At 47.0% G+C, this 115,343-nt stretch carries 89 protein-coding genes (2 of these 89 only partly in view); 72 read left to right on the forward strand and 17 right to left on the reverse strand.

Features of this window, described 5'->3' with window-relative positions; genetic code table 11:
• Nucleotides 1–968, reverse strand: partial view of an FAD-dependent monooxygenase gene (locus NYE45_RS10215; protein ID WP_340016569.1) — the 5' portion only. Its footprint begins 148 nt before the window's first position; 968 of the gene's 1,116 nt are visible here — the first part of the coding sequence; it begins with the start codon at nt 966–968; its stop codon lies off the left edge, out of view.
• Between the two features lie 270 nt (nt 969–1,238).
• On the opposite strand from NYE45_RS10215, the gene NYE45_RS10220 reads away from it, so the two are divergent.
• The gene (locus NYE45_RS10220) at nt 1,239–1,721 is read left to right on the forward strand and encodes a MarR family transcriptional regulator (protein WP_062833690.1); all 483 of its coding nucleotides are present in this window, start codon (nt 1,239–1,241) and stop codon (nt 1,719–1,721) included.
• Between the two features lie 97 nt (nt 1,722–1,818).
• Here the strand turns inward: NYE45_RS10220 and NYE45_RS10225 are convergent, their stop codons facing one another.
• Nucleotides 1,819–2,118, reverse strand: coding sequence for a hypothetical protein (locus tag NYE45_RS10225; RefSeq protein WP_340016570.1), 300 nt, complete (start codon nt 2,116–2,118; stop codon nt 1,819–1,821).
• Between the two features lie 214 nt (nt 2,119–2,332).
• Between NYE45_RS10225 and NYE45_RS10230 the strand changes: the two genes are divergently transcribed.
• From NYE45_RS10230 to NYE45_RS10250, 5 genes are all read left to right on the forward strand, one after another.
• A complete protein-coding gene (locus NYE45_RS10230; RefSeq protein WP_340016571.1) occupies nt 2,333–4,357 on the forward strand; it encodes a Na+/H+ antiporter in 2,025 nt (674 codons plus the stop codon).
• A 112-nt stretch (nt 4,358–4,469) separates the two neighbouring features.
• Nucleotides 4,470–5,408, forward strand: coding sequence for an aldo/keto reductase (locus tag NYE45_RS10235; RefSeq protein ID WP_340016572.1), 939 nt, complete (start codon nt 4,470–4,472; stop codon nt 5,406–5,408).
• A 66-nt stretch (nt 5,409–5,474) separates the two neighbouring features.
• Nucleotides 5,475–6,263, forward strand: a complete 789-nt coding sequence (locus NYE45_RS10240) for a polysaccharide deacetylase family protein (protein WP_062833694.1) — start codon at nt 5,475–5,477, stop codon at nt 6,261–6,263.
• 224 nt (nt 6,264–6,487) lie between these two features.
• The gene (locus NYE45_RS10245) at nt 6,488–6,694 is read left to right on the forward strand and encodes a YwbE family protein (RefSeq protein WP_026081155.1); all 207 of its coding nucleotides are present in this window, start codon (nt 6,488–6,490) and stop codon (nt 6,692–6,694) included.
• A 2-nt stretch (nt 6,695–6,696) separates the two neighbouring features.
• A complete protein-coding gene (locus NYE45_RS10250; RefSeq protein ID WP_340016573.1) occupies nt 6,697–7,299 on the forward strand; it encodes a DUF4269 domain-containing protein in 603 nt (200 codons plus the stop codon).
• Between the two features lie 21 nt (nt 7,300–7,320).
• On the opposite strand, the gene NYE45_RS10255 is transcribed toward NYE45_RS10250, so the two are convergent.
• Nucleotides 7,321–8,730, reverse strand: coding sequence for a hypothetical protein (locus NYE45_RS10255; RefSeq protein ID WP_340016574.1), 1,410 nt, complete (start codon nt 8,728–8,730; stop codon nt 7,321–7,323).
• 564 nt (nt 8,731–9,294) lie between these two features.
• Between NYE45_RS10255 and NYE45_RS10260 the strand changes: the two genes are divergently transcribed.
• The 20 genes from NYE45_RS10260 (at nt 9,295) to NYE45_RS10355 (ending at nt 38,834) form a co-directional block, all read left to right on the forward strand.
• The gene (locus NYE45_RS10260; RefSeq protein ID WP_340016575.1) at nt 9,295–11,094 is read left to right on the forward strand and encodes a sensor histidine kinase; all 1,800 of its coding nucleotides are present in this window, start codon (nt 9,295–9,297) and stop codon (nt 11,092–11,094) included.
• Nucleotides 11,069–12,682 (forward strand): helix-turn-helix domain-containing protein, encoded by a 1,614-nt coding sequence (locus tag NYE45_RS10265; protein WP_340016576.1) that lies wholly within the window; start codon nt 11,069–11,071, stop codon nt 12,680–12,682. The genes NYE45_RS10260 and NYE45_RS10265 overlap by 26 nt, the downstream gene beginning before the upstream one ends.
• A gap of 185 nt (nt 12,683–12,867) precedes the next feature.
• Nucleotides 12,868–13,854, forward strand: a complete 987-nt coding sequence (locus tag NYE45_RS10270) for an ABC transporter permease subunit (RefSeq protein WP_145146866.1) — start codon at nt 12,868–12,870, stop codon at nt 13,852–13,854.
• A 17-nt stretch (nt 13,855–13,871) separates the two neighbouring features.
• Nucleotides 13,872–14,780, forward strand: a complete 909-nt coding sequence (locus NYE45_RS10275; protein ID WP_076330510.1) for a carbohydrate ABC transporter permease — start codon at nt 13,872–13,874, stop codon at nt 14,778–14,780.
• A gap of 133 nt (nt 14,781–14,913) precedes the next feature.
• Nucleotides 14,914–16,443 (forward strand): ABC transporter substrate-binding protein, encoded by a 1,530-nt coding sequence (locus NYE45_RS10280; RefSeq protein WP_340016577.1) that lies wholly within the window; start codon nt 14,914–14,916, stop codon nt 16,441–16,443.
• A gap of 182 nt (nt 16,444–16,625) precedes the next feature.
• Nucleotides 16,626–17,324, forward strand: coding sequence for a hypothetical protein (locus NYE45_RS10285; RefSeq protein ID WP_340016578.1), 699 nt, complete (start codon nt 16,626–16,628; stop codon nt 17,322–17,324).
• A gap of 303 nt (nt 17,325–17,627) precedes the next feature.
• Nucleotides 17,628–19,382 (forward strand): sensor histidine kinase, encoded by a 1,755-nt coding sequence (locus NYE45_RS10290; RefSeq protein ID WP_340016579.1) that lies wholly within the window; start codon nt 17,628–17,630, stop codon nt 19,380–19,382.
• A 72-nt stretch (nt 19,383–19,454) separates the two neighbouring features.
• Nucleotides 19,455–21,083, forward strand: coding sequence for a response regulator (locus NYE45_RS10295; protein WP_062833704.1), 1,629 nt, complete (start codon nt 19,455–19,457; stop codon nt 21,081–21,083).
• A gap of 123 nt (nt 21,084–21,206) precedes the next feature.
• Nucleotides 21,207–22,892, forward strand: a complete 1,686-nt coding sequence (locus NYE45_RS10300; RefSeq protein WP_340016580.1) for a sugar ABC transporter — start codon at nt 21,207–21,209, stop codon at nt 22,890–22,892.
• Nucleotides 22,893–23,082: 190 nt separating this feature from the next.
• Nucleotides 23,083–23,973, forward strand: a complete 891-nt coding sequence (locus tag NYE45_RS10305; RefSeq protein ID WP_062833706.1) for an ABC transporter permease subunit — start codon at nt 23,083–23,085, stop codon at nt 23,971–23,973.
• Nucleotides 23,974–24,002: 29 nt separating this feature from the next.
• A complete protein-coding gene (locus NYE45_RS10310) occupies nt 24,003–24,881 on the forward strand; it encodes a carbohydrate ABC transporter permease (RefSeq protein ID WP_062833707.1) in 879 nt (292 codons plus the stop codon).
• A 33-nt stretch (nt 24,882–24,914) separates the two neighbouring features.
• A complete protein-coding gene (locus NYE45_RS10315) occupies nt 24,915–26,000 on the forward strand; it encodes an arabinogalactan endo-1,4-beta-galactosidase (RefSeq protein ID WP_340016581.1) in 1,086 nt (361 codons plus the stop codon).
• 51 nt (nt 26,001–26,051) lie between these two features.
• Nucleotides 26,052–28,124, forward strand: a complete 2,073-nt coding sequence (locus NYE45_RS10320) for a beta-galactosidase (RefSeq protein WP_340016582.1) — start codon at nt 26,052–26,054, stop codon at nt 28,122–28,124.
• 210 nt (nt 28,125–28,334) lie between these two features.
• Nucleotides 28,335–29,774: an NAD-dependent malic enzyme gene (locus tag NYE45_RS10325; RefSeq protein WP_145146871.1), complete on the forward strand. Its 1,440-nt coding sequence runs from the start codon at nt 28,335–28,337 to the stop codon at nt 29,772–29,774.
• A 1-nt stretch (nt 29,775) separates the two neighbouring features.
• On the forward strand, nt 29,776–30,501 hold the full coding sequence (locus tag NYE45_RS10330; RefSeq protein WP_340016584.1) for an HD domain-containing protein: 726 nt from the start codon (nt 29,776–29,778) through the stop codon (nt 30,499–30,501).
• 344 nt (nt 30,502–30,845) lie between these two features.
• A complete protein-coding gene (locus NYE45_RS10335; RefSeq protein WP_062833711.1) occupies nt 30,846–31,913 on the forward strand; it encodes an aromatic acid exporter family protein in 1,068 nt (355 codons plus the stop codon).
• Nucleotides 31,914–32,266: 353 nt separating this feature from the next.
• On the forward strand, nt 32,267–32,728 hold the full coding sequence (locus NYE45_RS10340; protein ID WP_340016585.1) for a pyridoxamine 5'-phosphate oxidase family protein: 462 nt from the start codon (nt 32,267–32,269) through the stop codon (nt 32,726–32,728).
• A 244-nt stretch (nt 32,729–32,972) separates the two neighbouring features.
• A complete protein-coding gene (gene helD / locus NYE45_RS10345; protein ID WP_340016586.1) occupies nt 32,973–35,348 on the forward strand; it encodes an RNA polymerase recycling motor HelD in 2,376 nt (791 codons plus the stop codon).
• A gap of 311 nt (nt 35,349–35,659) precedes the next feature.
• Nucleotides 35,660–37,519, forward strand: a complete 1,860-nt coding sequence (locus NYE45_RS10350; protein WP_340016587.1) for an adenine deaminase C-terminal domain-containing protein — start codon at nt 35,660–35,662, stop codon at nt 37,517–37,519.
• 394 nt (nt 37,520–37,913) lie between these two features.
• Nucleotides 37,914–38,834: a hypothetical protein gene (locus NYE45_RS10355; protein WP_340016588.1), complete on the forward strand. Its 921-nt coding sequence runs from the start codon at nt 37,914–37,916 to the stop codon at nt 38,832–38,834.
• 175 nt (nt 38,835–39,009) lie between these two features.
• Here NYE45_RS10355 and NYE45_RS10360 read toward each other — a convergent pair whose 3' ends face one another.
• Nucleotides 39,010–39,930 carry an AraC family transcriptional regulator gene (locus NYE45_RS10360; protein ID WP_340016589.1) on the reverse strand — a complete coding sequence of 307 codons (921 nt, stop codon included), beginning with the start codon at nt 39,928–39,930 and terminating at the stop codon, nt 39,010–39,012.
• A gap of 172 nt (nt 39,931–40,102) precedes the next feature.
• Here NYE45_RS10360 and yicI point away from each other — a divergent pair, with 172 nt between their 5' ends.
• The 4 genes from yicI to NYE45_RS10380 all read left to right on the forward strand — a co-directional run bounded on the left by yicI (nt 40,103) and on the right by NYE45_RS10380 (nt 47,925).
• The gene (yicI, locus tag NYE45_RS10365) at nt 40,103–42,421 is read left to right on the forward strand and encodes an alpha-xylosidase (RefSeq protein WP_062833717.1); all 2,319 of its coding nucleotides are present in this window, start codon (nt 40,103–40,105) and stop codon (nt 42,419–42,421) included.
• 74 nt (nt 42,422–42,495) lie between these two features.
• On the forward strand, nt 42,496–43,506 hold the full coding sequence (locus NYE45_RS10370; protein ID WP_340016590.1) for an aminoglycoside phosphotransferase family protein: 1,011 nt from the start codon (nt 42,496–42,498) through the stop codon (nt 43,504–43,506).
• 19 nt (nt 43,507–43,525) lie between these two features.
• Nucleotides 43,526–46,465 carry a glycoside hydrolase family 3 C-terminal domain-containing protein gene (locus NYE45_RS10375; RefSeq protein WP_340016591.1) on the forward strand — a complete coding sequence of 980 codons (2,940 nt, stop codon included), beginning with the start codon at nt 43,526–43,528 and terminating at the stop codon, nt 46,463–46,465.
• A gap of 158 nt (nt 46,466–46,623) precedes the next feature.
• The gene (locus NYE45_RS10380; protein ID WP_340016592.1) at nt 46,624–47,925 is read left to right on the forward strand and encodes an MFS transporter; all 1,302 of its coding nucleotides are present in this window, start codon (nt 46,624–46,626) and stop codon (nt 47,923–47,925) included.
• Between the two features lie 153 nt (nt 47,926–48,078).
• On the opposite strand, the gene NYE45_RS10385 is transcribed toward NYE45_RS10380, so the two are convergent.
• Nucleotides 48,079–49,425: an MFS transporter gene (locus NYE45_RS10385; protein WP_340016593.1), complete on the reverse strand. Its 1,347-nt coding sequence runs from the start codon at nt 49,423–49,425 to the stop codon at nt 48,079–48,081.
• Between the two features lie 30 nt (nt 49,426–49,455).
• A complete protein-coding gene (locus NYE45_RS10390) occupies nt 49,456–49,878 on the reverse strand; it encodes a MarR family transcriptional regulator (protein ID WP_264929466.1) in 423 nt (140 codons plus the stop codon).
• 257 nt (nt 49,879–50,135) lie between these two features.
• On the opposite strand from NYE45_RS10390, the gene NYE45_RS10395 reads away from it, so the two are divergent.
• The 3 genes from NYE45_RS10395 to NYE45_RS10405 all read left to right on the forward strand — a co-directional run bounded on the left by NYE45_RS10395 (nt 50,136) and on the right by NYE45_RS10405 (nt 52,054).
• Nucleotides 50,136–50,615 (forward strand): RbsD/FucU domain-containing protein, encoded by a 480-nt coding sequence (locus NYE45_RS10395; RefSeq protein ID WP_340016594.1) that lies wholly within the window; start codon nt 50,136–50,138, stop codon nt 50,613–50,615.
• 267 nt (nt 50,616–50,882) lie between these two features.
• The gene (locus NYE45_RS10400; protein WP_340016595.1) at nt 50,883–51,383 is read left to right on the forward strand and encodes a GNAT family N-acetyltransferase; all 501 of its coding nucleotides are present in this window, start codon (nt 50,883–50,885) and stop codon (nt 51,381–51,383) included.
• A gap of 50 nt (nt 51,384–51,433) precedes the next feature.
• Nucleotides 51,434–52,054, forward strand: a complete 621-nt coding sequence (locus tag NYE45_RS10405) for a conjugal transfer protein TraX (protein WP_260986497.1) — start codon at nt 51,434–51,436, stop codon at nt 52,052–52,054.
• Nucleotides 52,055–52,168: 114 nt separating this feature from the next.
• On the opposite strand, the gene NYE45_RS10410 is transcribed toward NYE45_RS10405, so the two are convergent.
• Both NYE45_RS10410 and NYE45_RS10415 read right to left on the reverse strand, forming a co-directional pair.
• Nucleotides 52,169–55,843, reverse strand: a complete 3,675-nt coding sequence (locus tag NYE45_RS10410) for an amino acid adenylation domain-containing protein (RefSeq protein WP_340017349.1) — start codon at nt 55,841–55,843, stop codon at nt 52,169–52,171.
• Between the two features lie 79 nt (nt 55,844–55,922).
• Nucleotides 55,923–57,665: a methyl-accepting chemotaxis protein gene (locus tag NYE45_RS10415; protein WP_340017350.1), complete on the reverse strand. Its 1,743-nt coding sequence runs from the start codon at nt 57,663–57,665 to the stop codon at nt 55,923–55,925.
• 511 nt (nt 57,666–58,176) lie between these two features.
• Between NYE45_RS10415 and rpiA the strand changes: the two genes are divergently transcribed.
• The 13 genes from rpiA (at nt 58,177) to NYE45_RS10480 (ending at nt 72,282) form a co-directional block, all read left to right on the forward strand.
• Nucleotides 58,177–58,848 (forward strand): ribose-5-phosphate isomerase RpiA, encoded by a 672-nt coding sequence (gene rpiA, locus NYE45_RS10420; protein ID WP_340016596.1) that lies wholly within the window; start codon nt 58,177–58,179, stop codon nt 58,846–58,848.
• 25 nt (nt 58,849–58,873) lie between these two features.
• On the forward strand, nt 58,874–59,473 hold the full coding sequence (locus tag NYE45_RS10425; protein WP_340016597.1) for a GNAT family protein: 600 nt from the start codon (nt 58,874–58,876) through the stop codon (nt 59,471–59,473).
• A gap of 15 nt (nt 59,474–59,488) precedes the next feature.
• Entirely contained in the window at nt 59,489–59,950 is a 462-nt protein-coding gene (locus NYE45_RS10430) for a MarR family transcriptional regulator (RefSeq protein ID WP_062833727.1), read from the forward strand.
• A 285-nt stretch (nt 59,951–60,235) separates the two neighbouring features.
• Nucleotides 60,236–61,324, forward strand: coding sequence for a cobalamin-dependent protein (locus tag NYE45_RS10435; RefSeq protein ID WP_340016598.1), 1,089 nt, complete (start codon nt 60,236–60,238; stop codon nt 61,322–61,324).
• A 12-nt stretch (nt 61,325–61,336) separates the two neighbouring features.
• Nucleotides 61,337–63,052: an ATP-binding protein gene (locus NYE45_RS10440; protein ID WP_340016599.1), complete on the forward strand. Its 1,716-nt coding sequence runs from the start codon at nt 61,337–61,339 to the stop codon at nt 63,050–63,052.
• Nucleotides 63,053–63,089: 37 nt separating this feature from the next.
• A complete protein-coding gene (locus tag NYE45_RS10445; RefSeq protein WP_340016600.1) occupies nt 63,090–64,067 on the forward strand; it encodes an alpha/beta hydrolase in 978 nt (325 codons plus the stop codon).
• A gap of 124 nt (nt 64,068–64,191) precedes the next feature.
• Nucleotides 64,192–64,905 (forward strand): class I SAM-dependent methyltransferase, encoded by a 714-nt coding sequence (locus NYE45_RS10450; protein WP_340016601.1) that lies wholly within the window; start codon nt 64,192–64,194, stop codon nt 64,903–64,905.
• A gap of 66 nt (nt 64,906–64,971) precedes the next feature.
• Nucleotides 64,972–65,958, forward strand: coding sequence for a BadF/BadG/BcrA/BcrD ATPase family protein (locus NYE45_RS10455; protein WP_340016603.1), 987 nt, complete (start codon nt 64,972–64,974; stop codon nt 65,956–65,958).
• A gap of 63 nt (nt 65,959–66,021) precedes the next feature.
• The gene (locus NYE45_RS10460) at nt 66,022–66,459 is read left to right on the forward strand and encodes a GNAT family N-acetyltransferase (protein ID WP_340016604.1); all 438 of its coding nucleotides are present in this window, start codon (nt 66,022–66,024) and stop codon (nt 66,457–66,459) included.
• A 220-nt stretch (nt 66,460–66,679) separates the two neighbouring features.
• Nucleotides 66,680–67,138 (forward strand): MarR family transcriptional regulator, encoded by a 459-nt coding sequence (locus NYE45_RS10465; protein ID WP_076330535.1) that lies wholly within the window; start codon nt 66,680–66,682, stop codon nt 67,136–67,138.
• Complete coding sequence (locus NYE45_RS10470; RefSeq protein ID WP_340016605.1) at nt 67,135–70,302, forward strand: MMPL family transporter; 3,168 nt, start codon at nt 67,135–67,137, stop codon at nt 70,300–70,302. The genes NYE45_RS10465 and NYE45_RS10470 overlap by 4 nt, the downstream gene beginning before the upstream one ends.
• Before the next feature lie 199 nt (nt 70,303–70,501).
• Nucleotides 70,502–71,128, forward strand: coding sequence for a GDSL-type esterase/lipase family protein (locus NYE45_RS10475; protein ID WP_062833735.1), 627 nt, complete (start codon nt 70,502–70,504; stop codon nt 71,126–71,128).
• 92 nt (nt 71,129–71,220) lie between these two features.
• Nucleotides 71,221–72,282, forward strand: a complete 1,062-nt coding sequence (locus NYE45_RS10480) for a phosphotransferase (protein WP_340016606.1) — start codon at nt 71,221–71,223, stop codon at nt 72,280–72,282.
• Between the two features lie 114 nt (nt 72,283–72,396).
• On the opposite strand, the gene NYE45_RS10485 is transcribed toward NYE45_RS10480, so the two are convergent.
• The 3 genes from NYE45_RS10485 to NYE45_RS10495 all read right to left on the reverse strand — a co-directional run bounded on the left by NYE45_RS10485 (nt 72,397) and on the right by NYE45_RS10495 (nt 76,220).
• Nucleotides 72,397–73,074 carry a tetratricopeptide repeat protein gene (locus tag NYE45_RS10485; protein WP_340016607.1) on the reverse strand — a complete coding sequence of 226 codons (678 nt, stop codon included), beginning with the start codon at nt 73,072–73,074 and terminating at the stop codon, nt 72,397–72,399.
• A 14-nt stretch (nt 73,075–73,088) separates the two neighbouring features.
• Nucleotides 73,089–75,077, reverse strand: a complete 1,989-nt coding sequence (locus NYE45_RS10490) for a translation factor GTPase family protein (RefSeq protein WP_340016608.1) — start codon at nt 75,075–75,077, stop codon at nt 73,089–73,091.
• A gap of 216 nt (nt 75,078–75,293) precedes the next feature.
• Entirely contained in the window at nt 75,294–76,220 is a 927-nt protein-coding gene (locus NYE45_RS10495; RefSeq protein WP_340016609.1) for an AraC family transcriptional regulator, read from the reverse strand.
• Nucleotides 76,221–76,361: 141 nt separating this feature from the next.
• Here NYE45_RS10495 and NYE45_RS10500 point away from each other — a divergent pair, with 141 nt between their 5' ends.
• Nucleotides 76,362–77,879, forward strand: coding sequence for a tagaturonate reductase (locus tag NYE45_RS10500; protein WP_340016610.1), 1,518 nt, complete (start codon nt 76,362–76,364; stop codon nt 77,877–77,879).
• Nucleotides 77,876–79,390, forward strand: a complete 1,515-nt coding sequence (locus tag NYE45_RS10505) for an altronate dehydratase family protein (RefSeq protein ID WP_340016611.1) — start codon at nt 77,876–77,878, stop codon at nt 79,388–79,390. The genes NYE45_RS10500 and NYE45_RS10505 overlap by 4 nt, the downstream gene beginning before the upstream one ends.
• Nucleotides 79,391–79,491: 101 nt before the next feature.
• On the opposite strand, the gene NYE45_RS10510 is transcribed toward NYE45_RS10505, so the two are convergent.
• The 3 genes from NYE45_RS10510 to NYE45_RS10520 all read right to left on the reverse strand — a co-directional run bounded on the left by NYE45_RS10510 (nt 79,492) and on the right by NYE45_RS10520 (nt 83,642).
• Entirely contained in the window at nt 79,492–80,178 is a 687-nt protein-coding gene (locus NYE45_RS10510) for a hypothetical protein (RefSeq protein WP_340016612.1), read from the reverse strand.
• Nucleotides 80,179–80,216: 38 nt separating this feature from the next.
• On the reverse strand, nt 80,217–81,170 hold the full coding sequence (locus NYE45_RS10515) for a YafY family protein (protein ID WP_340016613.1): 954 nt from the start codon (nt 81,168–81,170) through the stop codon (nt 80,217–80,219).
• A gap of 444 nt (nt 81,171–81,614) precedes the next feature.
• Nucleotides 81,615–83,642: a beta-galactosidase gene (locus tag NYE45_RS10520; RefSeq protein ID WP_340016614.1), complete on the reverse strand. Its 2,028-nt coding sequence runs from the start codon at nt 83,640–83,642 to the stop codon at nt 81,615–81,617.
• Between the two features lie 128 nt (nt 83,643–83,770).
• Here NYE45_RS10520 and NYE45_RS10525 point away from each other — a divergent pair, with 128 nt between their 5' ends.
• The 16 genes from NYE45_RS10525 (at nt 83,771) to coaD (ending at nt 103,738) form a co-directional block, all read left to right on the forward strand.
• A complete protein-coding gene (locus NYE45_RS10525; RefSeq protein ID WP_076330545.1) occupies nt 83,771–84,604 on the forward strand; it encodes an AraC family transcriptional regulator in 834 nt (277 codons plus the stop codon).
• A gap of 143 nt (nt 84,605–84,747) precedes the next feature.
• Complete coding sequence (locus NYE45_RS10530; RefSeq protein WP_340016615.1) at nt 84,748–85,536, forward strand: alpha/beta hydrolase; 789 nt, start codon at nt 84,748–84,750, stop codon at nt 85,534–85,536.
• A gap of 35 nt (nt 85,537–85,571) precedes the next feature.
• Nucleotides 85,572–86,234, forward strand: a complete 663-nt coding sequence (locus tag NYE45_RS10535; RefSeq protein ID WP_340016616.1) for an SGNH/GDSL hydrolase family protein — start codon at nt 85,572–85,574, stop codon at nt 86,232–86,234.
• A gap of 15 nt (nt 86,235–86,249) precedes the next feature.
• Nucleotides 86,250–87,131: an SMP-30/gluconolactonase/LRE family protein gene (locus NYE45_RS10540; RefSeq protein ID WP_340016617.1), complete on the forward strand. Its 882-nt coding sequence runs from the start codon at nt 86,250–86,252 to the stop codon at nt 87,129–87,131.
• A gap of 420 nt (nt 87,132–87,551) precedes the next feature.
• Nucleotides 87,552–90,602 (forward strand): X2-like carbohydrate binding domain-containing protein, encoded by a 3,051-nt coding sequence (locus tag NYE45_RS10545; RefSeq protein WP_340017351.1) that lies wholly within the window; start codon nt 87,552–87,554, stop codon nt 90,600–90,602.
• Nucleotides 90,603–90,874: 272 nt separating this feature from the next.
• On the forward strand, nt 90,875–92,422 hold the full coding sequence (locus NYE45_RS10550) for a response regulator transcription factor (protein ID WP_340016618.1): 1,548 nt from the start codon (nt 90,875–90,877) through the stop codon (nt 92,420–92,422).
• An 18-nt stretch (nt 92,423–92,440) separates the two neighbouring features.
• Nucleotides 92,441–94,210 (forward strand): sensor histidine kinase, encoded by a 1,770-nt coding sequence (locus tag NYE45_RS10555; RefSeq protein ID WP_340016619.1) that lies wholly within the window; start codon nt 92,441–92,443, stop codon nt 94,208–94,210.
• Nucleotides 94,211–94,561: 351 nt separating this feature from the next.
• Nucleotides 94,562–95,842 carry an extracellular solute-binding protein gene (locus NYE45_RS10560; protein ID WP_339170421.1) on the forward strand — a complete coding sequence of 427 codons (1,281 nt, stop codon included), beginning with the start codon at nt 94,562–94,564 and terminating at the stop codon, nt 95,840–95,842.
• A gap of 140 nt (nt 95,843–95,982) precedes the next feature.
• Nucleotides 95,983–96,873, forward strand: coding sequence for a sugar ABC transporter permease (locus NYE45_RS10565; protein WP_339170422.1), 891 nt, complete (start codon nt 95,983–95,985; stop codon nt 96,871–96,873).
• Nucleotides 96,866–97,696 carry a carbohydrate ABC transporter permease gene (locus NYE45_RS10570; protein ID WP_339169558.1) on the forward strand — a complete coding sequence of 277 codons (831 nt, stop codon included), beginning with the start codon at nt 96,866–96,868 and terminating at the stop codon, nt 97,694–97,696. Before NYE45_RS10565 ends, NYE45_RS10570 begins: the two co-directional genes overlap by 8 nt.
• Nucleotides 97,697–97,860: 164 nt before the next feature.
• Entirely contained in the window at nt 97,861–100,908 is a 3,048-nt protein-coding gene (locus tag NYE45_RS10575; RefSeq protein ID WP_340016621.1) for a glycoside hydrolase family 2 TIM barrel-domain containing protein, read from the forward strand.
• Nucleotides 100,909–101,061: 153 nt separating this feature from the next.
• Nucleotides 101,062–101,367, forward strand: coding sequence for a hypothetical protein (locus tag NYE45_RS10580; protein ID WP_340016622.1), 306 nt, complete (start codon nt 101,062–101,064; stop codon nt 101,365–101,367).
• Between the two features lie 117 nt (nt 101,368–101,484).
• Nucleotides 101,485–101,757, forward strand: a complete 273-nt coding sequence (locus tag NYE45_RS10585) for a hypothetical protein (RefSeq protein ID WP_340016623.1) — start codon at nt 101,485–101,487, stop codon at nt 101,755–101,757.
• 306 nt (nt 101,758–102,063) lie between these two features.
• Nucleotides 102,064–102,321, forward strand: coding sequence for a hypothetical protein (locus NYE45_RS10590; RefSeq protein WP_340016624.1), 258 nt, complete (start codon nt 102,064–102,066; stop codon nt 102,319–102,321).
• Nucleotides 102,322–102,621: 300 nt separating this feature from the next.
• The gene (rsmD, locus tag NYE45_RS10595; RefSeq protein ID WP_036609474.1) at nt 102,622–103,230 is read left to right on the forward strand and encodes a 16S rRNA (guanine(966)-N(2))-methyltransferase RsmD; all 609 of its coding nucleotides are present in this window, start codon (nt 102,622–102,624) and stop codon (nt 103,228–103,230) included.
• A 1-nt stretch (nt 103,231) separates the two neighbouring features.
• Entirely contained in the window at nt 103,232–103,738 is a 507-nt protein-coding gene (gene coaD, locus NYE45_RS10600; protein ID WP_085981453.1) for a pantetheine-phosphate adenylyltransferase, read from the forward strand.
• Here the strand turns inward: coaD and NYE45_RS10605 are convergent.
• Nucleotides 103,716–105,053 carry a nucleoside recognition domain-containing protein gene (locus tag NYE45_RS10605; protein ID WP_340016625.1) on the reverse strand — a complete coding sequence of 446 codons (1,338 nt, stop codon included), beginning with the start codon at nt 105,051–105,053 and terminating at the stop codon, nt 103,716–103,718. The genes coaD and NYE45_RS10605 overlap by 23 nt on opposite strands.
• Nucleotides 105,054–105,367: 314 nt before the next feature.
• Between NYE45_RS10605 and NYE45_RS10610 the strand changes: the two genes are divergently transcribed.
• Complete coding sequence (locus tag NYE45_RS10610) at nt 105,368–106,408, forward strand: SepM family pheromone-processing serine protease (protein WP_339169564.1); 1,041 nt, start codon at nt 105,368–105,370, stop codon at nt 106,406–106,408.
• Between the two features lie 311 nt (nt 106,409–106,719).
• On the opposite strand, the gene NYE45_RS10615 is transcribed toward NYE45_RS10610, so the two are convergent.
• On the reverse strand, nt 106,720–107,952 hold the full coding sequence (locus NYE45_RS10615) for a nucleotidyltransferase (RefSeq protein ID WP_340016626.1): 1,233 nt from the start codon (nt 107,950–107,952) through the stop codon (nt 106,720–106,722).
• Between the two features lie 340 nt (nt 107,953–108,292).
• Complete coding sequence (gene hmpA / locus NYE45_RS10620) at nt 108,293–109,528, reverse strand: NO-inducible flavohemoprotein (RefSeq protein ID WP_340016627.1); 1,236 nt, start codon at nt 109,526–109,528, stop codon at nt 108,293–108,295.
• Between the two features lie 463 nt (nt 109,529–109,991).
• Between hmpA and NYE45_RS10625 the strand changes: the two genes are divergently transcribed.
• From NYE45_RS10625 to fabG, 7 genes are all read left to right on the forward strand, one after another.
• Entirely contained in the window at nt 109,992–110,498 is a 507-nt protein-coding gene (locus NYE45_RS10625) for a DUF177 domain-containing protein (RefSeq protein ID WP_340016628.1), read from the forward strand.
• A gap of 67 nt (nt 110,499–110,565) precedes the next feature.
• Entirely contained in the window at nt 110,566–110,739 is a 174-nt protein-coding gene (rpmF, locus tag NYE45_RS10630; protein WP_017689233.1) for a 50S ribosomal protein L32, read from the forward strand.
• Between the two features lie 373 nt (nt 110,740–111,112).
• The gene (gene fapR / locus NYE45_RS10635; protein ID WP_062833760.1) at nt 111,113–111,661 is read left to right on the forward strand and encodes a transcription factor FapR; all 549 of its coding nucleotides are present in this window, start codon (nt 111,113–111,115) and stop codon (nt 111,659–111,661) included.
• Nucleotides 111,658–112,653, forward strand: coding sequence for a phosphate acyltransferase PlsX (gene plsX / locus NYE45_RS10640; RefSeq protein ID WP_017689231.1), 996 nt, complete (start codon nt 111,658–111,660; stop codon nt 112,651–112,653). The genes fapR and plsX overlap by 4 nt, the downstream gene beginning before the upstream one ends.
• Nucleotides 112,654–112,661: 8 nt before the next feature.
• Nucleotides 112,662–113,651, forward strand: coding sequence for a beta-ketoacyl-ACP synthase III (locus NYE45_RS10645; RefSeq protein ID WP_145319004.1), 990 nt, complete (start codon nt 112,662–112,664; stop codon nt 113,649–113,651).
• 25 nt (nt 113,652–113,676) lie between these two features.
• Nucleotides 113,677–114,618 (forward strand): ACP S-malonyltransferase, encoded by a 942-nt coding sequence (gene fabD / locus NYE45_RS10650; RefSeq protein WP_340016629.1) that lies wholly within the window; start codon nt 113,677–113,679, stop codon nt 114,616–114,618.
• A gap of 248 nt (nt 114,619–114,866) precedes the next feature.
• Nucleotides 114,867–115,343, forward strand: partial view of a 3-oxoacyl-[acyl-carrier-protein] reductase gene (gene fabG, locus NYE45_RS10655; RefSeq protein WP_017689228.1) — the 5' portion only. 273 nt of this gene lie beyond the right edge of the window; only the first 477 of its 750 coding nucleotides appear in the window; its start codon is at nt 114,867–114,869; the stop codon falls past the right edge of the window.

Genomic DNA, 115,343 nt, shown 5'->3' on the forward strand with positions numbered 1-115,343 from the left:
AGTTCTGAGAGCACGTCTGCGTCTTCGAGCGCGGCATTCAGTCCAAACGCACCGGTTGGCGTCATTGTATGAGCGGCATCACCGATGAGCACAACATTGTCCTGTGCCCAAGATTGGCAATAGCTGCTTTCAACAGATAACAGAACAAAATCACTCCAGCTCTGAATGTTGGCAGCTACAGAATCAGACAGGCAAGGAAATGCGGATACAAGTTTATCTACAAAAGGAGCAATCGGTTTCTCTCGCAGCTTGGAGTAAGCTCCCTCGGGAATGTTCCATCCGATCTGAACATAACCACCGAATTGGGAGAACAGTGCAAGCTGTTGCCCATCCATACTGGCCATCCGAACAGCTGGTTCCCAACCTACAGGTGCCGGAATACGTGCCCATAACAGGTCATATCCGTGCTTGCGAATCTCGGGATTCAAACCGGAGTGTTTGCGTACAGCAGAGTATCTTCCATCTGCACCGACAATAACAGATGCTTCAATGGAGGCAGGAACGCCGTTTTGCCGAATATTAATACCAACGGTCTTGCCGCTCTTGTCTCGTAACAAACCGGTCATGATGGTATTAAACATCACTTGTTCATTTGTACTGTGCTGCTGAGCGTGTGATACGATGGCTTCCAGGAGATGATTTTGGGGTACATGAATGCCAACATGGGATTCTCCATTCCCCGGCGAAACGGTATGAATAATCTTCCCATTCTCCCAATACTGAATCTCTTCCAAAAGCAGCGCTCCGCGTTCCTGGATGAGTGAATAGAGGTCGTGTTTACTTAGAATCGCTTCGCCGTCCACATTGAGCAACTCCCCGCGGAACGACTTGTGCAGGTGTGGTTGTCTCTCAATGAGAATCGTGGAGATTCCTTTTTGATTCAGTAGATAAGATAGCAAAGCACCGCCAGGACCTGCGCCGACGATGCAAACATCTGATTTAAGTTGTGAAGATCTATTCTGATTCATGTGCATAAGTCCCTTGCATTATAATGGTGACGCTTTATTTACTTTATAACAACAGATTTATTAAAATCATTAAGTAACTAAAAGTAACTTAAGGATATAGATTATTATAAACAAAGCCATCGCAAGAAAGCAAGAGGTGTATGCCAAAATAAAACACACGTCTTCCCGTCAAGTATAGGATATACCAAACAAGCGCATTTTTCACAAACATAATAGTGTAAATATGTTACAATAAAAGGTAGGTTATGATGAAAGGCAGGAGGAACGTTTATGAGCCCGGATACGGAGCGAAACTCTCAATTGGCAAATGTAGATCAATTGTTGGAGGCCTTCTTCAGATATAAAAATAAGGTATTGGATCAGCAGCAGAAGACCGAAACCAACTGCAAACTGAATCCGACAAAAAGCCATATATTGGGCATGATTTTACGTGAAAAACGCTGCATGGCGGTGGATGTGGCCAGACAACTCAGTTTGTCTTCCGGCGCAACCACCATTGTGCTGAATCAACTGGAAACGGAAGGGTTGATCCAGCGGGTGCGCAGTGAAGAAGATCGTAGAATTGTGTGGCTGTCTCTAACGGATGAGGGAACGCAGCTCGCCAAGACACTTAATGCGAATCGCGGCCGAATGACGTGGGAATTGTTGCAAGCACTTTCCGAGGAAGAGCAACAGCAGATGTTCGGTATGCTGAAGAAAATTGAGCTGAAACTGCTGGAGAACATGAAGTCGTTTGAGCAGATTAATCGGTAGTCCATATATGATTTGATGGATTGAAGACGTCAGTCCTCATGAGTTCGTCCCTAATTGCGGGGGGATGAACCTTGAGGACTGGCGTTTTTGAGTTGGTTTACAAATGAAAGCGAACCAAATGGTCGGTCATGCCTTCCTGGATCAAAATCTCCTTTTGCTTGCTACCCATCAGGTCAAAGTGGGGGAATGGCTGCCGCCGATGAATGTATCGCGGGTCCAGTCCATGATCGTTACACCAACGCTCCAGACGTTCCAGATCTGCGCAGCCGACTTTGGTAACACTGGTAATGCCGGGGAATCGATTGTCAATCCAGAAATGAGTAAGGTAGGCAATCTCACCACGAGCCACTTGTTCTTTCCACGCGGAAAGCTCCTGCCGTTTAATTCCAAATGCCATAGATACAAGTTCCTTTCCAAACGGGTATTGTCCTGAGCATATTGTAACATCTTATATACAGAATCAATCAGAAATCTTCAATCTAGACTAGTCTGAAGCCAGTTGAATGGGTATATGAATATGACAACATTTTTATAACAAAGACTGGATTATGTTAAAATAAACCTATACAACAAAGGGTTCACCACTTCTATAGCGGAAAGGGATTGTCATCATGGAAATATTTATAGCCGTACTTGTCTTACTGGTGCTGATCGGTTTATCGAACATCCTGAACCGGTTTGTACCTTTTATTCCTGTTCCGCTCATTCAAATCGTGCTCGGTGTAGCTATAGCTCTACTTCCTGCGGGGGTACACTTGCCGTTGAATCCGGAACTGTTTTTTGTGCTTTTCATCGCACCTTTGTTATATAACGATGGTAAGCGAACACCAAGGAATGAGTTATGGAATCTGCGGGCACCGATACTTCTGCTTGCGCTAGGGCTTGTATTTGTAACCGTCGTCGTGGCAGGGTATGCCATTCACTGGCTGATTCCTTCGATTCCGTTACCCGCTGCTTTTGCTCTTGCAGCCATACTGTCCCCGACAGATGCTGTGGCCGTTGGCGCCATGGCCGGCCGGGTACATCTGCCCAAAGGCATACATAGGCTTCTTGAGGGTGAAGCATTAATGAATGACGCATCCGGCCTGGTCGCCTTCAAATTCGCGATTGCAGCCACGGTTACGGGTGTATTTTCCCTGGCGAATGCAACCTTCAGTTTTATTCTGATTGCGATTGGCGGACTTCTCGTCGGGGCATTGTTATCTTTTCTGTTAATCAGGCTCGGGGTGTGGATTCGCAGGCTGGGCATGGAAGATGTAACCATTCACATGCTGCTGCAAATTTTGACTCCGTTTGTCATCTATCTGGTGAGTGAAGAGATTGGGGTATCCGGCATTTTAGCGGTCGTAGCAGGAGGCATCATTCACGCCATTGAACGTGACCGCGCAGAATCGGTTCAGTTGAAGATGCAGGTGGTATCTGCGAGCACATGGTCTGTCATTTTATTTATCCTGAACGGTCTGGTGTTCGTCATTCTGGGCGTACAAGTTCCGGATGTGCTGAGTACCATTTTTGAAAATGTCTCGTTTAATAATCTGCAGGTGTTGGGATATGTAGGTTTGATCTCGGTGCTTCTGCTAATCCTGCGCTTTCTCTGGATCTATCTGTTCTGGCAGGGGAATGAATTGCTGCGTACCAAATCCTCTATTGGCAGACCACGATTCAAGGAAATTACGATTATTTCCCTCTCCGGCGTGCGGGGGGCTGTGACATTGGCGGGTGCCTTTTCCATTCCCTACGTGCTTCAGGATGGATCGCCCTTCCCTGAGAGGGATTTAATCATTTTCCTTGCAGCAGGGGTTATTCTCTTCTCCCTGATTGCTGCAAGTGTGTTTCTTCCGGTTCTGGCTAAGGATGATGGTAAATCCAAAGAAGAAACACCGCAGAAGTCAGAACGGAAAGCGCATGACATTATGCTGAATGCGGCAATCCGAGCTGTCAAATCCGAAATGAACGATGAGAACAAAGCTGCGGCACTGGCGGTCGTCTCCGACTTGTCCAAGTACATCAGACAGGCTGCAGGTCAGCTGACCGCCGGTAAGCGCAAAGATATTCAAAAACAAGAAACAGCTATCAACCTGATTGCCACTCGTGCGGAGCGTAAAGAAATCGAAGTGATGCTGGACGAAAATGCGATTGCTTCTGATGCGGCCTTCAAATGTGACAGCTGGCTGGATCGTAAGGAAATGATGCTGGCGAATCGCACCAACACTCAGATCATGACTTCGATCAGCGAGATTGGGCGTGTGTTAGGACATCTGTTCACCAATCGATCCCAGAAGCCGAGCCAACCATTCATGCTTGAAAATGCAGAACTGTTCCGTCAGGTGAAGCTGCGCACCTCTGAAGCGGCAATTAAGGCCATTCGTGCCCATATGAATGATGGGAATCGAGTGGTAGCGTTATCGGTCATCGCCAAGTATGAGCGAGTGATTGCCAAATTGCGCACCTGGAACCAGGGCGTGACGGAAGATCCGTTCAATCAGGAGAAACTCGAATTGCAGATGGTGGCCATTCAGGAACAGCGCAATACGGTGCAACAACTGTATGAGAACGGCGAAATCAATCGTGATGTGGCTGCGAAATTGCGCCGGTTTATCAACGATGTGGAAGCGACTGCGTTGAAAAACACATAATCCGACAAACCCGATATTTTAAATATGCTATATGGTTTGATATAATATGTAACAAGCAACACGCATCATTGCAGAAATGTACTTATATCGATCAGTGAAGGAGAGATGAGACATGGCAGAACAACAAATTCGGTTGGGCAAGACGGATCTGGTCGTGAATCCCATTGGACTGGGTGCGAATGCAGTAGGAGGACATAATATCTATCCTGACATGCTGAATGATGAGACGGGTAAGGAAGTGGTTCGTACAGCCTTGAAACAAGGCATTAACTTTGTGGATACAGCGTACATCTATGGACCGGAGCATTCCGAACGACTGATCGGTGAAGTATTAAAGGAAACCGGTCAACGTCAGAATACGATTATTGCAACCAAGGCGGCCCATAAATTTGTAGATGGCAAGATTGTCGTGGATAACTCACCTGCTTTCCTGAAAGCGGCTGTAGATGAGGCGTTGAAACGTCTGCAAACCGATTACATTGATCTCTTCTACATCCACTTTCCAGATGAGAACACGCCGAAGGATGAAGCAGTAGATACGTTAAAACGGTTAAAAGATGCTGGCAAAATTCGGGCCATAGGCGTATCCAACTTCTCCATTGATCAGTTGCGTGAGGCCAATAAGGACGGGCATGTAGACGTACTGCAATCTGAATATAATCTGTTCAAAAGAGAAGCGGAGAAAGAGCTGTTGCCGTATACAGCTGAGCATGACATTTCTTTTGTTCCTTACTTCCCTCTGGCAGCGGGGCTGCTGGGCGGTAAATATAATCGTGATACCACATTCCAGGACGGACGCGCGAAGAATCCGCTGTTCACAGGTCAGGCTTTCATTGAAAATCTGGATAAAGTAGAACAACTGCGCAGCATTGCGCAATCCAAGGATGTTGAGGTCGCTCATCTGGTTCTGGCCTGGTACCTGACCCAGCCTTCCATTGATGCATTGATTCCGGGCGCCAAGAAACCGGAGCAGGTTATTAATAATCTGAAAACATTGAATGTAGAGCTAACTGCTGACGAAATCGCCGTTGTGGATCAGATCTTTCGTTAATTAGTTCGGATGAATCGGGAAATGCTAACAGGGAGTTTACGTATGAAGACAAAGTGAGGACACAACATGAACCTGAAGGCAGCCCGATTCATCGGATTGTTCACGCTGATTATTGTGCTGGGCAGCAGTTCTGCCTATGCGAAGCCTGTACAGAAGAACCGTCAGTATTATGAGGAACGAGGAGAGATCGTGTGGGAGGTTCCCACACAGGATAAACTCATCGCCCTGACGTTTGATGATGGACCAGATCCGATTCAGACCCCGCAGATTCTGGCGTTGCTCCAGCAATATCAAGCCAAAGGAACCTTTTTTGTACTTGGCAAATGGGCAGAGAAATTTCCTGAACTGATTAGGCAGGAGCAGCTCGAAGGGCATGAAATCGCCAATCATACGTATGCGCACACGTATGCAGTCCGATCAACAGGTGCGGATAAGTACATGAACGATATGAACGCAGCGGAAAGTTCCATCATTGAAGCTGGTGCGGAGCGTCCTTTGTTGTTCAGGCCACCGGGCGGCTACTACAATGACATGGTCATTCAGGCTGCCAAACAAAAGGGGTATACCATTGTCCTCTGGTCCTGGCATCAGGATACACGGGACTGGGCTTCTCCAGGTGTATCGGCTATCGTTAACAAAGTGTTGAAGAACGCACGTAATGGGGATATTGTACTTTTTCACGATAAGGTGGAAGGCAAGTCACATACGATAGCAGCACTTAAAACGATTCTGCCTAAACTGCAGCAGCAGGGATATCGATTCGTGACGGTGTCTGAACTACTTGCTGTGAAGGCACGCGAAGCCGCAAAGGATGGAACTTCACCTTCGTCTTTGTTGAAACATGTACAGCCCTAACATGACATTTGAATCAAAAGCCGCTGGCCTCGATATAAAGGGACCAGCGGTTTCTTTATATTGGTCTCCCATATGTCTCCATATAAATATAGAACTAGAAGTAGGAGGTTGTTGTCCGCATAGCTTTCGTTTTGAAACCAAAACGTCTACAATAGATGGAGCTTTGTGATTAAGGGTTATATAGTATACATGATATGAATTACAACATAGAGGGAGTGAATATGATGAATGGACAACAACGAGTAAATATTAAACCGGGTCTGGAAGTGGACATCGTGCTGAAGCAGGATCAAGCTACAGGCAAGCTGACACGTGGCATTGTGAAGGATCTATTAACCAAGTCCCCTACGCATCCACACGGAATTAAAGTACGACTGACGAGTGGCCAAGTAGGACGTGTGAAACAGGTCATTACAGGAGGCTCGAACTAACTGTGGCCAAAAGCGGGGAGATGATCACTACCGCAGAGGTAATGGCCCATCTGGCTGCAGGTAACGAACGTCAGCAGGACGCAAACCGCGTGTTAAAGAGCAGTGGACTGCTTGATATATTAGCTGACTACCATCCGTATCCGGCAGGTACAGTACCGATTGATATTGATGTTCCGGGCAGTGATCTGGATCTGCTGTGTTACGCAGAGGATCTGGATGCCTATGAAGCTGAGATGCATGATCAGATCGGTGCCGTTGGTGAGTTTCGATGTGTTCGTGGGGGTGGGGATCTTCCAGACCAACGTCCTTATGTGACTTTTAATTTGCAAGTGGGACATTGGCCTGTGGAGATTTTTGCCCAATCTGTGCCAGTCAACAGGCAGAATGCATACCTACATATGATTGTGGAGTGGAGATTGTTACAATTGTGGGGAGACGCGGGACACCGTGAGATCCGCAGACTGAAACGGGCAGGGTGGAAGACGGAGCCGGCTTTCGCTTCTGTACTTGGACTACGGGGAGATCCCTATGTGGACATGCTGCATTTGGCAGAGATGAAGCGTGAAGATCTCTGGAACTGGGCGCGTTCACGCACGTCTTTTTAAACGGTTTAACCTAACCTTTGGTCAGATCAGAAAGATGGCTACAATCGTCGTTACCGCGAGTCCCAGCAGCACAGGCTTCAGGTTGCGTCTTGCCAGTTCAAAAGGACTGACTCCGCAGATCGCAGCAGCAGGAATCAATGCCCATGGAATCAAGGTTCCGCCACCTACCCATATGGCTGCAACCTGACCGAGTGCTGTCAGCACAGGTGCGGAATCTGCCGACCCTGCAAACATGGACGCAATCGAGCCAACCAGGGATATCCCCGAGAACCCCGAACCATCCATCCCTGTGACTGCTCCGGTCACCGTCATTGTAATGGCTCCCACCGTATCATTCAGTGGCACCAGTCCAGCAAGTGCAACCCCGAGATCATTCACAATTCCGTGTGAACCTTCAGGAAGTGGATTGTGGAACAACTCCGTAATGGCAGCATCCCCCAGATAAAAGAACGCGGCTATCGGAATAACCGGGCCGAATACCTTGAAACCGAACTGAAATCCTTCTATTAAATAGTTGGTCGTTTCTTCTGGTCCCGCATGTCGATGTGCGGCCAGGGTGACAGCGATCAGTATAACCACAGCAGTCCCGCCAATCAGAGCTGTTGCGTCACCACCCTGCAGCTTCAATACAAACATCAGAATCACATCCACTGCGAATAACAGAGGGATAAGCAGAGCGAATGCTTTTTGCAAACGGGGTGACATGGCTTGACGTTCGACTGACAGATTGCCAGGTAGAGAAGTAGACACAGCCTCTGACGAGGAGAGAGGTACCGTTGTCACTGTACCTGATTTCATCTCTTTGCGCAGCATCCAGAAGGCTGTAAGTGTAGATACCGTTCCCATGACAATGACCAGAGGTATGCTGGCCGTCATGACGGAAGTAACCGGTATACCCGCCGCATCAGCTGTAAGTTTGGGAGCCCCCTGAATAATGTAATCCCCTGACAGTGCAATCCCATGTCCGAACAGGTTCATCGCAATGGCAGCACCGATCGGAGGGAGCCCTACACGTACCGCTACAGGAAGTAGTACAGCACCAACCAGGGCTACCGCCGGAGAAGGCCAGAAAAAGAGCGATACGACCATCATGATCAGTCCAATCCCCCAATATGCCACCTGAGGAGAACGGATAAACCGGGTGACAGGTGTCACCATGACTTCATTAATGCCAGTTCTGATCAGAACACGGCTCATCGCCACAATAATCGAGATGATGAAGATCGTACTTAGCAATTCTTTCGTCGCATAGATAAAACTGCTGAAGATCCCAGCGACTGACCCGCTTAAGGTTTCCGTTGCCAGAAGTCCAATGGTCATAATACCCGCGACACAGATGATGGTGGTGTCCCTGCGCCGGATCATTACCGCAATGATCAAGACGATAAATGCCAGGTAGACATAGTGTAACGCAGTGAGTTGAATATTCATCGAACAGGCCTCCCTACATCCTGGTGACAAACCCGAGGAGTGATATATCGTATGCATGTCAAGATCGGGCGTTCGTGGAGTTCGGGCCTTGCCGCAGCATTTATTTTTAGGGAGAGTGTTCTGAGCTATAAATGAAGGATTTTTTTTACAACTGGAGAATTTATTACAATATGAAGCGTGTTATCCAAACTTGGAGCGGATAGAAGTCACCAGAATTGACATGTGCAGGTCACGGGACCGCATAGACAATGGCAACCAGGGGTGATTACAATAAACATGCCATCATAAGGAAGAAAATAGAAAAAACTATGTTGAACTAAAAAGTGTGTGTTCAAAAAGTCTGGTTTTCAGTACCGAGAAGATGGAATGAAGTTAGAAATGGAGTAGCGGAGCGTAGGGAAACTACGTGAGCAACCACAATGTTTCCAAAGGAAACATACTTCGTAAGCCTCCCGCTTATTTCGGCTGAATTTCATATTCGAAGCTGATGATGCCGCTAGGTATAATTCGTAATCAAAAGCGGACTTTTTGAACTACCTCTAAAAGGGCGGGAATCCATAATCTATGAGTTTAATCCGTTCACTTCGTTTTAAGTTTATTGTGGGACTTTCATTGATCATGCTGCCACTGTTCATGCTGCTCTATTACAACAACGTCTACGCCATGAAAGTCGTACGTGACAAGGTATCTCTCACCAATATGAATCATCTTGCCAAGAGTGTGGAGCAGAATGAACGTGTATTACAGGAGACGAATCGGTATTTATATAGTCTGGGCGAGCGGGACCCGGATATTATCTCCCTGTTTTTTCTGGAATACGGCAGTGGCGATTATATCATTGCGAAGCAACGCATTATGAATAAATTCATGACAGATATCGGTTTCTATAATCTGATCGATTCCTTTTTTCTATATGATGCCGTTAATGATGATCTGCTGCTCGCCACTTCGGGCAATTACGATGTCAAAAAATCGGTTGTGCAGGAGAGCATGCCGGTCCAAATGCAGCAGTTGGAAGGCGATATCCAGAAGCCGGAATGGAGCATCGTGCGTGGGGGAACGTGGAATGCGCTGGTGAAAACGGTGCGAATCAACCAGCAGTTCTACGCGGGTGCATTGGTTGATATGAATGCACTGAACCACACGCAGCAATTCACAGAATCCGGTGACAGGGGAGGCGCAGTCATTGTTGGATCCGACGGTGGGGCATTATCGGATTCCACATTGAACACTGGACAGATCAAGCTTGCTGCCGCACATCTTCCCGGTCTGAAGGACCCGTATCAGGTGATCTCTGAAGTTATGAACAAGGGAGAGGCACGTCAATATTTGATGCTGGGCATTCCCTCAGCCATGTCCGAGATGAATTATATCGTGCTACTGCCTGAGGAGGATATGATGCGTAACCTCCCGTTCTTCCAGCAGATCATTCGCCTGCTTCCCATTGGTGCCGCGGTAATTCTGGTTACTGCACTGATCTTTTTGCGACAACTGTTATTCCGTCCGATGAATTCACTGATCCGGGGCATGAGAAGGGTGAGCCGCGGAGATCTCGATGTGAAGCTGGAGCCTCCATCTTCCTCGGAACTTGAATTTATGACGCGAAGCTTCAATCAGATGACCAGCGAGATCCGCCATCTCAAGATTGATGTGTATGAGGAACAATTACGGACGCGCGAGGCAGAGTTCAAACAATTACAGATGCAAATCAATCCTCACTTTTACCTGAATTCACTTAATATTATTCATAGTCTCGCTTCCTTGCAAAAGCATGAGCTGGTGCAGCAGATGGCTGGCCATCTGGCTGATTATTTCCGATTCAGCCTGCGTGCAGGCAAACGTGTTATTCGTCTGGATGAAGAGCTGGAGCACATTCGTCATTATTTAGAAATTCAGAAGCTGAGGTTTCCAAGCCGATTGGATTTTGAACTGGATATTGAACCGGATCTCGGAAAGTATGTGATTCCGCCATTGACGATTCAGCCCTTTGTGGAGAATGCCATTATTCACGGATTTCAGCGGCGAACGCAGCCATTTTTCATTCGGATCGTGGCTTGCCGTGGGAAGATGTTATCTGGTCGTCTCGAACAGACGGTGCTTCAACTGATGATTGTAGATAATGGTGTCGGATTTGATGAGGAACTGCTGGAACGTCTACAGCAGGGACAATACGCTGAAGACCCGGGTGGACAGCATATCGGTATATGGAACGTGGCTCATCGGCTGTTAGTGAAGTATGGTGATCAAGCCAGTTTGCAGTTTAGAAATGAGGCGGATAACGGCGCTGCAGTCATCATTGATTTACCCGCTCAGACCGAAGAGGAAGAAGGGGGAGCCTATGCGGAACCTGTTGATCGTGGATGATGAAGTGTATGCATTACAAGCGATGGTGGAAGGTGTTGACTGGCATGCGGCCGGCATTGACCAGGTGTTCAGTGCTTGTGATGCAGAAGAGGCAAGAAAGGTCCTGAAGACAAGTGCCATCGATATCATGATCTGTGATATTGAGATGCCTGGCGAAACAGGGCTTGATCTGCAGAGCTGGGTGCTGAAACATGATCCAGGCATGCTGACCATTTTCCTGACAGGGCATGCGTTGTTCGATTATGCTCAGACGGCCATTAAGCTGAACAGCTTTGATTATGTATTGAAGCCTGCTCCGGCAGATCAATTGATCAAGGTGGTAAGCCAGGCGGTGGAGAAGATCAAAGATGGAGAGCAGCGCACACGTACCAACGAAGTTTATGAGACCGTATACAAACGGTGGAAAACCCATAAACCGCTGCTGACAGAACGTTTCTGGAAAGATGCCATCTCACAGCGTATCACGTTAACCAAACAACGGCTGCAAGAGCTCGCAGAATTGTATGGTGCCGAGATTGATCCACAGGCACGTGTGTTACCCATTGTGATCTCGGTAGAGGAGTGGGTGCGTGAATTTGATTTGCGTGATGAAGAGGTATTAGAGTATGCCCTTCGTAATGCAGCGAGAGAAATGTTGCTTGGCGACAAGCCGGGTGAGGTGTTTCAGGATCATAGTGGATTGAATATTGTGCTTGCTTACGAGCAAGATGGCACGATACCAAGTGCGAGCGAAGTGGCACAACGTTGTCAGGGGTATATTCAGGAATGTGGTACGTACTTCTACTGCCGGTTGTCCTGTTATGTTGGTGTTCCCGTGGCTGTAACGGAGCTGCAAGGCATGTTGAATGAACTGATGGATATGGAGCGGCGCAATATTAAGGAGCTTGAAGAAGTCTTTGTCTACGATGAACGGGGTAGAGATCAGGAAGATCGCTTTTTGCCGATTCCGTGGTTTTCGGAGTTATCCATTCTTTTTGAAACGGGTAAAGTTGGGGATTTGCGCGAACGTGTGGATGAGATCTTCGAGTTGCTTGCTGCTCAGGAGGGATTGTCTCCTGAAATGCTGCGTCTATACTATCATGCGATGTTGCATGTGGTCTATCCGTTGCTTCATCAGAAAAATGTATCCATACGCAGTCTGTATCCAGGGGAACGTGAGCCGGAAGAGAGTGTAGTCACAAGGTCTTTGCCACAGTTGAAGCTGTGGACGTCTGATCTGATTGATCGTGTCATCCCGGTGTTGTATCCGGACGATCACAGCCCAATGACTATTGTGGATCAGTTGTGTATTTATATCGAAACGCATATTGGCGAAGAACTGATGCGAGAGGAACTTGCAGCGTTTGCCGGGTTCAATCCCGCCTACCTATCCCGTTTGTTTCGGAAAGAGAAGGGGATGTCTTTGTCCGAGTTTATCCTGCAAGGCAGGGTAGCCAAAGCGAAGACACTACTGTCCCAGTCCACCGTCAAAGTGACGGATATCGCTGGCAAGGTGGGCTACTACAATTACTCGCATTTCACCAAAATGTTCAAAAAGTGCACAGGTATTACACCACAGGAGTTCCGCAAACAGTCACGTACCGTATAACTCATGGCGCAGCATGCTGCGCCTTTTGTTTATTTTATTTTGGAACTAAAGTCATAATTTGATAAGTCAACAGGTCACCACAGCAGATAGAGGTCTTACTCGCCCCGCCGTATACTTGAACCACAGGAGCCACAACGGAGCTTCATCCTGAGGAAGAATTCAAGAGGAGTGAGGGAGAACAAGTTATGAAGACACAACCCCAGGCGGGTAAGGGAGTACGGATATCGGAAATACCGGGAGGAACGGTCCGAAAGCGCAAGTCTGTGTGGCACAATCTTGGCAAATTCAAGGTGCTGTACCTCATGTTCTTGCCAGGCGTCCTGTTTCTGCTGGTGAACAACTATATGCCGATGTTCGGCGTTCTGATCGCATTCAAAAATGTAAACTATGCTGATGGTATTTGGGGCAGCCCGTGGAGTGGATGGGACAATTTCAAATATTTGTTCTCGACCAGTGATGCATGGGAAATTACCCGGAATACACTCGCGTATAACACCGTGTTTATTGCACTCAATCTCTTTGTAGGTGTCGGGCTTGCTATTCTGCTCAATGAAGTGAAGAACAAGGCGATGTCCAAGTTGTATCAATCGCTCATGCTACTGCCATACTTCCTGTCCATGATTGTGGTCAGTTATCTGGTTCTGGCTTTCCTGGGCAAAGATTCAGGCTTCATGAACTCTACCATTCTACAGATGTTCGGCGGTCAGCCGATCGACTGGTATTCCGAGCCGAAATATTGGCCTTATATTTTGCCACTGGTGAACACGTGGAAGAATATTGGATATTATGCCGTCATCTATCTGGCAGCTGTTGTGGGGATCGATGAAGAATATTATGAAGCTGCTATACTCGATGGAGCAACCAAATGGCACCAGATACGCTTCATCACCGTTCCGTTTCTCGTACCGTTGATCGTCATTATGACGTTATTGCAAATAGGCCGTATATTCTATGCAGACTTCAGTCTGTTCTACCAGGTTCCACTGGAATCCGGAGCACTGTTCCCTGTAACGAATGTACTGGATACCTATGTATATCGAACGTTCCTCATCGGTGGAGATATCGGGATGTCATCCGCAGCGGGTCTGTACCAAGCGGTCGTTGGATTCGTACTGGTTCTTGTATCCAATACCATCGTTAGGCGGATGGATAAAGATAATGCATTATTTTGAGAGGAGGCAAGTCAGCTGTGAAATCACGTGATCCACTAGCCGTATCAAAGCGTTCCGCATCCGTTATTCATGCGATGTTTCTATTCTATGCCATTGCCTGTATCGTGCCGATCCTGCTTGTCTTCGCCATCTCATTCTCGGACGAGACAACAGTTATTGCAAATGGGTATAAGCTTATTCCAGAGAAGTTCAGCCTGACGGCCTATGAGTTTCTGTTCAGAGATATGGATCAGATCCTCCATTCCTATGGTATATCTTTTATCGTTACCGTTGTGGGTACCATTACAAGTGTCGCTCTGACTGCACTGTATGCGTATCCGCTCTCACGGAGAGATCTGCCGTATCGTGGTTGGTTCGCCTTTTTCATCTTCTTCACGATGTTGTTCAATGGGGGGCTGGTACCTTGGTACCTGGTCTATGTCAACGTATTGGATCTGAAAAACTCCATACTGGCACTCATTATGCCGCTACTGCTATCCCCATTCTTTGTACTGGTCATGCGTACATTCTTCGCGAACTCCATACCGGTATCCATTCTGGAATCGGCTCGAATTGATGGTGCAGGAGAATTGAGAACGTTTACACGTATCGTGCTCCCGCTCTCCCTTCCGGTAATGGCAACCGTCGCGTTGTTCAGTACACTGAATTACTGGAATGACTGGTACCTTAGTATGATTTTTATATCGGATAACCGGACGATCAGCCTTCAGTACCTTATGTACCGGACGCTGCTCGATATTCAATATCTAACAACCAACTCCAACGTCTCTTCACAGATTTCGTCGCAGGGTGGATTGCTGAATCTGCCGAACAAAACACTGCAAATGGCGATGGCTGTGGTCGGTATTGGTCCAATTGTACTGGCCTATCCATTCTTCCAGCGTTATTTCATCAAAGGTCTTACGGTTGGCGCTGTGAAGGGATAACTCTGGCCGGTTAGCGGAGTGGGCAAGGTAAATGAAGATGGACTGAAAGGGCATATATAGAAGTGGCTATGGGTTTATTTTGTGAATTGGGGCAATTGGCTGTACGGTTCAACACATGACAGGAGGGGTTCAATTGGTTAGATCATTAAAGGTATGGTCACGCATGATGGCAACGGTTATGGCGCTGAGCCTGGTGCTGGCAGCTTGCTCATCAGACAAAGGTGGAACAACAACACCTGGAGCCGAAGGCGGAGGAGAAAGTGAGGGTGGGGGTAAACCTTATGAAGTGACGCTGTTCTACCCGGGAACACCACAGAAGGATGTCGCTCTGGTGGAAGCCGAGATCAACAAGAAGATGGAACCGAAGATCGGAGCCACGCTCAAGATCAATGCGATTGACTGGGGACAGTGGGATAACAAGCTGAATCTCATGATCTCCTCGGGCGAAAAATCAGACATTATCTTCACAGCGGCTTGGCAGAACTACACAGTGAATGTAGCTAAAGGCGCATTCTTGCCACTGAATGATTTGCTTGATGCACATGGTCAGGATATCAAGAAAAACCTGGACCCTGCCTTTCTGGAAGGTTCCCAGGTGGATGGCGTGAACTACGGTGTTCCTACAAACAAGGAACTCGCTGCCACACGTGGCGTGCTGGTACGTAAAGATCTGGCTGACAAGTATAACCTGGACCTGACAGCTGTTAAGACTTGGGCTGATCTGGAGCCTCTGCTCAAAACAATCAAGGAAAATGAGCCAGCGATCACACCATTCTATATGTCCAATACCAATGGTAACGGGCTGTTGGAGAATCTGGATTGGGATTATCTCGGTGATGCTTCCGTACCTGGAGTCATCTCCAAAACAGCAGGCGGAACAACGGTGCTGAATGAAGTGGAGACCCCTGAATTCAAAGAAGCGGCTGAACTCGCTCGCAAGTGGTATCAAGCAGGATATATCAACAGTGATGCTGCGACTTCCAATGTGTTCCCGAAAGACCAAGCGAAGGCTGGAAAAGCGTTTCTCTGGACGGATGGTATGAAGCCAGGCAAGGATAAAGAAGAAGAAGGGTATGTGGGTTTCCCACTGACTCAGATTGAGATGACACAGCCGACCATTACGACGGGTGATGCATCTGGAGCAATGCTCGCGATCTCCCGTTCTTCAGAGCAACCGGAGAAAGCGATGCAGGTCATTAACCTGCTGCATTCCGACAAGGAAATTAACAACTTGCTGAACTTCGGAATTGAAGGAACACATTATGTGAAAAAAGACGGACAGGATAATATCATTGCTCTTCCTGATGGCGTTGATGCCAATAGTCGTACCTACAATCCAGGTGCACAGTGGCAGCTGGGTAACCAGTTCCTGAACTTCCTCTGGGATAATGAAGATCCGCAGAAATGGGAAAAGTTCAAAGAGTTTAACGCCAAAGGTGTGAAGTCTCCAGCACTGGGCTTTACGTTCAACAGCCAATCTGTCAAAAATGAAATTGCTGCGGTCAACAACGTGAACAAACAGTTCAAGCCAGGTATGACATCGGGTGCCGTTGATCCGAACGAGATGATTCCGAAATATCTGGAGAAACTCAAAGCAGCGGGCATTGATAAAATCATTGCTGCCAAACAAGAACAACTCGATGCATTCTTGGCTAAGCAATAAATGATTATCAGGCCATGACAGTGAGACTGGTGTTACTACAACCTCTTGTCAGCGGTGAATATGGAGGACGTTTTCGGTGAATAACCGAAGACGTTCTTTTTATTGTTATTTTTTTGATTTGGATTGTTAATCATAATTAGGAAAAATATGATATAATCAGGTGGTTGATTGGGGGTGTTCGTGTGTCGAGAACCAGACTTGTGTTCTCTGGGGCTTTATTGCTTTTTGCAATCATCTTTACATTTAACCACCATCTTGGTTTTTCTGTTGGAGATACCATGCTGTCAGCAATAGGTATATCACCGTATACTACATCTTATTTAAGTGGTGTTCATATCACACTTTTCCTCGGATTGGGGATCTTCGCGTGTGGGTTCTACCTTACTCGCAAAGAGATTGGGAAGTCGTTCCCGGGTCTTGCGCAAGGGTTATGGATCATAGTTCTCGCTATCGTTCTCAGTTATTCGTACATGACGGATAAATTCATGTATGTAGCTAAGTGGGGAGCTGAAGGCATTGACGGTGTATCCTATGTACAGAATACAAGCTCCTGTTCTTATAATGTCCGAAGTAATGGTGAGACCCGAGCAACCTGTGATCTGACACTCAAAAATTACGGCAGAGAGTCCGTGTCCGCTGTGCTATTGCCTGATCTCGCGCGCAGTTACAAGTTTAAGGACGACCCACTATATGAAGCATTGCAGTCTGTGCAATTAAGACCAGTACATATTGAGATTGGACGCCATGGAACATTTACGGGCGAGTTGGAGTTTTACGGGAAAGCGGAAGCTCCGCTGCTCGTCAATGGGAAACTTATGGATATTGTGCTGGATGTAGGCGTGGATGGTGCGAATACGGTGTTTGATTATGATATTCCATAGTTTATATCTTTGTAGAAAAAACAGAATGAGTACATAAACAGAACTAGAATAAGGTTTATTTTGAATAGAAAGATTAAAGATATATACTGAAATCGGGATAGAGAGCTGGCTAATCGCTGGCTCTTTTTTTGCGTGGAAGTTGTAATTAGTGCAGAAATATTGGTTTTGTCTCCTTTCCCCTTGAATTGGTAACGCTTACGCTAGATAATGGGAATCAGTTTGTCTCAAAAAAATAGTTTGTCTTTACCGCTTACATCATTACAATTAATGTCACGACAAATAAAGACAAGGTGAGATGAAAAGATGTCATATCGGACAAATCTGTTTTCCAAAATGGTCATTCTAATTCTAATTATGCTAATTCCAGTTGTGCTTCTGTACTGGTACTCCAATCACAAAACGACAGCTGTTCTCAGAGATGAGTTGAATCGATCCAATAGCAACCAGCTTGAATTTTTCCAGAATCAGGTGAACACACACATCGAGCTGTTATCATCATGGCCGAACCTGCTCATACATGATCCTGATATTGCCAGCTTCCGACGAATTTATGCGGACAGTAAATATTTTGACCTAGATGCTATTAATTTGGTTAAGCGTATTCAGAATAAGCTGAGTATTCAGGAGAGTTCATCCAATTGGGCGACAAAGTTATACCTGTATTCCCCTTCGCTGGGCAGGGTAGTTTCCGAAAGGGACGCACGTTCTTACGATAAAGAAGCGCTAAGGGAAAATATCAGTTCCGGCTGGGATGTACGCAAAATTCAGGATGGGGAAGATGATCGGTTCATGTTTAGCTGGATTACGGTATCCCCATACGGTATTAAAGATCCGGTTAATAATGCGGAAACGATTATCAAACTGGAGTTTGATAGTGACAACATTCGGGATATGCTCGACAAATTCAAGGACGATGGCAGGCATGATCCATTCTATTTCCGAGAAGAATCGGGAGTTATCTATAACCGGACTTCAGATCGTTCACTAACGAATCAGTTGATGGAAGAACTGTCCATCCATAAACTTCAGGACGTGGATAATCGTACAGTGGTGATCGGGAACGAGCCTTACATGGTCAACACTGTGAAATCCAGTACAACAGGCTGGTATTTGGTGGACTATATGCCTCTATCAGATATTTTGAAGCCTATTCATCAATCGAACATGTTGTTCTATTCTTCCATGATTTGTTTGTTGTTGATGAGTTTTGGTGTGGCGTACTTGTTATATGTTCAGGTGCAGGTGCCAGTGAAACAACTCATTCGTGGGTTCCAGCGATTAAAGCAGGAAGATTATTCCGTGAGGATTAAGCCGAAGGGCCGCAATGAATTCAGTTTTCTGTCCGAACGTTTCAACTTGATGGTGGAGCAGATCCAGCAGTTGTTTGAACACGTTTACCTGGAACAAATTCATGTGCGTGAAGCCCGATTGAAGCAGCTGCAATCGCAGATTAACCCGCACTTCTTCTATAATTGCTTCTCCTTCATTACGAGTATGGCGAAGCTGAAGCGCATGGACGCCGTTGTAGCGATGTCGCATAACCTCTCGCGATATTATCGGTATACAACAAGACAGGAACGGGACGTGGTACCGTTGACAGAGGAGATTGAATTTGTCAGCTGTTATCTGGAGATCCAACGGATGCGTATGGACCGCATTCATTACAAGCTTGATCTGTCCGAAGAGATGCTGAGGCAGGAAGTCCCGCCGCTGATCGTGCAGCCACTGGTGGAGAATGCGGTGATTCACGGTATTGAAGCGGATGCGGAAGCTGGAGAAATAAGAGTATCCGGGGAAAAACAGGGCGGTGTCATGGTTCTTGTCGTAGAAGATGATGGGCAAGGCATGACACAGGAGGCACGTGAGGCGCTTCTGAATAAGCTCAGGGGAACGATGGATCAGGAGATGGGCTGTGGCCTGTGGAATGTGAATCAAAGACTCCAGCTTCGATATGGGGAGCAGGCAGGGATTGATATAACGGAATCGGAACTTGGTGGATTACGCGTTACACTGTCTTGGCCTGCCGAGCAGGAGTATCTTCTGGAGAACGAAGAGTGAACATCTGGAACGTTTAGAGCATGTTGAAAAATAGAATCCAATGTAGAACGAACGAGATAGGGAGTGACTAGCTTGATAGATATACTGCTGGTAGATGATGAAACGTATGTAACAGAAAGTCTGGAACTCACGATCCCCTGGGGAGAACTTGGGGTAACGACCGTGCTGCGTGCAGCTTCTGGTAAGGAAGCATTAGAGATTATGGAGGAGAATGCAGTAGACATCGTAGTCACGGATATTCGAATGCCTGGCATGTCGGGACTGGATCTGATTGCAGAGGTAAGCAAGCGCTGGTCTCATATCCGCTGTATCTTGCTGACTGGTCACAGTGATTTTGCTTATGCGAAGAAAGCCATTCAGTTGCAGGCAGCGGATTATATCCTCAAACCCGTAAACGATGATGAGTTTATGGGATCGGTCTCAGCAGCCATCACATCTCTTCGTGATGAGTGGGATGAATTCGATAAATATCACCGGCTCTTATACAGTCGGAAGTCTGACTATAAGATTTTACGGGAAAATCTCATGCATGATCTGCTGCTTGGTCGTGAGATAACGGCGCGGGCACTCCGGGAACAACTGCAACAATATGAGATACATATTGATCCGGAACAACCGGCAGTGATGATGCTGATTCGTCTTACAGGACGCTTCTCGTCAATGGACCAGCAGTCCCTTGATCTAATGGATTTTGCCGTAGGTAATATAGCGGAGGAAGTACTCGGAGAGCAATTTAACGTGTGGTTTGGTCGCGGACCCCATGAGTGTCTGGTTATGTTTTTACAGAGTCAGGGACAGATTGAAGCTCCACAGATGAACTTGGAAACGTTGAGGATCTCTGCTGAAACCTTCCGTGAGCATGTCATTCGATATTTGCAGGGAGATCTGTCCATGGTGGTTACACCGTCATTTCCCTTTAATGAGTTGACAGCAGCTTATCGAAAAAGTCTGGGTTCCCTTGTCCTTTCCGGACCGGAAGAACACCAGATTATATACATGGACATGGATCAGGCACTTAGCAAACGACCCGACAATGATGCGACGCAGGCGCTCGAAGAGCTGTACAAGCCGCCTGTACTTCCGCAATTGCTCGAGACCAAGCAATGGGAAGCGGCAGCACGCAAGCTGAACACGGTCTTTGATGCAGCCGAACAGGTACGTTTGTCGAGAGAACATGTGTATGAGATGTATCTGTCCGTAACCAATGCATTTATGTATATCGCTCATAAACAGGGGCATCTAGTGCATGAGATTGATCATGCGGGATTCGATCTGCTTCTTGCTCATCAGTTAATTCAGTCCCCTGAGAAGCTGCGGCGATGGGCAACCGAGATGCTGGCGAAACTTCAGGAAGAATTGTCTGATCAGGAAGGTGTGCAGAGCCGCAGACATGTGATCAAACAGGTTCAGGAACTGGTGACAAGAGATACAGGACAAGACCTGTCGGTGAAGATGATTGCGGACAAGGTATATTTGCACCCTGTATATCTATCGAAGATTTACAAGGCAGAGACGGGGGAAGGTCTTGGGGATTACATGATTCGCATGCGTATGGAGCGTGCGCTGTATCTGCTCAAGAATAGCAACAAAAAAATATACGAGATTACGAGTGAGCTCGGCTATCAAAATCCGCAATATTTCAGCAAAATGTTCAAAAAACATTATGGCATGACACCCAATGAATTTCGGGATCAGGCATAATTTCAACAACATTCCAGAATATAGGTTGGCAAAGGTGCAGAAATCTTGATTTCGTATCATAGGCTCAAAGGCCTGGTCAGCCTATAATGAAAGGGTAACCAAAACGATTTAAGGGGGAACAACATGAGAGCGCAATCAACGAAAAAGAGATTCTTGACGCTTCTCGCTACAACGCTGTGTCTAACTGTCGTTCTTGCAGGATGTTCAGGAGGCAGTGGGGGCGGAGATAGTGCCACACCAAGTACATCTGGAGTTGAAAACGAATACAAAGAAAAATATGATCCGGAAGTAACCATTACGACTGCATGGGGAATTGACCCTGAGCTGAAGTTTAAAAATGGTGAATCCATGGAAAATAACGTGGCAACCAAGTGGGCCAAGGATCAATTCGGTATTAATATCAGTTCATTATGGTCTGTAACGGATACGAATGGGGCGTTTGCAACCAAACTTCGCCTGGCAATGTCTTCTGGTCAAGATATGCCGGATATCGTAACCGTGGGTGATAACCTGCTTGCGCAGGATCTGATTGATTCCGGTATGTATCAGGAAGTTGGTCCACTGTTCGACAAATATGCTTCGGACACTTGGAAGAAAGCAATGGAGCAAGACCCGAACGTATGGAACCAATATAGTCGTGATGGCAAAAGAATGGGTATCCCTGTTCTGGACTACGCATACAACAATGATTACTTGCTCTGGATTCGCCAGGATTGGCTGGATAAGCTGAAGCTGGAAGCTCCAAAAACAATCGATGAGCTTGAAACCGTAATGGATGCATTCAAAAACCAAAACCCGGATGGATTGTCTCCCGATAAGGTCATCCCGCTCAGCATTGGTTTCAAAACATCCATGAACACTTGGATGGGAGACCCATCCTGGATCTTCGGAGCATACGGAACCTTGCCGTTCCAATGGAATCTGGCTGCGGATGGCAAGCTGGAGTATGGTTCTATCAATCCAGGTATGAAGCAAGGTTTGACCAAATTGAGCGAATGGCTCACAAAAGGTTATATCCCGCAAGAAGCAGCTCTATGGGATGAAAACAAAACGGCAGAGCCAGCAGTTGCAGGTACAGCCGGCATTATTCCAGGTCCTTACTGGATGAGCGGATGGCCGCTTCTGGATACTGCGAAAAATGTACCAAGTGCTGTTTGGAAACCAATTGAGATTCCAACTGGTCCTGAAGGTAAAGCAATGCGTCACGGAACACAGTTCGTTAATGGTGTTACGTTGATCAAAAAAGATATGGCACACCCTGAAGCATTCTTTACGTATCAGAACTATCTGTTCGACAATTATGCGGATCCAGCACCAGGAAGCCAGTATGATAACGGTTTGTTTGAGAAATATGACTATCAACTGGACGCTAATGGAAAACAAATGCCGATTGACGAGATCGAAGGCGGATACGTGAACGTTGTACGTTATTTGCTTGTTCGTGACGGTGCTCGTATTCCAGATGCACAGATGAAAGCACTCTTGAATTTGGCGGACGGCAAAGAGCCTGAAACGAAGCTGGAGAAAGATGTTGCTGTAAACTATGGTAAAGAAACGCCAGCGGCAGCGAAAGTGTTGCTGAGCCAAGAAGAAATTTCATTCAAAAACATGTTCACAGGTCCGACAACGCAGACGATGAAATCCAAGCTGGACTACCTGAACAAAATCGAGAATCAGGCATTTAACGAAATTATCTATGGTAAAAATCCGGCTGATGCGTTTGATACCTTTGTACAAACGTGGAAATCCGGTGGCGGTGACCAGATCACACAAGAGGTCAACGAATGGTATGACGGTGTGAAAAAATAGTTTTAAGCAGCGCCCAGACGACGATCGTCTGGGCGCTTTTTTTGGTTTATTCAAGCTGAAGCAAAGTGGTTGAATTTGTGCCATTTATATTGCTTTTATGTGCTGTTTGGACCCCGTAAAAGGTTGATATAATCGCATTATAAGCCACTCAGGGAGTACTTGAGTAGGAAGAAATACAGGGGGAGCAATCATGAGAACTTTGAAACGCACTTGGCCATTCCACGTTATGCTGTTGCCAGCCATTATCTTTCTGATCATCTTCAGTTATGTGCCTATGGGCGGGATCATTATGGCATTCCAGAATTACAAGCCATGGCTTGGGATTAGTGGCTCTGAATGGGTCGGGCTGGACAACTTTAGATATTTGTTTGAACGTGAAGACAGCTTACAGGTCATCTGGAACACATTGATTATTGCTGTACTTAAACTGATCTTCAACTTATTTATTCCATTTGTTTTTGCTATTCTTTTGAATGAGGTTCGCAAGATGGCTGTACAGCGAACCATTCAGACACTTGTCTATTTACCTCACTTCTTGTCCTGGGTCATTCTGGGCGGGATTTTGATAGATTTGCTGTCAACCGGAGGGTTGGTAAACCGGGTTCTGGGAACTTTCGGACTCGGACCATATTTCTTCCTCGGAGACAACAGTTGGTTCCGATCTACAGTCATTCTAACAGATGTGTGGAAGGAATTTGGCTATAACATGATTGTCTTTCTGGCTGCCCTTGCGGGAATTAATCCAGCATTGTACGAAGCAGCAGAAATTGACGGAGCAGGACGCTGGAAACAGACATTGCACATTACAATTCCTTCGCTCGTGCCGATGCTGATGGTTGTAGGTACACTGGCTCTTGGTAACGTACTGAATGCCGGATTTGACCAGATTTTCAACCTGTACAACCCGCTCGTATATCAAACGGGTGACATCATTGATACATTCGTATATCGTTCTGCGATGCAAAATGGTGAGATGGGCTTCGCAACAGCGATCGGATTGTTCAAATCAGTCATTAGTATGATCTTGATTCTTGTATCTTACAGCTTAGCCAAAAAATACGCTGGATACCGCATATTCTAATCGAATGAACAGAGAAAGAAGGGACCACGATGTATCATAAATCATTGCCTTATCGCGTGTTTAATATAGTCAATACCTGCTTTCTGATTTTGATCGCCATCATGTGTATCGTACCGATGATTCATGTACTGGCAGTATCCTTTAGTACGAAGGCTGCTGCCGATGCGAATCTGGTCAACCTTTGGCCTGTAGGTTTCTCACTCGAAGCTTACAAAAAGACGATGAACAATCCAATTTTCTTGAACTCGCTCTGGATTTCACTCCTACGTACAGTGATTGGTACAGCGATTACCTTGCTGATTACGTTCCTGGCGGCGTATCCGTTGTCCAAAGAAAATAGTGAGTTCAAAGGCAGAACAATCTACTCCTGGATTTTCGTATTCAGCATGATTTTCAATGGAGGACTTGTTCCATTCTATATGGTTATCCAGAAAATCGGGCTGATGGATTCCTTCTGGGTACTGGTACTCCCAGGGGCAGTTAACACATTCCTTGTCATCCTGATGCTGAACTTCTTCCGCGGTATTCCGAAAGAGCTGGAGGAAGCAGCGCTGATGGATGGAGCCAACCATTTCAGAACATTGTTCAGTATCTTCCTTCCGATTTCCTTGCCGTCGATTGCAACCATTGCATTGTTCAGCATGGTGTTTCACTGGAACTCATGGTTTGATGGATTGCTCTATATGAATAATGCCAAGGATTATCCACTTGCTACATTTATGCAAACGGTCATTATCGGACGTGACATGAGCAGCATGAGCATGAATCCAAAAGAGATGGAGTCTCTCTCTCAAACGACGGTAAGAGCGGCACAGATCTTCATCGGAAGTGCACCAATCTTGATTGTGTATCCGTTCCTGCAACGTTTCTTTGTTAAAGGTATGACGTTGGGCTCAGTTAAAGGCTGAGCCTGTATCACAAATTAAATGGAGGCTGATACAGTGAGCAACTTGGATGAAAAGACATTCGTTCTGGGAATGGATGTATCTTTTATGGACGAGATTGAACAACATGGTGGGACCTACAGTGATGTGGACGGCAAGGAACAAGACTTGCTGTCCATCCTGAAGCTCAATGACGCTAACGCCATACGGCTGCGGATCTGGAATGATCCTGTAGGTGGGTTCTGCAATCTGGAGCGGACGGTGGCAGTAGCCAAACGGATTAAGGAACAGGGCTTGCAGTTTTTGCTGGATTTCCATTATTCCGATCGGTGGGCCGATCCCGCTAATCAGTGGAAACCAAGGGCATGGGAACATCTCTCCTATGAGGAGCTTCAACGTGCGGTATGCACGTATACCGCTGATGTCCTGAGAACGTTGAAGGAACATGATGCTCTTCCAGACATGGTGCAGGTCGGCAACGAGATTACACCAGGCATGTTATGGAATGAGGGACGTGTCGGTGGAGAAGAGCACGATACGGATGAACAGTGGGAGCGTTTTGCAGGCCTTGTGAAGTACGGAATTGCTGCGGTCAAATCCGTTGACGCCGATATCCAGATTATGATACATATTGATCGTGGTGGAGATAACGCCGAGAGCCGCAAGTTCTACGATCGCTTTGAAGAACTGGGTGTGGAGTTCGATATCATTGGACTCTCTTATTATCCTTGGTGGCATGGTACACTCGACGCGCTACGTGACAATCTGCATGATCTGGCTGAGCGTTATGGTAAACCTGTCAATGTCGTTGAAACCGCTTATCCGTGGACGCTTGAACAGCCGGAAGGCATCGAATGGATTTTGAATCAGGAAGACTTGTTGTTGCCAGGGTACCCTGCAAGTGTGGAAGGTCAGACCAAATATCTGAAGGATCTGTTGCAGATCATTCGCGAAGTTCCTGGTGGTTTGGGTCATGGATTCTATTATTGGGAACCTGCCTGGATACCTAGTAAGGAAGAATGGTCCGTAGGACATCCGAATAACTGGGGTAACCTCACGATGTTTGATTTTAAAGGTCGTAAGTTGGAATCGTTTACAGCGCTCGCTGCTGTAGAAGAATCAGATGCAGAGACATACGTGTAATATCGTTGTATTCAATAAAAATTGTAATTCAAAAGCAAGGGAGTTGTCCTTATGACATACAAATTTCCACCTGTAAGTTCCAAAGCCCCGCACATGTTGCATGGCGCAGACTATAACCCGGAGCAATGGCTCCGCTATCCTGAAGTTCTGGAAGAAGATATTCGCTTGATGAAGCTTGCCAAGTGTAACGTGATGTCCATTGGTATCTTCTCTTGGGTATCCCTTGAGCCGGAAGAAGGCGTATATACGTTTGAATGGCTGGATCAGGTGTTGGATCGTTTTGCAGCCAATGGTATCTATGCATTCCTGGCTACACCAAGTGGAGCGAGACCTGCCTGGATGTCCGCCAAGTACCCGGAAGTACTTCGTGTCTCCGAGAAACGGGTCCGCAACCTACATGGTTTCCGTCACAACCATTGTTATACTTCACCGGTATACCGTGAGAAAGTCACTGCGATCAATACAAAACTAGCAGAACGTTATTCGGATCATCCGGCTATAATCGGCTGGCATATCTCGAACGAATTCGGCGGAGACTGTCATTGTGATTACTGTCAGGAAGCATTCCGTGGCTGGGTTCAGAAAAAGTATAAGACACTGGATGAACTGAATCATTCGTGGTGGACCACATTCTGGAGTCACACGGTTACAGACTGGAGTCAAGTGGAATCTCCGGCTCCACATGGTGAGACACAGGTACACGCGATGAATCTGGATTGGCGTCGCTTCGTTACCGATCAGACAGCTGATTTTATTGTGCACGAAACGAAACCATTGAAAGCTCAGAATCCGGATCTGCCAGTTACAACGAACCTGATGGAATTTTACGGTGGTCTGAACTATTGGAAGTTCGCCGATATTCTGGATTTCCTGTCTTGGGACAGCTATCCAACATGGCATGACGCAGATGACGATGCAAAACAGGCCTCCCGGATCGCAATGATGCATGACATCGTTCGTTCCATCAAAGGTGGACAACCGTTCTTGCTGATGGAAAGTACCCCAAGTTCAACCAACTGGCAAGAGGTTAGCAAGTTGAAAAAACCTGGCATGCATCTGCTCTCTTCTCTTCAGGCTGTGGCACACGGTTCCGATAGTGTTCAGTACTTCCAGTGGAGAAAAAGCCGGGGGTCCAGTGAGAAACTTCATGGTGCGGTGGTAGACCACGTAGGAACGGCACACACTCGAGTGTTCCAAGATGTCACCGACGTAGGAACGGCTCTTGAAGGCATGGAAGCTATTGTAGGAACAGCGGTTCCGGCAGAAGTTGCAATCATTTTTGATTGGGAAAACCGCTGGGCCGTTAATGATTCCCAGGGTCCGCGTAATATCGGTGTGAAGTATGAGCAGACCGTGGAAGAGCATTATGAAGCGTTTTGGAAAAAGGGAGTCGCTGTAGACGTTATTGATATGGATGCAGATCTGTCCAAGTATAAGTTGCTGATTGCGCCAATGCTCTATCTGGTGCGTGAAGGTGTCGGCGAACGCATTGAGAAGTTTGTGGAGCAAGGTGGTACGTTTGTAGCGACCTACTGGTCCGGTATTGTTGATGAAAATGATCTGTGCTTCCTGGGTGGATTCCCAGGCCCACTGCGCAAGACGCTTGGCATCTGGTCTGAAGAAATTGACGGACTGCATGATCGTGATCTGAACGGAATTATTCCTGAGCAGGGTAACGAGCTTCAACTCACTACAGCGTATGATGCAATTGAACTGTGTGATCTGATTCATCTGGAAGGCGCAAAGTCATTGGCTACGTACCGTTCTGACTTCTATGCCGGACGTCCGGCATTGACGGTTAACCAGTTGGGTTCAGGAAAAGCGTATTACGTGGCGACGCGTCTGAAAGCGCCATTCTATGATGATTTCTATGCGCAACTCATTGCTGACCTGAACATTGAGCGTGGACTTGAAACCGAGTTGCCTGCTGGTACAACGGCACATACGCGTACAGATGGTACGGCTGATTATGTGTTTGTACAGAACTATACACCAGATGAGAAACTGGTTGAATTAGATGGACAGTCCTATACGGATCTGCTCAGTGGTGATGCTGTGGAAGCCAGTCTCAGCTTGCAACCATACGACATTCGTGTCCTGCGCAGACCGGCTGCCCGGAAATAATATACATTCCATTTATTATTGAATAAACGATAGTAGTATAAGAAGAGATTGCCCTGAACACCTGTTATCGGTGTTTGGGGTGTCTTTTTTATTTTATGTTTTTGGCTGTTGAACCACTTTTTCTGGACAAGATAAAGGATAAACGTGTCCGCGCAGCGAAGACAAACAGGTAACTTGTAACTCAAGACTTTCAGTCTGGGAGGAATTGAAATGAATCAGAGAAATCTGGACGGCAACAGCATTATTATTCGGCTGGAAATGACAACTAAAGATATCAAGTTTGGCGAAGTGGCTTCGGCCATCTCGGAAGCTGGTGGAGACATCATTGCCATTGACGTCATTTCGACCAATCAGGATGTCAGTGTGCGCGACTTGACCGTCGCGGTAACAGATGCACAGGATAACAGCAAAATTATAGAAGGCGTACGCCAGCTCAAAGGTATATCCATCATTAACGTATCAGATCGAACGTTCCTGCTGCATTTGGGCGGCAAGATCGAAGTGACACCGAAGACCCCGATTCAGAATCGGGAAGACCTGTCACGTGTGTATACCCCGGATGTGGCTCGGGTATGTTCGGCCATTGTGGAAGAGCCGGGGAAAGCTTTCTCGCTGACGATCAAGCGGAACACGGTAGCCGTGGTATCCGATGGCAGTGCGGTACTTGGACTGGGCAACATTGGTCCCCGTGCAGCGATGCCCGTCATGGAAGGTAAGGCCATGTTGTTCAAACAGTTTGCAGGTGTGGATGCCTTCCCAATCTGTCTGGATACACAGGATACCGAGGAAATCATTCGTACTGTGAAAGCGATATCACCTGGTTTTGGCGGTATTAATCTGGAGGATATTTCGTCACCGCGTTGTTTTGAGATTGAACGTCGTCTGAACGAGGAATTGGACATTCCGGTATTTCATGATGACCAGCACGGCACGGCGGTTGTGTTATATGCCGGTCTGATCAATGCACTCAAACTGGTAGGCAAGTCCATCACGGATGTGAAGATCGTGGTCTGCGGTATTGGTGCAGCAGGTGTAGCATGCAGTAATATTTTGCTGTCTGCGGGAGCAAGCCGACTTATTGGCGTCGATCGTGAAGGTGCGATTGTACGGACACAAACCTATGAGAATGAAGTCTGGAGTGACTATGCGGCTCGCACCAACCCGGAATTGGAAACTGGTTCGCTGCGTGATGTCATTCGTGGAGCGGACGTGTTTATTGGTTTATCACGCGGCAATCTGTTAACTCGTGAAGATGTACAGACTATGGCCGAAGATCCAATCGTGTTTGCGATGGCCAATCCGGTACCTGAGATTATGCCTGCTTTGGTGGAGGACATCGTGGCTGTTATGGCGACAGGTCGATCGGATTATCCAAACCAAATCAACAACGTGTTATGTTTCCCTGGCATCTTCAGGGCAGTTCTGGATTGCCGGGCTACCGAGATTAATGAAGAAATGAAGCTGGCAGCCGCTCAAGCGATTGCCTCGGCCATTACGGATGAAGAGCGCACACGTTATTACATTATTCCGAGTGTGTTCAATGATAAAGTAGTCAAATCAATGCGTAATCGCGTCATTGAAGCAGCTGTTAAGACGGGTGTAGCGCGGCGTATTCCACGTGAGCAGGCTCGTGAAGGTGGGGAATCGTAAGATGTCAGAGAACCCTCTTCAACCATCCAACCAGAGCGTAAAAGGACAAGAACAGCTGGACAATGTAGATGGAACAACCGCAGGAGAGGCTGTACTGCGCGCTGCCCGATCTTTTGTCCAAGGGGACTCGTCCAAGCATACGGATGGTCATGACTGGCAGCATATTGAACGGGTAACTGCACTTGCGGTCGAACTCGCTCACCGTATGGGTGCAGATCCATTTGTCTGCGAACTGGCCGCATTATTACATGATGTACCGGATGAGAAGCTGAATGAGAGCTTGGAAGCCGGGATGGCGAAACTGAATGCCTGGCTGGATACCCAGCCGCTTGATTCGGATACACGCGCAGCGGTTGTGGGTATTATTAGTACCATCTCGTATGCGGGAGGCCAGCGTCCTGCGGTCAGTTCGCTCGAAGCACAAGTAGTACAGGATGCGGATCGTCTGGATGCGCTGGGTGCGATTGGAATCGCGCGCACCTTTGCCTTCTCAGGAGCGAGGGGGCGCGAGATGTATGATCCATTCCTTCCCCCACGGGAGCACATGACCCGTGAGGAATATCGCAATGGGCGCAGCACAACGATAAATCACTTTTACGAGAAGTTGTTCAAGCTCAAAGATCTGATGAATACCTCCTATGGCAAGGAAATGGCGGAGCAGCGTCATCATTATATGGTGCAATTCGTGGACCAGTTCAAAAGGGAATGGGAGGGCACGGACCGTTAGACAGGCATGATAAGCATGACGATCCACAGAGGTTGAATAAGTAACAGAGGCGAATCTTTGAAGTGGCGAAAATCCATTTTGAAGATTTGCTTCTTTTTAGGTTCATCATTTTGGGTTAATAATGTGTATTAACATACATAAATGAATTAATCATCTATTTTTAGTGAGTGATGAAATGAATTAAGACAAGGTTTACGACTTATGACATGGCAACGGAAGGTCTTCCATGGTACAATAAATCGTTCTCCTGAATGAATTCAGGCAAAAAAAGAAATATGGGGTAATAATGAACATGATTATCAAATGTAAAATTTCAGGTTCGGTAAAGAGGAGGGGTCACCACCATGTCGTTTGGTGCACGTGTACTTAAGACGGGGATCGCGGTCACGCTTGCCTTGTACCTTAGCAGCCTGTTCTTGAACCCGCAATCTCCCGTGCCTGCCGCAATCGCGGCTATATTCGCCATGCAGCCTTCCATCTATCGTTCCTGGAAATACTTCCTGGATCAGCTGCAAACGACCACACTCGGAGCTATTGTGGCCCTGGTGGGAGGTATGGTGTTGTCCAATGAGCCAATCGCTGTTGGATTAATAATTGTACTTGTTATCATGATATGTCTTAAATTGAATATGGGCGAGACGGTTGGACTGACATTAGTCACTGTTGTCTCCATTATGGAAGCCTCAGGTGACTGGCACTTTGCACTCAATCGTTTTCTGCTAACACTGGTTGGTATTGTATCGGCGTTTCTCATCAACATTACGGTATTTCCTCCGAAACCAAAGGTTCAGTTCGTGAAGCAGATCCAGAGTGTTTTCAGCGGCATGTCGTTGCTTCTGCGAACCTCGATTTCGGATGAGATTAAGGAAGTTGTATTCCGGGAGGAGAAAAACAACCTGGGCGGTTCCATTAAGTCTCTATCCGACAAGTATAACTTGTTCGAAGAGGAACAGAAGAAGATGAAGCGTTCGAAATTCAGCGAAACCCGGCAGATGGTGGTCTACAAACAGATGCTGCTGAGTCTGCAAAAAGGATATGAGGTGCTGGATTCGGTAGAACGTCACTATTTCCAGGCACCACGGACACCAGCCATGGATCTGTTTTTTGACTCCCATCTGGAACTGGTTATCAAATTCCATGAGCATGCACTGCTCAAGTTCGAGGATAAGCTGAAACCGAACGGCGAAGAGGCCGCACAGTTTGTATTGGACAATGATCGTTTCATGGAGCAGGCGATTACCGAGTTTGATATCGACAAGGACGGGATGTTACGATTATCCATCGTGGCGGCTGCGATCTATGATTATGGGTATCAGTTGGAACGTCTGAATCGACTTGCCGAACATGTGCACAGCTCCAGTGAAGATAAAGAATCACAGGACAAAATTTTGAATTGGCTTAAGTGGCCTTAAATTCAAGTTCAAAAAGTCTGGTTTTCAGTACCAAGAAGATGGAATGAAGATAGAAATGGAGTAGCGGAGCGTAGGAAAACTACGTGAGCAACTACAATGTTTCCGAAGCAAACATACTTCGTAAGCGTCTGCTTATTCGGCTGAATTTCATATTCGATGCTGATGATGCCGTTAGGCATGATTCGTAATCAAAATTAGACTTTTTGAACAACCTCTAAGTGCGAATTGCACATCGGCTTCGCGATCATATACAATGGAACTACAACATAGCCCGGACAAACGTGTCCGGGTTGTTTTGTCATACATACGGCTGAATGGCATGAATGAATTTTAACGAATTGAGGGATAGACACATGATTATAGAGGAATTGGACGCTGAACTAATAGAATGGTTGAGTGGCACAAATCTCGAGCATAAGCAGCATGAAGCCATGCAATTGCTGACCGTAGCTGAGGATCAGTGGCCGCATCAGGCAATGATCAGTATGGGCGAAGTCATTGCGATAAGTCCGCATCGACTTAGACTGGCTCTGTGGCAAGGTACACAAACCAGTATGAACATGAGCAAAACAGGCAAGGCTACCTTGATTGCGGTTCAAGGACATCGATTGCTGCATATCCGTATAGAAGTGGAACTGCTGCCTGAGATGAAGGGGGCTATGCATCCTAGAGATCGTTTTGAAGCCAAAGTGCTTCATGTACGTGTAGATCACGCACCCTATGCGGAGATCACTTCAGGAATAACCTTTCAATTAAAAGATGAACTTGGAGCGATTACCCGCTGGAAAGAGACAATTGAAGAATTACGAAAGTAAACATGAGTTGCTAAGTCAGTTGAGGACCCGGTGATTGGGTAATAATGAAGAAGAAAACAACAAAAAACGCCTCCGCTTGCATCGGGACGTTGTCACTGGTAGAATAAAAAATGGTTTTCAGAAAATTAGAACTAATTAACATAAAATTAAAATGTTTACTTTCTAATAATTATACCATTGCCTTTTCGGGCTTGTCAAATGGGATTTTGAGGACACAATCCGGGGAAAGAGGGGCTATTAACATATGAGTACAGAGCAGCAGTGGAGTGAGGAACAACAACGGGTCAACACGGTGACCGATCAGATTGAGCGCAAGATCACGACGTTAGAAGAAGAAGTAGGTTCCTTCCGGGACGAAGTGGTTGGCATGAGAAAAGACTTCTGGGACGAAGTCACAATGAACTTTAGCGAAGCAGACGATGTTGGTGAAACTTCAACCAGCATGCGGCAACAGTCACAGGTATTGTCCGATCGGGAGCGTAGCCATCTGAATACAGCGGCTGCGTTGGACAAAATGAAACGACTGCATCATTCACCGTATTTTGGCCGGATTGATTTTAAAGAAGATGGATATCCAAATGCAGAACGTATTTATCTGGGCATTGCATCGTTGCTGGATGAAAAAGAAGAATCCTTTCTGGTCTACGACTGGCGTGCGCCAATCTCCAACCTGTATTATGACGGGGCACCGGGCCCGATCACGTATCATACGCCCAGTGGGGAGATTAGCGGTGATATCGAGATGAAGCGGCAGTTCGTCATTCGGGACGGACGGATCCGCTTTATGTTCGACACGGGGGTTACGATTGGCGATGAGTTGTTGCAGGCCGTGCTCAGTCGAACTTCGGATGCACAGATGAAGAGTATTGTAGCGACCATTCAGAAGGAGCAGAACCGGATTATCCGCAATGACCGAACACGCATGCTCATTGTGCAAGGCGCAGCCGGCAGTGGCAAAACATCCGCAGCGCTCCAGCGTGTCGCCTATCTTCTCTATAAATATCGCGAGCATCTGCAAGCGGATCAGATGGTTCTTTTTTCGCCGAATCCAATGTTCAATAGTTATGTCTCCACGGTACTGCCTGAGCTTGGGGAGGAAAACATGTTGCAAACGACCTTCCAGGAGTATCTGGAGCGCCGTTTGGGTCGTGAATATCAACTGGAAGATCCGTTTATTCAGCTCGAATATGTACTTACGGGCACGGAAGAACCCGATTATGAAGTTCGCATGTCCAGCATTCGCTTCAAGTCGTCCGAAACTTTCCTGAAAGTCATTACACGTTATAAGGAAAGCATGTTGTCAGGTGGCATGAAATTCAAGCCGGTTCGCTTCCAGGGCCGAGCGATTGTCACGTCAGAGGCTATGGCTGAGAAATTCTATAGTTTCGAGTCGTCCGTGAAGCTGGTGAGTCGACTGGAGATGTTACGGGACTGGATGCTGAAAGAACTGTCTGCCTTTGGTAAAGGTGAATTGGATGCGCCTTGGGTTGATCAGCAGCTTGATCTTATGGAGCCGGAGGATCTGCAACGTGCATATCAACGGTTGAAGCGCAAGCAAAAAGGAAAGACCCATACATTTAATGACTTCGAGCAGGAAAGAGAAATTCTGGCACGTATGGTGGTCAGTGACCGACTTAAACCGCTGCGCAAATGGATCAAGTCATTGCGATTCGTTGATGTACGACAGTTATATGCGCATCTGTTCAATGATGAGGCTCAGATGGTCCGTTTGCTGGGGGATGAAGCCTTGCCTGCCCAATGGGAAGAAATCTGTAAAATGACTTTACGCAGATTGAAGCTTCAGGAGTTGGCCTATGAGGATATTACGCCGTACTTGTACCTGCGTGAGCTTATGCTTGGATTCCATATTAACTCCAACATTCGTCATGTCATTATTGATGAGGCACAGGATTATTCTGCGTTTCAGCTGGCCTTTATGAAGAGATTGTTCCCACGGGCGAAAATAACAGCACTCGGTGACTTCAATCAGGCAATCTACGCCCATTCTTCCGTGCTTAGTGGAACAGGCCCCTTGACTAATCTGTACGGACCAGACAATACGGAAGTGATTGAGCTGACCAGGAGTTATCGATCTACACGGGAGATCGTGGAGTTTACCCGTGGTATGGTACCTGGCGGGGAAGAGATTATTCCATTTAACCGTAGCGGCGAGAAGCCTAAAGTTATCGTTTCTTCTGATTGGGAGCGTCATATGAATGTCATCACGACAGACCTGAAGCATTTGATTGAGGAAGGGTACGAATCAGTTGCAGTTATCTGCAAGACCGCCGAAGAGAGCAGAGATGTACATGCTGCATTGAGCAAGGCACTGCCCACAGCACCGAAGTTAATCAAGAAAACGACGCTGGCTTTTGAGCAGGGTGTTCATGTCATCCCGGCGTATTTGGCTAAAGGTGTGGAGTTCGATGCTGTCCTGATCTATGACGGCTCTGCAGAGCAGTATGCCCAGGAGCATGAACGCAAGTTGTTCTACACGGCCTGTACGCGAGCAATGCATCTGCTGCACGTTTACTGCGTGGGCACACCAAGTCCGTTCATTACCGCACAGTCTGAAGAATGGTATGATCTTGGCAAAGTGTCTGCTGCGCAAGTGGACTGACATAGCACGTTCATATGCATGAAGAAGGCTTCCGTTCACTGGAACGGGAGTCTTTCTGTATATGGTACATAGATTGGGAAGAAGCTAGCTTAGCGAGGAAGCATACGAGATGAGGTTCCAGCCAGGTATAGTTGATCGGATTGAACAAAAAACTTGACGTGAATTCGTAAGGATTGGTTCCGTGGATAAATATGACTTCATAATTTGTATTGCGGCACAATGGATGTGATTTTTCTTTACACATGAGGTCCAGACTCATATAATCGTAACAATATATTTTTTTTGGATCGTTTATTAAAGGAGGCAACCATATGAATAAATCATCTTTTGAACGGCCGCTTATGGCCGATTGTGTATCGGATCTGGTCGCTACAGCCCGGGGAGATTTGCCAGCGACTTTGGTCATTCGGGGAGGTACGCTGGTGAACGTGATATCGGGTGAGATTTTGCCTGAGATGTCCATAGCTGTACAGGGAGCTCGAATCGCTTATGTTGGCAAAGATGTAAGTCACACCATTGGAGAACATACCCGAATTATCGAAGCAAACGGCAAGTATATCGCTCCTGGTTTGCTGGATGGGCACTGCCATATTGAAAGTACACAAATGAAAGTAACCGAGTTTGCGAGAGCAGTATTGCCTTCAGGCACGACCGGAGGTTTTTTCGACCCACATGAGATCTCCAACGTGCTCGGTCTCAAAGGTCTGAGACTGATGCTGGACGAAGCACGAACCACACCGATGGCTGCTTATATGCAGGTGGCTTCTTGTGTGCCTTCCACCCATCCGGGACTGGAGACAACGGGTGCCTATATAGGGCCTGAAGAGGTGGCTGAGGCTCTTTCCTGGGGTCCGGACATGATTGGCCTTGGGGAAGTGATGAACTTCCCAGGGGTCGTCTATGGGGACGAGACAATGATCGGTGAGATACAGGCGACTCTGCGGGCAGGCAAAGTGGCAGACGGTCACTTTACCTGGGCTGCAGATGACTGGCGTCTGCCAGCTTACGCAGCTAGTGGCGTAACAGGGGATCATGAATGTGTGACCAAGGAAGATGTTGTCGAACGTCTGCGACTCGGGATGTACGCAAAGATGCGCCAAGGTTCGGCATGGCATGATGTGGCCGAGACGATCAAAGCCTGTACCGAGCTTGGACTGGATACACGTCGGATGATGCTGGTGACTGATGACCGAAGCTCCGAATCGCTGCTCAAAGAAGGACATATGGACTTTGTTGTTCGTCTGGCGATCTCCCAAGGCGTGAAGCCGGTCACGGCTTTCCAAATGGCTACCATTAACACGGCTGAGCGCTTCGGGGTTGCGCGCGACATCGGTGCGGTTATTCCGGGCAATATAGCTGATATTATTCTGCTGGACGGCCGTCTGGCGGAAGTACGTGTGGGGATGACGATTGCTGCCGGGCAAGTTGTGGCCGAGAATGGGAAAATGACGGCGGTCTGGGACAGCTTCACGTATCCTGAGGAAGCACTGAACACGGTGAAGTTGGAAGCTAATATTCAGCCAGAGGATCTGGAGCTGGCTACACCCATCACAGAGGGTACGATTGGTGCCAAAATCATTCATGTGACAGAGAACCATGTGGATACGAAGGAGAAACACCTGCCTGTTACAGTGCATAACGGCAAGGTTGTGGTTTCAACTTCAGGGGAAGTATGCAAAATCGCGGTATTGGAACGTCACAAACAAACCGGTAATCGCGCGGTTGCGCTGGTTGGAGGCATTGGCTTCACATCGCCTGCGGCGATTGCGATGACGGTTGCTCATGACAGTCACAACCTGTTAATTATCGGTAATGATGATGCTTTGATGGCCGAAGCCGGTAATCGTGTCATTCGCATGCAAGGTGGGGTAGCCGTGGTAACAGCTACAGGTGTAACTGAATTCCCGCTGCGGATTGCAGGTTTGATGTCAACCGAGTCTTTCGAAGTGGTTGCAGCCCAATCAGCCGCAGTCAGTGAAGCCTTACAGTCCGCAGGATGTACGTTGAATAATGCATTCATGACACTTTCCTTGTTGGCGCTGGTTGTGATTCCAGAATTGCGTTTGTCTGACAAGGGGCTTGTGCGGATCTCTGCAGAAGGCATTGAACTGGTGTCCCTTTTCGATGAAGTGGTGGACGGTACACCGGTAACTCCATCAGGTAATGAATGAACGGAAATGTCTATTAGAGCAAGAGCATCATTAAGTTAAAATACATGCAAAGCCGCCTTAGGGCGGTTTTTTTTGTGCATTTCTGGAGAAAACGCTTTCTAGGTCTTCTGGAGCTTGGTGCACATATGGCAATAATGACTGAAGTCATGAAGAAAGTAGGGTGAATTTAGAAAATAGCGAATAATTGTGACTTTAGAACTATACATACAGAACTACGAATTCCCGAAATATAGTTATATGATGCTTTCGTCGTAAGTCTTAGAGATGATATTGCATATAGAAGCAATCCAAATTCGTCGTACTTAAATAAGTCTCCATAAAATGAATATGAAACGACACAATTTCATCCGGATTTGCACGTCAGAGCTGATAACTTCAGAGGGAGTGTACAAATATGAAAAGCAAAAGGGGTTACCGTTTTATCTTATTACTCAGTTGTTTGATCCTGTGTGCGAGTACAGCCTATACTTCGAAAGCCGTTGCCATTGGTTCTGTGGATAGTTATGAAACGATTCATGGAAACCTTGATGTGCCGGTAAGAGCGACGTGGGTGTGGGACACGACCCAGATTCGAAGCAATCCTCAAGAGGTGCTGAATTTTGCGACAACGAACAAGATTAATACGATCTATCTGCAGATGAACCGGGATGTGAAAATTCCTGATTATAAAAGTTTTATCCGTCAGGCGAGAGCCAAGAATATTGCGGTTGACGTAATGGATGGAAGATCAGCCTGGGGGCTGACGGAAAGTCGGGAACAGATTGCTTCTTTCTTAGACTGGATCGAGGCATATCAAGCAGAGGCTCTGTCTAATGAGAAATTTGCTGGTATTCATCTGGATATTGAGCCACATGTGCATCCGCAATGGAAAATCAATCAGGCTAGTGTGATTACGCAGTGGCAAGGCAATGTGGAATACATTGTAGGGCGAGCATCACGGATGAAGATGCCGGTAGCCGCTGATCTGCCTTTCTGGCTGGATAACTACAAAATTCCGGGTTCAACGATGGCTGTTAGCAGCTGGATGATCCGCAAATTTGACTCCATCACCATCATGGCTTACCGCGATACAGCTGCTGCAATCTATAGTGTAGCGAAGGATGAGCTTGCGGAAGCGGCTCTGCTGGGCAAGACGATCTCCATAGCTGTGGAAACGAAGCAAAGTAAGGAAGGTGACTTCATTACTTTTTATGAAGAGGGATCTGCTTATATGGAAGCACAATTGAAGTTGGTCGAAAAAATGGCTTCAGCACATGCGTCCTTTAATGGGTTCTCCGTACATGAATACACTTCATGGAAGACGTTGAAAAAGTGAGAAACTGTTAAACTTCAAAGTGTATCTCTGATAGCAGCCAATGAGACGAGTTCTAACTGAGCCAATGTGGCCCAGATCAGAGCGTTAGCTCACTCGTTCGCAGGAAAGTTGATAAAGAAAATAAAGAAGGTGCTTGCAGCTGATGAGCTGTGAGCACCTTCTTTATCTTCTTCTTCTAAACCTGAACCAGGGCAGACTCCATGGCTACGTTCTCATAGAACATTTTGCGATACTGTGAAGGTGTTGTGGCTTTATGTTTTTTAAACGTAGTGATGAAGTAACTTAGATGCTCAAAACCCACATCCATGGCGATATCGACAATTTTGTGATCTGTATTCTCCAGCTGAACGCAGGCCTGTTGAACACGGTAATAGTTAATGTAATCTACAGGGGTTTTCTGCACCATCTGTTTGAAGAAACGGCAGAAGTGTCCTTCACTCATATTGGCCTCATCGGCCAGCTCTTTCAGCTTCAATGGTTCGGGATAACGCTTGTGGATATAGCCGAGCACGGATTTCAGCCGCTCTACCTTGTCATGACTCCCTGTAGCCACAGTGCCTTTGAGCGGAGCAGGTCTCATATGTTCGAACATTCGGGCAAATACAAGATACAGGTAAGCTTTCGTTGACATTTCACACGTTTCTGTTCCAGCAGCATGGTCCGCAAATATGCGTTTCAGGTGATCGAGAATTTCTTGTCCCCAATCCTTATCTGCCTTGATATGAAAAGGGGGAATCACCGTTTTGCGTACCAGTGGACCGATAAATTTCTCTTGGACCGTATCGAAGGTGCGACTGCCGAGCAGCTCCGGATTAAACACTATGGAAGAGAATACACAGGGTACATCGCCCTTCAGATAGCCCGCATGAATTTCACCTCGATTGATGAAAATGGCTTCTCCAGCTTGAACCTCAACGGTGTTCATATCAATCTGAAAGACGGCACAGCCTTCGGTTACCATGGTGAACTCCATCTCATCATGCCAATGGCAATCGAGAATGCTGTCTCCATTGAGTTGCTGGATATCCGGGTACACACTGACTGGATACATGGCATTGCCGTGAATTCGGTCTTCCCGTAATCGTTCACGTTCCATATCAACGCCTCCTTTTACCGCATTATTAATGTAATCGTTTCCAAAGTTTGGTGTTGATGTTCAAGAATCGGATGGATATTATCAAAATCGTGATATATTTGGTCAAAATAAGAGAAGAAATTCATTATTAATATCAATATTATTATAGTATAACCGAAGGGGGAAAGAAAACATGAAATTTACTGATGGATTCTGGATGACTCGTGAAGGGTACCAAATTCAAAACCCGACTGACATTCGTGATATTGTGCAAAAAGATAATTCTTTGACCGTATATGCGGCAACTAAATATATTCGCACCAAAGGCGACACGTTGAACGGTACATTGCTTAAAGCAACATACAGCTCACCTATGCCTAACGTTATTCGTGTAACCTTGAATCACCATAAGGGCGGAGTGAAAAAAGGGCCTGTATTTGAGCTTAACACGCAAGATGCAAACGTTGACATCTCGAAAAATGAACAAGGTGCTGTTTTGAAAAGCGGCAACCTGGAAGTTCAAATCGACAAAACAAACGGTTGGGACGTCAGCTTCCTGTATGAAGGAAAGCGCATTACAGGTAGCGGTCAAAGAGCGGCTGGTTATATTACAGGTCCGAGCAAGGAAGCGTACTTCCGCGAACAGCTGGATCTTGGTATTGGTGAATACGTTTACGGACTTGGTGAGCGCTTCACGCCGTTTGTTAAGAATGGCCAAATCGTAGATACCTGGAATGAGGACGGCGGTACAAGCAGTGAGCAGTCCTATAAGAACATTCCGTTCTATTTGTCCAATAAAGGATATGGTGTATTTGTAAACCATCCTGAACGCGTATCGTATGAGATTGCATCTGAGAATGTATCTAAAGTGCAGTTCAGCGTAGAAGGCGAGACGTTGGAATACTTCATTATCGGTGGCGACAATCCAAAGGATGTACTTGATAATTATACGAAATTGACAGGTAAACCAGCGCTTCCACCAGCATGGACATTTGGTCTGTGGCTGACAACATCATTCACAACGGATTATGATGAAGCAACGGTTAACCATTTCGTAGATGGTATGGCTGAACGTGATCTTCCGCTGTCTGTATTCCATTTTGACTGCTTCTGGATGAAGGAATACCAATGGTCTGATTTTGTATGGGATGAAGCGATGTTCCCGGATCCGGAAGGCATGCTTGCACGTCTGAAAGAAAAGGGTCTTAAAATCTGTGCTTGGATCAATCCATATATTGCAGAAAAATCCTACTTGTTCGATGAAGGTATGGAGAACGGTTATCTGGTGAAAACAGCGGATGGCAGCGTATGGCAATGGGATATGTGGCAAGCAGGTATGGCTCTGGTTGACTTCACGAATCCGGATGCTGTGAATTGGTATAAGAGTAAGTTGGAAGTTCTGCTTGATCAAGGTGTAGATTCCTTCAAGACAGACTTCGGCGAAAGAATTCCGACAGATGTCGTGTACTTCGATGGCTCTGATCCGGTTAAAATGCACAACTATTATACACAGCTCTATAACAAAGCTGTATTTGAATTGCTCGAAGAGAAAATTGGCAAAAACGAAGCTGCCCTGTTTGCACGTTCTGCAACAGCAGGTGGTCAACAGTTCCCGGTTCACTGGGGCGGAGACTGTTCTTCGACGTATGAATCCATGGCTGAATCACTTCGAGGCGGCCTCTCGCTCGGACTTTCCGGTTTCGGATTCTGGAGCCATGATATCAGTGGTTTTGAAAGCACAGCGAGCCCTGACGTATACAAACGTTGGGTACAATTCGGATTGTTATCTTCTCACAGCCGCCTGCACGGAAGTACGTCGTATCGTGTGCCTTGGCTGTTTGACGAGGAATCCGTGGATGTTGTCCGTGACTTTACGAAACTCAAAATCAGCCTGATGCCGTACCTGTATAATTCTGCGGTGGAGTCGACCGTAAAAGGTATTCCGATGATGCGCGCTATGCTACTGGACTTCCCAGAGGACCCAACAACATACAGCCTGGATACGCAATACATGTTCGGTGATTCGATTCTGGTGGCTCCAATCTTCAACAAGGAAGGCGATGTGCGTTACTACCTGCCTGAAGGAACTTGGACGAACTATCTGACAGGAGCGAAAGTACAAGGTGGACGCTGGATCAGTGAAAACCATGACTTCAAAACACTGCCAATGATGGTTAAGCCAAACAGCCTGATCGCTGTCGGTGCTGTAGATAGCAAACCGGATTATGACTTTGCCAATGATGTGTCCCTGCACTTGTTCGAACTGGCTGACGGTCAAACGGCTCAAGCTGTCGTTGTGAACCAAGCTGCTGAACAGGAGCTGACTGTAAACGTTACACGTAATGGATCAGTGCTGGAAGTTCGTGCTGAAGGCGCAGGCAAACCATGGAACATCGTGCTTCGCGGCATTGAGAGTGTCTCGAGTGTTGAAGGTGGTTCCCAAGTGTCTGGTGCAAATGGTGTTGTCGTTACGGCAGCAACAGGCGCAACCTCGCTTACAATCCAACTGTAAAATGATATAGTAGAAGAAAGGACGGTGCCGCAAGGTGCCGTCTGTTTGTCTACGATGATAGGAGATTGAATGAAATGAGTACAACAAATTCCGGTTTGCACTGCACGATATCATCAGAGGTGCTACATCATCTTGTAGAGATTAATTTTGGAAGCGATACCAAAGTGAAAAAGTTTGGTCTTCTGCAAGGTGGACTTTTTAATACAACCTATCGAATTCAGCTTGAAAACGCATCAGTTACGGATGTAATTTTACGTCTGGCTCCAGAGCGGGGAGAGATGGCGGCCGGTTCTGCGAGTGATCCGCTTTTTTCGTTCGAACGCACGATGATGGCGGCTGAACCGAACGTGTATGAATATTACCGCAAGGCAGGCATCCCTGCACCAAACATGATTACCTGCGATGACAGTGGATCAATTATTCCGAGAACCTACATGTTTATGGAGTTTATCCCTAGTAAACAGCTGGACCATATATCGATTTCGGAGACAGATAAAGAGCGATTGTACCATCAGCTTGGCGCCTATACCGCCACCATGCATCAGATCGAGGGTGCATCGTTTGGATGGCCGCAGGGGGATGGGACGATTAAAGGCTCGGATCAATGGTCCGAGGTGCTGCACTCTTTTGCAGAAGAAACCGCACTTAAAGCAGCATTAGCCGAGTATATGCCAGGTGTCGGGGAAGAAATCACAGCTATCTTCATCAAAAATAAAGACTTATTCGATCAGGTGACCCGTCCGGTACTCGTTCATAATGACCTGTGGGAAGCCAACGTACTTGTTCATGTGGAAAACGGTGAGCTAAATATTGCGGCCATCATCGACGGAGATCGTTCCATGTTTGCCGACAGAGAGTTTGAAGCCATATTGTCAACAGAATCGATGGCTTTTCATGAAGGATATCATCGTGCACTCGATCCATCTGCTGAAGGACAGGCACGCAGGCTTGCGTACCGAATACTGTCATCGTATTTCAATGCTTACGTTCATGAACATCAGGTCAATCAACCCGAAGATGGTCAGAAGTATCGCCAGCGTACACTGGATTTACTGGATCAATGGAAGCAACTTGAACACAACTAATTTGTAGGAGGAATGAAGGATGAAGGAGTATCATCAATACCCGATGTGGGACGCGTCACTTTCACTTGAGGAACGGTTGGATGATCTGATTACACGATTGACAACGGAGGAGAAAATTCGACTAATTCCTACGCGCGAAGCAGCTGTACCAAGACTTGGCATTCCAGCCTACAATGTTGGGGGCGAAGCTGCCCACGGGGTGGCGTGGAAAGGGGAGGCAACGGTGTTTCCGCAACCTCTCGGTCTATCAAGTACCTGGAATACGCGGCTCATGCGGGAGATTGGTTCCGTTATTGGCGATGAAGCAAGGGCATACCATCACCGTGATCCTGAGGTTCACGGGTTAACATTATGGGCACCTACAGTTGACCTAGAACGTGATCCACGCTGGGGCAGAACGGAAGAGGGATACGGGGAAGATCCGGTCCTCACGGGAGAGATGTCGGCAGCACTCGTCAAAGGCATGCAGGGAAATGATCCTTTTTATCTGAAAATGGTCGCTACATTGAAACACTTTTTTGCCAATAATAATGAGAAAGATCGGCTGAATTGTTCATCCAGCATCGATCCGCGCAACTTGCGTGAATATTATTTAAAAGCATTTGAGACACCATTCGTGGAAGGCGGAGCCTTGTCCATGATGACAGCTTACAATTCCATTAATGGTACACCTGCCATTGAAAGTCCATATGTGAATGATGTGGTTAAGGGTGAGTGGTCGATGCCTGGTTTTATTGTGTGTGATGGTGGGGACCTGTCTCAGACGGTCGATTATCACGGTTACCATACCAGCCATGCCGAGTCGGCAGCAGGTGCGTTGAAGGCAGGGGTGGACTGTCTCACAGATGAAGTTGATCTTGTCGTATCTGCTCTGGAGGAAGCTCTTGGCCGGGATCTGTTGGAGGTAGCTGATCTGGACCGAGCGATCCGCAACATCTTCGGTGTCCGGATGCGACTTGGACAACTGGATCAGTCGGGACGTAACCCTTATGCCTCCATACCTGAGTCGGTATTATGTGCACCAGAACATGCTAAACTCAGTTATCGTGCTGCTGCCGAATCAATTGTTTTGCTAAAAAATGATGGCTTGCTTCCTTTGCAACCAGAAGCATTGCAGAAGATCAGTGTCATTGGACCACTTGCGGATGTTGTCTATACCGATTGGTACAGTGGCACACTGCCTTATCGTGTATCCATCCTCGATGGATTGCGCAATCGGCTACCTGAAGCAGACGTGACTTATGCCGATGGGAATGACCGTATTAGTCTGAAGACATCAGACGGACAGGTTATAACCCTCGGTGCCGAAGGCACACTCGCTGCTGTACCAGAGAGTAGTGCACCTGCAGCCCAGTTCGTACATCAGGATTGGGGCTGGGGAAGTCATACGCTGAGAAGTGTGAACAATAATCGATATGTAAGTTTAACCGAGCAAGGCATCTATCAGGCGAACGCACCAGAAATCGGTGGCTGGTTCGTGAAGGAAGTTGTACAATTCGATCCCCAAACGGACGGGAGCAACACCTTGCGGACATGGAATAGTATTCCCGTTGGACTAAGCGAATATCAGGGACGTTCTGTTTTAATACCAATACCACCGCAGACAGAACAAGCGACCGGTACAACTCTGGATGATAACGGTGACTCTGGACGCACAAGTCAATTACCAAGCAACATATCCGAATTTGCGACCTTCGAGATCGACATCGTGACACACGGAATAGAACAGGCCGTAGAAGCAGCACGCCATAGCCAGGCATCTGTCGTTGTTGTGGGCAATAGTCCATATATCAACGGCAAAGAAGAAATTGACCGCCCAAGTCTGCTGCTTCCGCCAGATCAGGTGGAGCTTGTCAAAGCTGTATGTGAGGCCAATCCTAATACGGTGGTTGTCATTATGGGCAGTTATCCATTTGCCTTGCAGGAGTTGAAAGATATTGCCCGGGCAATCGTGTATATGACACATGCAGGTCAGGAATTGGGGAATGCGCTTTCGGATGTGCTGTTAGGTCATTATGCCCCGGCAGGGAGATTGAACATGACATGGTATGAAGATGAATCCCAGCTCCCTGACATGATGGACTATGACATCATTCAGAATGATATGACCTATATGTATCATGATGGACCGGTACAATATGCATTTGGTCATGGTCTGACCTATTCGGAATTCGAATACGAGGCGATTCGTGTAAGTCGTGATACTACGGCGGAAGCCACCACTGATCAATTGAAGATTGAAGTAGAGGTATACAATAAGGGTAAACGTGACAGTGATGAAGTCGTTCAGATCTATGGATCTGCACATACCTCACGTGTGAAACGTGCTCAGAAGCAATTGCTTGCTTTCCGTCGTGTTCATGTCAAAGCAGGGGCGCGTATTACGGTACGTTTCGAGGTTCCTGTTCAGAAGCTGGCGCTATGGGATGTTACCCGAGATCGATACTGCCTGGAGACAGCGACCTGGGCCATCCTTGCAGGGCGTTCTTCCGCAGATATACGCCAGTCGGCTGATATTGAGATTGAAGGTGAGACGATTCCTGATCGTCCGCTGCACTTGCTTACCTTTGCCGAGAATTATGATGCTTGTGCAGGTGTTCTGTTGGATGAATGTTTGGAAGGACGTTCGGCAGTTCGGGCAATCACTCGGGAAGAACCCTTATATCGAGATGGTCAGTCATCTTGGATCTCTTTCAACCATAATGCTGTTCAGGAACTGCACGGATTTGAAGCCAGAGTTGCAGCCTTTGGGGAAGCGGGGATACTGGAGATTCGTTCTGGAGGACTGGAGGGCGATCTGCTTGGTGTGTGTGACGTTTCCGGACCTGGAGGCAGTGTGAATGGGAAAGATATCAAGTGGACAACAATTCAGTGTTCGCTTGAGGCTCCACATAAAGTGAATGAACTGTATATTATTTTCAAAGGTGGAGCAGCGTTACGGCACTTTAGGTTGTTGTAGTTGTAAATATTGAACCAAAGGAGCTGTCTTGCACGAATACGTGCAGGGCAGCTTTTTTGTGTGAACAAGCGGTAACATCCAGCATGTCCTGCATAATCAACCTCCGAAACAACCACAATAATGCTGTTGTGTGTAGAACCTGTAAAGGTGGTTGTGGTATGAACGATAAAAAGTGGGACCTCGTCGCACTTGCTTCCATCCCTTTAATTATGACTTTGGGTAACTCCATGCTTATACCGATCCTGCCACAGATTGAACGTGAATTGAAGGTATCTGCATTCAAGGTCAGCATGCTCATTACAGTCTACGCTGTAGTTGCCATCCTGCTTATACCTCTCGCAGGTTATTTGTCGGATCGTTTTGGCAGAAAAGCAGTGATTATTCCCAGCCTCGTCATTGCAGCCGTCGGAGGTGCTGTGGCTGGCGTGGCAGCATGGATGCTCAATGGAAATGTAGCCTACTGGACCATTCTGGGTGGCAGGTTATTGCAAGGAATTGGCGCAGCAGGTGCGTTCCCTATTGTCATTCCATTGGTTGGGGACATGTTCAATGATGAGAATGAGGTGAGTAAAAGCCTGGGAATCATCGAGACCTCCAATACATTTGGTAAAGTAATAAGTCCAATTCTGGGTGCAGCGCTGGCTGTCTGGTTGTGGTATGCACCATTTATGGCTATTCCTGTATTATGTGTGCTTTCGTTGATTCTGGTTATTTTCCTGGTGAAAACACCCCGAAAAAAAGAAAAGCCTCCCACCTTTCCTGAATTTGTGGCTTCCATTCGTGACGTACTGAAAGAAAAGGGACGCTGGTTGTATGCGTTGTTTGCAATCGGTGGTATTTGCATGTTTGTCATCTTTGGTGTGTTATATTACCTGTCCGAGACACTCGAGAGCGAATTCGCCTTGAAAGGTGTTCTCAAAGGACTTGTCCTTGCGATTCCGCTGGCAGCGCTATGTCTGTCTTCATTCCTGGCAGGGAAGTGGATTGGCAAAAACAAAACACGAATGAAATGGCTTGGCTTCACAGGGCTTGCGCTTCTGACGGTATCCCTTGGCGTTATAGGTTTATTCGATAATATCTATGTTGTAGTGGGTCTATTCACATTGGGAAGTGCCGGAATAGGCGCAACGTTGCCGTGTCTGGATGCCTTGATTACAGAGGGCGTGGACAAAAAACAACGGGGTACGATCACAGCTCTGTTCAGCAGCATGCGCTTCATTGGCGTATCTCTTGGTCCACCGGTAGTGTCTTTGCTGATCGGATCTCATCATTTTCTGCTTTTTGGTGTGCTCGCCGCGTCCGGCGCAGTGGGCGGGTTGCTCACATTGTTCGCAGTTAAGCCGGATCACGGCGACCAACCTACTTCAGGAAGCGAGCCAAAACAGGATGAAACACATATGGATATGATCGAGACGAGTAGAGGGTATGGTCCAATCGGTCGCAAAAAAAGCCCATTCTAGATAGATGGTTGCTGATAAGTCACGTTCATTCCAGTGGTACCTTAAGGTTAAACACCCAAATCTGTTGATAAAAAAACGCGTTTACGCCTAAGAAAGCAGATGAGTTTGCTTTCTCGGTGTAAACGCGTTTCTATGAGCAGCATGATTAACGAATCATTCGTGTCTGCTTTTACTCGACTGGCCCGCTTCGGTGTTGCTAGTTCCAGTTTGTGAATTCTTGGATTGATCTTGATCTGATTCTGATTCCGTTGCAGGGATATGAGTATGCGCGAGCAGAGCATGAGGTTCAATGGAGAAGCTGCCGCTTCGTTTTCCCTGAACCAGATATATAAGCAAGAACAAAATCATGAACATCACGGAATAACGGTACATATCGGTATAACTGGTCATGGACGCAATGGCACCAAGTAGAAGTGCACCAGTCGCAATACCCAGATCCAGCGAGTTCAAAAACATGCCGTTAGCCATCCCCCGTTGTGAAGGAGAGACCACCTGAATCATCCAGGTCTGGAGAGAGGACTGCATGGAACCATAGCCAATCCCGTAGATAAAGGCAGCAATGAACAGGGTGGACATGGAGGTTGCGTAAGAGAGCAGAATGAGCCCGATAGCAATAAATATGGCCCCTGGAATGAGCAACGCTTTGGGACCTTTGTTGTCATAGATCCGTCCTGCAAATGGTCTAACCAGTAACACGGCGAGTGCATTGAACAAAAAGAACAGCGCAGGATTGGCCAGATTGGCTTCCTTGCCATACAAGACGATGAATCCAACAAGCCCACCATACGTGATGGATAACAGGCAATTCAGCACACTGGGCAGAATCAGCTTGCGGTTGAAAGGTGTCTTCTGCTTCGATTGCGATCCTGAAGCGCTGGTTGCAGCCTGTGGCATAATGTTCGCACTGTTATCGGTTCTGCTGGCTTTTTTGCGTGTCAGCGAATAACTCAGTGGATAGATGACAACGAGGACACCCGCAGTACATAACATCAGGGTTACGAATCCTGCACCTTGGAGCAGAGTGACCCCTATAATTGGACCCATAGACATAGCCAGGCTAGTCGATAGCCCGAAGTAACCCATGCCTTCACCCATTCGTTTAACGGGCACAATGTCCGAGGCCATCGTTGGAAAAGCGGTGCTACTCATACCAAACCCGATACCAAACAACATTCTGAGCAATAAGAGCACAGCTATACCTGCAGCAAAATAATAGCCGAGTGTTGCCAGCAGGGCTATGGAAAGTCCTATATAGATCATGGCGTTACGAAGGCCCTTCTCCAATGCTTTCGCGGAATAAAGACGGGCTGCAATGGCACTTAGGGCAAATAGACAGGTAAAGAGACTGACCTCAAACGCATTTGCGTGAAATCGCTCCTGAACGTAGGACGGAAGTGGAGAGACGATCATGTGCAGCTGCAAGAACAGCAAAAAGTTGCACAGCATTAGCAGAATAAAATCGGTGGTCCATAGCCTAACTTGTGTAGATTTTTCTTTCATGATGATGTATTCCCCCTGAGTTGTGATTCATTACAGATTGCGGTTAATGAGGGAAAGAGTATGTTTAAATGCTTCCATCTGGTCTTCGGATATACCTTCAGCAAGTTCTTTATTCATTTCTCTTTCAATCGGAACGAGGATATCGATTAACGCTTTGCCTTCCTTGGTGAGATATAACAGATAGGCTCTACGATCCTGTTCGCTGGTCCGGCGTTCTACCCAGCCTTTCTTTTCAAGCAGATCAATAATCCGGGCAGTGGTTGGTTGGTCTTTGAAGACACGTGAGGCCAACTCTTTCTGATTCACACCTTCACCTCGGTCAACATTAAAAAGGACAGAAAATTGTTCTGTCGTAATATCATAAGGTTTGAACCGCGTAGCAAGTAAAGCAACTGCTTTACGATGCGTGAAACCCAGCATGAATCCAACAGATTGTTCCAGTGTATAGTCCATGTGATTGCGAGACCTCGCTTTCCATTATAAAAATGTTCCAATCAATTAGTTGTTATAACAACTATATGGCAAACAAGTATTTTTGTCAAAATGAAATATTCTTATATCGAACATATGTGTACGCGATGCAATGATCAAAAAATACTGTTAGAATGGAGATGAAACCGCTTCTATGGCATCCATGTCCACAGTGTTTGAAGAATGGAGAAAACCAATTCGCTCTAACCGATGTTGGAGAAGACCAAGGAGAGCTGTGTATGCTAAAGAATATTCCTGCAATAATCCCTCCAGAGCTACTGAAAATCATGTCTGAAATGGGGCATGGAGACGAGCTGGTTCTGGCTGATGGCAATTTCCCGGCAGCCAGTCATGCCAAGCGACTGATACGCTGTGATGCACTGGGAGTCGTCGAACTGCTGGAAGCCATCCTGCAATTATATCCACTGGATACCTATGCCGAGCGTCCCGCTGCTGTCATGCAGGTTGTGGAAGGGGATCAGGTGATACCAATCATATGGGAAGACTACCGCCGGTTAATTGAAGAATACGAAGGCATAACGGATGCATTCGATCATGAAGAGCGATTTGACTTTTATGAACGTGCTTCGCGTGCCTATGTGATTGTTGCAACCGGAGAGCGTGCACAATATGCTAATCTGATTCTGAAGAAAGGCGTCATTTTCCCTGATGCCGATCCTTCTCAGCAACAGCAGAATGCTGAATCGAACTCGAACTGAAGAATTACGGCGACGGAGCAGCAGATGCTTTGGTCGCCTTTTTATTTTTGCCAATTCGAAGTCAATATAACAAAACACACAGAATTGCCATGGACTCGATAAGCAAGATGCAAACTGGAAGCGCGTATGGACGAATAGCGAGTCCATGTCCAAGATACTACAAACTTTGATGCAGATGATGAATGGGGAAAGGGAAGGGATTGTTTTACAATAGGTTTACATACAAACGATGAGACGATTGTCTCCATCCCAAAGGAGTTGAAGGAAGTGCGGCACCGAATCAGACAAGCAGATCTTGCGGATCTTCAAGAAGTGGGACGATTGTTCAATGAGTACAGGATGTTCTACAACCAAAATGCTGACATAGAGGCAGCATGTCAGTATATTAAAGAACGAATGGAACACCATGAATCGGTGATTTTAGTAGCAGAAACAGTTGTGGAAAGTGATCATCGGACAGATGAAACCAACGATAAGCCACTCTCGAATGGTTTGAATTGTGCCGCATTCGTTCAGCTGTATCCCAGCTTCAGCTCGGTATCAATGGGGCCCATCTGGGTACTTAATGATCTGTTCGTGCATCCCGATTATCGTCAGCAAGGTATTGCAAGGAAGCTGCTGCAAGCATCTAAGCAATTGGCATCTGAGCGTGGAGTTCTTCGTATATCGCTCTCGACTGAATTAAGTAACAAGCAAGCTCAAGCTTTATATCAATCCGAAGGATATGCACAGGATACCAAATTCATGTATTATGAACTTAGTCTATAAGCATGAATGGCAGACCCGTGTAGTCGGGAAAGAGGGAGGGAAGTCACAACATGATGCAGTGGATTGCCATGATCACGATGTTAATTGATCATATAGGGGCTGTCTTTTTTCCGCATATTATAGAACTGAGAATCATAGGTCGTATCGCTTTTCCAATCTATGCTTTTGCAGTGTATATCGGGTATAAACATACACGAGACGTACAAAAATACATATGGCGGCTGTTCTGGATTGCAATTATATCGCAAGTACCGTTCATGGCCGCGTTTAATCATTACTCTTTGAATGTGGTATGGACTCTGTGGTCAGCTCTTTTGGTCCTGTTCGTTATCGATAAACTGCCATCCCGCCTACTGAGCATTCCGATTGTAATTGGAGCAGGTTGGTTCATGGAAATTAGCCAGATGGATTACGGGATGTATGGGTTATTATTGGTCCTGTTATTCCGTTATTTCCAAGGTCCTGTACTTGTCGTGGCGCATGTTGTGTTGAATGCGCTATATCTCCTGCTGCATAACAGCTCTGTGCAAATGTATAGTGTGCTGGCAACCGCCGGTATTGCCATTGCTCAGTATTACCAAGCAGGATTCCGCATGAAGGGGCCGCGTTGGGTGTGGCGCTATTTCTATCCAGCGCATCTCGCCATCATTGCAATAATCCGCTGGATGTAAAAGAATGATCCAGGCACACGAAGCAAAGAAGCCACCTTGTCGTCAGTGAATGACGATGAAGGTGGCTTCTCTTCGTGTAACTTATATTAATTAAATGCTAATGATAAAGTGAACTTACTCCATTGCTGTAGAAGTGCCATTATGGCGCCGGATTGCAGACGGGAAATATCCAATCTGAACGGCGTAGTCTAACATGGCGGAGATGAAGCGATCATCTGTTTTCGCACATGAGATTCCGGCAGGTTCCACATAAGCAGTTGTGACAGGGCAGGCATAGACATAAGCTGAATCTTTAGCACCGTCGCCTTCAAGCTGTGCAATAGCCAACTGAAGAGCTTCGGGCTCTTTGCTGATGTTTGCATCAAACAACCAACGTGTGTATTCCGCGAAAGGTAGTGTTTCGACTGCATAACCAGCCCGATTCACAGAACGGATCAGTTCATCATAGCGGATTGGCTCTGGATTACAGATGTGGAATACACGACCGGCTGTATCCTGACGCAAGGCCAGATGAACAATGGCTTCACTTGCATAATCGATAGGTGTAAAATCAACCATCCAGTCAGCAGCAGGAGCCTTGCCAAGCAATAACATCGCTTTGATCATACGATAGAAGGCGTTGCTATCAATATTGGATTGGAAGCGTCCAGTCTCAGAGTGACAAGTGAGATTACCTGCGCGATAGATGCTGACAGGTACACCTTCCTCTGCGGCAATCATGAGCACTTTCTCAGCTTCAAGCTTGCTGTCCGAATACAGGTTGTCCACATGCAAGTCAGCCGGAAAACGATCATATTGCAGTGAGGATTCCCATTGTCCGCTAAGTGCGAGATCTTCCGGAATACCCATCGTGGATACATGGTGGAAGGAAGCTCCAGGTTTGCTGCGAATCAGATCCAGCAATGCGACCGTTCCTGCCACGTTTGTTTTGGCGAACTGCTCAGCATCCCCGAAATGACGTACGTCTGCAGCACAGTGGATGACACGGTCAATTCGTTCTTGGACATAAGCCGTTTGATCAGTTGTCAGACCGAGATGGGGTTGTTCGAGATCCCCTTCAATAATCTCCACGCGAGCTGCGAGTTGATCAGTTAGTTGTTTGCCGAAATAGCCTTCCAGCACTTTAGTCAAACGATCCATTGCAGTTATTCCATTGGATGGTCGACGAACCAGCGTATAGATTCGTGTACTGGAATTCAGAATTAACTGTTGCAGCACATGAGAGCCCAGATAACCGGTTGCTCCGGTCAGTAACACATGCTCAGGTTCACGAATGACCGGATACCCCAACTGGGACGCCAGTTCCACAGGATGTTCGGATAATTGTGTGATCATGCCATCCGTCACCGCTGAATGTGTAACTTCTGCTGTACTTTGAGACAGTACCCCAACACGACGAGCGAGAGCACGGACTGTTTTCTCGGCAAAGAAGTCGGCAATTTTCAGCTGTGGATAATGCGGCTTCAGAATGACCAGTACATGAATGACCCGGAGTGAATCACCACCTACATTGAAGAAGCTGTCTTCGACACCGAAGTCATCGTGCTGAAGAATTTCTTTCCATGCGTCCAGGATAATGGATTCCGTTTCCGTCTCAGGCATGACCCGATCAGGGCGATCTTCATGTCGTTCCACATGAGGCAGGGATACCATCGCTTTGCGATTGATTTTCCCAGTCGGAGCAATCGGCATTTCATCCAGCTGACAGATCCATTTTGGTACAAAATAAGAAGGTAGTTTTTCCGTCAATTCTGCCTTGATATCCGCAACAGAAAGGGTGCTGCCATCTTTCGAAGTAAAGTAACCCACGAGCATATTCTGTCCGTCGGATTCTTTCTTCGGAATAACGGCAACGTTCTGGATCTGATCCAGACGCGCAAAGTGATCTTCAATCTCCCCGATCTCAATCCGGTGACCACGAATTTTTAGCTGCGAGTCACTGCGACCGACATATTCCAGTAATCCGGTATCGAGCAATTTGGCAATATCGCCAGACTTGTAGATTTTCTCACCTATCGCAAACGGATTCTCAATGAATGCTTGCTCTGTACGTTCTGGCTGATTCAGATAACCTTTGGCCAGTGCAGGGGTAGAAATGTATACCTCACCAGGCACACCTACCGGACAGAGCTGATGTTCTTCATTCACAATGTATACTTTGTAGTTATGAATCGGTTTACCGATAGGGATGTTCACCACATGTTCGGGAACCTGCTCACTGATGCGGTGAGTGGCTGTGGCTACCGTACATTCGGTAGGTCCGTACACATTAACAATATCAATCTGGTTTCCGAATTTGCGCTGGAAGGCACGAACCTGTTCACCATAGAGAGCTTCTCCGGCTACAGTAATGATTCTGACTTTGGCCAACTTGTGGAAACCTTCTTCTGATAAGTAGGAAGCGAGCTGATTAAAGAAAATCGTAGGTAGTATTGTAATAATGGTTGTTCCTGTCCGTTCAATTGCACTTGCGAATTCTTCAACAGATACTCGTTCTTCCGCAGACAACAGATACAATTCTGCTCCATAGAACAAGGCGCCAATGGTATCCCACACAGATGCATCGAAGCTGTATGTAGCAAACTGGGTTAATACATCACCTGGTTGAATGTCACAATCACGCTGAACGACACTGCCAAGATTGGTTACACCCCGATGGGCAATCAGCGCACCTTTGGGCTTACCTGTTGAACCTGACGTATAGATGATATACGCCAGATCATCTGGCTGAATATCGAGATTGGGGTTGCTTGCTGCGAACCCGGCTAGACGACCATCCACAGCGAGAATCTGACGGACAGTAGCTATACTGGAGAACAAGCTGGAAGCTTGGTCATAAGAAGCCTCCGTTGTCAGAACGAATGATGACGCCGTATCTTCGACAATATAGCTGTTACGTTCTTGTGGATGCTCAGGGTCGATCGGAACATATGCACCACCTGCCTTTAGAATACCGAGCAGGGAGATGATGGTTTCCAGACTTCGATCCATAAAGATACTGACGAATTCACCTTTCTGCAATCCATTGGATAAGAGAACACGTGCAACCTGATTAGCTCGTTCATTCAATTCTCTGTACGTATAACTTGTAGATGGCGATGTAATCGCTGGCGAATCCGGAAATGCTGCTGCCGTTGCTTCGAACCAGCCATGAACCGTCTGATTCGCTGGTTCGAGAACGGAAGTATCATTCATTTCACGGTACAGCAATCGATCTGAGGCGGAAAGTATATCCACCGCACCGATGGCTTTGTCACTGTCACGCACGAGGGCGAGTAGAAGAGTCTGATAGTATTCTGCATATCTCAGCACGGTAGATTCTTTCAACAGTGAACTATCATAGAACAGATCGAGAATGAGCATGTTCTGATCATCTCGAACGTTCCAATTCAATATTTGTGGTGCTTGAGGCAACTGTACGCTATTCAGCATAAACAACGTTTCAGGGTATCCACCGGTTTGCAGCGTGTAATCAATCTTGAGCTGCTCTGAAACCTGATGACATAGTTCGCCAAAGGTCAATTTGCCCTGAATCTGTAATGAAAGATAGGAAGCTGCCTGATCGGGAGCTAGCACACCTATGGTAAGTTCCTGTTCAGCTGACAATCGGAATAACAAGGCTGCATAAGCTGAGAGGAGTACCGGGTACACCATCTGTTCTCCAAACTTCTGTTTAAGTTCACGACTCAGAGAATCTTGTAATGTAATTTGAGCAGACTGATAAGAGAATGATTGTTGACGTCGCCCAAAATCCAGTGGAATCTGCAGAACCGGCAAGCTAGATTCCATGGAATGGGAAGATGATGATTGGTTTTCAATCACTTCAGTTATTCCTCCTTGGTTCAAACCGAATGTTTGTGGATTTGAATTATTGTTTGCTTACATTGAAATGAGAGATCAGTTCCTGGAGTTCCTCAGACATGCTGTTAAGGCGTGTGGAGGAGTCTACCAGTGTAATCAAAGATGCTTTTTGCTCATCAACAGATGAGGAGATTTGCTCACTGCTATTGGCTGTCTTACTTACACTTGAAGACAAGTCATCTGCTGTAGCGGTCATTTCCTCCGTACCTGCAGAGATTTCTTCTGTTGCGCTTGAAACTTCCTGAATCTGATTAGACACTTTTTTCGCTGCTTCTAAAATATCTTCGAACAATTGTCCTGTTTGATCGGCTACGCTGAGCCCTGTATCTACTTCTGACGTACCTTGTTCCATAGCACGTACAGCTTGTTTAATCCCAGCTTGAATCTCTTGGATCAATACGCCAACCTGGCTGGTCGCTTGTTCAGACTGCTCGGCAAGTTTGCGTACTTCACCTGCCACAACTGCAAATCCTCTTCCTTCTTCACCGACACGTGCTGCTTCAATGGATGCATTAAGGGCAAGCAAGTTCGTCTGGCTTGAGATTCCCGAGATGATATTGAGAATATCGCCGATTTCCTGTGAACGACTCTCCAGAACCTCAATGGCAGAAGCGGTATTCTTAACCGATTCCGTAATCAGATTCATCTGTTCAGATACCTGACGGACAACGCTGTTACCTTGTTGCGAACGACGTTCCATCTCATAGGCTTCATCCGCTACACTTGCGGAGCTGCTGGCAATCGTTTGGATTACAGTAGCCATCTCGGACATGGCACGTGCACTATCCCGGGTTGCCTGTTCCTGTGAACGAATGTTGGACGTGATTTGGGTAACATTATTATTGATAGAATCTGCATTCTCACTGTTGCGTTCAGAAACTTCATATAGTTCTTTGGCAGATTGATTCACTTCTTGGGATGTAATTTGCACTTTTACGATAGTATCGTTGATCTTGCGAACCATCGTGTTGAACTTCTCGTTAACGAGTCCCAGATCGTCCTTGCCTGTCGGAATGTTGACATTCAAATTACCCCGACTTACGTCATCAATTCCTTTGATCAAGTGACGGATAGGGGAAAGAGTGTTTTTAACCACAAGGTATTGGATAATCAGGAATAATAGCAAGAAAGCAACCAGGATGATAATTCCGTTTTTAAGCAAGGAGTTCAGTCCTGCCGGTACAGCTGATGCATCTGCATCAATGGCAAAATAGGAAAAAATTTTACCGTTGCTGTCTTTGATTGGATAAGCAATGGTTGTCCATGTTCCGAAATCATCGGAGTAGAACGTTGTGAACGTTGGGCGATCCGTATTGAGCATTTCTTTCAGTGCATTGGCTACAACGACTGGCTGCTCATACATGTCACCGATATTTACGTTCTCACTTTGAAAAGCCTCTCTTAGGTTGGTCGGCATCGCTACAAGGGAAGTTAATCTCTTGTTATCGCCACCAAGTTCAACACCGAAGATGTAGGCTTGTGCAATGTTAGGATAATATTCTTGCATTTCATCGAAATACGCTCGTAATTTCGTTTGAGTTGTTCCATCATAGCTGCCTTCCGCAATAGCAGCTTGTACTTCGGTGGGATTGATATCTTCAGCCCACTTTTTGGTAATTTGTTCCACCTGTCCGTGCAGCTGATCAACAAGAACTGTTTTTTGAAAATAGTAACTGCTTGCAATCAGTGCTACCCCGATGATAATGATATTAGTAAATGAGAGTAACAAATTTTTGGAGAAAAACGACATGCTTTTCCAACTTAATGATTTCACTAAATTCCACTCCTGATCTTCTTTGAATTAAGAAACTTTAGGGTTGCTTTGGTACAGTGAACTAGATCATTCCGTGATCCCCTCCAAAGGAAATTTATGCGACCATGGTCTTGGTTTATTAGTCGCTTTCGTAGAGACTTATGTACCGTATGAACCATAGGTGTCTAAATATTAAAACACATCTATAATTAATATGTCGTATAAAATGTCGTTAAATTGAATAGTATCGTTAAATTTTTTTTAATATTTTACGTATTTATGGACATATCAGACGAATTATAGGTATTTAGAACTGTTTATTTAAAAATTTCCCATTTTTTAGCTTCATTCTGTATTCTATAACATGGTGGGTAAAAATACATCCTTAAACATTGGAAAAAATAAGATGCAAAGATGCAACAGAAGGCACGGATATACATCGGAAGCGGTTTTATCTATAATAACTACATATGCATTTCTCAAATTATGAGCAGGCGGGGGTTTATAGATGAATCTTAAACAGATAGCAGCGGAGCGTGCGGCAGAATATGTTGAAGATGGCATGAAGGTTGGATTGGGTACAGGTTCAACAGCTTATTATGCCATCTGCCGAATTGGTGAGCGGGTACTCGATGGCTTGAATATTCAAGCGGTTGCCACTTCGGAAGCTTCGGACAAGCTTGCACGGGAATGGGGTATTCCCATTGTTCCATTTGACCAGATTGGTCGTCTGGATCTGACCATTGATGGTGCAGATGAAGTAGATCCCGAATTTAACCTGATTAAAGGTGGCGGCGGGGCTCTTTTGCGTGAAAAAATCGTGGCGGCCAATAGTGACAAATTAATTATTGTAGCGGATGGCAGCAAAGCAGTGCAAAAGTTGGGTAAATTCCCGTTGCCAGTTGAGGTTGTTCCATTTGCTTCAGAGTGGACCTTCCAGGCGCTCGAAAAACTGGGGTGTCAACCACAGTGGCGGATGGATGGAGAGCAGCGTTACCTGACAGACAATGGAAACCTGATCGCGGATTGCCATATGGAAGCGATTGATCATGCTGCGGACCTGAATGTTCAACTGAACATGTTACCGGGTGTAGTTGATAATGGACTATTTGTGGATATGGCTAGCACAGTCATTCTTGCCAATTCGGACGGTAGTATCGAAGAGCTTCATCGTTCTTAATATGGAGGAGGGCGCTTTGCATCGTATGAAAGAACGACCACTCGTCGATGGTGAACTTGTTCTCCGGTGTGCGGAGAACAAGGATCTGAAAGAACTCTATGAATTGATCTACAGTGATGACGTACCTGAATGGAAGCAATGGGATGCACCTTATTACCCACTCGAACACGAAAGTTATGAAAGTTTCGAACAAGGTATGTTGAAACGTATGGACGTGGATCCAAGTGATTCCAAACCGGTATCGATCCGTATCATTGAATCCGACAAACAAATTGTAGGCACGATCAGCTATTATATAGAAGATGAGTCATCCATGTGGCTGGAAATGGGGATTGTAATATACAGATCTGCCCAGAGGGGACGCGGGATTGGCACACGTTCACTTGTCATGTGGTCAAGTCATTTGTTCGAACATCTGCCGTTGGTTCGGGTTGGATTGACTACTTGGTCCGGTAATGAACGAATGATGCGTGCGGCTGTAAAAGCCGGGTTACAGGTGGAGGGGCGAATGCGGAAGTGTCGTGTCGTTCGCGGGGAGTACTATGATTCAATTCGTATGGGAATGCTTCGCGAGGAGTGGGAGCAAAAGCTGTCCTCTAATGCGAGCCGAAATGTAAACAACTGATGGAGGATTATTGAAATGCTGAACACGGAGGACAACCGGGAACTGTCGTTACAATTATTCGTGGTTCTTGTTCGGGCCTACAATTCTGTGACCTCACGTTCCAATCGGGACATCCAGAGTCACGGACTGAATACGACAGAATTTGGTGTGCTTGATTTGTTATATCATAAGGGACCACAGGCTTTGCAAAAGATCGGTGAAAAGGTGTTAATGTCCAGTGGTAATATTACGTATGTGGTAGATAAGTTGCAGAATAAAAATCTGCTGTTTCGTCGGCCATCCAAGGAAGATCGTCGTGTCATTTACGCTGAATTAACCGAGGAAGGAAGACAGCTGTTTACAGAGATATTTCCTCAACATCATCAGGTTATCATTGATGCTTTGGAAGGTCTTGACCCTTCCGAGAAAGTGGATGCGATTAAGATGTTGAAGAAGCTTGGACTGGCTGCAGAAGGGAAAACTGACTTGCGTTCATAACGCAGGTCAGTTTTTTTGTGTAACTCGAAAAGTACAGGCATATACTGGCTGACTGACTTGCAAGGCCCTACATAATATAGGAAGATTGTTCTATACATGTATACGGTAAAATACATGATCATCAAAAGTTCATGTATAATGGAACAGGACGATTAAGAGCGGAATGGATGGATTGGATCAAGTAGAGGAACCTATCCCGATTGAAAGTTAGCTAACATCGATCTCATTCCATATTAGTCACGAATGATGAATGAGGTGTGAAGCGGGTAGAGGAGGGGTGCATCTATGAGTCATCAAGAAGCAGGAGAACGTTTACTCCAGGAATCGGGGAACTTAGCTGATAAAATAACGGAGAAACAGTATCTCAGACAGCCCGATTTACTTGAGCGATTTGGTGAGAACGGAAAAATGCGAACCAAACAAGATTCGCAGTATAGCTTGAACTATTTGGCAGAAAGTGCGCTCGTACAGAGTCCAGGCCTATTTACTCATTATATTACCTGGCTGAAAGTTCTGCTTGAAGGTTATCGGGTATCACAAGAAGACCTGGCAATTAATCTCAATCTGATCAAAGAGACATTGGAAGAAGAATTTGACCATCCGTCAAAGGCGCTTCTGCTCGATTATCTGGAGATGGGAATATATAGAACAACACAAATGGAACCACAGGTGGGTTACATTAACGAATCCATGCCATATGGAGAGGCCGCACAATCGTACTTGCAGTGTTTGCTTGAGAATAAACGGAAAGAAGCTTTTGAGATCATTGAAGCTCAGTTAGAGGCTGGGGTGACGATTCGTGATATTTATCGTTATATCTTTCAGCCCACCCAATATGAAGTGGGGCGATTGTGGCAATGCCATCGGATCAGTGTGGGGCAAGAACACTTTTGTACGGCAGCGACCCAGTCATTCATATCACGTCTCTATTCTCGCTGGTTGATTCATACGGGGCAGGATAAAAGGTTGGTTGCCACCTGTGTAGGCAGTGAACAACATGAGATCGGACTGCGTATGCTCACAGATGTGTTCGAGATGGAAGGCTGGGATACGCACTATCTGGGAGCCAATGTCCCCAATGGAAGTGTAGTTGAGGCCATAGAACGCCATCAAGGCGATGTAGTTGCGATCTCTGTCACAATGACGTATCATCTTCATCTCGCCAAAGAGCTGATTCATCTGATTCGTCATCATCCGGCAACGGCACATGTGAAGATTATGGTTGGGGGATATCCCTTTAATATTGATCAGGAGTTGTGGAAAACGATAGGAGCCGACGGTTATGCTCCGGGAGCCGATGAGGCAGTTGCGGTTGCGGAACAATTATTGGCTCAGCCAGCTATATGTAATCATCTAGATATGGTTAGGGATTAGGAGAGGGATGATGTGTTGTCTAATGAGAACGGAGAGATACAGAGGCTACGCAGAACGATTGAGCAGTTATCGGATCAGATGATCCGGAGCAAAGAGCAAGAGGAACGGACGCTTGCGGAATTCTCGGATATGAATAATGAACTGGTGACACTCCAGCGTCTGCTTGCGAAGAACAATAACAGTCTTGAAGCTGCACGTCAGCAAGCAGTAGATGCAGGGGAATCCAAAAGCGCATTTATTGCAGGCATCAGTCATGATTTTCGTACGCCATTAAATGGCATATTGGGGATGGCTGAGATGCTTAAGCTGTCCCCGTTGTCTGAAGAACAGGAGAATTCGGTTTCCGTTATACAGGATGCTGCCAGACTGCTGCTTAAGCTGATTCAGGATCTTCTGGATGTGTCCAAACTTGAGGCAGGTCAGATGCAACTTGAACGGGGAGAAGTGCATCTGCAAGAGACGATAAATTATATTGTTCGTTTGCTCGACCCCCAAGTCAGAAAGAACGGAAATCAGTTATCGGTAGATTGTGACCCCAGAATCTCTTCTCCTCTTGAAGGGGATTCAACGCGAATTACACAGATTCTGATCAATCTAATTCAGAATGCGAACAAATTCACATCAGAAGGCTCTGTTGGGATACGAGTCGCTCTTGTTAAAGATGATGAGAGTAAACAAACGATTCGATTTGAAATTGAAGACACGGGCATTGGTATTTCGGAAGAAGATCAGACCCGACTATTTCTACCTTATATGCAGACAAAACGAGGACGGTCGAGGGAGTATGAAGGAACAGGTCTTGGACTATCGATCTGCAGATCGCTTGTTGTCCTCATGGAAGGTCAGATTGGAGTAGATAGTATAGAGGGTGAAGGATCAACATTCTGGTTCGAACTTGCACTGGGCAAGAAATACGATAACCAGTCCGTTCACGAGTTTAGCACATCTTCGTCTCAGGAAATTCAGGGTCAATCTGTACGTGAGGAAGCCCCTTCCGTAACTGTCTTGCTGGCCGATGATAATGTCATTAACCGGCAACTTGTGATGTTGCAGCTCAAAAAACTGGGAATTACCCAAGTGGACGCCGTCTCGAATGGGGAAGAGGCAGTAGCTGCTTTTCTCAGCAAAAAATACAGTTTGATTCTCATGGATTATATGATGCCACTAATGGACGGCTTGGAAGCAACACGCAAAATCCGCTCGATAGAAATGGATGAAATGCGTCATATCACGCCAATCATTGCGATGACTGGTAATGTCATGCAAGGAGAGAAAGACAAGTGTAGGGAAGCTGGGATGAATGACTTCATCGGCAAACCGTTCACGCTCGAGATTCTGAGTACGATGATCCAGAAGTGGCAGCAATCGGCTGAACCGACAGAGGTACTGAATATGAGCATCGTGCATGAGATTGCGGAATTAAACACCGATGGTGATCGTACACTCCTCGGTATGTTATTGGACATGTATCGTACAGACACCCCTGGCAAGATCGAAGTGCTGCGCAGACATATTGTCTCGGGGGACCATACTGCTGCAAGGGAGGTAGCCCATGATTTGAAATCAGTGAGTTTGAGTCTGGGAATTAGTTATCTATCGACTTTGTTCGCTCAGATCGAGCAGTTCGCGAAGGAAGGCCAGCCGCGTAAAGCAGAACCGTTGCTCGACGCTTTGCTTCCCGCTTATCAAACGGCCTGTGCTGCGCTGCAACGAGTAAGTAAAGATTGATCACATCTTAAGTTAGGAAAGAAAGGTAGGCACGTTCATGTTATTCTACGTACTTGCGGCACTGATCTTGATCGTTCTTGTTCTTCTGTGGGCAGGAGGGCTCTACTTTTTCAAAACTGCCATTCGGCGTACGCCCAAAACGTTTTTGGTGGACAACCCAAATCTGATGCCTGAACCGGACAATGAAATTATCAGTAGTGCTGCTGACCTGAAGTGGCTGGATGCTCAGCCTGCAGAAGAGATATCTATACAATCGCATGATGGATTAAAACTGCACGGTACATGGCTTAGTTCCAATAGCGGGTCAGATCAGACGGTTATTCTGGCACATGGTTATTCGGGGAAAGGCAGAGAGATGGCCGGATTTGCCCGATTCTATGCGGAGAAGCATGGATATAACATATTAATGCCGGATGATCGGGGTCATGGACAGAGCGAAGGTGACATTATTGGTTTCGGCTGGTTAGATCGGAAGGATTATGTCCAGTGGACCAACTGGGTGCTTGAACAAGTGGGTACACAAGGAGAAATCATATTGCACGGCATATCCATGGGAGGAGCAACTGTACTGATGACAGGTGGCGAAGCCCTGCCGATTCAGGTTAAAGCGATTGTCTCTGACTGTGCGTATACATCCGTGGAAGAAGAACTGACGTTCCAGTTGAAGCAATTATACAAGCTTCCTGCATTTCCCTTTATCCCTGTCACCAGTCTGATCTCTAGATGGAAAGCAGGATATTCCTTCAGAGAGGCATCCGCTCTCAAACAGCTTGCCAAAGTCAACGTGCCTGTGCTGTTCATCCATGGTGAGGCCGATACGTTCGTACCAACGGAAATGGTGTACAGGTTGCATGAAGCTTGCCCAACCGAAAAGGAATTGCTGACTGTTCCCCGTGCGGGTCATGGTACAGCGTTTCAAGTCGATCGTACTGGATATGAGGCGGTATTGGAATCCTTCTTAGAAAAGAACCTGTCGCCTTCGAGCTTCGTATCCGAAAGTTCAGAAGCCAAGTGAAACCGTGACCTTGAGCCGTGCACATCTCCCATGAAAAGGTATACGGAAATGAATTGATTCCTGTGTGGCATTTCGGGTATTAAGTAGAAGTGCAGTTGATTTTCTAAACTATGGGGGTGTCTTGATGGGCAATGAAAAATTTGAGGCTGCGCGAAAAGCAGAGGCAGGTTATCATTCCAACTTCTATCAGAATAATGAACTATTTGCCTCAGGAACCTGGATGTCTAGGCCCATGCCTATGGTTATGGATATGCTGGAACGTCTACTTGCTCACAAGCAGGAACTGCGTGTCCTTGATCTGGGATGCGGAGTAGGAAGGCATACGATACCCATTGCACAGCGTCTTGCACAAACGAACAGTGAAGTCATCGGTGTGGATTTGCTGGACGAGGCTGTAGATGGGCTTCGCAAGTATGCGAAAGAATATCAGGTTGATCATCTTGTGAAGGCAGTAAAAGCAGACGTTGAGCATTATGCTGTTGAGGCAAACTATTTTGATTATATTGCTGCTTGTTCTTGTCTGGAGCATGTGTCGAATAAGCAAGCTTTCATGGAAGCGCTTGAACGATTACAAGCGGGAACTCGAATCGGTGGCATTCATTGTATTACGATGAGTACGAATGTGGAAGAAACAGAACTCAATACAGGCCGCGAAATTGAGCCGTTAATTGAATTGAATCTGCAGACAGTTGAAGCGATCGCTTTGCTCGAGGATGCCTACAAAGGTTGGAATATTCTACTTCAAGAACATGTTACACAGACGATTGAAGAAGAAAAGTATGATGAACCAACACAGTTTCGTTGTGAACTGCTTCGTTTCGCTGTACAAAAGCAATAAACTCTCTGCCGGGACCTAGTAATAGCCCGGCACTCTTATTGTTCGTTGGGAAGGGGATAGTTAAGGATGAATACATACGTGATTGGGATGGATGGAGGAGGAAGCCACACGCGTGTGGCTGTCGCCGATCAGTACGGAAAGCTCTTGTCCTATGTACAAAAAGGTGGTTGCAACCGTTATCACGATACTCATGCCGAGCAAAATGTGCTGGAAGGTATCGCTGAAGCTATAGCCAAGGCTGGGCTCAAGCCAGACCAGATCGTCTCCATTCAAGCAGGAATGGCAGGTCTGGATCGGCCTGAAGATACAGTATGGGCGGAAGCGTTACTCGCTCGAACGGGGATTACTGGCAGAATCAGTGCAGTAAACGATACGCACATCGCACATACTGCGGCCTTCGATGGTGAGCCAGGTATTGTCGCTATTGGAGGTACAGGCTCTCTGATCCTTGGCAGAACGGAACGGGGGGCTTGGCTCCGCAACGATCAGTTCGGTCATTATGCACCGACAGCAGCACGTTTTCTGGCTTACGACACGGTTCATTCCATACTGGCAGGACGTTATGAGTCGCAGGATCAAGAATGGATTGAGCAGGTTTTAACGTATTGGCATGTAGGCTCTATCCGGGAGCTTGCTGCGCTGGGAGTGTCTGGTTTTGCTGAAAATAAACAGGCTACCAATCGGAGATTTGGTCAAATGGCACCTTTGGTGACTGAAGCAGCTGCCCGGAATATTCCCCTCGCGGTTAGGGTATGTGACTCTGCTGCCGATACAGCTGTTGTGGGTATCCTCATGCTGGCATGCTGTTTCGATCAGCCAACAGTGTCTATCGCGCTTACCGGAAGCTGTCTGAGTTCACCGTACATGGTGGAGGCTGTTCAGAAAGGACTGGATGCTGCCTATAGGCCCGAAGGGAAAAGAATTCAATACATAACAAGCAACTTGCCGGCAGTTGGCGGTGCTTTGCTGGATGCCTATCATTTGGCGCAAATCAAGGTTTCGGATAACATCCCGAATATGCTTCAATGCGAGCTGAATCGTTATACGACTTGAACTTTGAGAGGCTAACGACTACAATACGATAACGGAAACAAGCAAGGTATAGGAGGAATCAAGGTGTTAATTAATTTGAAATCACGCATTCAGGAGCCGGAAGTGCAGGAGCTGTTGTCCTACTCGGTCTTTCCTGATCCGGATCACTTGAATCGTGCGTTGCAACAATATGTAGAGAAAGACGAACTGAAAATGGCCGGCTACGAAGATGAGGGACAATTGATCGGTCTGATTGGATATGAGAAGACAGGAACAAGTGAGGTTACCATTCATCATATCTCGGTTTTGCCTGAAAATCGCTTTAAAAATTACGGACGTGGTATGATCTCACAACTGTTGGCAACATACAATCCGGATAGACTGATTGCGGAGACCGAGCTGGATGCCGTGGAGTTTTATCGGAATACGGGATTCGTCGTATACAGTCTGGGTGAGCTGTATCCAGGTGTGGAGCGGTTCCGTTGTGTGCTTGAAAAAGAGGAAGACGCAGACGAAGAGTAACGCGAACGCAGTCTCTACTGTCTGGCATAGAAAACAGATTATAATTAAAGCAGGATGTTGGATTTGGCAATGAGCTGAGTCGGACGTCCTGTTTTTTTGTCGTTTTTATTATAAATCCAGGAAAAAAGTATTGCTTCAAGAGATTGTTTCATTATAGAATAGTTTCACAGAAGAATAGTTCGTCAAGTGAACTATATGTATTTGGAAAGGAGAATGAAGAATGAGCACACCCGATGCAAAAAGTTTGGTGAACCGCTACCTGGATGCTTCCTTTATGGTCAATAAGCGGTTTGATACGCGGATACGTGAACAAGTGGGGCAGACCATAACGACCGATCAGTTCTGCGCACTTCGTCTGATTGAGGAGAAACCTTCCTGCACACCCTCCGATCTGGCAGAGCTTCTGTGCATAGGCAAGAGCAGCATTACCGCTTTGGTCAACAAGCTGGTGGATCGCGATCTGGTCCATCGGGCCGGAGATGAACGTGACCGCAGGGTCGTATATTTGACGCTGACGGAGACTGGAAGACAAGTGTATAGGGAAACAGAACAGGAAATACAGCAGATTCTGGAGCCATATCTGGTTCATTTTAAACCGGAAGAGGTTCGTAATTTCATTGAATCTTTTGAGAAGCTTGCAGCTTTGCTAACGCATGAAGGAGGACAGGAGAACGAATGAGAACGATATTGAAAGCACGATGGTGGTTTATGGGGCTATGGGTTGTTGTAGCTGCCGTATTAATGTTTACCGCCCCTAACATGAGTGAACTGATTCGGGAAAAGGGACAGTTTTCGGTTCCGGAAGGATACTCTTCCACCCGTGCTGCAGCGATTCTGAATGAAGCTGCAGCGCAAAAGGGAGAACAGCAAGGCAGCCAGATCGCTCTTGTATTTTATAATCCGGATGGTCTGGGTACCACGGGAAAACAAGAGGCAGAGAAGGCTATTAAGCAATTGGAGGCCGACAAGCAGAAGCTGGGCATTCTGTCCATTCTGGAACCTTTCTCTCAGCCTGAGTTGTCCGAGAAGATGATCTCAGCTGACGGCAAAACCATTCTAACGTCGCTATCCATTGATCAGGGAGATCGTACGGTCAAGGAAATGCGGGAAGACCTGAATGAAGCATTGAAGTCCGTCAATGTGGAGCACTACATAACCGGTAAAGGTTTGATTGACGAAGATACCATTGAAAGTTCCCAAGAGGGGCTTAAGAAATCGGAATATATTACCGTTGTCTTTATTTTACTCATTCTGTTCCTGGTGTTCCGTTCGTTTGTAGCTCCGTTTGTACCGCTACTGACGGTGGGGATCAGCTACATTGTATCGCAACAGATTGTCGCATTCCTGGTGGATGGGCTCGACTTCCCGATATCCACGTTTACCCAGATCTTTATGGTCGCAGTCATGTTCGGGATTGGTACGGATTACTGCATCCTGTTGATCAGTCGGTTCAAGGAAGAACTGGCTCATCATGAGAATACGTGGGATGCCATCATTGCTACCTATCGTACTGCCGGTAAAACGGTACTCTTCTCCGCACTTGCCGTGCTGGTTGGATTCATTGCGATCGGTTTTGCCCAGTTTATGTTGTACCGCTCTGCGGTTGCTGTAGCTGTGGGTATCGCTGTGATGATGCTTGCCTTGGTGACGATCGTACCATTCTTCATGGCGGTGCTGGGCAAGAAGCTATTCTGGCCGTCGAAGGGTTCACTGGATCATGCCGAGAGCAAGATCTATGGTGCAGCTGGCCGCTTCTCACTGAAACGTCCATGGGCTGCGCTGCTCATCGTCGCGGCTGTTTGTGTGCCACTTCTGGCAACCTACGATGGCAAACTGTCGTTCAACAGTCTCGATGAGATTGGTGAGAAGTATGATTCAGTAAAAGCATTCAACATTATCTCTGACAGCTTCGGACCAGGTGAATCATTGCCGGGCCAGATCGTTATTCAAAACGATGAAGCGATGGATAATGCGAAATATATGGCCGTTGCTGAAAAAATTAGCCGGGAAGTAGAAAAAGTACCTGGGATCTCCGGTGTCCGCAGTATGACACGACCTACGGGTGATGAGATCAAAGATTTTGAAGTTACACAGCAAGTGGGAACATTATCGGAAGGACTTGGTGAAGGTAAGACGGGTCTGGACAAAATCCGTGATGGTCTGAGTGAAGCGAGCAGTCAACTAAGTAAAAATGAACCACAGTTAAAAGAAGCTGCTGATGGAGCAGGTGAACTGACCAAAGGAACCACCCAGTTGCAATCGGGTATCTCGCAACTCAGTGAGGGACTTGGCCAGATTGAAAAAGGTATCCGGGATGGTTCCGCAGGTGCGGGTGATCTGAAAGCAGGACTTCAGCAAGCCAAAACGAGTGCAGATCAACTCGCGCAGGCGAACAATCAGTTGCTTGAAGCCTATCGTCAGGCGGGAGCAGGAGTCGCTGCATTGGGCGATGGAACCCGTGAACTGGAGCAACAGCTGAACGGGGTTTCAACGGCTTTAACCAGTCTGTCTGAATCCTTCACAGCACTCGAAGAACGTTATCCTGAATTGCAGCAGGATGCGGACTACCAGCGTATCAAAGGTACGATAGGTGAAACAGGTTCGGGTACAGCGCAGCTCGCTCAAGGTTTGGGTCAGATTAAGACCAAGCTGGGAGAAGCCGCTGCTGGAATTAATCAGGCGAATGAAGGCTTTGCCTCCGCAGCAGCCGGACAGAAGGCTCTTGCCGATGGTCTAAGCCAGATTGTAACTGGAATCAGTCAGCTTGAGACAGGTCTGAAACAGGCCGCTGATGGTCAAGGAAAAGTCATTAAGGAGATACCTTCCATCCAGAACGGGCTTGGTCAGCTTCAAGGTGGACAGGAGAAAATCCAGCAAGGCTTCTCGGATCTGAGTGGTCAGCTGACACAATTGACAGATGGTTTGAATCAAAGTGTCGATGGTATTAAACAGGTATCCGGGGGACTGGATTCAGCGCAGGACTACCTGACGCAATTACAAAATTCACCGGATTCCGATCTGGCAGGCTGGTACGTTCCTGAAGAAGCACTGAACAGCAAAGACTTCACACAGGTATTTGATACGTATCTGTCCCAAGATCGGAAGACGATGACGATTGATGTTATTTTCGCCGAAAATCCATACGGAACAGAAGCCATTGATCGTGTTCCTGACATTGAGGCGGCTGTACATCGTGCGGTACAAGGCAGTACGCTTGAAAAAGCCGATATTGCCGTAGGTGGGGTTACCAGTACGTTTGCAGATCTGCAGGAGATCTCGAATAACGACTATACACGTACTGTAATGCTGATGCTGGCGGGCACATTTATTATTCTGGTCGTGCTGCTTCGCTCAGTCATTATGCCACTGTATCTGATCGTTTCCTTATTACTGGCTTATTTCACATCAATGGCGTTAACCGAAGTGATCTTTGTTAATATCCTCGGATTCGCAGGCATCAGCTGGGTTACTCCGTTCTTCGGGTTTGTCATGCTGATTGCACTTGGTGTGGATTATAGCATCTTCCTGATGGACCGTTTCAATGAGAACAAAGGCATGAAGGTACAGGATGCGATGTTGTACGCGATGAAGAACATGGGAACCGTTATTCTATCTGCAGCGGTCATTCTGAGCGGTACATTTGCTGCGATGTATCCATCCGGTGTTCTCTCGATGATGCAGATTGCCACAGTAGTCCTTAGCGGACTGGTCTTGTACTCTCTGTTGTTCCTGCCATTCTTCGTCCCAGTGATGGTGAAGATGTTTGGCCGGGCCAACTGGTGGCCGTTCCCGAACAAGGAACAATCAGATTCCGTTGATTCGGATCGAACCATAGGCATGTAATGCATTGCAATGGATTAGGCTCTGCCGCGTTATGCGGCAGGGCTTTTTCTTTTTTTACCTCTACAGGAAAACTACAATCTTATGCAAAAGAAAGGTGCATGCCTAAGGACACCATCCCGCGCCTTGTCTTGCCGCTCATCATAAGATATAGAGCAGTTCATTATTGTTCAGAGAAATCACAGCAGAGAGGGGCGACGGGATGGTATATCGATATGTGGCTATAGGAGATTCATTAACGGTAGGTACAGGAGCGTTGCTGGGCACCGGCTTTGTTCCTTTATATCGGCGAATGGCGGAAATGAATGTTCGTACGTTTGTATCCATGGAAAATATGGGCGTGAATGGACTGACGTCGGGGGAAATGTTGCAGATGATCTCTTCGCATCCCCGAGTGCGGCAATCGCTCCGTGAAGCGGATATCATCACCATTTCCATTGGCGGGAATGATCTGATTCGTACGTTTAAAGCAAGTAATGGCATTCCAAATGCCAGCAAAATGACACAGGTGCTCGGAGAAACCCGTAGTAATGTATCCCAGATTATGCGGCACATTCGTCAGTTAAAGGGCAACAGTGAGTATATGGTCCGATCCATCGGATTGTACAACCCGTATCCACAAGCGACGGAAGCTGCGTACTGGGTGCGCCAATATAATTCGTTTCTGAATGGAGCGGGATCAGGCAACTATGCGTGTGCTCAGGTCTATGACAGGTTTGAAGGCCGTGAACGTGAACTGTTGTTCTGGGACAGAGTTCATCCCAATGCAAGAGGGTATCGTGTCATTGCAGAGCAGCTTAATCGGACCGGATACTATCCATTCTCTTGATCACTTTGGAACAGAACTAGACCGAGCGATGGACTTCCTTTAAGATAATTAGAGGACAGTTCCATTTTGTGAGATAAAGGGGTTAATATTTGGTGCAAAACATCGATTCCGGTTCCCTCCATCATTCAGAGCAGCAGCGTATATCCGAAGTGTTGGCCTTATATGGTTTCACATCGGACTGGAAAGGTGAGCGTGGAAAGGGTGGGATGAATAATTCTACCTACATGCTCCATGTAGACGGGGCTAATTACGTCATGAGACAATATGAAACACATAATGATTCGATGAAAATTGCCTTTGAACACGAGGTGCTGGAAGCCCTCCACCGTTCGAACTTTAAGCTTGATACACCTTCACCTGTAAGACGGTTATCTGGTGAGGGAGGTACTTTCCTTGCTGTAAAAGAAAACCTCACAGGTCACACCAAAATCGTGACTCTATTTCATTATCGGGAAGGCGTCAATCCCATCTGGCATACACCAGATCAATTGATAGGGCTCGGTAAAGCGGCGGGGGCCCTGTCTTCTGTTATGGCTACGCTGGATATACCACTTGAACCTGTGTATCCACCATACTATCGAATTCAGGATGCGTATCCGCTCTGTTCACCAGAACGATTATTACAGCTATGCACATCACCACCGGAGCAATTGGTCGCATGCTCGAATGAACTGAAGCAGTTGAGGCATGTGCTGCCAGATCTGTTTGAAGCCCTGCGGGGTATGGAACAGTTGCCGCATCAATTGGTTCATGGGGATGTGAATGCCTCGAATGTGTTGGCAGATCAGCAGGATGGTGAAATCTGTGCCATTTTGGATTTTGAATTTGCGACATGGGATTTGCGGGTAATGGAGCTGGCTGTTCCGATGTCTGACCTCCTTACCATGGACAAGAGTGAAGATTGGATGTGGCAGGCACAGGAAGGACTGATCAGGGGATTTCGGGAACATGTGAGCCTGAAACCGGAAGAGTTGCTGGCCATACCTCAATTGATTTTGCTGCGCAGTCTGGATGTGGTCATGCATTTCATCAGTCGCATGTTCGAGGGTACAGATGAGCCGGAAGTGGCTGTGGATCAGATTGTGAAGCTCAAACAGCGGATCGACTGGATGCGTCATCATGAAGAACGACTGCGTGAGATATTGGTGTATTAATATCGTTGCTATAAATAAAGTGCACTGTTTCTGCTCAAACGAGGGCAGAGATCAGTGCACTTTATTGATTAGAAGAGGTATATATTTGCGTGTTATAGCGTAAATCGAACGATTCTACAATCCACGCTTGCGGAACCAACTGCGGACAGCCCAGCGGCGCTCCTGACGTTTCTTGTATTTGGGCAATGAACGATACACGTTCAAGGATTGCTCGTAAGCCTGCTTCGCATCTGCATTGCGTCCGAGGGAACGATGAACTGAACCGAGCAGGTAATAAGCTTCACTGGATGAGGAATGAATTTCCTGAAACTGATGCACATAATCCAGCGCTTTGTCCTCATGCGTATCTTTGAAGGCTCCAGCAAGGGTGAGATACGGACGTCCGTACTTGACTCTGGGGTTGATCTCGAGGGCTTGCAAAATATGACGTTCGCCTTTTTCGATGTTGCCCAAATGAAGCTCAGTCGTCCCTAATGCCTCCCAATACTCAGCTGATTGCTCGTACGGGCGTTCCAGTTCAAGCAATAACGCATGTGCCTCAATGTATCGTTTGCGCTCAATCAGAAGGCGAGCCAACTCCAGCTTGGAAGAAACTTCATTGGGGCTCATGGCAAGCTGTTGCCGAAGCCGGGAAATGTTACGTATACGCTTGAGAGGTTTCGTGAAGCTTGGGAATACGCCAACATAGCGACGATCCAGGAAGTACAGTATTACGAGTAAAATCAGAATGGCAATGAACGGATTACCTATAATCCGCCATAGAAGGCCAAAGATAAGAAATTTAATAAGCACAAGTTCAACTCCATTTATGATGTAATCGCGTTTCGTACACTTAAAATATACTTCGATTGATCCAGCGGGTTAACCCCTCTGCGTTTGCGAGTATGAGTCACATCTGCAGGACAATCCTGATATCCGGCAAATGAAGTCGTGAGCACCCCGCGGCCACTTGTCTCGGAACGCAGCTTCACTGGATAATCCATGGAGGTGGCAAGAGGAACAAGCCCTTCAATAATACAACGTCCGTTACCAATGGCGGGTGCTTCGAAGGTTGCACGCATATGTACCAGGTCGCTGAGTGCTTTTCCGCCATATTCTTCCGGGACCGTCAGTCTGAACTGAAGGAGGGGTTCCAACAACGTCGTACCTGTTCTCGCCAATCCGTCCATGATTCCCATCGGCGTGGCTACGACAAAATCAAGCGGATGGGTATGCCAGACATGATGTTCCCCTTCCACCAGCGTGATGCGCAGATCGGTTACTTCCCAACCGAGCATGCCTTGAGACAGTGCTTCGGGAATCCGCCGTTCGACTTCATTCTGATAACGTAGCAGCAGATCATCTGTCCTTACAGTTGAGGTATAGATCAGACCGCTTCCACGAGGCAAAGGTTCAATTCTGAAGCGTAGGATGGCCCAGCAGGGCTTAGGCATCGTGTAGGCAATGTAACCTTCTCCTGCTGCAAGGGGCGTTTCCTTATAGATGACGGATGGCGGGTCGAATACGACATCCAGTCCGAAACGACTCATTAACAAGCTGGATAAAATCTCAAGCTGAATGGTTCCCATAACCTTGAGATGCAGCTCTCGTTCCTCCGGCAACCATTGCAGATCAAGCAAGGGGTCTTCGTCCGTCAACTCCTGCAATGCAGCTACAAGATCGGGGTAACGTGCCGGGTCCTTGCCATGTACTTGTACGGCCAGCAAAGGCAAAGCCATCTGTGGCAGGGGAGGTACACCTTCAGGATTGCCGATAATGTCACCCACATGGGTGTCACTCAGTCCGTATAGCGTAGCGATCTGCCCCGCGTGAACGGCACCGGTATCTGCCCATTTTCGTCCATCCATGCGGCGAATCTGCGTTATTTTTTCCTCAAGCTCCCGCGTCGAATTATAGATGGTATCCCGGTTGTGGAGACTACCACCATACATGCGGACGTAGGCCGTGCGTCCCATCGTGCGGTCACGTTCAATCTTGAACACAACACCCGATACGGGAGAATCCACTGGCTGTGGAGGTGGAGGCAGAAATGCAAGGACTGCGTCCAGCAATGCCGTGACGCCAATTCCTTTGCCGGAAGCACCGTAACACACAGGGAACATCTCACCCTGATGCACATACCGCAGGAATGCTTCATTTAGATCCCTTTGGGATAACTTAGTCTCTTGAATGTAGGCTTTCATGACTTCTTCGTCCAGCTCGGCAAGTATCTCGAACAGACCTGGAATGGAAGGTGTGCCACCGGACAGCGTATCTTGATTCTCATTCCATAGGGAGTCGATGCCATGAAATGACTCTTCATGGAGTTGATACGTTTGGATTTCGCATGCGAAGGGAGACAGGGTGGAACGAATCTGCTCCATTACCGCTGGGGCAGACGCGCCAATCCGATCCATTTTATTGATATAGATGATGGTAGGAATGCGAAGTGAACGAAGGGCATGCCAGATGGCTTCACTTTGGGACTGAATCCCCTCCACTGCTGATAGAATCAAAATAGCGCCATCCATTACGCGCAGTGTTCGCTCTACTTCGGAGCTGAAATCAATATGCCCAGGCGTATCAATAAGGTCAATGATGGTGTTCTTCCAGATCAGAGAGGTCATAGCTGCTTGAACGGATATACCACGTTCTTTCTCAATGTCCAGCGAGTCTGTGGCTGTTGTTCCGTCATCCACGCGTCCCGGACTGCGGACGACACCACTTTCATATAACATATGCTCGGTGGTAGTTGTTTTCCCCGCATCCACATGGGCGAAGATGCCGATATTCCTGCGATTTAATTCGTTTAACATGGAATGTTAAGCTCCTCTGACAACGGAATGCAATGTTTCCGACAATTAATAATCCAGATTATCATACCACATCTTCCATATGGAAGAATATGTGGATATATATGATTAGGGCGTGTCTAAAACTCGCTGAAGTATATCTTTTACCGACTTTTCGCCCGCTGCTGACTCACTTTCCCTCGACGTGCCACGGCACATATGTTCCAGTCTGTTTCTATTTTAACGTGAACTGTTCATGGTTCTGCGGTAGGCTGCGGGCGTTGTGCCGGTTAATTTTTTGAATTGACGGTAAAAGTGGGGCAGGCTGTCAAACCCGCAAGCATCAGCTACGGCTGCCATCGTCTCATCACCTTGTACCAGATGCTCTTTCGCCATAATGACCCTTCGCGCTAATGCGTAATCCGTCAGAGTCATGCCCGTGTATCGTTTGAAGGCACGACTGAAATGAGCAGGGGATACAGAGGCGTACTGGGCCAGTTCTTGCAGGGATAGGCCATTCCGAAGGTTATCGTCAATATGAGAGATCGTAGAAGAGAGCCACAAGGGACCTGGAGTAGATTTACTCGGATTCGCAGGTCCCGAGGCTTCCAGACGTTCCAGAAAAATAAGCAATAGTTGCAGCCTTAACAGGGCCGCATGTGCGCTCAGATGATGTCCAAGCTGAAATTCGGTCTGAATATCATCAATAAGGGCGGTGACCTGTGATTGCTCCTCTGTGTCCAGATGCCTCTTATACACCCGTTGTCTGCGGCAACGTTCAAAAAGACTCAGCAAGGAAGAAGCAGCTCCCCCGGCGGTTGATGCCAGCAATCCCGGGCTGAAGAACAGTGCGGAAGATGTGACAGGGTTGCCTGCATCCGGCAAGGCGCGGTGAACCGTACTGCCTGGAATAATGAACAGATCTCCTTCCTGCATATCCTCAAGTCCTGTATCAATAAAGATGCTGCCCTGACCACGATATACATAGATGATCTCATGCCAATCGTGAAGGTGATCCGGCAATTCGTTCTGGGGGGATTTTGTATCGCTGTACACCAGGCGGAACGGAATACCGGATTCTGCCTGAATAGTCGTACGAACAGGTGAACGCTCCATATAGACTCCTTTCCAAACCAGCGTCTTCATCGAGATGTTATAGCTAGTCATGAGAGAGTATATTTACCGCAATATAAGCAATTTAATTTCCTTTTATTGATGATACAATGAATTTAAAGCGTTTACAATATAAGGGTGCTAAGCCTTTGGGCGGCATTCTGAGTGTACAAATAATCGATGAGGTGAGTGTCCATGTCGGCAAGCACGAAACGGCCAAGGTTGAAGCTGAATTTGCTCGGGAACGACGGTCAGCGCAAGTGCAAGGAGATTATGGAGCGTCCCGTGAAGGTTTTGCAGATTGGAGAAGGTAATTTCTTGCGGGGATTTGCAGACTGGATGCTTCATGAGAGTGCCAGACAAGGCAAATTCCATGGGAGTGTAGCTGTTACTCAGCCACGGCTAGGAGGCAAAGCCAAGCTGGAGCAGATTCGCGATCAGGATGGGTTATATACCATGATCACGCGTGGGCTGTCTCAAGGGAAGCCGGTTGAGCGGACAGAGTTGATCTCCATTTTCTCACAGTGTATCAATCCGTATGAGGAATGGGATGCCTTTCTGAACTTGGCGGAACTGCCTTCACTTGAGTTCGTTATTTCCAATACAACCGAATCAGGATTGAAATATATGCAGGCAGACTATATCGAGGGTGAACCCGTCCAATCATTTCCGGGGAAATTAACGGTTTTCCTGCATCAGCGATACTTGAAATTTGATGGGGACCCATCCAGAGGTTTGATTCATCTGCCATGCGAGCTGCTCGAAGGCAATGGTGATGTGCTGCGCAGTTGTGTCCTCCGTCACAGTGAGGATTATGGGTATTCGGATGGCTTCCGTGCATGGATCGAGAACCATAATCATTTCCTGAACAATCTGGTAGATCGAATCGTCACAGGTGCGCCGACCCAGGAGGAAGCCGATTCCCTGACGAATCGCTGGGGTTATGAAGATCAGTTGATTAATACGGCAGAGCCATATCATTTCTGGGCCATTCAGGGTGATGAATCATTGGACAAAAAGCTACCGCTCAAGCAAGCGGGCCTCAATGTACATTGGGTGAAAGATCTGAAGCCGTTTCAGATACGCAAGGTTCGGATTTTGAATGGGGCACATACCCTAATGTCATCACTGGGAATTCTGCAAGGCAAGCAACATGTGAGAGAAACGATGGAGGATTCGCACTTTGGCCCATGGATCCGGGAAGCTGTACATCAGGAGATCGTACCTGCTCTGGATATGCCGGATCATCAGCTGGAACAGTACGCGGAAGAAGTGTTCGAACGTTTCCTGAACCCGTATATTGATCACAAATTGCAGGATATTGCATTAAATACGATCGGAAAATTCAAGGTTCGTGTGCTGCCTACACTATTATCCTATGAGCAAAACCAGGGAAGCTGGCCAGAACGTTTAATTCAGGGGTTTGCGGGATTACTGTGTCTCTATCGTCCTGTAAATACGCCAGAAGGTTACAAGGCACAACGACTGAATGGGGAGGACATTCTGTTGCGGGACGACCCGGATGTCCTGGCTGCTTTGGCTGCACACTGGGAAGGTTATGACACGCTTAACAGGAATCAGAACCAACTGGCTGACCGGGTAACGGCTGTGTTGTCGGATACCCTGATCTGGGGCGAAAATCTGAATGCAAGAGAAGGGCTGCGTGAAGCACTTGTTCGTGAAATTGGTTTGTTGGAAGGTGAAGGGAAATGAACACCACAAGTACAATCAATGACTGGATTGCCATTCAACCACAGGATGATGTCATTATAGCGCTTCGGGATTATGCCAAAGGAGAACGCATTACACTGCCAGACGGAGTTTCTTTTACCTTGCTGGATGACGTGCCCAAAGGGCATAAGATTGCTGTGCATACTCTGGCACCGGGTGATGATGTGATGAAGTATGGTTTCTCCATCGGCATTGCCAAAGAGCAGATTGAGCAGGGAAGCTGGATTCATAGTCACAACTTGAAGACGGGTCTGCACGGGTTGCTTGAATATGAGTACCAACCGGGAGCACGGGTTCAGACGGATATGCCTCCGGAACATCTACGCTCATTCGATGGATATTTGCGCCCCAATGGTGATGCAGGTATTCGTAATGAGATCTGGATTGTGAATACGGTTGGATGTATCAATAAAGTGTGTGAAGCATTGGCACGTATGGGTCAGTCCCAGTTTGGAAGTCGGGTAGATGGTGTATATCACTTTCCGCATCCATTCGGATGTTCACAGCTTGGCGATGACCTGAAATATACCCAACAGTTGCTGGCCTCCTTGGTGGAACATCCGAATGCAGGGGGCGTGCTGGTCATCGGTCTGGGCTGTGAAAACAACCAAGTAGACGAGTTCCGTGAATGTATTGCTCCGGAATACCGAGGCAAAGTACGGTTTCTCAAAGCACAGGAAACAGATGACGAGCTTGAGGAAGGGCTTCGACTGATGGAAGAACTTGTGGAGATCGCTGAACATGAACAGCGGCAGCCGCTTCCGCTCAGTAAACTTAAAATTGGTTTGAAGTGTGGCGGTTCCGATGGTTTATCCGGTATTACAGCCAATCCGCTGGTCGGTGCAGTTGCTGATATGCTGGTGGCTGCCGGCGGTACGGCGATTCTGACGGAAGTTCCGGAGATGTTTGGTGCGGAGACGATCTTAATGAATCGGGCTGCCAATGAGCAGGTCTTTCACGATTTGGTGGATCTTGTGAATGGTTTCAAACAATATTTTGTAAACCATGGCCAGAACATCTATGAGAATCCTTCACCTGGTAATAAGGCTGGCGGCATCACAACGCTGGAGGAAAAGTCACTTGGATGTACACAAAAGGGAGGACGTTCTTCGGTAGTCGACGTGCTGCGCTATGGCAAACGTGTAACTCAAACCGGTCTGAATATTGTAGAAGCACCGGGTAATGATCTGGTGTCTGTTACGGCACTGTCTGCAGCCGGTGCACATATTGTGCTCTTCACAACAGGGCGGGGGACTCCCTTCGGAGGTCCGGTACCTACTGTCAAGATTGCGACCCAATCCGATCTCGCGAATCGCAAAAAACACTGGATTGACTTCAACGCAGGTCAGTTGTTGGAGGGTCGCACGATGGATGAGGTGAAAGTACAGCTGTTCAGCCAGCTGATTGACATTGCTTCAGGGCGGTCACACACTCTCAGTGAGCAGCATGGATTCCGGGAGATTGCCATTTTCAAGGATGGCGTAATTCTCTGAACCCAATCTGGCTGGATGCTGCTTATCGTCTGCGATGCATAGTATGGTGAACCGTAGCCAATTCCGGTTGAAATGTGCACGACAACCGGAATTGGCTTTATTTAGATTCCACGGATGCCAAGGGCTTTGGTGATGCTTGATAATGCCGCTGGTGAAGCATGTTGTTGCAGTTGAGCCACCAGCAGTTCACGCGCTTCGGCAACACTGCCTTCAAACGGCTGAATGCCGTGACGTTCCATCCAGTGACCAGCAGTCTCGTACGCAGAGCTATTCCAGGCGACTTTGCCTTCTGCGAGCCCTTCTTTTTCTTTGGTGCCACTAATCACAATGGCTGCACAGTCCTGAAGGTCGAGAAGTCCACGGTCAAATGCTTTTTTGTCTTCTTTTGCTCCGAATCCTGCTTGAGAACGAAGGGCACGTCCATCGATGCCTTCCTGTTCTGCAACTAACGCATGGAGTTTGAACGCTTCACGGGATAGTAAACCCGCCTCATACTGTTCCTCGATGGTTCTGTAGTCGGCAAGCAGTTGGTGCACCCAAGGGAAGTATTCACTCGAGACAAGAAGCGCTTTCTTTTTGACGAACTTTCCATATGCAGCAATGCCCTCTTCGGCCAGGCGTGAACGCCATAACCAGGGATCCAATTCATCATCCTTGTGCCAATGTTCTTTGGGGGTTAACGATGACAGTGAAGGGTATTCGGTAAATAGGGGAGCAAGAGGCAGCAGTCCTATAGACTGGATACGCTGTACTGCTTCTTCGTACGTTACAACGGGTTCATGTGTCATGATATCAGCAGGCTCCTTTAAGCAGTATGGTGAAGCGATTATTTGGTTGAGGCAAGGTATATCCGACTCACTTCCTCGGCATGCTGACGAATCTCGCTGCGAAGTTGGAGAGGTTCGATCACTTCAGCTTCACGTCCCAAGCGGTAAAAGAATCGTACGGCCCAGTCCCATTCTCCTGGTGGACAAATGAATGACAATTCCCAGAGATCCGGGGCAATTTCAATCATCTTTTCGCCGATATGCTCATCCTGTTCGGCTTCAATCATCCCCCGATAACTCAGTCGCACCGTCACCCGAGTTGGAGGCTGTTCTGGAGGGATCGGCTTGCTATGCTGTTGCTGTGCCTGTTCGTTCAGCACCTGTGTATCCTGTGGTTCGATCGCCTTGACATCGATAATTCGGTCGACCCGGAACAGACGCTGCTCACCATGTTCAATGGAATATGCTTCACAGTACCAGAAGCCGGAGGAAGCATACACCCGTGAAGGGCAGATATGCAACCATCGCTGACGCGATACGGATCGATACAGCACATTGAGCCATCCATGTTCAGGTATGCATGCCAGCAGCGCGTCCAGATGAGGAAGGATGTAATTGCGGTCTGGAATATGATGATGCAGCTGTTGGAGCATGGGATCGATTCGCGACATGATATCATCCGGAATGATGGCCTTAACTTTGTTCATCAGGGTCCAGCGTTTCTCATGAAAGGGCGTGTCGGCGTAGCGACTCAGACCTTCAAGAGCGAATATGAGCGTCGCTGCCTCAACCGGGTCCAGCTGCAATGGGGGCAATACGTAACCCTCCATAAGTCTGAAACCGCCTCCCGGACCGGAAATGGCAATAATGGGCACGTTCATCTCGGAGAGGGACTGAATATCCCGGAGAATGGTGCGACGGGAAACTTCAAATTTCTCGCCCAATGAGTGTGCTGTTTCGTGACCATGCTGTAATGCCATAACGATGGCGGCAAGCCGATTTGTTCTGTTCATGTCAGCCACTCCGTTTCGTTCATTGCCCCGCCGGAAGGTGATGTCGTAGTTATAATTCTATTCTAACAGCTTATAAGTGACATCATGAGTGTCACCAATATTTCAGCTGCATCATGATTTTCCAATAGATCAGCTACATGGTTCACACAAGCAAGTTCCGGCGGGCTTCATTAAAATGTGTGTCTCGTCCAATTCGCTTTGCATACTGATATTTCCTTCTATCAAAAATACCACAGATAATGCCAAAAACCCGTATCCGATGTAGACGGATACGGGAAGTAGCAGCTTTTGGCTTACAGAAGACGATAAAGGTATGGAATCTATACCAATATCTTCACTGAAGACAAATATAAGCTTAAAAGGGGGATGTACATGTGACACTTTGTATCACGTGCTTTTCCTTTGCAATATAGGGCTCCATTATGACCCATATAGCGAAATACCTTATTTCATTTCAAGCAAATGTACCCCACGGGATTCAATATCAACACTTCCCGAAAGCTCGCGATTGGTGAGCAGATCAAGTGCCTTGGCTGTCCCGAGATCATAGGATTGCGTGGAAGCGTTATGGTTCATGACGAACAGGTAGGGTCTGCCGTCTTTGGTACGTGCGCTTACTTCAACACCTTCCGGTGTCTCCAGTAGGGACTCTACATTCTTGGCTGCTGCAAGCTGTCCCAGCAGACCATCGAGGAAACGTTCATCCGGGTCGGATGCAACGTACCAGGCTTCACCTTGACCATAGATGTTACGTGTTACAACAGGCATGCCTTTATAAAAGTCGTCTCCATACTCCGCGATGACTTCGGCTCCTTCACTGTGCAGCAGGTCACACAGCATGCCGCAGCCATATTCTCCTTGAAGATCGCCGTAGGCTTCTTTGAGGACTATGCGGTTCTTTTGCTCAGGCAGCAGGGCATCAATCTCTTCCACCCAGATTCCGAGCAGTTTACGGAGTTCTCCCGGATACCCACCAGTGGTCACGAGATCGTTCTCGTTGACAATGCCGCTGAAGAAGGTCGTCAGGAATGTTCCACCTGCTTCAACATACTTCTCCAGTTTGGCGGCAAATCCTGGTTTAACCATGTAAAGGACAGGCGCAAGAACGATGTCGTATTTGCTAATATCCGTATCCACACTGACGATATCTACCTGTATGTTGCGGCGGAAGAAAGCGGCGTAATATTTATGAATCTGATCCACATAATTCAGGGCAACCGTAGGTCCACTTGATTTTTCGATGGCCCACCAGTTATCCCAGTCAAACACAATGGCTACTTTGGATTCAACAGATGCATCCAGGGTGGTGTCACCGAGTACCTGCAATTCCTTGCCCAGTTCAGCGACTTCGCGGAATACACGTGTATTCTCGTGTCCGGCATGCTCAATAACTGCACCATGATACTTCTCACAGGCACCGATGGAGCGGCGAAGCTGGAAGAACATAATGGTATCAGCCCCGTGCGCAACAGACTGGTAACTCCACAGACGCATGACACCAGGACGTTTCAGTGAGTTATACGGCTGCCAGTTCTGCTGACTTGGTGTTTGCTCCATAAGCATGAACGGTTGACCATCTTTCAGTCCGCGCATTAGGTCATGGGCCATTGCCGTGAAGCTGACGGGTGTTGCGAGACCGGGATAGCTGTCCCAGGAGACGATATCCATATATTTTGCCCATTTGAAATAGTCCAGCTGCTTGAAGAATCCCATCAGATTGGTAGTCACGACAGAGTCGGGAATGTGTTTTTTGATTGCATCGTACTCCAACCGATAACAGTCTAGCATGCTGTCGGAGTTGAATCGGGAGTAGTCCAGTGAGATTCCCTGGAACGTGGAATTGTTGTTACCCCAGTGTTCGCTCAGGTTGCTCGGTAGAACAATCTCGTCCCAATCGTAGAAGGTATGCCCCCAGAAATTTGTGTTCCATGCTTTGTTGACCTGTTCCAGGGTCTGATAGCGTTCTTTTAGATACACCCGGAATGCTTTCTCACAGTTGTCACAGTAACAGTCACCGCCATATTCGTTGGAGATGTGCCATACGAGAACAGCGGGGTGATCCTTGTATCGTTCGGCCAGTTTATCTGCAATCTTCTCGGAATATTTGCGATAGGTCGGGCTGTTAGGACAGGAATTATGGCGCCCACCAAATTTGCGTTTGCGTCCATCGGCATCTACACGCAGTACGTCTGGATATTTCTTCGCCATCCAAGCCGGATGGGCAGCAGTGCTCGTTGCCAGGCATATATAGACACCGTTCTCATATAGACGATTAATAAGTTGGTCGAGTTCTTCAAAATGATAAGTAACTTCATCAGGCTGAATCAGTGCCCATGAAAATACGTTGATTGTGGCAATATCAATGCCTGCCAATTGGAACATGCGCAGGTCTTCAAGGTGGGTTTCGTGATCCCACTGTTCCGGGTTATAATCGCCCCCGTAGAACATTTTGGGTAGTTTGCTGCTAATCAATGTGTTCACCTCTTGTATAAGAATAATCCTATACTATATGATACATATGACTTTTAAAATATAATAAAAGTAATGAACTATATAAGAATACGGAAGTATAATTCGGCTTATATCCAAGGGGGCATCTCATGTTTATCTCACCACGACATCAACGATATTTCATGACATCACGTGATCAGCCGCTGCCCCTTTATATTGAGAGCCTTGGCTATAATGGCAATCAGGAGAAGGTATCCAGACCTGTGGGGTATCCATGTTACCACTGGCTTCAGACCGTAAAGGGAGCGGGAGAATTCAAGTTTGCCGGGTCCACGGTCATACTGGGGGAAGCATCAGGTATTTTGTTGCCCCCGAATGAACCACATGAATATGTGCGTGCCCAAGGAGAGTGGGAGACACTTTATATTACATTTGGCGGTTCCCAGTGTCCTGCTATTATAGAGTCGCTTAGTCTGGGTGAAGCAGCATTCTATCAGTGGGAACAGAGCAGCCCGTTTAACGATTATGGCCAGGAAGTGCTGGATTCGATCAGCAGTGATCAAGATTTGTCGGGACTCGAAGCGTCAGCGGATATATACCGATTTCTGATTTTGCTCAAAAAACATGGCATGACAGGCAATCGTTCTTCGATCTCACATGCCGTGGAGAGGCTCGCTCCGCTCATTGCATTCATGGAACAGCACTATGCGAATCCCGAGATTGGTCTCGAACATATGGCTGAGGTCACGGGGATCTCATCCAGACATCTGAACACCTTGTTCAAACAATCCTTTGGCATGACAGCCTACAGTTATTTCATTTTGCTGCGCATTCGCAAAGCCAAGGAAATCATGACCGGCGATACTGCCCTGACGATCCGGGAAACTGCAGTCCGGGTGGGCTTTCGGGATTCAAGCCATTTTGTAGCAACCTTTCGCAGGATAGAGGGAGTCACTCCTGAACAATTCCGGAATTTATACTAATCTGTAACGAATTGAATAAAAAGTGATGCCAGGAAGGTATTGATGCATGAGGGTGATTGCCGTTATGATGGTATCGATTCCTGAGATTCGAAAACGTTTAAACGGATGCATGTATCCGTTCTACCTAGAGAGGATGATTGAAGATGACAACAACGATACCCTTATGGGACCATGCTGCACCTTATGCAGCGCAGGGCCATGAAGACGAAATGCCACATTTGATTCCATTTATTCAGCCCGGTTCCGAGAGCGCTGTCATTGTGTGTCCAGGTGGCGGCTATGGATTTTTGGCGGATCACGAAGGTGCTCCAATAGCCGAGCTGTTGAACCGTGCGGGCATCAGCGCATTTGTCCTGAAATATCGGGTAGCGCCTCACCAGCATCCTGCACCGATAACAGATGGTCAGCGTGCCATACGTTATGTTCGTGCGCATGCTGAGCAGTATGGCATCAATCCTGCCAAGATTGCCGTACTTGGTTTCTCCGCGGGCGGACATCTTACAGCAACACTAGGAACGCTGTATGACGAAGGACAACCGGATCATAAGGACCTCATTGAACGCCAAAGTTCACGCCCGGATCGGGTTATCCTCTGTTACCCCGTCATTACGATGGAGTCTTATGGACATGCTGGTTCCCGTGAAAATTTGCTTGGATCTGACGCGTCTGCCGAGCAGATCAAGGCATTCAGTGCGGAACAACAGGTGAGAGCGGATGCTCCAGAAGCGTTCATCTGGCACACCAGCGATGACCAGGCAGTACCTGTGGAGAATAGCTTGCGTTACGCACTTGCCCTGGGCGCGCATGGTATTCCCTATGATTTGCACGTGTTTGAGAAAGGCTCTCATGGTCTCGGATTGGCCGAAGACAACCAAGCGGTCCGTGCCTGGTCTGATCTGTGCTTGACGTGGCTTAAAAATCAAGGCTGGTAAACATATTAGCGCTCTCGAGCGAAGGAGAAATGACGATGAAATTGCAGAAAAATGACAAGCTTCTGTTTATCGGAGATTCGATTACGGATTGTGGTCGGGAACATCCTGTAGGCGAGGGCAGTTCGGGTCTGGGCCATGGTTATGTTGCGCAAGTCCATGCACTGTTGCGATCCATCTATCCGGAATTGATGTTGCGTATCCAGAATGTGGGTAATGGTGGAAATACGATTCGTGATCTGAAACAGCGTTGGGATCGTGATGTGCTGGATCTAAAACCGGATTGGTTGACGATCATGATCGGCATTAACGATGTGTGGCGTCAGTTTGACAACCCGCTGTCAACAGAATCACATGTGTTCCTGGAAGAATACGAATCCACATTGCGTGAACTGGTGGCTTCGGTTCGTCCCAATCTGAAGGGTCTGGTACTGATGTCTCCTTATTATCTTGAGGCCAATCCGGAAGACCCGATGCGAGCCACGATGGATATTTACGGAGAAGCGGTACGCAGGGTAGCCAGCGAGTATGATGCGGTGTATGTGGATACACAGGCTGCATTTACTCCATTTTGGGATCATTTCTATACGGCTGTGCTGACTTATGACCGGGTACATCCGGATGCAACAGGCCATATGGTACTGTCCAAAGCATTCTTGGATGCGATCGGATTCGAATGGTCAGGCGGCGTCAAATCTTAAAAAGGACGTGATGGCATGAGCAACGTAACTGTAGCAGTACAAACTCCGGCATTGCTGGGGGAAGGCCCGAGCTGGGATGTGGAGAACAATCGATTATTGTGGGTAGATATTGAAAGCTTCAAGGTGCATGTGTATGATCCGGCTACAGGGCAGGATCAGGCTTATGATGTCGGTGAACATGTCGGCGCGGTTGTTCCGTATCGTGGTAACGAGGTTGTGGTTGCTTTACGCAGTGGATTCCATACGTATAATCTGCTTACGGGTGAGCTGCATGCCATTGAGGACCCTGAAGAAGATAAGGATACCAATCGTTTTAATGATGGAAAATGTGATGCACAGGGACGCTTCTGGGCAGGCACGATGAGCTTAAATAATGAGGCCAAAGCAGGATCACTGTATTGTTTGGAACAAGGACAACCTGTGCGCACGATGGTACAAGACGTGTCTACATCCAACGGCCTGGGCTGGAGTCCGGATCGGCAGACCATGTATTACATTGATACCCCGACACGTGCTATTGACCGATTTGATTTTGATCTGGCAGCCGGGACGATACAGAATCGGACAAGCATCATTCACATACCTGAGGAATTTGGTTTTCCGGATGGCATGACGGTCGATGGTGAAGGCATGTTGTGGGTTGCGCACTGGGGTGGAGGAAGAGTTACACGCTGGAACCCGCATACATCAGAACTGTTACAGCAGATCGAAGTGCCCGCAGATCAAGTAACATCCTGTTGTTTTGGTGGACCGGAGCTTGAAGATTTGTACATTACAACAGCACGTACCGGGATTAAGGAAGAACGTCTGAAAGAGACACCTGATGCTGGCTCACTATTTGTCATCAGACTGGGGATTAAAGGCCAGGAGACTCACGGTTATGGTAGCCAGAAATAAACGGTTGCCAGTCATGCAATGAACTTCTGCCTGGTTTGCCAGGAAAGAAACGATGCTATTTTTTAAACTTTTATATGAAATGTCGAAAGATGCTGCTAAAACAGCATCTTTTTTGTTGTGTAAACAAGATAAAACACTGAAAATATTTTACAAAAATAGGATTTTGGACAGAGGTGTTTGTCTTTTGCTATCGAATGTTATTTATTGAAAGAATTATCCAAATAACGACGAATGAAGAGTAGTTTTGTAAGCGCTTAAAAAATGACTGGAAGGGGGTGATATTTCTTGTAATCTGAATGCATGAATTCGTCTGACACGCCATTATCAGCACGCTGAGACAGCGGAAAGACCGGAATGCAGTTACCAAGTTGAAGAGGAGGCTGTGTAAAAATGAGAACGTTTATGGGGAAATTACGGATCATGAGTCTGACGGTTGCCGTGGTAACGGCTTCGCTGGGAGGACTCGCTGGAACCACAGCAGCGGCACCGAGTGAAGCCTATGAGTGGAAAAATGTAGTGACTGGTGCAGGAGGCGGATTTGTACCGGGCATTATTTTCAACGAGTCGGAAAAGGATCTGATCTATGCCCGTACAGATATCGGGGGAGCTTATCGCTGGAATGCGGCTAACGAGAGCTGGATCCCGTTAACGGATTTTGTCGGGTGGGATGACTGGAACAAAAACGGTGTAGACGCACTGGCTACGGATCCGGTTGATCCAGATCGGGTGTATATGGCAGTCGGGACGTATACGAATTCGTGGGACAAAAATAATGGCTCCATCTTGCGCTCTACGGACCGGGGAGATACATGGCAGACCACAACACTTCCGTTCAAAGTTGGCGGCAACATGCCGGGACGTTCGATGGGTGAACGTCTGACTGTGGACCCGAACGATAACAGTATCCTGTATTTCGGTGCACGAAGTGGTCACGGACTTTGGAAAAGTACCGATTACGGTGTAACCTGGAACGAAGTAACAAGCTTCCCGAATCCGGGAAATTATGTGCAAGATCCTTCGAATGAATATACCAGTGACATCGTAGGTCTGGCATGGATTACGTTTGACAAAACAACAGGTTCGGCAGGGCAGGCAACCCAGACAATCTATGTGGGTGTAGCGGATAAAGCTCAAAGTGTATATCGCAGCACAAACGGTGGCCTGACCTGGTCAGCTGTTGCTGGTCAACCTACAGGTTTTATTCCGCATCATGGTGTGCTTGATTCCAATGGAAGTCTTTATATTACCTATAGCGATGGTGTTGGACCCTATGATGGGGAGGAAGGTGACGTTTGGAAACTGAACACGTTGACAGGTGTCTGGACCAACATCAGCCCTGTGCCAAGCAGCAGCACGGATAATTATTTTGGATACGGCGGATTGGCTGTGGATGCACAGAATCCCGGTACATTGATGGTTGCGACATTGAATTCCTGGTGGCCGGATGCCACCTTGTTCCGCAGTACAGATAGTGGAGCGACGTGGACGCGCATATGGGAATTCGAAGGATACCCGAACCGGAAATTGCGATATACACAGGATATTTCGGCAGCGCCATGGCTCACCTTTGGTATCACGCCTGCCCCGCCTGAACCATCTCCAAAACTGGGCTGGATGATCGGTGATCTTGAAATTGATCCATTTGATTCGGATCGCATGATGTATGGAACAGGTGCTACGATCTATGGAACGAAGAACCTGACGGACTGGGATGATGATAAAAAAATCAATATTTCAGTGATGGCGAAGGGTGTTGAGGAGATTGCCGTACTGGATCTAATCAGCCCGCCTAGTGGTGCGCATTTGTTAAGTGGAGTAGGGGATGTCTCCGGATTCCGTCATAACAATCTGGATCAGGCTCCAGCTACCATATTTACGAGCCCGAACTATTCTTCCACAGAAAGTCTGGATTTTGCAGAGTTAAGTCCGAATACAATGGTTCGCGTAGGTAAAGCAGATTATGCTGCTGATCCAAATGCGAAATCCATTGGTTTATCCAGTGATGGAGGTACCACGTGGTATAAAGCCAATGCAGAACCTGCTGGCACAACTGGAGGCGGTACTGTAGCCATCTCTGCAAATGGTAACCGATTGGTATGGAGCACGTCAGACAAAGGCGTACATTATTCGACTGGCGGTAATTCCTGGACGGCAAGTACGGGGATACCTGCACAGGCGAAAGTGATTTCGGATCGTATAAATCCAAACAAATTCTATGGATTTGCAGCGGGTAAAATCTATGTGAGTGTAAATGGTGGAGCTTCCTTCACTGCCTCGGCGGCAACTGGACTTCCGATCGAAGGAAATGCAGATCTGGATGCTGTTCCGGGTGTTGAAGGCGAACTGTGGTTTGCTGGCGGTAGTGAGGAAGAAGGTCCTTACGGGTTATGGCATTCCACGGATTCAGGAGCGACATTCACGAAGCTTGCCAATGTAGAGGAAGCAGATAGTATCGGATTTGGTAAAGCTGCCCCTGGGCAAAGCGTTGTCGCGTTATACACGGTTGCACAGATCGATGGAACACGTGGATTCTTCCGCTCCGATGACGGTGGGGCCAATTGGGTCCGGATCAACGATGATCAGCATCAGTATGCTCGTGTAACCACAATTACGGGTGATCCGCGTCTGTATGGAAGAGTATATCTCGGAACGAATGGCCGCGGAATTTTGTATGCTGACCGTGTTGGAGGTAATAATGGCGGAGGAGACGGCGGGGGTACACCAGTGACCAACTCGGTGATTACACCGGTTACAGCCGAATTTGATCGTAAAGCAGACAATCAGGTTAATATCCCAGTCACGTTAACGTTGAACGGCAATACACTTGTATCTATTCGTAACGGGAATGCAACGCTGGTTTCGGGTACAGATTACACGTTGACAGGCAATGAGGTCGTGTTGAGTAAAAACTACCTGGCTTCACTGCCGAACGGAGCAGCTGCACTAACCTTTCAATTCAGCGCAGGCACTCATGCGACCTTGAATCTGCTCATCAAAGACACGACAGCCGCACCAACTGGAACCATACGCATTGAGATGTTTAATAGCAACACATCGGCGACGGGCAGCTCCATTAGTCCCAAATTCAAACTGACGAATACGGGCACTACAGCATTGAATCTGTCCGATGTGAAAATCAGATACTATTACACGATTAACGGGGAACAGCCTCAGAACTTCTTCGCTGACTGGGCGACTGCTGGTAGTGCGAATGTAACAGGCACGTTCAGTGCACTCAATCCAGTACGGACAGGTGCTGACCACGTGCTTGAGATCGGCTTCACGGCTTCGGCTGGAACACTGAATGCGGGACAAAGCACGGAAATCCACACTCGCATCTCCAAGAACAATTGGACCAACTATACACAAACCGATGATTACTCCTTTGCAGCTAGTCAGACTTCCTATACGGACTGGACCAAAGTTACCGGTCATATAGCGGGAAGTCTTCAGTGGGGAATCGAACCTTAAGTGTGCAATGTAGCGAAATAAAGGTTTGAAAATAGGAGTCCTGCTTCGCCAAATGATCGAAAGGCGATTCAGGGCTTCTTATTTTGTCGAAATATAGTGTAAACTATAGAGAGTTACCATTGCTTAAAGGATCGTTTTAGGATATAAAAAGATGTACAATCATTTTAAAATTAATGTAACCGCTAACACTGGAAGGCGTTTATAACCGATATATAATAGTTGGTATAACCTGTACAGATATAGAGGAAAGATTAGACAAGGGGGTCGCGATCATGAACCGGTTGTGCAAGGTGCTGATTGTTGACGATGAGTTTCTGGTAAGACAAGGTATAAAGCACCATATGAACTGGGAAGCTGAAGGATTTATCATTGTGGGTGAAGCTTCCAACGGTGAAGAAGGATTACAGCAGGTGAGCCTGTTAAAACCGGATATTGTGATTACCGACATTGTCATGCCTGTCATGGATGGCGAGACTTTTGTCCGTACACTAAAAGCCAGTAATCCGCAGATTGAAGTGATTGTACTTAGCAGCTTCAGTGAATTTGAATATGTTCGTTCAACGCTCCAGCACGGGGCAGCGGATTATATACTGAAACCGAAGCTGGATACGAATGAATTATTGCAGGTCCTTCAACGCACAGCGGGTAAAATTCCAGAGTTACAGTTCGAGCCGTCACACGATGGCTGGAGACTTGGTCAACTGATGGAGAAGATGCTGTCCGGATTTACTTTGGACGAGGATAGCGAGATGCCGATGATTCGAGACACCTTTCCACACGAATCCTTTCGCTTGCTAGTGTACAAACCAATGGATGCTGAAGGGCATCCGCTAAAGCTGGATCAGGAACAGATCGAATTCAGGCTCCGCAGTGATCTGTCTGAAGTGGAATGTGCAATGGTTCCGGCAGAGGGCGCACTGCCTGTCATGCTTCTTAATGTCGATCCTGCGCGAGATGAATGGATGGTTGATCGCATTAGACAGTTGGCTAGTGAAAATGCAGCGGGACAAGGCAACCCCGGATGGGTGCTTAGTGACAGCTTTACTTCATTTGAACGGATGGGTATCGTATACCGTGAACGCTTGATCAAGCTAATGGAATATCGCTTCTATTATAAGGATCGACCAATCCTCGTGTATGGTGAACTTCCGCCGATGCATCCGGCAGGTTACCAGTTCAATGTGAATATGTTTTTGCAACATGTGAAGCGTAACCGGGTCGAAGCAGCAAGAGAGTACTTGCAGGATCATGCGACAACACTTGGTCGGGATTATGTTGCCGATGTGTTTGAGATTAAGTCATTTCTCGGTAACCTGATCTTCAACGTAACGATCACCCTCGCGGATATGGACGTTCAGTCTGCAGGGCTTGAAGAGAGCAAATATACGTATTTTAAAAATGTGGACGGGGCTACGAGTCTAAATGAAGTCATGACTGTGCTTGATCAGTTTATGACGGAAGTTCAGGAGTGCACTGTTGGTGCGGGTGGAAAACGAAGTGATCCGAATATGAAGATGCTGCTGGATTACATGCATGAGCACTTTGACCAGCCGCTTGGGCTTGCTGAAGTAGCCAAACACTTTCATTTTAATCCATCGTACTTATCCAGTTATTTCTCATCTCACAAAAAAGAAGGATTCAATGAATACCTGAATAAAATTCGGATTGAAAAAGCGGAGGAACTGCTCCGATCCGATGATGTGACAATTTCGGAGATTAGCAGTATGGTTGGTTATTCCGATCATAGTTACTTTTGCAAAGTGTTCAAAAAATTCACCGGACTATCACCAAGCCGATACCGGCGCAAATTCTGGGCATAAAGTCAGAAGGATAAGATCATGAAGAAATGGATGAACCAATTATCTCGTCTCGGATTATTTCCCAAGTTGTTTCTGGTTATGGTCGTCAGTATTGTTCTCGTCTCTGCACTCATACTATGGACGACCATTCACATGTCTACCAATCTGTTTACCGAGACGTTCAGTATCACGAACTCTAAGGTGCTTAATCAGATCAAGACGAATTTTGAATCCTTTAATGACGCAATTGCTGCCGTATCCAACAATGTGACGCAAAGTGGAGCGATTCGAGGGTTCCTGTCCGAAGGAGATGCCGATTCCCTCACTATGGCAAAATCCTTCTATAATATGAGGGAAACGATGGATCGGATTCAATCCATAACCGAATCCTACGAAGTCGGGATAACGATTATCGGGATTAATGGACGCAGCTATTCCACCAATCGTGCCCACCTTCAGATGTCAGTGGATGAATTGAAACAGGAGCCGATCACGATGGAAGCCGCTGAGACGCCCAGTCGTCTGATCTTTGATGATTACCAAAACGATGAAAATGTCGGAACTCAGCAGATGATCTCTGCCACGAAGGCGTTGACAGATCGAGCCCGCAGCCGAATATATGGTACGCTTTATGTCACCATGAGAGAGGATGCGTTCCGGCAGTTCTACACCAGCTTTACAAGTCGAGGCAATGACGTGGTCATTATGAACGAAAAAGGTGAGATTGTTTCTTCGAATCGTGAAGACTGGATCGGGACAACTCAGCTGGATTTGCTGTCATATGCTCGAGAAATGAACAAAACGTCTCCGAGAAGCATCAATGCTCGTGTGATGGATCAGGATAGCGTCGTTCTATCCGAGTATTTACCGTTCTATCGGTTTTACATTGTCAATGTAGTGGATAAGGATCTGGCGATGGGTCAACTCATCGACATGAAGACAGTTGCCTTGATCTGTGCAGCTATTGTTGTGGGGGCACTCATTCTCGTGTTTCTCATCACCAGCCAGATTACCAAGTCATTGCGCAGACTTGTGAAGCAGATGTCCAACATTACGAAAAGTGATCTGGACAACTATATTCCCGTGAGCGGCAGCTACGAGAGCAGGCAGCTGGGTCATGCTTACAATTACATGCTTGATGAACTCCACGATTATGTGGATCAGTTAGTACAGACACAGCATGAACAACGTAACGCAGAGCTTGCGGCATTACAGAGTCAGATTAATCCTCACTTCTTGTACAATACCCTTGCTTCCGTCAAAGTTTTAGTGCAACAAGGTAACAAGGACAGGGCAGCGGAGACCATTAATGCCTTGATTGGATTGCTGCAAAATACGATTAGTGATGTGAGTCAGACCGTTACAGTTGAACAAGAAGTCGAGAATTTGAAAAATTATGTCTTCATTAATCACGTCAGGTACGGTGGCCGGATTAAAGCAGCCTTCTATGTTGCTCCGGATTGTACTCACTACCACGTACCGAAGCTGGTGATTCAGCCGTTTATCGAGAATGCTTTTTTCCATGGATTTATCAAAAAAGAGACGGGTACCATTCATGTCATGGTTTCCAGAGCGGGGGAATCGCTCATCTGTGAGATCATGGACAATGGTGACGGAATTGAAGGACTCGTTATGGGAGAAACATTGCCTAATCCGAAAAACAATCGTCAACTATTCAGCGGCATCGGCATTCGCAATGTGCATGATCGCATTGAGCTATTATATGGTTCACCTTACGGTGTCACCATTATGAGCAATGTTGGTGAAGGAACGAGAGTGACCGTAACACTACCATTAATCACGAGTTGAGTTGAAATCTAATCCAACTAAATACACCCGAAAATGAGATCCCTCGCTTCTGTATTTCTACAGAGACGGGGGATTTTCACGTGTCAGAGGTAAAGTGAAAATACATATTTGTACTATTTCAAGATCAAGAAAATACAAAATCAAAAGAAATTACAAAAAACCAAATTTAATGCAAACGGTTTCTGTAAAGGTTTTCATTGTGGCAATAAGATGACAAATCCGTACAAAATTATTACTAACGAATGGAGATATGGGAATGATAAGATGAATACATCGAAAGCAACCGCTTTCAGAAAACGTAAACAAATTACACACAAAGAGGTTGAAGGGGAGTTGAATGTTTTGAAGAAAATGTGGGTATTGATGCTCGTTACAGTATTGCTGTTGTCTGCATGTTCATCCGGTGGTGGAGGTAATTCCGCTGGTGGTGACGAAAAAACAAACGAAATTACGGTCTGGGCTTGGGACAAAGCTTTTAACGTTGCTGCAATGGAAACAGCAAAAGAAGCATACCAAAAAGCAAATCCTGATGTGAAAATTAACATCATTGAATACGCTCAAGCTGATATTATTCAGAAACTGAACACGGGTCTTAACTCCGGAACTGCCAGTGGTCTTCCAAACGTAGTTCTGATCGAAGACTATCGCTCACAAAGCTTCCTGAATGCATATCCTGATGCGTTCAAAGATCTGTCTTCCAACGTTACGGCTTCCGACTTTGCAGATTACAAACTCGGACCAACAGCGTTTGATGGCAAACAATACGGAGTACCATTTGACTCCGGCGTTGCTGGCTTGTACTACAGAACAGACTTGCTTGAGCAAGCAGGCTACAAAGCTGCTGACCTGCAAGACATCACTTGGGATGACTACATCCAAATTGGTAAAGATGTAAAAGCTAAAACAGGTAAAGAACTTCTTTCTCTTGATCCAAATGACCTCGGAATCATTCGTATGATGATTCAAACCGCAGGCAAATGGTATTCAGCAGAAGATGGTAAAACACCTGACATTGCAAACAATGCTGCTCTGAAAGAAGCTTTCACTACGTACAAAGCGATGATGGATGCAAATATTGTTAAATTGCACTCTGACTGGAGCCAATTCATTGCAAACATGAATAATGGTAGCGTAGCTTCAGTACCTACTGGTAACTGGATTTCACCATCCATACGTCAAGAAGCTTCCCAATCTGGCCAATGGGCTGTAGCACCTATGCCGAAAATGGCTGGTCAACCGAACTCTGTGCACGCAACGAACTTGGGTGGTAGCTCATGGTATGTTATGAACAACGTTCCTGGTGCAGATCAAGCAGCTGATTTCGTAGCAAAAACTTTCGGTTCTGACAAACAATTGTATCAAGATCTGTTGAACAACATCGGTGCAATCGGTACGTACAAACCGGCAGTTGATGGTGAAGCTTATGCCAAAGAAGACGAGTACTTCGGCGGACAAAAAATCTTCACAGACTTCGCAAATTGGACTGAACAAATTCCAAGCGTTAACTATGGTATCAACACATATGCCATCGAAGACATTCTGGTTGTAGAAATGCAAGCATTCCTGAACGGAAAAGCAATTGATGATGTTCTGGCTGATGCACAAAAACAAGCTGAAGCACAATTAAACTAAGATACCCAAGGTAACTTATAGAACCCCAGGAAACATCGGAGCCGTCTCCCTTGTCCGGCGCAAGTCGAACGGACATGGCGAGAGGCTCTGTGGGTTCTACCCATGTTCCATGGAGAGAGAGGAGCCATACTGTGAAAGCCATGAATACAGGAGACAGTCTCCAAAAGAAAAATAATTTGACTGGATGGGCTTTTGTTTTGCTGGCTGTTGTCGGGATTGTTGCATTTTACTTCTACCCGATGATCCAAGCGCTGCTCTTATCGTTCAAGTCTGGTGTAGGAGCCAATCTTGAATTTACGGGCCTTTCTAACTACAAAAGATTGTTAGTTGACACAACGTTCCGTACAGCATTATCGAATACATTTATCTACTTGATTGTTCAAGTACCTTTAATGATTATTCTTGGTTTGTTTATTTCCGTATTGCTGAATGACAGCACACTGCGCTTCCGGAGCTTCTTCCGTACAGCGATTTTCTTGCCTTGTGTAACTTCATTGGTAGCATACTCTGTTGTATTCAAATATTTGTTCGCACCAGATGGAATGGTGAATCAATTCCTGATGGGCCTGCACATTATTGGAGATCCAATCCAATGGATCACAGACCCGTTCTGGGCTAAAATTACGATCATAATCGCCGTTACTTGGCGTTGGACCGGATATAACATGATTTTCTATCTGTCATCCCTGCAAAACATCGATCAATCGATCTATGAAGCTGCAAGAATCGACGGAGCGAATGCTTTTACACAATTCTTCAAAATCACAGTACCGTTGCTTAAACCGATTATCCTCTTCACGTCGATCACATCTACGATTGGTACATTGCAAATCTTCGATGAGATCATGAATATTACCAAAGGTGGTCCGGGTAACGCGACCATGTCGATCTCACAATATATCTACAACCTTTCGTTCAAATATTCACCAGACTTTGGATATGCAGCAACGGTTTCGTACTCCATCGTAATTTTGATCATTATTTTGTCCATTATCCAGTTTAAAGTGGCAGGTGATAATAAAAATGGCTAAAGCTAAAGCAAAACGGATTTTCACATATGTGTTCTTATCCATCGTCGCCTTTGTATCCATTTTCCCATTTTTCTGGATGCTGGTCAGTGCAACAAATGCATCAGTTGATGTAACGAAGGGCAGATTGTTGCCAGGTTCAGCTTTTCTTGATAACTTCAGCAAATTGCTTGATTCGACAAACCTAGTGCAGGCTCTGGGGAACTCAGCTATGATTTCGGTCATCTCCACTGTGCTGGCATTGTTAATCGGCTCCATGGCTGGTTATGGTTTTGAAGTATACCGCACGAAGTCCCGTGATATCGTATTTAATATTCTATTGTTGTCCATGATGATTCCGTTTGCAGCGATCATGGTGCCACTATATCGAATGTTCGCAACGATCTCTGGGGTTACTCCAGTTATCGGAATTAACACGATGGCAGCCGTTATCCTGCCAACCATTGCAACAGCGTTCCTGATCTTCTTCTTCCGTCAGAACACCAAAATGTTCCCGAAAGATCTGCTGGAAGCTGGTCGGATCGATGGTCTGAGTGAACTGGGGATCTTCCTGAAGATCTACATGCCAACAATGAAAACAACATATGCAGCGGCAGCAATCATTACATTTATGAGTAGCTGGAACAACTATCTGTGGCCACTCATTGTATTGCAAACGCCTGACCAACAAACGATCCCACTATTGATTTCTAATCTTGGTGCTGGTTATGCTCCGGATTACGGAGTAATTATGACAGCGATCGTTATTGCAACACTGCCTACAGCAATCGTATTCTTCATCATGCAGAAACATTTTGTTGCAGGTATGGTAGGTTCCGTGAAGTAATGAAAATGGCATAATCCGTGCAAATGAACGGGTGCAGGAAAGAAGAGAGGACGCCAGTTATGGCGTACCTCTGTCTTTTTTGTTTGTTTATGTAAAGCAAAAAGGAAATCCAGATGAAACCTTGAATAAGTCAAACTATAACGTTTTAAAGGGAGAGAGAGCCGATGAAAGCAACAAAGGCAGATATCAACTGGTTGGGAGACGTAAGTGTATTTGAGGTGAACCGTCTTCATGCCTATTCAGATCACCGTTATTACCAAACGATGGACGAGGCTGTAGGTTTAGGCGCGATGTCCATGCGTTATGATCTGAATGGTACGTGGAAATTCAACTATGCGATTCGTCCAGATAGCCGTTCTGAGTTTTTCTATACATCCGATTTCTCCAGTGAAGGCTGGGATGATATTGAAGTTCCGGGACACATCCAACTGCAAGGATACGGACAGATTCAATATGTAAATACACAATATCCTTGGGACGGTTTGAACGAGATTCGTCCACCGGCATTGCCACAGGACAAAAATCCTGTAGGTAGTTACATTCGTACTTTCCACCTGCCAACTGGCTGGGAGTCGAACCCGGTATATATTTCTTTCCAAGGTGTAGAGTCTGCATTCTATGTATGGCTTAACGGACAATTCGTAGGATATGGGGAGGACAGCTTCACGCCGTCTGACTTTGACCTAACGCCATTCCTTCAGGATGGAGAGAACAAACTCGCGGTTGAGGTGTATCAACGCAGCACGGGCAGCTGGCTGGAAGATCAGGATTTCTGGCGTTTCTCCGGCATTTTCAGAGATGTGTATCTGTACACCGTCCCAACTGCACACGTTCGTGATGTTCATGTTCGCACAGATCTGGACAAGTCCTACACGAACGGTACATTGCAATTGGATCTGAAGCTGGAAGGAAAAGCCGTTGCTGGATCGCGGGTAGAGGCTGAACTTCGTGATCGTGAAGGCAAGACCGTTAAGACGTTTGAATCCAAAGTTAATGATGGACAAGTAAGTCTTCGTGAAGACATTGGTACAGTGAACCTGTGGAGCGCAGAGATTCCATATTTGTACCGTCTCTATATTCGTGTATATGATGCTGCGGGTGCATTGGTAGAGGTTGTTCCTCAAGCCGTTGGTTTCCGTACATTTGAAATGATTGACAAAGTAATGCACATCAACGGTAAACGTATCGTATTCAAAGGTGTGAATCGCCATGAGTTCAACCCGCGTCGTGGACGTGCGGTTACGAAGGAAGACATGCTGTGGGATGTTCGTACCATCAAACAGAACAATATGAATGCCGTACGTACGTCACACTATCCAAACCAAAGTCTGTGGTATGAGCTGTGTGATGAATACGGACTCTATGTTATTGACGAGATGAACCTGGAGACACACGGATCTTGGCAGAAACTTGGTGCTGTTGAGCCTTCATGGGTTATTCCAGGTGACAAACCGGAATGGCATGATATCGTTATGGACCGCGCTGTATCCATGGTGGAGCGTGACAAAAACCATCCGTCCATTCTGATCTGGTCTTGTGGTAACGAATCACACGGTGGTGAAGTCATCTACAAAGTATCCCAATACTTTAAATCGGCTGATCCTACACGTTTGGTGCATTATGAAGGTGTATTCCATGATCGTCGTTTCGATGAGACAAGTGATATGGAGACTCGCATGTATGCCAAACCGGCTGACATTGAGGAATTCCTGAATGCAAATCCGACCAAGCCTTATATTAGCTGTGAGTACATGCACGCTATGGGTAACTCTATTGGTGGTATGCACAAGTATACGGAGTTGGAAGACAAATACCCGATGTATCAAGGTGGATTCATCTGGGATTACATCGATCAATCCATTTACAAAAAAGATCGTTACGGCAAAGAGTTCCTCGCTTATGGCGGAGATTTCGGTGATCGTCCATCAGACTATTCGTTCTGTGGTAACGGTATCGTCCATGCTGATCGTAAAGTGACTGCGAAAATGCAGGAGGTCAAATTCCTGTATCAGAACATCAAACTGTTCCCGGATCGTGAAGGCGTTAAGATCGTGAACGGTAATCTGTTCGCAGATACATCTGCACTGGAACTGGTATACAGCCTGGAGCGCGAGGGACATGAAGTGCTGCGTGGAACATTGGAAGTCAACGTGGATGCGCAAAGCGAGACGGTAGTGAAGCTTCCGTTGGAGGCAGCCTCCTTGGTAGGCGGCGAGTACGCTGTGAACACTGCACTTGTGTTAAAAGCTGCTACACTGTGGGCTGACAAAGGCGAAGAAGTGGCATTTGGACAGTTTATTTTCACACAGGATCAGGTAAATGATGCAGTTGAAGTGGACTTGAACCTTGTAAGTGATGTACAAGTTATCGAAGGTGACGTTAACATCGGCGTTCGTGCTGGCAAAACGCATGCGCTGTTCTCCAAACAGTTCGGTACACTGGTTTCCCTGAAATTGTCCGGTCGTGAGACCATTGCAGTACCACCTGCACCGCTCTTCTGGCGTGCAATGACGGATAATGACAAAGGCATGGCGATGGGCTTCGAACTGGGTGCTTGGTATGCAGCAAGCCTGATGCCACGTTCTGTAGAGTGGAAAGCGGAACAGAAACCGGATCAATACCGGATCGAGTTCACGTACAAGCTCAATATTTCGGCGGATGTACAAGTAAAAGTGGTCTATACTGTACATGCAGATGGAAGCGTACGTGTGCATAATGCGTACAAAGGTACAGCTGGATTGCCGAACCTGCCAATCCATGCATTGTCCTTCAGAACGTCACCTGACTTCGAAAACGTGGAATGGCTCGCGATGGGTCCCGAAGAAAACTATGCAGACCGCGCATTTGGCGCACGTCTAGGAATCCATGGTAGCAAGGTAGCTGATACTGTAGCTCCATATCTGGTACCACAGGAATCAGGCAACCGTACGGGCGTACGTTGGGCCAAATTGACAGACAACGCGGGACGTGGCTTCAAAATTGAAGCATCCGGAACTCCAGTCGAGCTGAATGTATCACCATATACGGCATTTGAGCTGGAGAACGCACAACATGCGTACGAATTGCCTCCTGTGCACTATACGGTCGTGACTGTAGCAGGTAAACAAATGGGTGTCGGCGGTGATGATAGCTGGGGTGCTCCAGTTCATCCGGAATACCTGATCCCTTCAGACGGCGAACTGACATTTGAATTTGTTATTCGTGCACTGTAAATAAAAGATAATTTGCAATAAAGAACAGAGGTCTTCGCTTGTTGGAGGCCTCTGTTTTGTTATGTCCATGAATGGCTTGAGATGTGATCTATGAAACCGTTCTCTCTCCGACCTCGTAATGTACAAGACAGGAAACATAAGAGGGGGTTCAAGATGAGTAGAAAAGCAAAGACAGGTATATGGGTGACGGTGTTGGTCTTTCTGGGCATCATAGTTGGATGTTTCATATGGTACTTCAATACCGCTTCGGGTGAACGTGCACTCAAAACGATGAGATCCAATAACTCGGGCGGCCTGGAGCGGGTCGTTAAAGTGTACAGTAGTAATGGTGAATTGATTCAAACCTATGATGGCAAAATTGACGTGGAAGATACGGAATACGGGAATAAAGTATTATTCGATCTCAATGGCAAACGTGTCGTAATCTATAATGCAACGATTGTTGTTGAAGAGAAGTAAAGCATAATTTGCCAGCCTTGACGAAGCGCTGGTTCGGAATTTGGCATGACACCCTATTTCTTATATGGTAAAATTAAGGAAATGACATAAGGGTCGGGTGAGATTTTTATGGTGGATATGTACCTTATAATCACTGTTGCAATTTTGGGAATGATCCTGTTCTATAGCTTGATCGCTTATTTCTTGATTCGTTTCATTTCTAGAAAAGCATTTAAGCTTACGTTAACCAAATATGAAATGATGGAGATTATGACTTGGCTCGGCGTGCTGTTTATTAGCTTCATGATGATTAAGAATGGTTCAATAAATCTTCTCTTGCCGGTTGTTGTACTTATCATTCCATTGATCAATTTGCGACTTTCCAATCGGAAGCATCGAGAGATGAATTAGTATAGCTTCCTGAGTGTGGTCATACACAAGGATGATAAACATTAGGAAAGGTTGACGGAGTTTACATCACTTGTCAGCCTTTTTTAGTTTCATTACGAATGTTGAAACTGAACAAGGAGGAGTTTAGTAATGCTTCTGGGCCGATCAACTGACACTTCAGGTTTAACGCAAGTTGCCAATCTTTCGGATGAGTTGCAGGCTGTTTTTGATCAAGCAGAAAGCAAATATCAAATAGTTGATATTGAGCTCTTCTTTGTTTTCAGGTGCCTCCCTGAAGAATACGATAGAAGGTCCACGGTCAGGCATGTGAAGAAGGAGAATGTCATCTATTTTGATCTGGTGGTCAGCGAGGATCGGTATAAGACATTAAGCAAGAGCAAACAACGGTATGTATTTAGCCATGAGTTCTATGCTTTTATGAGTGAGAAGCTCCAGAAATACAAGATTGAACATCTAAACGCGAATGAATTTGTCGCAGATATGGGTATGTGGCTGAGGGAGATCGGATGGTTGCAGACTGAAGAGGAAGCTGAAATAAGTGAATTTGAAGAAAAGTATAACTAACATAATAAATTAAACATAAACAACAAAAATAGGCCCTCTTTCGAGGGCCTACTTTTCATGGGAGAGGAGAAACCGGACGAAGAGCTTATGGGGAAACGTAAGTCTTCTCCGCGGTTGTCTACGACACTTGTGATGTCGATAATTATAGAATCGCCCGATTGTTTCCTTTTTATACATATGCGTCAACAATTCGTCAACAATTTTCCAAGGCAAATGAAGACCGAACATTTTTCAAACTGAACCCGAGTGTGGTACGATAGCCGTATCAATAAACTTACATAGAGAAAAGGTGACTCGTCAGTGAGAGTGGTATCTGGGAGTGCGAAAGGCAGGCCGCTGAAGGCTGTTCCTGGCACAGGCACGCGACCGACCACCGACAAGGTGAAGGAAGCGTTATTTAGCATGGTTGGTCCTTATTTTGAGGGCGGCACAGCATTGGATCTGTTTGCAGGCAGTGGGGGTCTCGGAATTGAGGCGCTGAGCCGCGGCATGGACAAGGCTGTTTTTGTTGACTTGGAATCGAAAAGTATTGAAGTGATCCGCATGAATCTGAAGGCGACCAAGCTGGAAGACCAGGCGGCTGTATACCGTAATGATGCAGGTCGTGCATTGAAGGCACTCGCCAAGCGAGGCACAACGTTCGATCTGGTGTTTCTCGACCCGCCATATCGCATGAAGAACGGGCACGAGTTGATGCTGACCATGCACGAACTGGAACTTCTGGAACCCGAAGCAACCATCGTGCTTGAATATGAATCCAAACATGATTACCCTGAGCAATTCGGCCCGTTTGAACAAACGCGCAAGGCTTTGTATGGGGAGACGGCAGTATCCATCTATTATTATGCGCCTGAAGCAGTTGAAGATGGAGAATCCATTACACCGGAAGAGGAGGCTCCTCATGACTGAAATGATACATCGACAGGAACGGATCGCCGTATATCCTGGAAGTTTTGATCCCGTAACGATGGGGCATCTCGATATTATCGCCAGAGCGTCGAAGCAATTTGATCGCGTCATTGTGGCTGTGTTGAACAATATGAGCAAAAATCCGCTGTTTACGGTGGAGGAACGCAAGGAACTGATCACGGAAGTAACCCGCCATCTACCGAATGTGGAGGTGGACAGTTTCCGTGATCTGACGGCCAATTACGTTCGGCAAAAGGAAGCACAGGTTATCGTTCGCGGTATACGCTCAGTAACTGATTTTGAATACGAGCTGCAATTGGCATCGACCAACAGCAAGTTGAATCCGGATGCGGAAACGATATTTATGATGACGAATCCAAAGTATTCCTATTTAAGTTCCAGCATCGTCAAAGAAATCGCTCATTATCATGGAGATGTCACAGATCTTGTATCACCTGAAGTGGAAGCTGCGCTCCGTCAGAAAATCAGCGAGAAAACCGGCGGTTAAACCAGAAGGTAAGACCTGATAGACTAATCATAGTTGCAAGAAGTAACGCTAGACCCATGCAGGCAGCAGGGAAGGCGCTCCATATGGCGTTAATCGTGTATGTGTTGCCTGGATTATGTATGAAGAGCCAACTGAATGGTGTTGACAGGTCCTGGTCTGCATTCGTCTGTAATGTGGTCCAGGCTTGTGTGCTATATCGGCTGAACGGCATCCAGAGGAACAGACTGATAATAAAGGCGATGATCCCATGAATCAGACGAACTCCGGCAAAATACAACATGGATTTGCTGTCGGGTCCAGTTCCTTTCAGGACAGCAGAGACTTGCAGATGGGAGCATAGACCGCCCCATCCCAAAACAGCTGCAAGCAGGGACATCAGCAGGGCAGGTGTAAGCGAAGTTTGGCTCAAATGGTAGGTGCCCAAATGAAGCTCCAAAAAGGCTGGCCACAGCGCAGCAGAAGAACCAGGAGTCACATAAAGGGAGAGTAGCCGGATAAATACGGCAAAACCGATCATGTATCCTCCGGTCATCATCAAAGTCTGCACAGCCTGGGATACGGTGTCACCTAACAGTTTGCCAAACCCTCTTCCATCACGACTATGGGCTTCCCTGGCTGCAATCATCATATCAGACCATATGCTACGTCGTTTGATCTTAGAGTGGTGGGGGAGAGATGAGCGACTTGTGGAACTTGCAGGACTTGCAGTCTGAGGACCACGAGAACTGTTATCCGCTTGGAGGGCTGTCGAACCAACCCGATCTTTCTGGTTACCCGGTGCAGGCAGGAGACGCACGGCAAAAATGGCAGCAATCCAGCCGCTGATCCAGTGAACCACTAAGAGGAAATATCCGGCAGCAGGCTGGTGAAGAAAAGCAGCACCAACGACCAGGATAATCATCATTGGATTGGCAAAATGAGCTGCTGCTGCAAGGACAACCGCCTGCTTGGCGGTAATTTGTCTATCCTGAAATAAACGGGATACCGCATCTGCTCCTGCGGGGAATCCGCCGCACATGCCAACAGCGATAGCGAGCCCAGCGCTGCCTGGAAGTCTGAACCAGCGTTGCATTAGTGGTCCGAGCAAGGCACCCATCGCGTGGGTGAAGCCAAACGCAGTGAGCATTTGGGATAACATCAGGAACGGAAGCATGGCAGGAAAGATGATTTTCCACCATATATCCAGACCTTGAATAGAGGCATCAAACGCTTCTTTGGGGGAAGCAACTACTGCAATGACCAGTGCTAAAGCGCCGGTACTTAGAAGTATCGTTCGTAACGGGCCAGAGTCTCTAACCTCGCTCTGTATTGTCATCGTTTCACCTCATATCAAATAACGCCAATTCGGCATCTGAATCGTTATGGACGGCCGAATGACGCCCCAAGGGCGGTTCGGCCTTGACCGGACAGGCTATGGTATACAGCGGCCTATCCGGCCTGTACCATTGTATGCACAGGGACCAGAGTGTTAGACTTGAAATAAATATTAAACAAGATGAGCTGAGTATCTGCATGACAAAGAGAGCGAAACCTAACCGGAGAATGGAAGTATTCAAAGGGTGGTATTGCGATCGCTAATTAGTGTAAAGTTCAGCTTGTATAGAGATACAAAGAACGGAGGCTCATGCGATGAATCGGATTCGGAAATCTGGCGGATTCAGAGCTTCGATCTTTGTGATCGTGGTGGCTCTGGTCGTCTATGTTGCCGTGTACATGCCAACGCCGTATATCATATATATGCCTGGCAGTGCAGATGAAGTAAAACCAATGGTAACCGTTAAGGGCGGAGACCAGGATGAACGCGGTGTATTTATGATGACGACTGTGTCGGCAACCTATGCCAATGTGTTTTTGCTAGGGACCTCTCTGTTCAATCAAAATGCTCAAGTGGATAAAAAGGAAGACCGACTGCGCGGCAAAAGCGAAGCGGAATACTCTGCTGAACAAGTATGGTTCATGAGTGACTCGCAATCCTCCGCAATGGAGGCTGCGTATGAGCAGGCTGGCGTTGCGTACTCCATTGTACCTGAACATATCTTTGTATTTGGACTGTCCGAAGACCCAAAACCGGAAGGAGACATTGCTCCGGGCGATATTATTCTGGGAGTGAACGGAACAGCTACGCCGGATAATACGGTCCTTTCTGCCCAGTTAAAAGATAAAAAGGTCGGAGATACGGTCGAAATGCAACTGGAACGTGGTGGAGAGACCATTAGCCGGGACGTGAAGCTGATTCAGGTCAAAGACAGTAAAACGGGTGAAACCCGCCCGGGACTCGGCGTAATGATTGGTGCGGTTCAGAAGGTGAAAGCGGAAGATCCGGACAAACAGATCTCCTTCACCGATACCCAGGTTGGTGGTCCTTCTGCCGGATTGATGTTTACTTTGGAGATCTATAACCAGTTAACACCTGGAGATCTGACGAAAGGTCATCGAATTGCGGGTACAGGTACCATTACCAAGGACGGTGTGGTGGGTGCAATTGGTGGTGTAGTGCACAAAATTGTAGCTGCTGACCGGAAAGAAGCGGAGTTCTTCTTCGTGCCGAAGGATAATTACAAGGAAGCGGAAGCCAAGGCTGAACAAATTGGCACCAAAATGAAACTTGTGCCTGTGAGCACGGTGGATGATGCGTTGGCTTACCTGAAAACCTTGTCCGTGAAATCATAGGATAATGATCGGGTGGGAAGAGATTGAGTCGAGTTGAAACGGATGAATAAGTACGGATGATATCGGAATGAATTGATTGCAGCGAATGAAGTGTGATCAAGAGAAATGAGTGTATCAGCAGATTCAAAGGGTGCAAGTGAACCAAAAGAATCAAGAGAAGAGAATCCCCTTGTTGTGATGTGCCTGAGCGGCGCGCAGCAAGGGGATTTTTTTACTTGTACAGTTGAGTGTCGAATATTTAAGAATCAATGATCCGTAAATGATGGAATGAAAAGCTCTATATGAGATGAAGCCTCTTTGTCAAAAGCGGATTACACTCTCACAGGCGACTCATAGTAGTCACTGAACATCCTGCGTGTGTCCCTATTCTCACAAGCGAGCCCATACGCAACCTGAGCTTGGATATCCAGTTCAAGTTGATTGTGTGTGAACGTCGACGGTTTCAGCACAACAGGCAGTGACGCGGTTTTCTTCATCTGTTTAAGCAGGCTCTGTCCTTGAGTATTAAATCCGAGGACTCGGAGATATCCGGGTCCGGCAGCCAATTGCTCTGGTGAACACTCAGCTTTCGTGTGATTCAGAAGCAGGTGGGCGAGCATACGCTGAAGTTTTGTTCGTGTGTAACGTTTGGTCTTCAGTGCATTCAGGAGTGATTCGACTGAAGGCTCCGGGAGCTGAGCGAGTGTACGGCTCAGCCGGTGTTCCAGGCCTTCCGTGACTTCGGCGATGCGTTCCAGCTCGAAGGCACGGCGGGTGGCCGCAAGGTGCAACAGCGGCTGTGCAAAGCGCTCCCAGTGTATGGGAGCGCGCCCTTCCTGCCATTCGCGATGCAGAATGGCAAGGGTTGCCGCCGGCACGTATGGCGCGGCGGCATCGGGGCCGTCCGCCATCAGCAGGCGGCGGACGGCTGTGGCACTGGCGATCGCCCCCGGCCCGGGCGTCGCCTCATGATACGCGGCACCGGTACGCGCCGCCGTAAAAGGCTGGATCGCGCTGCCAAGTCGTTGCAGCGCGATCAGGTAGTGCAGCCCAAGCGAATTGTTGGGCTGCTCCAGCAGTGCAGCGGCGTCGTGAGCATCGACGCCGCCGGGCGCCAGCGCTGCCGCCGCGCCTGCGTACGCGGCGGGGTAGCTGGCGCCTTCCCGCAGGCGGCGCGCGATGTCCTCGCGCATCCCTGCGGGCTCTACAGCCAGCACGCGCGCAATGCGCTGCAGGCTGTCCAGGTCTCCGGACTCGCTGCCAAAGCAGAGCGAGTCCACAACGCCGGTGCGGTGCAGCAGCGATACCGCACCGAAGGCAAACCACTCCGCCGGTTGGACCGCGTACGCCACCGGCAGTTCAAATACCAGATCGGCGCCTGCGTGCAGCGCCATCTCGGTGCGGGCCCTTTTACCGACGATGGCGGGTTCGCCACGCTGGAGAAAAGGGCCGCTCATGACCGCAACAACGGCATCTGCGCCGCTTAGCCGCCGAGCTTCCTGCAAATGATGGACATGCCCATTGTGCAAAGGGTTATATTCAACAATGACGCCTACGGCTTTCATGATTAGACGTACTCCTCTCAAATGAGATGAATGGGTATGTACGTATGCTGTTATAGATATACTTCTTTATGCCAGCTTAGTGGGTAGCTTTACGCCAATATTGTACAATCGCACTCAACATTCTAAAAACGATTTTCATCCATTCCATCATAGGCGATGACCTCTATTAGATCAAATCATGGAGTTTGTCAGACCAATGAAAAAAAGCACAAATCCAACATCAGCAGATGTCAGACCGTGCCTTCAAGCGATGACCCCATGATATTAAAATGGTAATGGTGGTTTAATCAACCTTATTAGACTACCTAATTTTGCATAAGATTTGTCATATTCAGAACACCTAGACACTCTCCGGCGCGGGAGAAAGACTGGCTTTCGGCCCAAAAAATTCATAATGAATGTTGTCTGCTGCAACTCCAAGCGCCAGAAGCTCCGTATACACTGACCGCATGAACGAAACGGGTCCGCACAGATAATAGGTGGCATCCAGTTCCTCAATCACTTGGCGAAGCCAGACCGCATCCATATAACCTTCCTTATGAAAATGACTGCTCGTATGATCAGCATCCTCAGGTTGTGTATAACAATAATAAGCATTAACGCTCTCATTAAGTTCGGCCAGACTGTTCACGTGATCACGGAACGCGTGAGATTGACCATTCGGACTTGCATGTAAAAAAGTAATTGCACGGTTTTCGTTCAAATGAACCAGCGTATTTAACATACTGATCATGGGCGTTAAGCCAACACCGCCACTAAGCAGCACAACAGGACGTTCATCCTCTGCATCCAGCGTGAAGTCGCCAGCAGGAGCGGATAGTTCCACTTGACTACCTTCTTCAATGTGATCGTGGAGATACGTGGATATGACTCCATCAGGGCGCTCTAATCCACCTAGCTCACGCTTAACGGAAATGCGATAGTAGGGTTTACCAGGGGCATCTGAAAGGCTATACTGACGAATCTGGGTAAATGACTGTGCCTCTGGCTGGATTTTGATACTAATGTATTGACCGGGTTTATAGCTGGCGATAGGCTGACCGTCGTCTGGAACGAGGTAAAAGGACGTGATGATTTCACTTTCTTGGACTTTCTTGGCAACTTTGAAGGTACGAAATCCTTCCCAGCCACCCGTCTGGTTTTCCGCTTCCGTATACATGTCCTGTTCGATTCCGATAAAGGCGTCTGCAATGACATTGTAGGCTTCGCCCCACGCCGTGATGATTTCATCCGTTGCCGCGTCTCCAAGCACATCTTTGATGGCTTGTAGCAGATAGGTGCCTACAATCGCATATTGCTCAGGAACGATACCCAGGCTGCGATGTTTATGTGCAACTTGCCGGACGGCAGGCAGGATGGAGGACAGATTATCGATATGCAGGGCAGCGGTGTATACCATATTGGCGAGGGCGGCTTGCTGTCGTCCCTGTTTCTGATTTGCGTGATTAAAAATGTTTAGCAGTTCCGGATGAGCCGTAAACATCGTTTCATAGAAATGGCGTGTGATCGCTTCGCCGTGGACTTCAAGTACGGGTACTGTAGACTTAATGACTCTAATTGTGTGCTCGCTTAACATACATTTTCCCTCCCGATATAATATGAAATAGTTGGATAAACAATCGGTCATGGAGCTGATCGTGCTTCGGTTTATAGCAAGTATAGATAGGGGGCAAGCAGGTCTATGTGATATAGATCACACTAAACGTTAACGAAATGTGACCGATGTTTGCAAGGAACTACAACTAAAATGACGACTTGTGATTTATCTTGAAGTGAGTCTATAATAGACCAGATGGAGTAAACGGCTGTGTGGTCAGTGTTTTTAAAAAGGGTGTAAAGTTAAAAGTGTTGACAAACGTCTTGAAAAATCGGTATAATGATTTTTGTTTGTTAAGTCAATTTCATAATACTTTTAACGGTGAAGCGTCAGAATACATACAGTCAGGATTTATTGCTTTACAAAAGCAGGCTTGACCTGTATAACTGTCGTGATACGTTTGATACGAACTATGAAATTGGTTTCGTTTGGAGTGATGGAAATGTTAATGCCATTTCGCAAAGTGGCTACCAGTGATGGCCCCCTGAAGTTTAACGAACAGTGGGATATCAAGGAACTGGTTTCTAACCGACAAGATATCACAGCCGTTACCCCGCTGACTGCGGACTTATCTGCAGCATTCAGAGAAGGTGACGTTGTGGATGTTCATGGCAAGCTGACTATAGGAGTGGACATGTTGTGCTCCCGTTGTCTTAAGCCGATCAATGAACATTTTCATATTGATTTTCATGAGCAATTCAAGCAGGGAAAACAGCCAGAGGATTTACACGAAGACGATGATACGCTCTATGTGGATGGAGATAGCGTTGATCTGAAGGATTATGCCGAGGAAGTTTTTCTGCTGGATCTTCCGTTTATACCGCTATGCAGCGATACATGCAAAGGGTTATGCCCCAAGTGTGGCCATGAGCTGAACGAAGGTGACTGCGGTTGTGATAACCAGGTTATCGATCCGCGGCTTGCAGGGCTCAAGGATTTTTTTAAATGAGCATGATTGAAAATCGAACATTTTAAGACTACCTGCAAAGGTTGATTTTGATAAGGAGGTGGGAATAATGGCAGTACCTCAACGGAGAACGTCCAAGACGCGTCGCGACAAACGTCGCACTCACTTTAAATTGGCTGTACCGGGCATGGTGAAATGTGAACAATGTGGCGAACTTAAACTTAGTCACCACGTGTGCAAAGTGTGCGGAACGTACAAAGCAAGAGAGATCATCTCTCAATAATAGTTGGACATTAAGTAGCACTTCATTTCGATGAGGTGCTACTTTTTTTGGGGTTAGAGGGTGTTGGTAGAGTGCGTTAGCAGGCATGAAATCCGTGCTATACAAGGGTGAATTGTTTTTGTTAGGCCAGCCTTTCTTTTTGACACGGGATGAGATATACTATAGTTTAGTACCAGGTTCTAAGATTTGACGTTACATATAGATGAACCATGATCCGTTTGAGAACGACCCTGGTGACCAGGGATGCAACTATAGAAGCAACAGGAACGAATGGTTGAACTGGCCGGATGGGACGGTTCCGTAAACGATACAGCGGGGGGTGTCAGGCATCGAACGTGTACCGAAGAGACAGAGGCAACAGCAGTTAACCAAAATGATAGAAGAAAACCCGTTTGTGACGGATCAGGAACTTACGCGCCAATTGAAGGTGAGTATTCAGACGATTCGTCTTGACCGGTTGGAACTTGGAATACCCGAACTTCGGGAACGGATGAAACTGATGGCAGAACGCTCGTATGATCAGGTACGCTCGCTGCCCCTGCATGAAATTATCGGTGATATTGTGGATTTGCAGCTGGACAAGAGCGGTATTTCCTTGTTTGAGATTAAGGAAGAACACGTATTTTCCAGAACAGGCATTGCACGTGGACACTATGTCTTTGCACAGGCCAACTCATTGGCTGTAGCGATTATTAATGACGAGATCGCGTTGACCGCATCAGCAGACATTCGTTTTGTCCGTTCGGTTCATTTGGGAGAAAAATGTATTGCCAAGGCTTATGTGAGATCGATTCCGGGTCAAAAGGGCAAAGCCAAAGTGGAAGTATTCACCTATGTAGGTGAAGAGATGGTGTTTCAAGGCAACTTTGTAATCTACCATTCAGGTGGAGAAGACAGCGGAGAAGGAGGTCATTTGGAATGAAAATCGTCATTGATGCCATGGGAGGCGACAATGCACCTGCATCCACGGTAGAAGGTGCGATTGCCGCAGCTACGGAATGGGCGGATACACAGATCGTCCTGATCGGCGATGAAGCCAAGCTGGAACCTCTTTTGAGTCAGTCAGGTGTGAGACCTGCCAATCTGACGGTCCGGCATGCTTCGGAAGTTATTGGATCGGATGATGAACCCGTTAAAGCAGTACGTCGCAAGAAAGATGCCTCCATGGTGGTGGCAGGCCGCATGTTGAAAGAAGGCGAAGCGGACGCGATGATCTCGGCGGGCAATACCGGAGCGTTGATGACAGCGGGTTTGCTTGTTGTAGGTCGTATGGAAGGCATTGAACGTCCGGCACTTGCGCCGATGATTCCAACGATTGATGATGTGGGTGTACTTGCCCTTGATCTCGGAGCGAATATGGATGCCAAACCGGAGCATCTTGCACAATATGGCCTGATGGGCAGTTTGTATCGGCAGAAAGTACAGGGAATAGAATCCCCAAGAGTGGGCTTGCTCAATGTAGGAACAGAACCAGGCAAGGGTAATGAGTTGACCAAACATGCGTATCCCTTACTGGAGCAACTCCCAATTCGCTTTGTTGGTAATGTAGAGGCACGTGATGTGCTGACCGGTGCTTGTGATGTGCTTGTATGTGACGGTTTTGCAGGAAATATACTGCTGAAATCGCTGGAAGGCACAGCAGGTGCCATTTTCGCCTTGCTTAAGGAACAATTCTCATCTTCCCTCAAAAGTAAACTGGCTGCGGCTGTACTGATGCCTGAACTGCGGGGGTTGAAACGTAAGCTGGATTATACGGAGCATGGCGGAGCGCCGCTCCTTGGTTTGAGCAGGCTGGTTGTGAAAAGTCATGGATCTGCTGATGGCAATGCCATCAAAAATGCTGTACGCCAAGCTCGGATTGCAGTGCAGAATCAGCTGGTAGAGAGCATATCTAAGGAAATTAGCGGGAAGTGAGTGACGACATGAATAATTTGCGCCCAGTAGGGATTATTGGTACAGGGAAATATGTGCCTGAGAAAATTTTGACGAATAGCGACCTGGAGAAAATGGTCGATACCAATGACGAGTGGATCGTCAGTCGTACAGGAATCAAAGAGCGTCATATTGCTGCACCCGATCAGGCAACTTCCGATTTGGCTTATGAAGCGGCTATTAAAGCTCTTGAATCTGCAGGCATGACAGGCAGTGATCTTGATCTGATTATTGTTGCAACGATTACCCCGGATTCTTCGTTCCCATCGACAGCCTGCATCTTGCAGGACAAACTGGGTGCAAAAGGTGCGGCGGCATTCGATTTGTCGGCTGCTTGTTCCGGATTTGTATACGGGTTGGCGAGTGCTACGAGCTTCATCCAAAGCGGCATGTACAACAATGCACTTGTTATTGGTGCGGATTGCTTGTCTCGTATTACGGATTATACAGACCGTAACACATGTGTCCTCTTTGGTGATGGAGCAGGCGCAGTGGTCGTTGGTGAAGTTCCGGAAGGCCGCGGATTCAAAGCATTCGATCTTGGCGCCGAAGGTGCTGGCGGTAGTCTTCTTCAGATGGAAGGCGGCGGTTCCCGTTTGCCTGCTACAGCAGAGACCGTTGAAAATAAAAAGCATTACATTTACATGAACGGTCGTGAAGTGTTCAAGTTTGCAGTACGTGTCATGGGTACGGCTACCATTGAGGTATTGCGTAAAGCAGGTATGGAGCGCACGGATGTGGATCTGTTTGTTCCTCACCAAGCGAATATTCGGATTATTCAATCTGCGATGCAACGCCTTGAACTTCCTGAAGAGAAAGTTGTAGTCAACGTGGACAAGTATGCAAACACATCTGCTGCTTCCATTCCACTTGCTCTGGTAGAAGCTGCCGAGGAAGGTCGCATGAAAGCCGGAGATACTGTTCTTATGGTCGGATTCGGTGGCGGTTTGACATGGGGTGCATCCGTACTCGTTTGGTAAACTAGAGAGCTGGGAGATGAATGGGATGGGTAAAATAGCATTTGTATTTCCCGGTCAGGGATCACAGGCTGTAGGCATGGCGAAGGACGCGTATGATTCCGTGCCTGCGGCAACCGAGATTTTTCGTACAGCGGATGAAACATTGGGTTTCTCGCTGAGCAATCTCGTATTTGAAGGACCGGAGACCGAGTTGAAACAGACATCAAATACACAACCGGCTCTGTTGACAGCAAGTATTGCCTTGCTTGAAGCCTTCAAAGAAAAAGGAATTCAGCCTGACTATACGGCCGGACACAGTCTGGGAGAATACAGTGCACTGGTGGCAGCAGGCGTTCTATCGTTTGCTGATGCAGTGAGCATTGTACGGGCTCGTGGTCAGTATATGGAACAGGCAGTTCCGGGTGGACAAGGAGCTATGGCTGCTGTGTTGGGTGCGGATCGGGAAGCGCTGGGGGTGCTTTGCCGTGACGTATCTGAAAGTGGTCATGCGGTTGAACTTGCGAACATTAATTGTCCAGGACAAATCGTCGTTTCTGGTGTAAAGGAAGGCGTAGCTGCAGTCGCGGAGCGAGTGAAAGAAGCTGGCGGTAAACGCGCCATTGCATTGGAAGTAAGCGGCCCGTTCCACTCTTCATTGATGAAGGGTGCAGCTGAGAAGCTGGAAGAGAAACTGAAAACCGTCACGTTCTCACCGGCAACGGTTCCTGTAGTCGCTAATGTGACGGCAAGACCTGCAGAGAATGGACAAGTTCAGGATTTGTTAACAGCTCAGGTCTATTCTCCTGTATTATGGGAAGACAGTGTGACATGGCTTATTGAGCAAGGCGTGGATACGTTCATCGAGATTGGATCTGGCAGTGTATTGACCGGTTTGATTAAAAAAACAGATAAAACCGTTAAACTCTACAATGTGAACAGTCTTGAAACGCTCGAAGCAACGGCAAGTGAATTAGAAGGAGTTATATGAGTTAGACTAAACTTTTTACACGAGAACGGAGAGGACAGAAAAAACTGAAGAAGCGGAGCGTTCGCCTAAAAGCTTTCTGAAAGAAAGCTACATCGGAAGCATACGCTATCACCGGATTTTCCCTTTAGAAAAGGGAATTAAAAAAATCTGGGGATAACAGCGATCGGAAGGTTATTCTGTCATCGGAGTGGCAAGTGTAAACATTCTTTGGTTGAACTGATATAGATTTGGGGAAAGGAGGAATGATTATGTCTAAACCATTAGAAGGTAAAAATGCACTCGTTACCGGAGCATCCCGTGGCATCGGGCGCAGTATTGCACTGGCACTGGCTGAGGCTGGAGCGAACGTGGCCGTGAATTATGCGGGCAGTCAAGCGGCAGCTGAGGAAGTGGCGGAAGCGATTCGTGCCAAAGGAGTCAAGGCGATTACACTTCAAGCCAATGTTGGCCTGATGGATGAAGCTGAACAAATGGTCAAAGCTACACTCGAAGCATGGGGCAACGTTGATATTCTGGTGAACAATGCTGGGATTACCCGTGATAATCTGATCATGCGTATGAAAGAGGAAGAATTCGATCAGGTTATTGAAACCAATCTCAAAGGTGTGTTTAACTGCCTTAAGGCGGTTACACGTCCAATGATGAAACAACGGTCGGGAAGAATTATCAATATCTCCTCGGTTGTAGGTGTGCTTGGTAATGCTGGACAAGCGAACTATGTTGCT

It is taken from the genome of Paenibacillus sp. FSL K6-1318, from assembly GCF_037976905.1.
Lineage (GTDB): Bacteria > Bacillota > Bacilli > Paenibacillales > Paenibacillaceae > Paenibacillus > Paenibacillus amylolyticus_A.

Bases quoted from the DNA above. Each gene is read 5' to 3' on its own strand.
- NYE45_RS10220 (WP_062833690.1), top strand. From the start codon at position 1,239: ATGAGCCCGGATACGGAGCGAAACTCTCAATTGGCAAATGTAGATCAA.
- NYE45_RS10225 (WP_340016570.1), bottom strand. From the start codon at position 2,118: ATGGCATTTGGAATTAAACGGCAGGAGCTTTCCGCGTGGAAAGAACAA.
- NYE45_RS10230 (WP_340016571.1), top strand. From the start codon at position 2,333: ATGGAAATATTTATAGCCGTACTTGTCTTACTGGTGCTGATCGGTTTA.
- NYE45_RS10235 (WP_340016572.1), top strand. From the start codon at position 4,470: ATGGCAGAACAACAAATTCGGTTGGGCAAGACGGATCTGGTCGTGAAT.
- NYE45_RS10240 (WP_062833694.1), top strand. From the start codon at position 5,475: ATGAACCTGAAGGCAGCCCGATTCATCGGATTGTTCACGCTGATTATT.
- NYE45_RS10245 (WP_026081155.1), top strand. From the start codon at position 6,488: ATGAATGGACAACAACGAGTAAATATTAAACCGGGTCTGGAAGTGGAC.
- NYE45_RS10255 (WP_340016574.1), bottom strand. From the start codon at position 8,730: ATGAATATTCAACTCACTGCGTTACACTATGTCTACCTGGCATTTATC.
- NYE45_RS10260 (WP_340016575.1), top strand. From the start codon at position 9,295: ATGAGTTTAATCCGTTCACTTCGTTTTAAGTTTATTGTGGGACTTTCA.
- NYE45_RS10265 (WP_340016576.1), top strand. From the start codon at position 11,069: ATGCGGAACCTGTTGATCGTGGATGATGAAGTGTATGCATTACAAGCG.
- NYE45_RS10270 (WP_145146866.1), top strand. From the start codon at position 12,868: ATGAAGACACAACCCCAGGCGGGTAAGGGAGTACGGATATCGGAAATA.
- NYE45_RS10290 (WP_340016579.1), top strand. From the start codon at position 17,628: ATGTCATATCGGACAAATCTGTTTTCCAAAATGGTCATTCTAATTCTA.
- NYE45_RS10300 (WP_340016580.1), top strand. From the start codon at position 21,207: ATGAGAGCGCAATCAACGAAAAAGAGATTCTTGACGCTTCTCGCTACA.
- NYE45_RS10305 (WP_062833706.1), top strand. From the start codon at position 23,083: ATGAGAACTTTGAAACGCACTTGGCCATTCCACGTTATGCTGTTGCCA.
- NYE45_RS10310 (WP_062833707.1), top strand. From the start codon at position 24,003: ATGTATCATAAATCATTGCCTTATCGCGTGTTTAATATAGTCAATACC.
- NYE45_RS10320 (WP_340016582.1), top strand. From the start codon at position 26,052: ATGACATACAAATTTCCACCTGTAAGTTCCAAAGCCCCGCACATGTTG.
- NYE45_RS10325 (WP_145146871.1), top strand. From the start codon at position 28,335: ATGAATCAGAGAAATCTGGACGGCAACAGCATTATTATTCGGCTGGAA.
- NYE45_RS10330 (WP_340016584.1), top strand. From the start codon at position 29,776: ATGTCAGAGAACCCTCTTCAACCATCCAACCAGAGCGTAAAAGGACAA.
- NYE45_RS10335 (WP_062833711.1), top strand. From the start codon at position 30,846: ATGTCGTTTGGTGCACGTGTACTTAAGACGGGGATCGCGGTCACGCTT.
- NYE45_RS10340 (WP_340016585.1), top strand. From the start codon at position 32,267: ATGATTATAGAGGAATTGGACGCTGAACTAATAGAATGGTTGAGTGGC.
- helD (WP_340016586.1), top strand. From the start codon at position 32,973: ATGAGTACAGAGCAGCAGTGGAGTGAGGAACAACAACGGGTCAACACG.
- NYE45_RS10350 (WP_340016587.1), top strand. From the start codon at position 35,660: ATGAATAAATCATCTTTTGAACGGCCGCTTATGGCCGATTGTGTATCG.
- NYE45_RS10355 (WP_340016588.1), top strand. From the start codon at position 37,914: ATGAAAAGCAAAAGGGGTTACCGTTTTATCTTATTACTCAGTTGTTTG.
- NYE45_RS10360 (WP_340016589.1), bottom strand. From the start codon at position 39,930: ATGGAACGTGAACGATTACGGGAAGACCGAATTCACGGCAATGCCATG.
- yicI (WP_062833717.1), top strand. From the start codon at position 40,103: ATGAAATTTACTGATGGATTCTGGATGACTCGTGAAGGGTACCAAATT.
- NYE45_RS10370 (WP_340016590.1), top strand. From the start codon at position 42,496: ATGAGTACAACAAATTCCGGTTTGCACTGCACGATATCATCAGAGGTG.
- NYE45_RS10375 (WP_340016591.1), top strand. From the start codon at position 43,526: ATGAAGGAGTATCATCAATACCCGATGTGGGACGCGTCACTTTCACTT.
- NYE45_RS10380 (WP_340016592.1), top strand. From the start codon at position 46,624: ATGAACGATAAAAAGTGGGACCTCGTCGCACTTGCTTCCATCCCTTTA.
- NYE45_RS10385 (WP_340016593.1), bottom strand. From the start codon at position 49,425: ATGAAAGAAAAATCTACACAAGTTAGGCTATGGACCACCGATTTTATT.
- NYE45_RS10390 (WP_264929466.1), bottom strand. From the start codon at position 49,878: ATGGACTATACACTGGAACAATCTGTTGGATTCATGCTGGGTTTCACG.
- NYE45_RS10395 (WP_340016594.1), top strand. From the start codon at position 50,136: ATGCTAAAGAATATTCCTGCAATAATCCCTCCAGAGCTACTGAAAATC.
- NYE45_RS10405 (WP_260986497.1), top strand. From the start codon at position 51,434: ATGATGCAGTGGATTGCCATGATCACGATGTTAATTGATCATATAGGG.
- NYE45_RS10410 (WP_340017349.1), bottom strand. From the start codon at position 55,843: ATGGAATCTAGCTTGCCGGTTCTGCAGATTCCACTGGATTTTGGGCGA.
- NYE45_RS10415 (WP_340017350.1), bottom strand. From the start codon at position 57,665: ATGTCGTTTTTCTCCAAAAATTTGTTACTCTCATTTACTAATATCATT.
- rpiA (WP_340016596.1), top strand. From the start codon at position 58,177: ATGAATCTTAAACAGATAGCAGCGGAGCGTGCGGCAGAATATGTTGAA.
- NYE45_RS10425 (WP_340016597.1), top strand. From the start codon at position 58,874: ATGAAAGAACGACCACTCGTCGATGGTGAACTTGTTCTCCGGTGTGCG.
- NYE45_RS10430 (WP_062833727.1), top strand. From the start codon at position 59,489: ATGCTGAACACGGAGGACAACCGGGAACTGTCGTTACAATTATTCGTG.
- NYE45_RS10435 (WP_340016598.1), top strand. From the start codon at position 60,236: ATGAGTCATCAAGAAGCAGGAGAACGTTTACTCCAGGAATCGGGGAAC.
- NYE45_RS10445 (WP_340016600.1), top strand. From the start codon at position 63,090: ATGTTATTCTACGTACTTGCGGCACTGATCTTGATCGTTCTTGTTCTT.
- NYE45_RS10450 (WP_340016601.1), top strand. From the start codon at position 64,192: ATGGGCAATGAAAAATTTGAGGCTGCGCGAAAAGCAGAGGCAGGTTAT.
- NYE45_RS10455 (WP_340016603.1), top strand. From the start codon at position 64,972: ATGAATACATACGTGATTGGGATGGATGGAGGAGGAAGCCACACGCGT.
- NYE45_RS10465 (WP_076330535.1), top strand. From the start codon at position 66,680: ATGAGCACACCCGATGCAAAAAGTTTGGTGAACCGCTACCTGGATGCT.
- NYE45_RS10470 (WP_340016605.1), top strand. From the start codon at position 67,135: ATGAGAACGATATTGAAAGCACGATGGTGGTTTATGGGGCTATGGGTT.
- NYE45_RS10475 (WP_062833735.1), top strand. From the start codon at position 70,502: ATGGTATATCGATATGTGGCTATAGGAGATTCATTAACGGTAGGTACA.
- NYE45_RS10490 (WP_340016608.1), bottom strand. From the start codon at position 75,077: ATGTTAAACGAATTAAATCGCAGGAATATCGGCATCTTCGCCCATGTG.
- NYE45_RS10495 (WP_340016609.1), bottom strand. From the start codon at position 76,220: ATGACTAGCTATAACATCTCGATGAAGACGCTGGTTTGGAAAGGAGTC.
- NYE45_RS10500 (WP_340016610.1), top strand. From the start codon at position 76,362: ATGTCGGCAAGCACGAAACGGCCAAGGTTGAAGCTGAATTTGCTCGGG.
- NYE45_RS10505 (WP_340016611.1), top strand. From the start codon at position 77,876: ATGAACACCACAAGTACAATCAATGACTGGATTGCCATTCAACCACAG.
- NYE45_RS10510 (WP_340016612.1), bottom strand. From the start codon at position 80,178: ATGACACATGAACCCGTTGTAACGTACGAAGAAGCAGTACAGCGTATC.
- NYE45_RS10515 (WP_340016613.1), bottom strand. From the start codon at position 81,170: ATGAACAGAACAAATCGGCTTGCCGCCATCGTTATGGCATTACAGCAT.
- NYE45_RS10525 (WP_076330545.1), top strand. From the start codon at position 83,771: ATGTTTATCTCACCACGACATCAACGATATTTCATGACATCACGTGAT.
- NYE45_RS10530 (WP_340016615.1), top strand. From the start codon at position 84,748: ATGACAACAACGATACCCTTATGGGACCATGCTGCACCTTATGCAGCG.
- NYE45_RS10535 (WP_340016616.1), top strand. From the start codon at position 85,572: ATGAAATTGCAGAAAAATGACAAGCTTCTGTTTATCGGAGATTCGATT.
- NYE45_RS10540 (WP_340016617.1), top strand. From the start codon at position 86,250: ATGAGCAACGTAACTGTAGCAGTACAAACTCCGGCATTGCTGGGGGAA.
- NYE45_RS10545 (WP_340017351.1), top strand. From the start codon at position 87,552: ATGAGTCTGACGGTTGCCGTGGTAACGGCTTCGCTGGGAGGACTCGCT.
- NYE45_RS10550 (WP_340016618.1), top strand. From the start codon at position 90,875: ATGAACCGGTTGTGCAAGGTGCTGATTGTTGACGATGAGTTTCTGGTA.
- NYE45_RS10555 (WP_340016619.1), top strand. From the start codon at position 92,441: ATGAAGAAATGGATGAACCAATTATCTCGTCTCGGATTATTTCCCAAG.
- NYE45_RS10560 (WP_339170421.1), top strand. From the start codon at position 94,562: ATGTGGGTATTGATGCTCGTTACAGTATTGCTGTTGTCTGCATGTTCA.
- NYE45_RS10565 (WP_339170422.1), top strand. From the start codon at position 95,983: ATGAATACAGGAGACAGTCTCCAAAAGAAAAATAATTTGACTGGATGG.
- NYE45_RS10570 (WP_339169558.1), top strand. From the start codon at position 96,866: ATGGCTAAAGCTAAAGCAAAACGGATTTTCACATATGTGTTCTTATCC.
- NYE45_RS10575 (WP_340016621.1), top strand. From the start codon at position 97,861: ATGAAAGCAACAAAGGCAGATATCAACTGGTTGGGAGACGTAAGTGTA.
- NYE45_RS10580 (WP_340016622.1), top strand. From the start codon at position 101,062: ATGAGTAGAAAAGCAAAGACAGGTATATGGGTGACGGTGTTGGTCTTT.
- NYE45_RS10585 (WP_340016623.1), top strand. From the start codon at position 101,485: ATGTACCTTATAATCACTGTTGCAATTTTGGGAATGATCCTGTTCTAT.
- coaD (WP_085981453.1), top strand. From the start codon at position 103,232: ATGATACATCGACAGGAACGGATCGCCGTATATCCTGGAAGTTTTGAT.
- NYE45_RS10605 (WP_340016625.1), bottom strand. From the start codon at position 105,053: ATGACAATACAGAGCGAGGTTAGAGACTCTGGCCCGTTACGAACGATA.
- NYE45_RS10610 (WP_339169564.1), top strand. From the start codon at position 105,368: ATGAATCGGATTCGGAAATCTGGCGGATTCAGAGCTTCGATCTTTGTG.
- NYE45_RS10615 (WP_340016626.1), bottom strand. From the start codon at position 107,952: ATGAAAGCCGTAGGCGTCATTGTTGAATATAACCCTTTGCACAATGGG.
- hmpA (WP_340016627.1), bottom strand. From the start codon at position 109,528: ATGTTAAGCGAGCACACAATTAGAGTCATTAAGTCTACAGTACCCGTA.
- NYE45_RS10625 (WP_340016628.1), top strand. From the start codon at position 109,992: ATGTTAATGCCATTTCGCAAAGTGGCTACCAGTGATGGCCCCCTGAAG.
- rpmF (WP_017689233.1), top strand. From the start codon at position 110,566: ATGGCAGTACCTCAACGGAGAACGTCCAAGACGCGTCGCGACAAACGT.
- fapR (WP_062833760.1), top strand. From the start codon at position 111,113: ATGATAGAAGAAAACCCGTTTGTGACGGATCAGGAACTTACGCGCCAA.
- plsX (WP_017689231.1), top strand. From the start codon at position 111,658: ATGAAAATCGTCATTGATGCCATGGGAGGCGACAATGCACCTGCATCC.
- NYE45_RS10645 (WP_145319004.1), top strand. From the start codon at position 112,662: ATGAATAATTTGCGCCCAGTAGGGATTATTGGTACAGGGAAATATGTG.
- fabD (WP_340016629.1), top strand. From the start codon at position 113,677: ATGGGTAAAATAGCATTTGTATTTCCCGGTCAGGGATCACAGGCTGTA.